89 protein-coding genes and 1 CRISPR repeat array (1 of these 90 only partly in view) are annotated in these 115,343 nt (G+C 40.7%); of the genes, 48 read left to right on the top strand and 41 right to left on the bottom strand.

Going from position 1 to position 115,343, the window contains the following annotated elements; translation table 11 throughout:
* Both mtgA and ppk1 read left to right on the top strand, forming a co-directional pair.
* Positions 1-433, top strand: partial view of a monofunctional biosynthetic peptidoglycan transglycosylase gene (gene mtgA / locus A7P54_RS08080; protein ID WP_171549265.1) — the 3' portion only. The gene continues 242 nt to the left of window position 1, outside the view; only the last 433 of its 675 coding nucleotides appear in the window; its start codon lies beyond the left edge, outside the window; it ends in the stop codon at positions 431-433.
* 112 nt (positions 434-545) lie between these two features.
* A complete protein-coding gene (gene ppk1 / locus A7P54_RS08075; RefSeq protein ID WP_005184183.1) occupies positions 546-2,624 on the top strand; it encodes a polyphosphate kinase 1 in 2,079 nt (692 codons plus the stop codon).
* Positions 2,625-2,674: 50 nt separating this feature from the next.
* On the opposite strand, the gene A7P54_RS08070 is transcribed toward ppk1, so the two are convergent.
* Both A7P54_RS08070 and A7P54_RS08065 read right to left on the bottom strand, forming a co-directional pair.
* Positions 2,675-4,498 (bottom strand): ATP-binding protein, encoded by a 1,824-nt coding sequence (locus tag A7P54_RS08070; RefSeq protein ID WP_171549264.1) that lies wholly within the window; start codon positions 4,496-4,498, stop codon positions 2,675-2,677.
* A gap of 41 nt (positions 4,499-4,539) precedes the next feature.
* Positions 4,540-5,223 (bottom strand): response regulator transcription factor, encoded by a 684-nt coding sequence (locus A7P54_RS08065; protein ID WP_033133378.1) that lies wholly within the window; start codon positions 5,221-5,223, stop codon positions 4,540-4,542.
* Between the two features lie 314 nt (positions 5,224-5,537).
* On the opposite strand from A7P54_RS08065, the gene A7P54_RS08060 reads away from it, so the two are divergent.
* Together A7P54_RS08060 and A7P54_RS08055 are read left to right on the top strand one after the other, a co-directional pair.
* The gene (locus tag A7P54_RS08060) at positions 5,538-6,401 is read left to right on the top strand and encodes an ETX/MTX2 family pore-forming toxin (RefSeq protein WP_171549263.1); all 864 of its coding nucleotides are present in this window, start codon (positions 5,538-5,540) and stop codon (positions 6,399-6,401) included.
* 203 nt (positions 6,402-6,604) lie between these two features.
* Positions 6,605-14,314, top strand: a complete 7,710-nt coding sequence (locus A7P54_RS08055; protein ID WP_171549262.1) for an ESPR-type extended signal peptide-containing protein — start codon at positions 6,605-6,607, stop codon at positions 14,312-14,314.
* Between the two features lie 64 nt (positions 14,315-14,378).
* Here A7P54_RS08055 and A7P54_RS08050 read toward each other — a convergent pair whose 3' ends face one another.
* Together A7P54_RS08050 and A7P54_RS08045 are read right to left on the bottom strand one after the other, a co-directional pair.
* Positions 14,379-15,422 carry a nitronate monooxygenase gene (locus A7P54_RS08050; protein WP_171549261.1) on the bottom strand — a complete coding sequence of 348 codons (1,044 nt, stop codon included), beginning with the start codon at positions 15,420-15,422 and terminating at the stop codon, positions 14,379-14,381.
* Positions 15,423-15,540: 118 nt separating this feature from the next.
* Positions 15,541-16,242: a VIT family protein gene (locus A7P54_RS08045; protein ID WP_171549260.1), complete on the bottom strand. Its 702-nt coding sequence runs from the start codon at positions 16,240-16,242 to the stop codon at positions 15,541-15,543.
* A 230-nt stretch (positions 16,243-16,472) separates the two neighbouring features.
* On the opposite strand from A7P54_RS08045, the gene A7P54_RS08040 reads away from it, so the two are divergent.
* Positions 16,473-17,687 (top strand): hypothetical protein, encoded by a 1,215-nt coding sequence (locus A7P54_RS08040; RefSeq protein WP_216077061.1) that lies wholly within the window; start codon positions 16,473-16,475, stop codon positions 17,685-17,687.
* Here A7P54_RS08040 and A7P54_RS08035 read toward each other — a convergent pair.
* The 9 genes from A7P54_RS08035 to A7P54_RS07995 form a co-directional block, all read right to left on the bottom strand.
* The gene (locus tag A7P54_RS08035) at positions 17,684-18,586 is read right to left on the bottom strand and encodes a hypothetical protein (RefSeq protein WP_171549259.1); all 903 of its coding nucleotides are present in this window, start codon (positions 18,584-18,586) and stop codon (positions 17,684-17,686) included. The genes A7P54_RS08040 and A7P54_RS08035 overlap by 4 nt on opposite strands.
* Complete coding sequence (locus tag A7P54_RS08030) at positions 18,564-20,411, bottom strand: hypothetical protein (protein WP_171549258.1); 1,848 nt, start codon at positions 20,409-20,411, stop codon at positions 18,564-18,566. Before A7P54_RS08030 ends, A7P54_RS08035 begins: the two co-directional genes overlap by 23 nt.
* Positions 20,412-21,662, bottom strand: a complete 1,251-nt coding sequence (locus tag A7P54_RS08025) for a glycosyltransferase (protein ID WP_171549257.1) — start codon at positions 21,660-21,662, stop codon at positions 20,412-20,414.
* Positions 21,649-22,554: a hypothetical protein gene (locus A7P54_RS08020; RefSeq protein WP_171549256.1), complete on the bottom strand. Its 906-nt coding sequence runs from the start codon at positions 22,552-22,554 to the stop codon at positions 21,649-21,651. Before A7P54_RS08020 ends, A7P54_RS08025 begins: the two co-directional genes overlap by 14 nt.
* Positions 22,554-23,303: a hypothetical protein gene (locus tag A7P54_RS08015; RefSeq protein WP_216077060.1), complete on the bottom strand. Its 750-nt coding sequence runs from the start codon at positions 23,301-23,303 to the stop codon at positions 22,554-22,556. The genes A7P54_RS08020 and A7P54_RS08015 overlap by 1 nt, the downstream gene beginning before the upstream one ends.
* Positions 23,304-23,488: 185 nt before the next feature.
* Entirely contained in the window at positions 23,489-24,928 is a 1,440-nt protein-coding gene (gene phrB / locus A7P54_RS08010) for a deoxyribodipyrimidine photo-lyase (RefSeq protein ID WP_171549254.1), read from the bottom strand.
* A 119-nt stretch (positions 24,929-25,047) separates the two neighbouring features.
* Positions 25,048-25,530 carry a peptidylprolyl isomerase gene (locus A7P54_RS08005; RefSeq protein WP_004801387.1) on the bottom strand — a complete coding sequence of 161 codons (483 nt, stop codon included), beginning with the start codon at positions 25,528-25,530 and terminating at the stop codon, positions 25,048-25,050.
* A gap of 125 nt (positions 25,531-25,655) precedes the next feature.
* The gene (locus A7P54_RS08000; protein ID WP_005322983.1) at positions 25,656-26,942 is read right to left on the bottom strand and encodes an NAD(P)/FAD-dependent oxidoreductase; all 1,287 of its coding nucleotides are present in this window, start codon (positions 26,940-26,942) and stop codon (positions 25,656-25,658) included.
* 95 nt (positions 26,943-27,037) lie between these two features.
* The gene (locus tag A7P54_RS07995; protein WP_171549253.1) at positions 27,038-28,357 is read right to left on the bottom strand and encodes a D-alanyl-D-alanine carboxypeptidase PBP6B; all 1,320 of its coding nucleotides are present in this window, start codon (positions 28,355-28,357) and stop codon (positions 27,038-27,040) included.
* Positions 28,358-28,527: 170 nt separating this feature from the next.
* Here A7P54_RS07995 and A7P54_RS07990 point away from each other — a divergent pair, with 170 nt between their 5' ends.
* On the top strand, positions 28,528-30,231 hold the full coding sequence (locus A7P54_RS07990) for a PDZ domain-containing protein (protein WP_171549252.1): 1,704 nt from the start codon (positions 28,528-28,530) through the stop codon (positions 30,229-30,231).
* A gap of 36 nt (positions 30,232-30,267) precedes the next feature.
* Here the strand turns inward: A7P54_RS07990 and uraH are convergent, their stop codons facing one another.
* Together uraH and A7P54_RS07980 are read right to left on the bottom strand one after the other, a co-directional pair.
* Positions 30,268-30,669 carry a hydroxyisourate hydrolase gene (uraH, locus tag A7P54_RS07985; RefSeq protein WP_171549251.1) on the bottom strand — a complete coding sequence of 134 codons (402 nt, stop codon included), beginning with the start codon at positions 30,667-30,669 and terminating at the stop codon, positions 30,268-30,270.
* Positions 30,670-30,791: 122 nt separating this feature from the next.
* A complete protein-coding gene (locus A7P54_RS07980; protein WP_171549250.1) occupies positions 30,792-31,484 on the bottom strand; it encodes an outer membrane beta-barrel protein in 693 nt (230 codons plus the stop codon).
* A gap of 150 nt (positions 31,485-31,634) precedes the next feature.
* Between A7P54_RS07980 and A7P54_RS07975 the strand changes: the two genes are divergently transcribed.
* From A7P54_RS07975 to A7P54_RS07965, 3 genes are all read left to right on the top strand, one after another.
* Positions 31,635-32,318: a heavy metal response regulator transcription factor gene (locus A7P54_RS07975; RefSeq protein WP_005184130.1), complete on the top strand. Its 684-nt coding sequence runs from the start codon at positions 31,635-31,637 to the stop codon at positions 32,316-32,318.
* Positions 32,302-33,678 carry a heavy metal sensor histidine kinase gene (locus A7P54_RS07970; protein ID WP_171549249.1) on the top strand — a complete coding sequence of 459 codons (1,377 nt, stop codon included), beginning with the start codon at positions 32,302-32,304 and terminating at the stop codon, positions 33,676-33,678. The genes A7P54_RS07975 and A7P54_RS07970 overlap by 17 nt, the downstream gene beginning before the upstream one ends.
* 328 nt (positions 33,679-34,006) lie before the next feature.
* A complete protein-coding gene (locus A7P54_RS07965; protein WP_171549248.1) occupies positions 34,007-36,238 on the top strand; it encodes an NADP-dependent isocitrate dehydrogenase in 2,232 nt (743 codons plus the stop codon).
* Positions 36,239-36,324: 86 nt separating this feature from the next.
* On the opposite strand, the gene A7P54_RS07960 is transcribed toward A7P54_RS07965, so the two are convergent.
* Positions 36,325-37,143, bottom strand: coding sequence for an rRNA large subunit pseudouridine synthase E (locus tag A7P54_RS07960; protein WP_171549247.1), 819 nt, complete (start codon positions 37,141-37,143; stop codon positions 36,325-36,327).
* A 194-nt stretch (positions 37,144-37,337) separates the two neighbouring features.
* On the opposite strand from A7P54_RS07960, the gene icd reads away from it, so the two are divergent.
* Together icd and A7P54_RS07950 are read left to right on the top strand one after the other, a co-directional pair.
* A complete protein-coding gene (icd, locus tag A7P54_RS07955; protein WP_005202280.1) occupies positions 37,338-38,594 on the top strand; it encodes an NADP-dependent isocitrate dehydrogenase in 1,257 nt (418 codons plus the stop codon).
* 138 nt (positions 38,595-38,732) lie between these two features.
* Positions 38,733-39,353: a pentapeptide repeat-containing protein gene (locus A7P54_RS07950; protein WP_171549246.1), complete on the top strand. Its 621-nt coding sequence runs from the start codon at positions 38,733-38,735 to the stop codon at positions 39,351-39,353.
* A gap of 78 nt (positions 39,354-39,431) precedes the next feature.
* Here the strand turns inward: A7P54_RS07950 and A7P54_RS07945 are convergent, their stop codons facing one another.
* On the bottom strand, positions 39,432-39,596 hold the full coding sequence (locus A7P54_RS07945) for a DUF1427 family protein (RefSeq protein WP_004801360.1): 165 nt from the start codon (positions 39,594-39,596) through the stop codon (positions 39,432-39,434).
* Positions 39,597-39,608: 12 nt separating this feature from the next.
* Complete coding sequence (locus tag A7P54_RS07940; protein WP_171549313.1) at positions 39,609-40,220, bottom strand: DJ-1/PfpI family protein; 612 nt, start codon at positions 40,218-40,220, stop codon at positions 39,609-39,611.
* Positions 40,221-40,492: 272 nt separating this feature from the next.
* Between A7P54_RS07940 and A7P54_RS07935 the strand changes: the two genes are divergently transcribed.
* Complete coding sequence (locus tag A7P54_RS07935) at positions 40,493-41,311, top strand: PhzF family phenazine biosynthesis protein (RefSeq protein ID WP_171549245.1); 819 nt, start codon at positions 40,493-40,495, stop codon at positions 41,309-41,311.
* 144 nt (positions 41,312-41,455) lie between these two features.
* Entirely contained in the window at positions 41,456-44,224 is a 2,769-nt protein-coding gene (locus tag A7P54_RS07930) for a pitrilysin family protein (protein ID WP_171549244.1), read from the top strand.
* Between the two features lie 53 nt (positions 44,225-44,277).
* Here the strand turns inward: A7P54_RS07930 and A7P54_RS07925 are convergent, their stop codons facing one another.
* Positions 44,278-44,661 carry a DUF3144 domain-containing protein gene (locus tag A7P54_RS07925; protein ID WP_005202289.1) on the bottom strand — a complete coding sequence of 128 codons (384 nt, stop codon included), beginning with the start codon at positions 44,659-44,661 and terminating at the stop codon, positions 44,278-44,280.
* 105 nt (positions 44,662-44,766) lie between these two features.
* Between A7P54_RS07925 and A7P54_RS07920 the strand changes: the two genes are divergently transcribed.
* Positions 44,767-45,399: a hypothetical protein gene (locus tag A7P54_RS07920; protein ID WP_171549243.1), complete on the top strand. Its 633-nt coding sequence runs from the start codon at positions 44,767-44,769 to the stop codon at positions 45,397-45,399.
* A 329-nt stretch (positions 45,400-45,728) separates the two neighbouring features.
* Here A7P54_RS07920 and A7P54_RS07915 read toward each other — a convergent pair whose 3' ends face one another.
* Positions 45,729-47,186, bottom strand: a complete 1,458-nt coding sequence (locus A7P54_RS07915; RefSeq protein WP_171549242.1) for a CYTH and CHAD domain-containing protein — start codon at positions 47,184-47,186, stop codon at positions 45,729-45,731.
* Positions 47,187-47,363: 177 nt separating this feature from the next.
* On the opposite strand from A7P54_RS07915, the gene A7P54_RS07910 reads away from it, so the two are divergent.
* The 12 genes from A7P54_RS07910 to rapA all read left to right on the top strand — a co-directional run bounded on the left by A7P54_RS07910 (position 47,364) and on the right by rapA (position 63,201).
* Positions 47,364-47,735: a DUF962 domain-containing protein gene (locus A7P54_RS07910; protein WP_171549241.1), complete on the top strand. Its 372-nt coding sequence runs from the start codon at positions 47,364-47,366 to the stop codon at positions 47,733-47,735.
* A 116-nt stretch (positions 47,736-47,851) separates the two neighbouring features.
* Complete coding sequence (gene cas1f / locus A7P54_RS07905) at positions 47,852-48,814, top strand: type I-F CRISPR-associated endonuclease Cas1f (RefSeq protein WP_171549240.1); 963 nt, start codon at positions 47,852-47,854, stop codon at positions 48,812-48,814.
* Complete coding sequence (gene cas3f, locus A7P54_RS07900) at positions 48,814-52,197, top strand: type I-F CRISPR-associated helicase Cas3f (protein WP_171549312.1); 3,384 nt, start codon at positions 48,814-48,816, stop codon at positions 52,195-52,197. Before cas1f ends, cas3f begins: the two co-directional genes overlap by 1 nt.
* A 15-nt stretch (positions 52,198-52,212) precedes the next feature.
* Positions 52,213-53,463: a type I-F CRISPR-associated protein Csy1 gene (gene csy1, locus A7P54_RS07895; RefSeq protein WP_171549239.1), complete on the top strand. Its 1,251-nt coding sequence runs from the start codon at positions 52,213-52,215 to the stop codon at positions 53,461-53,463.
* The gene (csy2, locus tag A7P54_RS07890) at positions 53,463-54,347 is read left to right on the top strand and encodes a type I-F CRISPR-associated protein Csy2 (RefSeq protein ID WP_171549238.1); all 885 of its coding nucleotides are present in this window, start codon (positions 53,463-53,465) and stop codon (positions 54,345-54,347) included. The genes csy1 and csy2 overlap by 1 nt, the downstream gene beginning before the upstream one ends.
* Positions 54,348-54,372: 25 nt before the next feature.
* Positions 54,373-55,386 (top strand): type I-F CRISPR-associated protein Csy3, encoded by a 1,014-nt coding sequence (gene csy3, locus A7P54_RS07885; protein WP_171549237.1) that lies wholly within the window; start codon positions 54,373-54,375, stop codon positions 55,384-55,386.
* A gap of 2 nt (positions 55,387-55,388) precedes the next feature.
* Positions 55,389-56,000, top strand: coding sequence for a type I-F CRISPR-associated endoribonuclease Cas6/Csy4 (gene cas6f / locus A7P54_RS07880; protein WP_171549236.1), 612 nt, complete (start codon positions 55,389-55,391; stop codon positions 55,998-56,000).
* Positions 56,001-56,131: 131 nt separating this feature from the next.
* A CRISPR array of direct repeats spans positions 56,132-56,579; the repeat unit is 28 nt; unit sequence GTTCATGGCGGCATACGCCATTTAGAAA.
* A gap of 116 nt (positions 56,580-56,695) precedes the next feature.
* Complete coding sequence (gene thiE, locus A7P54_RS07875; RefSeq protein WP_171549311.1) at positions 56,696-57,307, top strand: thiamine phosphate synthase; 612 nt, start codon at positions 56,696-56,698, stop codon at positions 57,305-57,307.
* Between the two features lie 82 nt (positions 57,308-57,389).
* The gene (gene hemL, locus A7P54_RS07870) at positions 57,390-58,688 is read left to right on the top strand and encodes a glutamate-1-semialdehyde 2,1-aminomutase (protein ID WP_033133400.1); all 1,299 of its coding nucleotides are present in this window, start codon (positions 57,390-57,392) and stop codon (positions 58,686-58,688) included.
* Positions 58,689-59,015: 327 nt separating this feature from the next.
* A complete protein-coding gene (locus A7P54_RS07865; RefSeq protein WP_171549235.1) occupies positions 59,016-59,432 on the top strand; it encodes a heme-binding protein in 417 nt (138 codons plus the stop codon).
* Between the two features lie 142 nt (positions 59,433-59,574).
* Positions 59,575-60,219: an RluA family pseudouridine synthase gene (locus tag A7P54_RS07860; protein ID WP_171549234.1), complete on the top strand. Its 645-nt coding sequence runs from the start codon at positions 59,575-59,577 to the stop codon at positions 60,217-60,219.
* 144 nt (positions 60,220-60,363) lie between these two features.
* Positions 60,364-63,201, top strand: a complete 2,838-nt coding sequence (gene rapA / locus A7P54_RS07855) for an RNA polymerase-associated protein RapA (protein ID WP_171549233.1) — start codon at positions 60,364-60,366, stop codon at positions 63,199-63,201.
* A 55-nt stretch (positions 63,202-63,256) separates the two neighbouring features.
* Here rapA and dps read toward each other — a convergent pair whose 3' ends face one another.
* The 3 genes from dps to fabR all read right to left on the bottom strand — a co-directional run bounded on the left by dps (position 63,257) and on the right by fabR (position 65,767).
* Positions 63,257-63,751: a DNA starvation/stationary phase protection protein Dps gene (gene dps, locus A7P54_RS07850; protein ID WP_171549232.1), complete on the bottom strand. Its 495-nt coding sequence runs from the start codon at positions 63,749-63,751 to the stop codon at positions 63,257-63,259.
* Positions 63,752-63,968: 217 nt separating this feature from the next.
* Positions 63,969-64,985 (bottom strand): AI-2E family transporter, encoded by a 1,017-nt coding sequence (locus A7P54_RS07845; RefSeq protein WP_005323024.1) that lies wholly within the window; start codon positions 64,983-64,985, stop codon positions 63,969-63,971.
* Positions 64,986-65,071: 86 nt separating this feature from the next.
* Positions 65,072-65,767 carry an HTH-type transcriptional repressor FabR gene (fabR, locus tag A7P54_RS07840; protein WP_005202301.1) on the bottom strand — a complete coding sequence of 232 codons (696 nt, stop codon included), beginning with the start codon at positions 65,765-65,767 and terminating at the stop codon, positions 65,072-65,074.
* 140 nt (positions 65,768-65,907) lie between these two features.
* Between fabR and A7P54_RS07835 the strand changes: the two genes are divergently transcribed.
* Entirely contained in the window at positions 65,908-66,975 is a 1,068-nt protein-coding gene (locus A7P54_RS07835; RefSeq protein ID WP_171549231.1) for a ferredoxin reductase, read from the top strand.
* A gap of 14 nt (positions 66,976-66,989) precedes the next feature.
* Positions 66,990-68,084, top strand: a complete 1,095-nt coding sequence (locus A7P54_RS07830; protein WP_004801310.1) for an acyl-CoA desaturase — start codon at positions 66,990-66,992, stop codon at positions 68,082-68,084.
* 52 nt (positions 68,085-68,136) lie between these two features.
* Here A7P54_RS07830 and A7P54_RS07825 read toward each other — a convergent pair whose 3' ends face one another.
* Positions 68,137-68,604: a hotdog fold domain-containing protein gene (locus A7P54_RS07825; RefSeq protein WP_005323026.1), complete on the bottom strand. Its 468-nt coding sequence runs from the start codon at positions 68,602-68,604 to the stop codon at positions 68,137-68,139.
* A gap of 111 nt (positions 68,605-68,715) precedes the next feature.
* Here A7P54_RS07825 and A7P54_RS07820 point away from each other — a divergent pair, with 111 nt between their 5' ends.
* Together A7P54_RS07820 and A7P54_RS07815 are read left to right on the top strand one after the other, a co-directional pair.
* Positions 68,716-69,345 (top strand): TetR/AcrR family transcriptional regulator, encoded by a 630-nt coding sequence (locus tag A7P54_RS07820; RefSeq protein WP_032859848.1) that lies wholly within the window; start codon positions 68,716-68,718, stop codon positions 69,343-69,345.
* A gap of 29 nt (positions 69,346-69,374) precedes the next feature.
* The gene (locus tag A7P54_RS07815; protein ID WP_171549230.1) at positions 69,375-69,836 is read left to right on the top strand and encodes a GFA family protein; all 462 of its coding nucleotides are present in this window, start codon (positions 69,375-69,377) and stop codon (positions 69,834-69,836) included.
* Between the two features lie 32 nt (positions 69,837-69,868).
* Here A7P54_RS07815 and A7P54_RS07810 read toward each other — a convergent pair whose 3' ends face one another.
* The 3 genes from A7P54_RS07810 to A7P54_RS07800 all read right to left on the bottom strand — a co-directional run bounded on the left by A7P54_RS07810 (position 69,869) and on the right by A7P54_RS07800 (position 75,383).
* Positions 69,869-72,028 (bottom strand): TonB-dependent siderophore receptor, encoded by a 2,160-nt coding sequence (locus A7P54_RS07810; RefSeq protein WP_171549229.1) that lies wholly within the window; start codon positions 72,026-72,028, stop codon positions 69,869-69,871.
* A 255-nt stretch (positions 72,029-72,283) separates the two neighbouring features.
* The gene (locus A7P54_RS07805) at positions 72,284-74,497 is read right to left on the bottom strand and encodes a TonB-dependent siderophore receptor (RefSeq protein ID WP_171549228.1); all 2,214 of its coding nucleotides are present in this window, start codon (positions 74,495-74,497) and stop codon (positions 72,284-72,286) included.
* 184 nt (positions 74,498-74,681) lie between these two features.
* A complete protein-coding gene (locus tag A7P54_RS07800) occupies positions 74,682-75,383 on the bottom strand; it encodes an SIMPL domain-containing protein (RefSeq protein ID WP_171549227.1) in 702 nt (233 codons plus the stop codon).
* A 464-nt stretch (positions 75,384-75,847) separates the two neighbouring features.
* Between A7P54_RS07800 and A7P54_RS07795 the strand changes: the two genes are divergently transcribed.
* Both A7P54_RS07795 and A7P54_RS07790 read left to right on the top strand, forming a co-directional pair.
* Positions 75,848-77,218 (top strand): diaminobutyrate--2-oxoglutarate transaminase, encoded by a 1,371-nt coding sequence (locus A7P54_RS07795; RefSeq protein ID WP_004652118.1) that lies wholly within the window; start codon positions 75,848-75,850, stop codon positions 77,216-77,218.
* 3 nt (positions 77,219-77,221) lie between these two features.
* The gene (locus tag A7P54_RS07790) at positions 77,222-78,754 is read left to right on the top strand and encodes an aspartate aminotransferase family protein (protein ID WP_005202314.1); all 1,533 of its coding nucleotides are present in this window, start codon (positions 77,222-77,224) and stop codon (positions 78,752-78,754) included.
* An 87-nt stretch (positions 78,755-78,841) separates the two neighbouring features.
* Here A7P54_RS07790 and A7P54_RS07785 read toward each other — a convergent pair whose 3' ends face one another.
* On the bottom strand, positions 78,842-79,897 hold the full coding sequence (locus tag A7P54_RS07785; RefSeq protein ID WP_171549226.1) for an aromatic ring-hydroxylating dioxygenase subunit alpha: 1,056 nt from the start codon (positions 79,895-79,897) through the stop codon (positions 78,842-78,844).
* A 403-nt stretch (positions 79,898-80,300) separates the two neighbouring features.
* Here A7P54_RS07785 and A7P54_RS07780 point away from each other — a divergent pair, with 403 nt between their 5' ends.
* Positions 80,301-81,731, top strand: a complete 1,431-nt coding sequence (locus A7P54_RS07780) for an aldehyde dehydrogenase family protein (protein WP_171549225.1) — start codon at positions 80,301-80,303, stop codon at positions 81,729-81,731.
* Between the two features lie 72 nt (positions 81,732-81,803).
* On the opposite strand, the gene A7P54_RS07775 is transcribed toward A7P54_RS07780, so the two are convergent.
* Positions 81,804-82,289, bottom strand: a complete 486-nt coding sequence (locus tag A7P54_RS07775; protein ID WP_004652123.1) for an Lrp/AsnC family transcriptional regulator — start codon at positions 82,287-82,289, stop codon at positions 81,804-81,806.
* A 135-nt stretch (positions 82,290-82,424) separates the two neighbouring features.
* Between A7P54_RS07775 and A7P54_RS07770 the strand changes: the two genes are divergently transcribed.
* Both A7P54_RS07770 and A7P54_RS07765 read left to right on the top strand, forming a co-directional pair.
* The gene (locus tag A7P54_RS07770) at positions 82,425-84,146 is read left to right on the top strand and encodes a thiamine pyrophosphate-binding protein (protein ID WP_005323041.1); all 1,722 of its coding nucleotides are present in this window, start codon (positions 82,425-82,427) and stop codon (positions 84,144-84,146) included.
* 138 nt (positions 84,147-84,284) lie between these two features.
* The gene (locus tag A7P54_RS07765) at positions 84,285-85,667 is read left to right on the top strand and encodes an amino acid permease (protein WP_171549310.1); all 1,383 of its coding nucleotides are present in this window, start codon (positions 84,285-84,287) and stop codon (positions 85,665-85,667) included.
* 53 nt (positions 85,668-85,720) lie between these two features.
* Here the strand turns inward: A7P54_RS07765 and A7P54_RS07760 are convergent, their stop codons facing one another.
* Positions 85,721-86,170, bottom strand: coding sequence for an SRPBCC family protein (locus tag A7P54_RS07760; protein WP_159414487.1), 450 nt, complete (start codon positions 86,168-86,170; stop codon positions 85,721-85,723).
* A gap of 356 nt (positions 86,171-86,526) precedes the next feature.
* Here A7P54_RS07760 and A7P54_RS07755 point away from each other — a divergent pair, with 356 nt between their 5' ends.
* From A7P54_RS07755 to blp2, 6 genes are all read left to right on the top strand, one after another.
* A complete protein-coding gene (locus A7P54_RS07755; protein WP_004801282.1) occupies positions 86,527-87,558 on the top strand; it encodes a substrate-binding domain-containing protein in 1,032 nt (343 codons plus the stop codon).
* A 99-nt stretch (positions 87,559-87,657) separates the two neighbouring features.
* Positions 87,658-89,037, top strand: coding sequence for a phosphate ABC transporter permease subunit PstC (pstC, locus tag A7P54_RS07750; RefSeq protein WP_004652128.1), 1,380 nt, complete (start codon positions 87,658-87,660; stop codon positions 89,035-89,037).
* A complete protein-coding gene (gene pstA / locus A7P54_RS07745) occupies positions 89,034-90,428 on the top strand; it encodes a phosphate ABC transporter permease PstA (protein WP_004801280.1) in 1,395 nt (464 codons plus the stop codon). Before pstC ends, pstA begins: the two co-directional genes overlap by 4 nt.
* A 14-nt stretch (positions 90,429-90,442) precedes the next feature.
* Entirely contained in the window at positions 90,443-91,357 is a 915-nt protein-coding gene (gene pstB / locus A7P54_RS07740; RefSeq protein WP_016162948.1) for a phosphate ABC transporter ATP-binding protein PstB, read from the top strand.
* A gap of 147 nt (positions 91,358-91,504) precedes the next feature.
* Positions 91,505-92,467 (top strand): protease SohB, encoded by a 963-nt coding sequence (gene sohB, locus A7P54_RS07735; protein WP_005202324.1) that lies wholly within the window; start codon positions 91,505-91,507, stop codon positions 92,465-92,467.
* 251 nt (positions 92,468-92,718) lie between these two features.
* A complete protein-coding gene (blp2, locus tag A7P54_RS07730) occupies positions 92,719-94,866 on the top strand; it encodes an Ig-like repeat protein Blp2 (RefSeq protein ID WP_171549224.1) in 2,148 nt (715 codons plus the stop codon).
* A 25-nt stretch (positions 94,867-94,891) separates the two neighbouring features.
* Here blp2 and A7P54_RS07725 read toward each other — a convergent pair whose 3' ends face one another.
* Together A7P54_RS07725 and A7P54_RS07720 are read right to left on the bottom strand one after the other, a co-directional pair.
* Entirely contained in the window at positions 94,892-95,530 is a 639-nt protein-coding gene (locus A7P54_RS07725; RefSeq protein ID WP_171549223.1) for a DUF2238 domain-containing protein, read from the bottom strand.
* Positions 95,531-95,568: 38 nt separating this feature from the next.
* On the bottom strand, positions 95,569-95,919 hold the full coding sequence (locus A7P54_RS07720; RefSeq protein WP_004801268.1) for a hypothetical protein: 351 nt from the start codon (positions 95,917-95,919) through the stop codon (positions 95,569-95,571).
* A 390-nt stretch (positions 95,920-96,309) separates the two neighbouring features.
* Between A7P54_RS07720 and A7P54_RS07715 the strand changes: the two genes are divergently transcribed.
* On the top strand, positions 96,310-96,714 hold the full coding sequence (locus A7P54_RS07715) for a hypothetical protein (protein WP_005202329.1): 405 nt from the start codon (positions 96,310-96,312) through the stop codon (positions 96,712-96,714).
* On the opposite strand, the gene rsmD is transcribed toward A7P54_RS07715, so the two are convergent.
* Entirely contained in the window at positions 96,711-97,259 is a 549-nt protein-coding gene (gene rsmD, locus A7P54_RS07710; RefSeq protein ID WP_171549222.1) for a 16S rRNA (guanine(966)-N(2))-methyltransferase RsmD, read from the bottom strand. The two genes, A7P54_RS07715 and rsmD, sit on opposite strands and share 4 nt — an antisense overlap.
* Positions 97,259-99,298, bottom strand: a complete 2,040-nt coding sequence (gene mrdA / locus A7P54_RS07705; protein WP_005202332.1) for a penicillin-binding protein 2 — start codon at positions 99,296-99,298, stop codon at positions 97,259-97,261. The genes rsmD and mrdA overlap by 1 nt, the downstream gene beginning before the upstream one ends.
* Positions 99,299-99,537: 239 nt before the next feature.
* Between mrdA and A7P54_RS07700 the strand changes: the two genes are divergently transcribed.
* The 4 genes from A7P54_RS07700 to A7P54_RS07685 all read left to right on the top strand — a co-directional run bounded on the left by A7P54_RS07700 (position 99,538) and on the right by A7P54_RS07685 (position 102,412).
* Positions 99,538-100,056 carry a hypothetical protein gene (locus A7P54_RS07700; protein ID WP_004801255.1) on the top strand — a complete coding sequence of 173 codons (519 nt, stop codon included), beginning with the start codon at positions 99,538-99,540 and terminating at the stop codon, positions 100,054-100,056.
* A gap of 61 nt (positions 100,057-100,117) precedes the next feature.
* Complete coding sequence (locus A7P54_RS07695) at positions 100,118-101,431, top strand: hypothetical protein (protein WP_004801253.1); 1,314 nt, start codon at positions 100,118-100,120, stop codon at positions 101,429-101,431.
* Positions 101,432-101,514: 83 nt separating this feature from the next.
* A complete protein-coding gene (gene adk, locus A7P54_RS07690) occupies positions 101,515-102,168 on the top strand; it encodes an adenylate kinase (protein WP_004801251.1) in 654 nt (217 codons plus the stop codon).
* 61 nt (positions 102,169-102,229) lie between these two features.
* A complete protein-coding gene (locus A7P54_RS07685; RefSeq protein ID WP_004801249.1) occupies positions 102,230-102,412 on the top strand; it encodes a hypothetical protein in 183 nt (60 codons plus the stop codon).
* On the opposite strand, the gene nth is transcribed toward A7P54_RS07685, so the two are convergent.
* Both nth and A7P54_RS07675 read right to left on the bottom strand, forming a co-directional pair.
* Positions 102,409-103,095: an endonuclease III gene (nth, locus tag A7P54_RS07680; protein WP_004801248.1), complete on the bottom strand. Its 687-nt coding sequence runs from the start codon at positions 103,093-103,095 to the stop codon at positions 102,409-102,411. The genes A7P54_RS07685 and nth overlap by 4 nt on opposite strands.
* Entirely contained in the window at positions 103,096-103,911 is an 816-nt protein-coding gene (locus A7P54_RS07675) for an RnfABCDGE type electron transport complex subunit B (RefSeq protein WP_289846861.1), read from the bottom strand. It abuts the gene before it with no gap.
* A gap of 357 nt (positions 103,912-104,268) precedes the next feature.
* Between A7P54_RS07675 and gdhA the strand changes: the two genes are divergently transcribed.
* Entirely contained in the window at positions 104,269-105,615 is a 1,347-nt protein-coding gene (gdhA, locus tag A7P54_RS07670; protein ID WP_171549220.1) for an NADP-specific glutamate dehydrogenase, read from the top strand.
* A gap of 88 nt (positions 105,616-105,703) precedes the next feature.
* Here gdhA and A7P54_RS07665 read toward each other — a convergent pair whose 3' ends face one another.
* The 5 genes from A7P54_RS07665 to A7P54_RS07645 all read right to left on the bottom strand — a co-directional run bounded on the left by A7P54_RS07665 (position 105,704) and on the right by A7P54_RS07645 (position 111,840).
* Positions 105,704-106,810, bottom strand: coding sequence for an META and DUF4377 domain-containing protein (locus A7P54_RS07665; protein WP_004801243.1), 1,107 nt, complete (start codon positions 106,808-106,810; stop codon positions 105,704-105,706).
* A 191-nt stretch (positions 106,811-107,001) separates the two neighbouring features.
* Complete coding sequence (locus A7P54_RS07660; protein ID WP_005202340.1) at positions 107,002-107,775, bottom strand: class III extradiol ring-cleavage dioxygenase; 774 nt, start codon at positions 107,773-107,775, stop codon at positions 107,002-107,004.
* 100 nt (positions 107,776-107,875) lie between these two features.
* Positions 107,876-108,355, bottom strand: coding sequence for a 23S rRNA (pseudouridine(1915)-N(3))-methyltransferase RlmH (gene rlmH / locus A7P54_RS07655; RefSeq protein ID WP_004801239.1), 480 nt, complete (start codon positions 108,353-108,355; stop codon positions 107,876-107,878).
* Between the two features lie 323 nt (positions 108,356-108,678).
* Positions 108,679-111,108 (bottom strand): endopeptidase La, encoded by a 2,430-nt coding sequence (gene lon, locus A7P54_RS07650; RefSeq protein ID WP_005269993.1) that lies wholly within the window; start codon positions 111,106-111,108, stop codon positions 108,679-108,681.
* A 144-nt stretch (positions 111,109-111,252) separates the two neighbouring features.
* On the bottom strand, positions 111,253-111,840 hold the full coding sequence (locus A7P54_RS07645; RefSeq protein ID WP_171549219.1) for a 5-formyltetrahydrofolate cyclo-ligase: 588 nt from the start codon (positions 111,838-111,840) through the stop codon (positions 111,253-111,255).
* 485 nt (positions 111,841-112,325) lie between these two features.
* On the opposite strand from A7P54_RS07645, the gene A7P54_RS18975 reads away from it, so the two are divergent.
* On the top strand, positions 112,326-115,343 hold a 3,018-nt coding region (locus A7P54_RS18975), incomplete at its 3' end, for an ESPR-type extended signal peptide-containing protein (RefSeq protein ID WP_289846860.1).

The raw sequence follows: 115,343 nt of genomic DNA, 5'->3' as shown, positions 1-115,343 counted from the left end.
CCATGGTTTTGACTGGGCAGGGATTCAATTTGCATTGGAACGCAATAGTGAAAAAGGCGAACTGGTTGCAGGTGGTTCCACCGTTTCACAACAACTGGCAAAAAACCTTTTTCTTTATAATAAGCGTTCGTTCATTCGTAAAGGGCAAGAAGCCATTGCCACATGGATGATGGAACGGATGTGGTCAAAGCGCCGCATTTTAGAAGTCTATATGAACTCGGTTGAGTTTGGTCAGAACATCTATGGGGTTGAGGCAGCGGCGCAATTTTATTATGGCAAAAGTTCAAAAAGTTTAAGCCGTGAACAAGCGGCGTTCTTGGCGGCCTTACTGCCAAATCCGAAGTATTATCAAGACAATCGCAACGATCGTAAGCTGCAATTTCGCAAACGTGTCATTTTGAAATATATGAATGCGATACAAATTCCACAATAATTAAATAAATTTTAAAAAAGCCCAATATTTTTGGGCTTTTTTACCAAATTGACATAATTTTGCAGCATACTTAAATCATCACTTGATGAATGATAATGCGACAAGGTTCGGTATGAATACTGCAGTGACGACAACAGCGCCCATAGAATACAGTTACAACGATCGTTATATTAATCGTGAAATTTCGATTCTCGATTTTCACCTTCGTGTACTTGAACAGGCCGTCGACCCACTTCACCCCCTTTTAGAACGGATGAACTTCCTGCTGATTTTTTCACGCAATTTAGACGAATTTTTTGAAATTCGCGTTGCGGGAGTGATGGAGCAACTGACCTTAGGCAATGAAAGCCGCACGCCAGATGGTTTAACCCCTAAACAAGTTTTAGATCAAATTTCAAAAACAACACATGCAGCGATTGAGCGTCAATACCGTATTCTAAACGAACAAATTTTGCCTAAGTTGCGTGAAGAAGATATTTGCTTCTTACGTCGTGGTGAATTAACGCCTGCACAATCGGCATGGATCAAGAAATATTTCCAAGAACAAGTTGCACCTGTACTCACACCTATTAGCCTTGATCCTGCGCATCCATTCCCACGCTTAGTTAACAAGAGTTTAAACTTCATTGTGACCTTGGAAGGGAAGGATGCGTTTGGTCGTCAGATCGATCTTGCCGTTGTACCCGCACCACGTTCCTTACCGCGTGTGGTACGTTTACCTGATGAGCTCACCGATGGTAAAGAGCATCATGTGATGTTGTCGGCAATCATTCACGAACATGTCTCTGACTTGTTCCCTGGCATGACGGCAACAGGTTGTTATCAATTCCGTGTCACGCGTAATGCTGACTTGGCTTTGAATGAAGATGTCGAAGATCTTGCCAAAGCCTTAAAAGGTGAATTGAGCTCACGCCGTTTTGGTCGTGCAGTTCGTCTTGAAGTGACACATAACTGTCCAAAGCATATTTATGAATATTTACTGGATGAGTTTGATCTAAACGAAGAGCAGCTCTATCGTGTTGATGGACCAGTGAATTTGGCGCGTTTATTGTCGAACTTTAAACGTCCACATTTGCGCTATGACTCACATACACCAGTCATTCCAAAAGCATTTAAAAAGTCTGAAAGTATTTTTGCTGCCATGCAGAAACAGGACATTTTATTGCACCATCCGTTTGAATCATTTGCACCTGTGATTCAATTGTTGCGTGAAGCGGCGCGTGATCCGCAAGTGCTGGCAATTAAGCAGACCCTTTACCGTAGTGGTGCTGATTCAGAAATCGTGCAAGTACTTGCCGAAGCAGCACGAAATGGGAAGGAAGTCACAGCGGTGATCGAGCTACGTGCCCGTTTTGATGAAGAATCCAATATTGAAGTGGCCAACGTCCTGCAAGAAGCAGGTGCGGTGGTGGTATATGGTATCGTAGGTTATAAAACCCATGCCAAAATGATTCTGGTCGTACGTCGTGAAAATAATAAATTGGTGCGTTATGTACATTTGGGAACGGGTAACTACCATGCCACAAATGCCCGTATTTACACCGACTATGGTTTGATGACCACAGACAAAGACCTGTGTGAAGACGTACATCGTATTTTCCAAGAATTAACCGGTATGGGCAAAATGGCAAAGCCGAAAAAGCTACTGCATGCGCCATTTACCTTACACGCTCAACTCATTAATTATATTGATGATGAAATTGCCAATGCCAAAGAAGGCAAACCTGCGCAAATTATTATTAAAGTGAATGCCTTAACTGAAGTTCAATTGATTAATAAATTGTATGAAGCATCGCAAGCGGGTGTACAGGTTGACCTGATTATTCGTTCAATTTGCTGCTTACGTCCGGGCTTGCCAAATCTGTCTGAAAACATTCGTGTCCGTTCGATTGTAGGTCGTTTCTTGGAACATACTCGTGTTTATTATTTTAGTAATAACGGCAACCCGCGTATTTATGGTTCAAGTGCAGATTGGATGGATCGCAATTTATTTAATCGTGTAGAAGCCTGTTTCCCGATTGAAGATCCTGCGTTGAAGAAGCGTATCTATCAACTCGGTTTATTGAATTATCTCAAAGATAATCAGCAAGCATGGTTGTTACAGGGTGATGGTGTTTGGGATCGTGCACGACCTGTAGAAGGTGAGGCGCCACATAATGCACAGCATACTTTGCTTGATGCAATTAAATAAATGTCTGAGTGTTCCAACAAGTCAACAGTACTTGTTGGAACATATTTAAATTAAATCGGAAGAGATGCTTTTATTGCGGTTTTCCCAACCTTGGAGTAAATAACGAGAGTCCCACCCAAACGTTCTAAACGCGTTTGCATACTTCTCAGGCCGACACTCATTCCCGCAGTTTGGACCGCTTCAACATTAAATCCAATTCCGTTGTCCTCAATCTCTAAAATTAATTTTGTATCATTTGAAAAAGACAAGATAAAGCGCACTGAATTTGCTTGGCTATGTTTTAAAATATTCGTCAATGCCTCTTCTGCGACTCGTAGTAAGGTCAGACAAACGAGCGGACTTGGTTGGATTTGCCAAGATTCGGGAAAAGACCATTTTGATGCAATATCAAGTTCATCGAATAGCTGGCTAAACCGATAACGCAATGGAGCTCCCCAGAGCAAAGGCGTATCTGGTACTTTTGCCCCAGTACTTGAGCCACTATCAATCACCTGACGCAAGTCATCTCGTAATAACTTTAACATGGATAAAAATTGTTGATTGCTCAGATTTACATGGCTTTGATCGACAGTCACCATGGAACGAACCAAAGAACCGCCTAAGCCATCATGTAAATCATGTGCAAGTTGTATGCGTTCTTGTAGCTTTGCATTTTCTAATTCAAGTTGATGCTGAGTGTTCAGTGAAACAGCCAATTCATCCCTTGCTTCAACAATATTCTGTGCCAATGTTTGATTAAATTTTTCAATTTTCTTCACATTTTTGGCAAGCCTTAAAGCAAGAATAATCGCAATAAATAAGGTCATTAAAGGCGCTGTATAAGCAACAGTAGCAGCTCTAGTTGAGGACTTGCTAAGAATCAGATACGCGTCATGCAGTACAATAAATAAGAAGAAAACAAAAACACTCGCCAATAAATAGGCTTCGATTTGTCTTACTTTATAAGCAATAAAAGGGAACGAAATACAGTTGGCGATATTAATAAAAACAGCGCAGATAAAGGTGAGTAGTAAAAACCATGTTAATGCTGTATCTGGGAGTAAAATAGCGGATAGAGCTACAACAATAAAGCCAATCAAAAAGGTTCTTTCGATATGGGGAAAACGTTGATGCGCAAAACGCCATGCATATAAACAACCACAAATTGCATGCATAAAAATCATGACGATATTGATGCGTGCAATTTGTAAGGTATTTAAGCCAAAAGGGGGATTGATGATGGCAATATTGCTCATAATAATCACCCAGCAGAAGGAGGTTAGAGCAAACCAACCAAAAGCTTTTTCCTGTCGACGAAAGAGCCAGACCAGAAAAGCAATCAGGCCCAAGATCAGTGAGAAGGAAAGATTAAAAAAGTTTAAAACGCGTTGTTCATATATGAAGGTTTCATATTGAGGAATTGCGATTTCTGGTGTTGCTAAGATAACGTGCCCTAAGCCTGGATCTTGGGTTGCAACTCCAACGACTCGAATCCATAAAGTATTTGAGCCTTGTTTTAATGTAGAGGGGAGTAAATCCCAGTAACGTGGCATATTCCAACTACGAGACAGTGGCTCAACTAGGGATTTATCTTGCCAAAGGCGTTCGTCGTTTAGATAAATCTCTCCTGCCATGTTAATACTATTAATCACTAAGGTAATCGGTTCGTATTGATGCTGTGGACAATGATAATCCCAAGCAATTTTATACCATGCACTACCGGTATAGTCTGGCCAACGTTGATGCCAATGATCAGGCAAAGTTATCGTTTGCCAGTCGGTTTGAGGATGTTGTGTCTGACTTTCTCGGTTTGCTTTTGCAACCTGTATCGAGGTGATTTGAGCTGTACAGCTTGAGTGGCTATTTGCAATAGATGGCAATGAATTCGCCAGCACTACTTGTGCTAAGCAAAGCGACCAGCACAGTACGAGGTACTTTATAAAAGACCTAATGAACGTGCTGTATTGATGGCTTTGGAGCGACTGCCCACTGAAAGCTTTCGATAAATATGTTTGATATGACATTCGATTGTATATTTTGATAAATGAAGAAAATCAGCGATTTCTCGATTACTCATTCCTTGAGAAACCAGTTTTAAAATTTCAAATTCTCGCGCTGAAAGTAAATGATTTTGTTCTACGACTACAATATCTTTTGTTGTCGGTTCAAATGAAATTTTTGACAGAATCTGTTGGGCTATAAACGGGTCTATAGGTGCACCACCTCTTAATATACTCCGAATTGATAAGGTAATTTCAAAATCATCTCGTTCTTTTAACAGATAGCCTGTTGCACCCATTTGGATTGCTTTTAAAATCGTTTCCTGAGTGCTCCAAGCCGAAATAACCAGAACGGGCGAGCTTTCATCGAGCTGTCTTAGGCTTTCGATAAAATCAATGCCATTGCCATCGGGTAATCCGAGATCAACCAGTGCAAATGAAATTGGGCTTTGTTTAAGTATCTCTTTCGCTTGATAGAGGCTTTGCGCAAAAATGAGAGCCTCTTGTGTATAACCAATGTCCAGTAAGATTCTTTTTAGCCGCTGTTGCATGATTGCATCATCTTCCAGAATAAATACGGGCACGGGTAAAGTGAGTTCATTCTGAGACACAAAAATCATCCTTAACCATTATTGTTTTCAGTTGTCATCATAGGGGGGATTTGATTTTTTGACTATCACTGAAATTAGGTATTGTAAGGTCTATGTCTACAATATTTTTTTCAGGCCTCTTTTTTTTCTATTACTTATTTTTAGATCATATATTTTATTTTAACTATTATTTGAATTTTATATGACTATTAAATATTTTTATTATTAAATAAATCTAATCAAGAGTTGTTTTTAAAATACCAGTTTTCAGTGATATTTGAATTTAGTCTAATGTGATCTTATATGGTTTCAATAAAACTTATTTGAATAAATGGAGAAAAACCATGTCAGTTAAACATCTAGATAAATTATATTTACGTTCGTTATTAACAGATTTTTGGAAAAAAGAATTAAATACCAATAAAGATCCAGCCAATGGTAAGTGGTATGAAAAGGGGACACAAAATGATGGTGGGTTATATGGGGATGTGAGTGATGCGGATGATGTTGAAATCATTTTTCATCAAGATCAGGCAAAACTTGAAAAAAATCAGGTTACGATTATCCATAGCGATTTTGACAATTCTAAAAGTAACATTGGCACTGAGTTTTCAACCGAGTTATCGGATACTTGTACTTTGGCAAAAACCCATACGACAACAAAGAGCCATACAATCAAGTTTGGTCTTGGGTATGAAGTAAAAGCAAAAGCTGGAATTGTTTTTGTAGATGTAGAAGAGACGATAAAAGTGAATTTTGAATACCAGTATGCGACTTCAAAAACAGAGTCTACAACGGAATCCAGCTCTCAAACCATCAAGCAAACAATTAAATGCATTGTACCGGCAGGAAAGATCTACAGAGCTTCTTTGGTTTGTACTAAACAGCGATTATTAATACCATTCACTGCTTTAATTGCTTTTAAGGGTACAACAGGGACTTGGTTCGAAAGTCGGGTGGATAACCATTATCATTGGATCTCTTCTATTGGACATGCCTTTCAACAAATTAATGCAAAAAAATTAGCTGGAAATGATAGTGAAAGGTTTACCGTACGTGGTATTGAAGATAAAGGAATGATGGATAATTCTCAGCAATTCGATTTTAAAATTATTATTTCGGATATTACTGATCTAGTTAATTTGGGGAATGTTGAGAAATTAATAGAAAAAGAAGAAAACTTTGTAGAGCTTGTTGAGCTAGCTTAATTTGATAGTTTTTAAAATGCTCACAGATGTGGGCATTTTTTGGATTTTAGAATTATAAAAATATTATTAAGATGATTTAAATTAATAGCTTACTTATTTTAAAACTGTGATGATTTCATCGAAATACCAGTTTTCAGTGATATACAGGCTTTAGTGTAATGTTTTGTAATTGTACCGATTGATTAAAAAATATAGGTACGGATATGAATCACATTTTTAAAAAAATTTGGAATAAATCACTGGGGTGCATGGTTGTTGTATCTGAAAATGCCAGAAGTGCTGGTAAGGCAGATAATACCGTTGGGGCGGTAAGCATTTCGGAGGCTGTCACCACTCGTTCTATTACATCTCGGGGATTTGGTCTGCAAACGCTAGTTTTAAGCATTGCTATGGTGACAGGAAGTAATGTTTGGGCTGGAAATATTGTTCAAGGCATAACCTGCCCTAGTTTCCTGAGTAACAAAACAATAGAAATGAGCGGAGGTAATGATATTACATATATAACTCAAACTGCTTCTGCCATTAGTGATAGTTTTTTTGGTCCTAGTGTTGATGGTGCTGTAGCGATTGGAGCAGACTGTAATAATCAAACTCTGGCTTTGGATCACGCAGTGGCAATTGGTGGTGCTGCTGCCTCAGCAAATGGAGTAGCAATCGGTTCTGGTGCTTTAGCGAGAAGGGTTAATAACGTTGCTCTGGGTAATCAGGCTCAAGCGCTAGGTAAAAATAGTATTGCGCTAGGGGCAAATTCTATTGCAGATCGAGAGAATAGTTTTTCAGTCGGGAATACCGTATTACAGCGACAAATTACGAATGTTGCAGCAGGTACGCAAGGAACGGATGCCGTTAATCTAGGGCAGGTGCAAAGCCTGTTTTCGGCTATTGCAGTATCGGATAACTATGCCCATAACAGCAGTGATACAGCATTAGGTTCGACATCGGGTATTGCTCACGCAACGGAGAATAATGGTACGACTTTAACCAAAGTTGCAGGAATTTCAGTCACTTCAACCAGTACCAGTCTTGATGATATCGATTCATTTACTATAAACGGTATTACCACGACCAAAGCTGCTACCCCAGATAAGGTGGCTGCTTTTATTCAGGCAGCGAAAAACGGCGCTAATATTGCTGTCGGTACAAATAGTAGTGCAGTTGGTGTTACCAATATCGTCACGAGTGCTTCGAGTACAGCGATAGGTTATTCAAACGAAGCGAGAGGGAATGCGAGTGTCGCAATTGGTTATAACAATACCGCATTGATGCATGGCGGTAGTGCAATAGGTCATGATAACGTTGCGGTCAATGATTATGGAACTTCGATTGGGGTCAATAATTATAGTCAGAATAAATCAAGTGTTGCCGTTGGTTCGAATATTTCTTCATTACGACCTACACAGATAACAACAAATGGGCTTGGCATAATTACAGGAATCAATGGAATTCCTGTGACGGCGACAGGTAATACAACAGCAACGATTACGCATGTGAATGGTACTGTTGTTAATGATACGCAACGACAAGCCTTTTTAGAGCGATTGCAATGGGGAGGAAATTTAGCATTAGCAGAGAATAGCAGTGTCTTTGGTGTTGGTGGTATTACTTTAGGTACTAACTCGACCGCTGTTGGTTATGGTAATACGGCGAGGGGAGCAAACAGTAGTGCGCTTGGTTATTTGAATACCAGTGTGGGGCAATCCTCAACAGCAATTGGCAGCGCAACGAGTCCAGCAGGCCGAACTCCTCCTGGTGTTGTTGTAACAGCAGGAACTGTGGATGCTATTGATGGCATAACTGTGGTCAGTACAGCAACAAGTTGGGCTGATTTACGAGATAACCCAACAAAACTGACTTCTGTGAATGGGATGGTATTGAGTGAAGAACAGAAATCAGCTTATGTAAATGCGCTGCGTTATGGTAGTAATGCTGCAATTGGTACGGCAAGTAATGCAATCGGTAATGAAAATATTACTTTGGATGTGAACAGTAATGCTATCGGTTCAAATAATAAGGCGATTGGTTCTACCAGTAATGCATTAGGTCGGACCAATATTGCCTCTGGTGGTTATAGTAGTGCCGTTGGGCATGCCAATACTTCCTCGGGCGTGGATAGTAATGCTTTCGGTTCTTATAATGTTGCATCAGCATCAAGCAGTAATGCATTGGGTCGTCAAAATACTGCAACGGGTTTTGGCAGTAATGCGCTTGGATATCAAAATACTGCAAATGGTGTACGTAGTGTTGCTGTTGGTAGCAATAACTTAAGCCAACAAACAGGATCAACTGCAATTGGTGCCGCAACAGGTTTCACCTATGCGTTCTATAGTAATGATGGAACTAAGCTTACAGCGATTAATGGTATTCCAGTCACTGCATCGGATTTTTCAACCGCATCAATTACGCATATCAATGGCTTAGCGGTGAGTCAGCAAGAAGTACAAAACTTCCTTAATTCGATTGATCAGGGCGGATCTATTGCCTTTGGTACAAACAGTACTGCTGTTGGTAATCAGAATATTGCGGCAGGAACACACAGTACCGCTGTAGGTGTCAGAAACATTGCTGGAGATATTGCTACAGCGGTGGGGCATAACAACACAGCAACAGGAATTGCCAGTACGGCAATCGGCCAGGCAAATAAGGCATCAGGCGTAAACAGTACCAGTATTGGATATGACAATGAGTCAACGGGTATTTTTTCAAATGCCTTAGGCTTTGATAATCAGGCTGCACATCAAAATAGCACTGCAGTGGGTACAAGTAATAAGGCATTGGGTATCAATAGTAATGCTGTCGGATATTTTAATATCGCGCAAGGTGTAGACAGTTCAGCTATTGGTTTGCAGAACTCGACAATGGGGGGACGCAGTAGTGCTCTGGGCTATAAAAATGAAGCATCTGGTCTGGATAGCAGTGCTTTAGGTCATGAAAATAAAGCACAAGCCATGGAGAGTGCTGCCTTAGGTACGGATAACCTAGCAAGTGGAATAGGGAGTAATGCAGTCGGTAATACAAACCAAGCTTTAGGATTTAAGAGCAGTGCCTTAGGTTCGAATAACTTGGTAAAAGGTCAATCAAGTAGTGCCGTTGGTAGTTACAATAGCGTGACTGGCAAAAGTAGTAGCGCGGCAGGTGTAGGCGGAGCAGCTTTAGGTAATGGTAGCTCGGTGATGGGTGGAGCGTTGGAAGATCAATCAAGTTTTGATCCGACTCAAGCTTTAACTGTTTTGAGTGGTCGAGTGATTGAGATGGATTCATCCACGATGACAGGTAAAATTGATGGTTTAGATTTTGCCCTTGACTCTAGTAATCCTACACATCCAGTGACTTTAGGTGGTAGAGCATTCACGATAGAGGAAATGAATGCCTTGATGCAGGCGGTTGAAAAAGGTGGTGCAATCGCAGTTGGTGAACAAGCATTGGCAGCGGGATCTCGATCTACTGCATTTGGAGATAAAGCGGCAGCAATTGGTGCTGAAAGTAAAGCTTATGCAGATAATAGTGTTGCTCTAGGCGCTGGCTCAATTGCTGATGAAGCCAATACCATCTCTGTAGGTAAAGCTGGGGCAGAAAAACGTATCACCAATGTAGCAGATGCGCAAAATGATTATGATGCGGTCAATAAGAAACTTCTTACAGCCACTGTTGCAGATGCTGTTTTTTATGATGCGGGCAGCAACAAAGAAAAAATTACGCTTGCTGGCGCAACAGGCACCCAAATTACGAACCTAAAGGATGCGACTTTAGATAGTAATTCAACTGATGCAGTGACTGGAAAACAGCTACATGCGACAAATAATAATGTGACAAACCTAGACGATCGTGTCACAACCGAAGTCGGAACTTTAAATACCCGTATTGATGGCGTGGATACCACAATTGCAGGGATTGATGGACGAGTAACAGTCAATACCAATGATATTGCGACACTTGATGGTCGTGTTACAACCGAAGTCAGTACATTAAATACTCGAATTGATGGTGTAGATACCACAATTTCAGGTGTTGATAGTCGATTGACCACAGAGGTCGGCACCTTAAATACCCGAATTGGTAATGAAGTGGGAACACTGAATACCCGAATTGATGGCGTTGATACCACGATTGCAGGGATTGATGGACGAGTTAGCGCGAATACCAATGATATTTCGGCACTTGATGGTCGTGTCACAACGGAAGTCGGCACTTTAAATACCCGAATTGGTAATGAAGTTGGAACACTGAATACCCGTATTGATGGAGTCGATACCACAATTGCAGGGATTAATGGACGAGTTAGTACCAATACCAATGATATCGCGACACTTGATGGTCGTGTCACAACGGAAGTTGGGACTTTAAATACTCGAATTGATGGTGTAGATACCACAATTTCAGGTGTTGATAGTCGATTAACGACAGAGGTTGGCACTTTAAATACCCGAATTGGTAATGAAGTTGGAACACTGAATACCCGTATTGATGGAGTCGATACCACAATTGCAGGGATTGATGGACGTGTTAGCACCAATACCAATGATATTGCGGCACTTGATGGTCGTGTCACAACGGAAGTCGGTACATTAAATACCCGAATTGGCAATGAAGTTGGAACACTGAATACCCGTATTGATGGGGTAGATACTACAATTGCAGGGATTGATGGACGCGTTAGTACCAATAGCAATGATATCGCGACACTTGATGGTCGTGTCACAACCGAAGTCGGTACATTAAATACGCGTATTGGCAATGAAGTTGGAACACTGAATACCCGTATTGATGGAGTAGATACTACAATTGCAGGGATTGATGGACGAGTTAGCACCAATACTAATGATATTGCGACACTTGATGGTCGTGTCACAACAGAAGTCGGTACATTAAATACCCGAGTGACCAATGAAGTGGGAACTTTAAATACCCGTATTGATGGAGTAGATACCACAATTGCAGGGATTGACGGACGTGTTAGCACCAATACTAATGATATTGCAATACTTGATAGTCGTGTCACAACCGAAGTCGGTACCTTAAATACCCGAGTGACCAATGAAGTTGGGACACTCAATACGCGGATTGATGGTGTTGATACAACGATAGCTGGTATTGATGGGCGAGTAACAGTCAATACCAATGATATCGTTGCCTTACAAAGTGGTTTAGGTCATGTTTCTGCAAGTGCAGTGATTTATGACAGTGCGGCTAAAGATGCGATTACTTTGCAAGGCACATCTGGGACGAAAATTACCAATCTGAAAGATGCAACTTTAGATGCAAACTCTAAAGATGCTGTGACGGGTAAACAGTTGCATGCAACTAATAATAGCATTACAGCATTGGATGGAAGAGTTACAACGGAAGTCGGGAATCTAAATACAGCATTAACCGCAGGTTTGTCCAATACATTAACCGATGCTAAATCTTATGCTGATCAGCAAGCGACGACGAGCTTAACCACATCGAAAGGCTATACAGACCAACAAGCTGTGATTCTAGATGGAAAGATTACAACCAGTGCGAATACCATCAACACACGTATTGATGGAGTAGATACCCGCATTGGTACGGAAGTTACGACTTTAGATGGTAAAATCACAGCCAATACTACAGCTATCAGCACTTTAGATGGGCGTGTGACAACAGAAGTCGGGAATCTAAATACAGCATTCACCACAGGTTTATCTAATACATTAACCGATGCTAAATCTTATGCTGATCAACAAGCGACGATGAGCTTAACCACGTCGAAAGGTTATATAGACCAACAAGCTGTGATTCTGGATGGAAAGATTACAACCAGTGCGAATACCATCAACACACGTATTGATGGAGTAGATACCCGCATTGGTACGGAAGTTGTGACTTTAGATGGTAAAATCACAGCCAATACAACAGCCATTGGTCAAAATGCCTCAGCCATTAGTGCTCTAGATGGTCGAGTCACAATCAATACCAATGATATCGCAGCATTACAAAATGGTTTAGGCAATGTTTCTGCAAGTGCAGTGATTTATGACAGTACCGCTAAAGATACGGTTACTTTGCAAGGCACATCTGGGACGAAAATTACCAATCTGAAAGATGCAACTTTATCAGCTACATCAACGGATGCTGTTACAGGTAAGCAATTACATACAGTAGATGGTCGTATAACAAATGAAGTTGATACATTAAACACTCGGATTGGTTATGAGGTTTCGGGTTTAGATGGCAAAATAATTACCAATACCAATACGATAAATACCCGTATTGATGGTGTAGATACGACAGTTGCTAGTATTGATGGTCGAGTCACAACCAATACCAATGATATCGCAGCCTTACAAAATGGCTTAGGTAATGTTTCTGCAAGCGCAGTGATTTATGACAGTGCCGCTAAAGATACAGTTACTTTGCAAGGCACATTTGGGACGAAAATTACCAATCTGAAAGATGCAACTTTATCAGCTACATCAACGGATGCTGTGACAGGTAGACAACTACATACAGTAGATGGTCGTATAACAAATGAGGTTAGCACTTTAAATACGCGAATTGGCAATGAAGTGACAAGTTTAAATACGCGTATTGACACAACCAATACTGCATTTATCCAGACATTGGGAGGCAGTGCATTATGGAGTAATGGTGTATTCACAGCGCCAACTTTTAGCATTCAAGGGCAAGTGAAAAATACCGTGAGTGATGCCTTTGTCGCCGTTGATCAACAGTTAGGTACAATTAAAACCTCGGTATCAGATTTAAAAACACATACAGAGCAACAAGCTGTATCTAACTTAAATGATGCAAAAAATTATACAGACCAACAAACTACCACAGCATTGAATAATGCAAAAAATTATACCGATCAGCAGACCACTACAACCTTAAATGATGCAAAAATCTATGCTGATCAAAAAGTGGCTGATGGTAAAGCTTATACAGATCAGCAAACAGTATCGGCTCTAAATAGTGCCAAAACCTATGCTGACCAAAAAGCAGCTGATGGTAAAGCCTATACAGATCAGCAAACTACATCTGTACTGAATGATGCAAAAAGCTATACAGATCAAAAAGCAGCTGCATCTTTGCATGGAGCGAAAGACTATACCGACCAGCAAACAACAGCCGCGGTTCAGACAGCAAATGGATATACCGATAGTAAAATTGCAGATGTACAAACTCAATTAACAGCCAGTAATCAGTATATTCAAGTGAATGGCATGAAGGATGCTCAAGCTGCTTCGGCGACAGGCGACAACTCGGTTGCAATAGGAGCCAATACTGTCGTAACAGGTAATCGTTCAACTGCTGTAGGTGTTGGCAATCAAGTTTCAGGCAATGGTTCTGGGGCTTTTGGTGACCCTAATACTGTATCTGGGAATGGGAGTTATGCCGTTGGTAATGACAATACCATTAAAGGCGATAAAACCTTTGTGTTAGGTAATAATGTGAATACTGAGGCAAAAAATGCCGTTGTATTAGGTAATGATTCGGAGTCAAATCGTGACAATACGGTTTCAGTGGGAGCTAAAGATAAAGAACGTCAGGTAATTCATGTTGCAAATGCAACAGAAGACACAGATGCTGTAAATTACCAACAATTAAAGGCATCAGAAAAATCAGCCAATAGCTATACCAATGAACGGGTCAATGCCCTAAATAGTGCATTCCAAGATTATAGAGTCGAGACGGAACAACGTTTCCAAAAAGTGGATGAACGTTTCAATCGTCAAGGTGCTATGACTGCTGCAATGATGAATATGGCAAGCAGTGCTTCCAGTGTGAAAGGGCTAAATCGAGTGGGTGTTGGGGCTGGTTTTCAGGGACAGGAACAGGCCGTTTCGATTGGTTATCAACGCATAATTAACGAAAACACCTCACTTACTATCGGCGGTGCATTCACCAAAGAAGAGAGCTCTGGAGGTGTCGGTGTTGGCTTTGGTTGGTAAAATAATTTAAGCAGTCTTAAAGGAAAACCCATTCATTTTGAGTGGGTTTTCTCTATTTACAGGCTTAGTTGGTTTTCATTTCTAAGACCAGTTGATTGATCAGATCAGCTGCTTCCAATTCTCTGATTTGTGCAACATTGCTGCCCGCCCAAAAGGCACCATAACTAAAATCATGCTGTTGGCCAGCAACACTCATTAACTGTTTAGCTAAATCATAGGTATATGGATAAGCAGGGACTGTGGGGCGATTGGGTGAATCAATCTGTGTATGCCAAGTACCGAGCAAGCCCCGTGCAGGTCGGCCAGACAGACTGGCACTGATTTGAGTAATGTTCTGGCTAAATAGAGCTTTACGGTAGGCTGCATTTGCGCTTGAACTTTTACATTGTACAAATGCTGTACCTAATTGCACCGCAGCAGCTCCTAGTTTCAGCATGGTTCTAGCCTGTTCGCCATTCATAATCCCACCTGCGGCAATCACGGGGATCGTACAATGTTGAGTGATCAAGGATACTAAATCAGACGTCTTAATGGCTGCATCAAACTGTTGATTGAAAATACCACGATGACCTCCTGCCTCAATTCCTTGTGCGATAATGATATCAATGCCAGCAGCCTCAATCGCTTGGGCTTCAAGCAAATTGGTTGCAGAGACCATCGTGATAATCCCGGCATCTTTTAGTGCTTGAATTTGATGGGGGTGTGGAATCCCAAAATGAAAACTCACCGCTTTGGGGCTAGTTTCAAGTACTACATGTAGATAGTCATCATTGTCTAAAAAGCTGGGATAAATACAATTCAGGTGTGTGGGTGGTTCTGCTTTAAACTTCTCAAATTGAGGACGAAGATAATCAATCCAATGTTGTGCAGTTTCAGGATTCAAAGGTTCTGATTGATGACAAAAGAAATTCACCTGAAAGGGCTGATCTGTTAACGCTTGAGTTTTTAAAATCTGGGCTTTAGCTGCTTCCGGCGTATTTGCACCAAGACCTAAGGAACCTAATGCACCTTGATTAGAAACTTCTGCAGCAAGTTCTGGTGTCGAAACGCCTGCCATCGGTGCAAGTAAAATCGGATGTTTTATTTCTAATAATTGTAAAATTGACATGATGCTTTACTCATTCCATTTTTAACCACCTTAACGTAAAAACAAAAAGGCTTGCAAATAATAATCGCTATTTACTTGTTGAATATAGACGTTATTTTTATATTAAAAACTTAGCTTTCTATATAGGTGTGACATTAAACAGAGAGCCGACCCAACTAGAAAATGCCATTGCCAATACGCCCCATAACGTAATACGTATACTGCCTTTTAACATAGAGGTACGGGCGAAGTAACTGGATAAAGCACCTAATAAGGCCAATGAAATAACACCTGTGATCAGGACTGAGCGTGCGACCCACGTGCTTGGACTGAGTAAAATCGCGAGCATGGGGAGGGCCGCACCACAAGAGAAAGACGCTGCTGAGGACAAAGCCGCTTGAACTGGGTTGGCAGCAGTATTTTCATGAATCCCAATTTCATCTCGTGCATGTGCACCGAGAGCATCGTGTTCAGTCAGTTGCTTGGCAACCTCGTGGGCAAGCTCAGGATTCAAACCCCGTGAAATATAAATCTGAGTCAGTTCTTTTAATTCAGCATGTGGGTTTTTTTCTAGTTCTCTAGCCTCAAATCGCAGATCAGATTTTTCAATGTCTTCTTGAGATTTGACCGAAATGTATTCGCCAGCTGCCATTGAGGTAGCACCAGAAATGAGTCCTGCGATACAGGTAATCAATAAGGTATGAGAACTTGCGCCGCTCGCAGCCATACCCATAATTAAACTGGTGACGGAAATAATGCCATCATTGGCACCTAAAACAGCGGCTCTCAGCCAGCCAGAACGTTGTATCACATGCGGTTCTGCATGTTGGGAATAGGACATAATCTTGCTCTTTTAGATTGAGTGAATTTCATTATTTATAAAAGTGAATGTAGCGAATATTTGTAAAATTCTATTGATGATTCATAAACTTAATCTATTATAAAATAACTTATTTTAACGATAGCATAACCATGATTTGGTTATAATATGTGAATAATTTAACACTTTAACTTTAGATTACATTGACTTTTTATTGTCTATATTCTGAGTATTTTTAGTTGAGATCTGCGATGAACAATTCCAAAAATAAGCTGCTGAGTCATACACTATTAATTTTAGGTCTTATCTTACCAGTTCAATATGCATTCAGTGCTGATTCTGATTTTGTCAAAGAAGGGGATGCAGCATATAAACCAGGTAACCCAATTTATGATCGTTGGGACAAGTTTTATAAAATTGAACAAAGCCAGCCAGTAGAAGCTGAGAAAATCTTGCTTGAATTAGGACAACTCACGCCACAAGATATCAAGGTTTGGAAAAGTCTGACTTATTTGCAGATTCGCTTAAATAAACAAAATGATGCTATTCAAAGTGTGCGTAAGGCTGAACAGCTTGCACCCGAAGATGATCAACTGAAATTACAAGAAGCGTATTTGTTGAATCAGCAAAAAAGGAACAAAGAAGCCTTAGTGATTTTTAAGAATTTATCGACCTCATCCGACGCTGAAATTGCTACAAAAGCGCAGCAAGCAGTGCAAAACCTGAGCGGGGCATCTGTTCCCTCGACGTTTAAAGATGTGTATTTTGCCCCGTCTTATGAGTCACGTTATGACGATTTCATTTTTCCCTTAAAAATGCGTTATGGGAAGAATCTTGATAATGGACGGGCGCAAGTCTATGGCTTTGTGAATCTAAACCGTGACACAAAATCTAAAGGCGGCGTACGTCCAGAAATTATTGATGAGAATGCAGTGACGATTGGCGTAGGAGCGAATTACCAACCTTGGCAATCAATTCCGATCCGTGCTTATTTAGAAGTGGGTGGCAGCTATGATCTGATTGACCGTAATCGGGATAAATTCCGGGAAAGTGTAGTGGGTGGGGTCACTGGCTATCAAGAGTGGTATGCAAACCCAGCGATTGAGCAGCGTACGATTTGGAATGATTATTTTACGGATCTGTATGGCAATGTCGCGAGTTACTCTCGCGAGGACTATAATGTAATTGCTGATTTACGCTTGCGTTCAGGCTTCAATGTATATCGCGGTGAAGTAGGTACCGTACAAGCCTATGGCAAACTGCATACTTTGGCAGATTCTAAAGGCGAAAATTACAATAATTTATTTGAATATGGTGCAGGCGTTGCTTGGCAGCCGTTTAACTATGTTCCAGTAAAATTAAGAATTGAACGACTGTATGGACATTACTTTAAAGATGCTTTAGCTGATGGCACTGAAAACTATAACAACACACGTACTGAACTGGTTTTTTATAAGAGTTTTTAAGGAGTGATCTCTGTGCTATGAGCTCGATACTTTAGCCTATACCACAATGCAACTGCATAAACTGTCATACGGTTCATATAATGTGGACCGTCAAAAATATACACTTTTTGTCCTTCGTAGGCTTTCAGTTGTTGCATGATTTCCCATGGGTAGGCGGAGCGAAACTTTCCGCCTTTCACGGGACGAAAAGATTCTAATACAATCACAATATTGTCCTTACCAAATTCTTTTTGAAGGTCTTCTAGCACGACTCGGGCTTGTTGAGGTGAACGCGTTCCAACGCCAACACCATCTTGGAAGAATACACCTGTGTGGCTTGGCAACCAGCTTTTTAACCAGGAATCTAAATGTTCAGGTGCTTGTTCGCCACTATAGATACTGATCCAAAGTGGTTTGGGCAAAGTTCGAATGGCTTTGGCAAGATCATCTACACAAATCCAAGTTGGGTCTGCTTCTACAGGAAAGTAATAACCTTTAAGAGGAATGAACTTGGTATTCTCTATTATTTTCTTAGAATTTTCAGCAAGTTGTAATACATTGGAGCGAGCTAGCTTCTCATCATATTCTCCTGCTAATCCAAGTAAAATATGCTGAGCCCATGCTTTTTGCTGGAGCTGTTTCAGATTAATGTTTTTATCCCATTTTTCTAAACCCATGTCATGATCAAACCATGATTTAGATTGCACCACCGACCATTGTGGCACGAAAGTAGAAACACCCAGTAAGTCCCAATTGCCTGACGGTGGCGTTGTAGCCAAGTCAGGTTGCCAGAACATACCTTCAATTTGTGGAGGTTGTACATCTGTTTTGAGATGATGAATACAACCTCCTAAAAATAACAGGGCTGATAAAGCAAGCGTGATTAACGTTGTGGATTTAGTCAGCCTTATTTTTAGCATTTGGTCTTTTTCGCCAGTACCAGAGCAAAATTGCAAGAACCATGATAGCAGAGATTATAACGACCAAGATAAAGAATGATGATTGCTTAACAAGAGGGGCTTTCTGGTTACCGACCATAATCTTTTGTAAAATGAAGACCTGACCACTTTCAGTCACCAATATCTTGCTGGCATTATTGGGGATATTTTGTTGAACCTTTTCCCAAAGCTTGGTGAAGTTTTGAGCGCCTTGCATCGAGTCAGTAATAATATCAAAGCGTTGATCATGGAAACTGACCAAGAAGCCATTCACAGTCGCAGGTGGGTAAAGTGTGCTTTGGTGCATTAATACCTGTTGGCGATAGATATTGGGGTTGACCTGTACATTGAGAAGTTCGGGTTTTGCTGGATCAAGTTTGACTAGATTGAGTGGGATTGGATCATTGGTCATCAGCATTTTTTTAGCCACTTGGCTGACGATCATCGCGATTTCCAAGCTTCCCGCATTGCTATCAATCGCAATGGTTGGATGGGTTGCAAAAGTCATTGATAAGGATGCAACCCCATTTTTGAGTTTATGCGGGAGTTTTACCGTCGATTTTTGTGTATCAATCCAGAGAGAACCTTTTGCGGTTGGTAAACATTGTGAATTTACAATCACCGAATTTTCAAGCTTTAAGTTAAAGGTCGTATTGTTCGAAATAGTTTTGGCAAAATAGTTAAATTGTCGATTTACTGGGTCCGAATCTAAATTGGCTGTTTTCAAACTCCCCGCAAAACCGCCATCAATCCAAGTAGTAATGTTAGAGCCTTCCAATAAACCACTCTGCACACGCAATGCAATTTGACCTTGTAAAATATCCGTTGGCTGCCAAACTGCGGGGAAGTTGAGGAAGAGATTTTTTTCAGCTTGGTTCAAGCGGAAATCACTAATACCTAAATCGGCAAGGGTGTGAATTTGTTTGATTTTAGCCCAGTTTGGTGCTGCAAGCTTATTGGGAAGAAAGGTTGCTGAGGTATTCAGTTGTTGTAAATATTCTGAATTGAGTAAGCCGTTAATTGCAGAGGTCAGTTTTTCTGGTTGGTCATATTGAATTTGTAAGGTTGGAATATCATTGGCAGTGCTAATTTGCACTAAAGTCCCTTTAGGTAAAGGACTGGCTGATTTTACAATTTCAATATAAAAGTTGGGTGTTTGCTCCGTTGGTGCGTTTTGTTCATACCATTGGATAGGCGTGACTGAACCCCATGCACTGATCAAACGTCCTAGCATTGAAGCTTCATTGACATTTGCGGGATTATATTTCAAGACTCCAACAAATGGCGTTGGACGGACAACCTGTGGGTTAAATAAAGCATCAGGCAAATCTTTTAAGCGATAAACGGGGCGGTGGCGTGTATATTCAATTTTAGAATTACTTAAATAAGTTACCTGATCGACATCCTCACTACAGAAGGTAGTCCGGTCAGCAGCAGGCGAGGTATTTGGTGAATACTGCTGTAAAATAAAATCTAAACGATGAAAACCGTTTTGAGTTGCAGGAATGTCGAAGCTTAATGTACCGTCGCCATTTAAGGTGGTGTTGTAGATCAGCTTGTCATCAAATTTGACGAGTAAAGTGGTGAAATGCTCTGTGGAGTAGTCGCTAGTAAAACGGATGTTCTGCCATTCAGAGCCTTTGCCCACATAAAAGAAGTGCGGTTCAATGGTATATTTATTGGACGTGTTGATGTTGTCAAAGGTCCATGTATTTAATGTATCCGCAGATGTGAATACGGGCAAGGAGAGGACTACACTTGCAAGCATAGCTTTTAAAAATGGATGATGTAAGGTTTTATTTTTCATTTATTTTTTCTCCTTGCTACGCTCAGTTTTATACCACTGTAACGAGTTTCCCTGAATCTTATTTTTAAGCATGTCATAAGCCGCTTTAAACACGATAAATAAGAACACTTGTGAATACGTGACATAAGATAAAACCGCGAAGAAATATAGTTGAGGTTTGGCTCTTTCTAAAGATAGGGTGAACCACATTTGTGCGACATATAAACAGAAGGATAGGCCCCAAAGTAACGTAAATGGACCAGGAACGGTAATCCCTGCAATACCCAATAAGCCTAACGTTAAAGTGATGTGACTCCAGATCAGCGCAGGTACAAATAGCACATAGCACATGATGTTGTTAAAAATTTCGATGCCGATAGGGAATGGTTTTCGAAGTGCGATCGGTAAATATTTACTGGTAACGTAGAAATTCCCTTGAGTCCAACGTGAGCGTTGTTTTACAAATACACTTAGAGAAGGAGGGTCTTGTTGCCAACCAACCGCGTAGGGTACCCATTTAATCCGTCTTTGCCCGAGGAAAATTCTAAAGCTCATCTCGGTATCATCGACCAAAGATTTTTCATCAAAACCACCTAGCGTTTCTAGAGCATCGCGCCAGATTACGTAATTGGTGCCCATTAAGGTCGACAGTTCAAAACGCTGCCAACGGCCACCTTGGAAAATCCATTGGAAGAAAATAAACTCGATCGCAATAAAACGAGTCAAAATACTGTCACGCCAGTTACGGGTACGGACTTTACCATTCACTGCGACTAATTTTTTATCGGCCAGCAAGGTTTGGGCTAATAGACGTACACAGTCGGGTTCAGGGGTACTGTCAGCATCGTAGACGACGATCAGTTCTCCCGTGGCATGCGGTAAACCGTTGTTGAGTGTACGAGATTTACCTTTGCCACCCATACCTTTCGGTACATTAACAATTTTAATGCAAGGATAAATGGCCGCCATTCTTTCAGCAATTTCTAGCGTATTGTCTTTTGAACCATCATTAATCAGTAGTACTTCATAGGCATGTGAAGGATAATCCTGTTGTGCAATCGCATGTAAAGTGTCTTCGATGACCACACCTTCGTTATAGGCTGGAATCAAGACACTTAATACGGGCCATCGTTCAGGAATAGGCAGATTTTCCAGTTCTTTTGCTGCATTTTTAGAATATTTCCATGCCTGAAAGCTCAACCATGCCCAAAAGGCTTGTGGAATCCAGATCCCAAGAAAACCAAATAAGAAAAGAATATCAATTGCGGGCATTTATTCTTCTCCTACGAATGATAGAAATAATCAAGATCAGGAGTAATCCGCCGCCAAGTAATAAAGAAATCCAGGAAATAGAACTCCCAAATGTGCTGAGTAAACTCGGATAATGTGCCGAATAGATATAATCCAGTGGAATAACCACTGTACTTAGCCCAATCAAAATATAGCCAAATAAACTGGTTTCAACTCCATCCGTACTGCTGCTAAATTGTGTGCGATTCAGATCCCATGAGATCCCCAGTTTTGGATACTCAATAGTATTTACGGGCATTCCAAGTGGTGGATTAATTACCACTTGATAACCTGAGCTTTGTGCAGGATCGGTAATCGCTTGATAAAAATAGTGCTGATGATGTTGAATTTTACGTGCTGGAATACGTAATTCATCAGGGAGGTCTGATTGAATAATATAACTACCAGCGGGTTGAGCAATCAGGTTTTCATCCCAACCCGTTTCAATCAATGCCGCTAAGGGACGTAGGCCAATGGCAGTTGAGAAAGTTGCTTTAGCTGCAAAATACTTTGCATGAGCCATTTGATAGAAGGCAACAGGAATAGCACCTTCATTGACGGCTTTTTTAATTTTATAATATTTAACCGCGCTAAAATATTCATTGGGTAAAATCACACCTGGTTTAACGCCTTGTTCAACCAATTGTTTAAAGCTTTCGGAGTCCAACTGATCAGATGTGAACACAGGCCACCATGTCACAGGCTGAGGAAAGAATTCAGCAACCGTTTGCGGTGTTTGAATTTGAGTACTTAGATCCGTTTTTGCTGCTTCGATCTGACAGTGATAGTACTGCTGATAAAATTGCTGCAAGGTTGTATCTGGGAAATGGCTGGTTGCAACCAATACACCACAGATATTGAGTAATACTGACATCAGCGCACCTCTCGACTGGAAGGTACTAAGTATTCAGTATGTTGCTCAATATGCAGTTTGAGTACAGTCAGTTCCTGAAGGTCTTGAATGAAGTGTGGATAGATGTGATGTTCATCAATGCTCGGTTCGTGAATGACAATACTTTTAATTTCACTGAGTTCTTCATTAATGAAATGGTAAATCACACTCTCTCTTTCATTTGAAAGAATCGCCATAATTTTATTCTGGGTTTCTTTCCAGATGTCTTCGCCCAGCATTTCACGAATTAGTACGGTATTATTGATATGAGTGCTAATAATTTTATAGTGATCTTTATGCGTGAGCTGCAATAGCTTTTTTAATTCGCCTTGGAAATGTTTTAAGGCGGTCAGCGGTAAGATATCGTGTTGATAATTACGATCATAACTTTGGATTGCACGAAAGCTTTTTAAGGCATTTTGAATATTATGACGTATTGCACTTAAAAAGATCGGGGTAATTGGTAGCACAAACAATAATAGCAGTTGACGTTCGACATAGGTTTGATTGGCGAGGTCAAGGAAAAAATAGACAGCAACCCCAACAAATGTGACGAGCCCCAGAACTAAGGCCATACCAACATTTAAAAAAGCCCCTGAAATTAACAAAATAAGTAAAAACACCCAGCTTCCGCGATAACTTGCTGGCAGCCACTCGTACGCAACGATACCCATAAAGATTTGGGCAGAGATAATCCACAAGACGAGTGCTGGAGCCGGATTTTTTTGCATAATAATTTTAGTTTTAATACATGTCTTTTGTGAAGAAGTTAGCATTATTTTACAGTTTTGACGACAGTTTTTCTGTTGTTAGCTTTGTAAAATAATTTTATAAACAGTAACATACAGTATAGTCTGTATTTCAAAATAATAAAAAGTATCCTATTTTAGAAGTTTATTTAACTTATGTAAGCTCTTTAATTTGATTTGAATGCATCGATTGCACGTAGCCGACTGGCCTTTAAATCCACTATCGGCTTAGGATAATCCAGTATTAAAGCCTGATTTTTTGCATAAGGTTCATGAATCATTTTGTTATCAAGATGGGCAAGTTCTGGAATCCATTGACGGATATATTCGCCTTCAGGATCAAACTTTTGTGATTGCGTCGTTGGATTAAACACACGGAAATAAGGAACAGCATCCGTGCCTGTCGAAGCACACCATTGCCATCCCCCATTATTGGCAGCCAAGTCACCATCAATCAGGTGCTGCATAAACCATTGTTCACCTTTACGCCAGTCGATGAGTAGGTTTTTGCTTAAGAACATGGCGCAGATCATACGGACTCGATTATGCATCCAACCCGTGGCTAACATTTGCCGCATACCTGCATCAATAATTGGAATCCCTGTTTGTCCTTGTTGCCATTTTTCTAAAGCAATAGGATCATCTCGCCAGTTGATCTTTTGGGTCTGGGATTGAAAGGGCTGATGTTTGGAGACTTTGGGAAAATCAAACAAGATATGTTGGTAGAACTCACGCCAAAGTAATTCATCTAACCATGTTTGTTGGCCTTCAGATTGAATCTCAAAATGACCGTGTTGCTGTCTAAACAGGGCTTGCAGGCATTGCCGAATCGAAATAATCCCAATATTTAAATAGGCTGATAACTGACTGGTGCCTGAAACAGCCGGTAAATCACGTGCAGTTTTATAAGCTGCTAAGTGCTCATCAATAAATTGATCTAAGAGTATGAGTGCATGTGCTTCTCCAACTTGCCATTTGCTAAAGTTGGTATCTTGGATTTGTTTTATATAGTCGCGTTGTAATGTTTGGATGTCATCTTGTTGAAAGGCGGATATATCCAGCGACAGTGGTTGCTGCTCCGTTGGGGAGGGATAACATTGGGGTAAACCGTGCTGTAAACGTTGATAGCAGGTTTTCTTAAATGCACCAAAAACCTGATAGGGCGAGTTAGATTGATTGCGGATAGAGGCCACTGGAAATAGAGTTCGATCATGGAAAAGGATCAATTCTTTTTTATATTGATTGATTTGATGCTGTACAGTCTGATCTCGTTTGAGTTCATTGATCCCAAGTTCGATATTGGCATATATATTTTCAATATTAAGTTTTTGCATTAAACGTGAGAAAAAATCAGGGATATCTTTCCAAAATGGAATTGTTTGAACCAGCAGGGGAATATTCAGGTCTGCAAGTTGCTGTTTGAGTTGTTGTAATTGACGTAGATAAAATTCGATTTTAATCGCTGCATCGTCATGTTGCTGCCACTGCGCAGGGGACAAAATGATAAGTGCAATTGTAGGGCCTGCCTGAGTCGCATGCCAAAGTGCTGCATGATCATGGATTCTTAAATCTTGGCGAAACCAAATCAGTTGATAGGTCTGAGACATAGCTGTGGATTGTAATCGAAAGTTGAATAACGTTAAGCGATTTTTCGATTTTGGAAAAGTGCTTGGCAATAAAAAAGCAAAGCCGAAGCTTTGCTTTTTCCATCTAATTCAAAAATGAATTAGTGGTGGTGACCACCTGCACCGTGAACGTGACCATGATCTAATTCTTCTTGAGAAGCATCACGGATTTCAACGATTTCTACTTCAAAAGTAAGATCTTGGCCAGCAAGTGGGAAGTTCGCATCAACGATGATGTTGTCGCCTTCAATCGCTTTAACAGTTACGATTTGAACGCCATCATCAGTTTGAGCTTGGAATTGCATACCAGGTTGGATGTTGTCCACACCTTGGAACATTTGAGCTGGAACTTCTTGAACGAGGTCTGGGTTATATTCGCCATAACCTTCAGCAGCTGGAACGTTTACAGTGAATTTTTCGCCTACAGTTTTACCTGTAAGTGCATTTTCTAAACCAGGAATGATGTTGCCTGCGCCGTGCAAATATGCAAGTGGTTCACCTTGAGATTGATCAAGTGTTTCACCCTCAGCGTTTGTTAAAGTGTAGTGGAATGAAACCACGTGGTTAAGTGCAATAGCAGTCATGTTTTGAATCCATGTCATCAATAGTTTTAGCTGTATATCATAAAGTGAAAAATAGATTTTGTTGACTATTTTCCACTTTTTGAAACGATTTAGTTAAATATTGAGACGAAATATCAAATTTCAACTCAATACAGCTTAATTTTTGGACGTACACGACGCGTTAGAAAATCCTTCATGGTCAGCATACCTGCTTGGGTATAGCCATGAATATTGGCTTGATGCAATCGGTATAACGATACATACATGGTTTTTGCAATAAAGCCCTGTACGCTGACATCGCCTAACAACTCGCCTACAGCTTGATTATGGCTTAATGACACCAGAGATCCTTTCTCATTAAAGCTAAACATTGGTTGCGGAGAACCCGACAAACGTGCGGCCATTGCATCGACCAAGAATGTTGCTTGCTGACTTGCCACTTGCGCACGTGGGCCTAATGGCGGTTGACGCGCATCTAATTGACAGTTGGCGCAATCACCAAAGGCAAATACATTTGGGTCAGAATAAGTCTGTAGTGTTGCATACACCATTAAACGATTAATCTTGTCACGTTTAAAATCAGTAAATGATTCTAGAACTTTCGGTGCTTTGACGCCTGCTGCCCAAACCGTAATATCGGAGTGCAAGACACTGCCATTACTAAAATAGACATTTGATTCATCGACTTTTTGCACTTTATGTTGGGTCAGAATTTCAATACCCATTTTTTTCAGTTGCTTGGCACTGTGTGCAGCCGTTTTTTCAGTCAGTGCAGGGAGAATGCGATCAGAGGCTTCAATTAGGGTAATCTTAACCTGCTTTGGATCAATTTTCTTTAAACCATATCGATAAAAGTTTTTCGTGGTTTCAATTAGTTCCGCTGCAAGTTCAACCCCCGTTGCACCTGCACCAACAATGCCAATATTTAAAGCACGTTCAGTTGGTTGGTTTTGTGCTTCGATATATAGATGAAACAAATCTTGTTGGAAGATATCAGCCTGTTTTCGACTATCTAAGAAGTGGCAATGTTCACGCACACCTTCGGTACCGAAGTCATTGGATACAGAACCAACTGCAAGTATCAGCGTATCGTAACTGAGACTTTGAGTCAGGGGAGTATGTTCTTTAGAAAGCTGTGGGGGAGAAAGTGTAATTTGTTTTTGATCTTTATTGACATCGATTAAGGTGCCTAGGACAAACTCAAAATGATGTTTTTCTGCGTGAGCAAAATAATTGGTTTGTTCTTCGTGAGGATTAAGTGAACCTGCTGCGATTTCGTGAAGGAGAGGTTTCCATATGTGAGTGAGGTTTTGGTCAACTAGGGTAATTCGGGCTTTCTTGCGTCGACCAAAACGTTCTCCTAGTTGTGTCGCAAGCTCTAAACCACCTGCGCCACCGCCTACAATCACGATATGATGTAAGGTTTTACTCATGATTAACCTAATTTTTTTTGTGAAAGGATGGCAGGATTATGCCATCCTTTTTTTTATATTGTATTGGTAATCTTGATAGAAATAGTAGGTTTTTTTTAACCTTGGTTTAAAGGGTAAAGTTTTGGGTTTTTAGTGTCATTTGTTGAGAAAAAACTGAACAAATTCGAAAACCAGATCATAATTTTCTGAAAAATATTGGCTTCTTCAATCTGTACATCATTCTCAATTTGTAAGCTACGTATCAATTGATTGTTTTGATAAATCGATACCGTTGCCAAGTTCATGACTTGAGTCAAAGGGGCAGTTAAATGCTGTTCATTGAGCTCAATATTGATATGTGTATTGGTGGTTTGAAGCGGTTCAACGGTCGTGACTTGCTGGTTGGCATCTGTCAAATGAATACGTTGGGTGAGTAAGTCAAAAGTGTTTAAATCAATCGGTGCGGTTTGACCATATAAAGAAGTGGTCACAATGGTCGGTTGCTGTGTTTCAACTTTAAATATCTTCAAAGTTGATTTAATCACAGGCAATTCGGCAATCAACCTTTGCTTTGGAATTATTTCTTCATCGCGGGTATAGGTATAGGCCAAGTTCATTAACTTATGTGCCACTTCAGCACGTTTTACTGCGCTAGGTGTACCTAATACCACAACAATCAAACGACGTTTTTCAACTTGTGGATTAAAGGTCGGACGCTCAGCAGTGAGGGCTAAGTTGTAACCCGCCGCTTTGGTAAAACCTGTTTTTAAGCCATCTGCAGTTGGATCCATTTTCAAAGCAAGATTGGTTGCATGATGGAAGCGTTGGTTATAACTAAAACTTGGCATTTTTGAATAATATAAATATTCAGGGGTTTGATTCACAATCGCTTTTGCAAGTAGGCTTAAATCTGCTGCTGTTGAATAATGATCGGTCATGGTAATCCCAGCAGGATTGCTGAAATGTGTATCTTTCATGCCCAATGCTTGTGCTTCTTGATTCATACGAGCAACGAACTGCGGCACACTGCCTGAAATTTTTTCAGCAAGGGTGACTGCCGCATCATTGGCAGACATCACAATTAAACCTGCCAAAAGCTGATCCACAGAAATCTGTTCGCCAGCTTTCAGGTACATCTGTGACTCATCCCACATCACTGTGCTGACCACAGGTGTAGCAGTCAGTACTTCTTCTTTACGTAATTTACCTGCTTCGATCTCTTTTAATGCGATATAGGCAACCATCATTTTGGTTAAAGAAGCAGGTGCACGTTGAACGTGGCTATTGTGTTCAGCAATGATTTGTCCTGATTGAGCATCAATCACCGACCATGCTTGTGCTTCAACTGTTTCAGGTGCGATGTTCAGTAAATTTGCATGTGCAAGGTTTGCACAGACGAGACTAAACAACGTAAAGAGGGAGAGGAGAAATTTCACGTGAATACCTTGTATTGCCGATCCGATGGCCCAGAATGCGAGACAAGAATGCTATGACTTTTTTGTTGAAGAATCCAGCAACTTTTGCTGACAATTACGACATCTACGCATGACTTTGTAAAAAAATGCTAAGCTGTGTGAAATTGTTCCTATTTTCATGATTAAAAATTATGTTGCACTACCAAATTGAGTTCGACGATTATCGCCAGCACCTGATTCATGTCACACTTCGTTTTCTTGCAAATCCCAATCAAGAACTTTGGCTACCGACTTGGATTCCCGGTAGTTATTTGATTCGAGAATTCTCAAAACATATTGAATCGGTTAAAGCGTCTGATGAAGCAGGGCGTTTGTTAAGCATTAAAAAAACAGAAAAAAATCGTTGGCGTTTATTCAATACCGATCACGAACTGATCACGGTTGAATATGATGTCTATGCCTATGATTTGTCTGTACGTGGTGCCTATGTCGATCAAACACGGTTATATGTTAATCCAGCATGTGTTTGTTTAGGGCTGATAGATCAAGAACAAGCAGCATGTGAGCTTGAACTATTCTTACCTGATGAATTAAAACATTTTCAAATCGCAACAGGTTTGCCATCAAAAAGCTTGGTGAAGGGGCGTTTCACCTTAAAAGCGGAAAATTATGATCAACTGATTGATAGTCCATTTGAATTGGCAGAGCAAAGTCGTTTTAGTTTTGAAGCCAACGGTATTCCACATGAGTTTGTAATCTCAGGGAAGCACACGACCAATTTGTCACGTTTAGAGGCAGACATTCAAAAGATCTGCCAGACTGAAATCAACATGTTTGGTTCAGCACCATTCCAAAACTATACCTTTATGACCATGGCCACAGGCAATAGTTATGGTGGTTTGGAGCACTGCAACAGTACCAGCTTAATTACACCACGTGATGATTTACCGAAGGCAGATGAAACAGAAGAACCTTCTAAAGATTATCAACGCTTCTTAGGTCTATGCAGCCATGAGTATTTTCATTCATGGTTAGTGAAATTTATTCGTCCTGAAAATTTTGCCAACTATGATTTGCATAAAGAATCGTACACCAGCTTACTGTGGATTTTTGAGGGTTTTACGTCTTATTACGATGATTTGATTTTATTTCGTAGTGGCGTGATTTCGCAGAAGTCTTATCTAGAATTACTGAAAGCGCAAATTGATCGTTACTTACAAAATCCAGGACGCTTGATTCAATCGGTTTCCGAGTCGAGTTTTGATGCATGGATTAAGTTCTATCGTCAGGATGAAAACTCAAATAATGCAGGGACCAGCTACTATAACAAAGGGAGTTTAGTGGCACTTTGTCTTGATTTGGGCTTACGTTTGCGTGGATCCAACTTAGATGCTTTGATGCGTCGTTTGTATGAAAATACTCAAAACGGCATTCAGGTCAATGACCGCACTATTTTTGAATTATGTAATGAACTGACAGGTGATAACTGGATCGAGCAGATCAATCATTTGATCAACACCACGGATGAATTACCACTCGATCAATTATTCCCTGAATTTGGTTTAAGTTATAACATCAAAGATGATAAGGCTTTGCCTTTTGGCTTAAAAGTGGCTGATAAAGCGGAAGGTGTGGTGGTGCAACAGCTTCGTCGTGACAGTGCCGCAGCTCAAGCGGGCTTGTCGGCAAATGATGTCATTATCGCGATTGATGGTATCAAAGCATCAGAAAAACTTTTAGCGAAATATGCGAAACAAAAAGGTCGCTTTACAGTTTATGCATTCCGTCGCGATGAGTTATTACAACTGGAACTGCAAGCGGGTGAAAACACACTGACAACAGTTGAGCTCAAAGTTGAAGACCAACAAAAAGTTGACCGCTGGTTGAAGGGTTAGAACTTGATAAAAAGGACGCTATGAGCGTCCTTTTTATTAGCTGCCACGATAGGTAGAATAACCATAGGGGCTAAGCAGTAATGGAATGTGATAGTGCGGTAAGGTTCCATCAACTTCAAAAATAACAGGAATTTCAGGAAAAAAGCTGCTTTGCTTTTGCGCTTTATACCAGTCACCTGTTTTAAACGTCACTTTATAAATACCCGACTTTAATTGCTGTTGCGTCGGATAAAGAGCAGTAATTCGTCCATTCTGATCAGTTTTGGCCTGATTGATTTCTATCCATTGATTTTTTTGTTGTGCTTCGAGAACAACGGTGACATCAGCAGCAGGTAGACCATTTTGCTGATTGAGAACATGCACACTCAATGGGTTTGTTGCTGCGAATAAGCTGCTTGAAACCGATAGTGCGGCGATGGCGAATAGATTTTTATACATAGCAAAATTCCACCTTTCTTGATCAATGTTTCCTATTGCCGTCAGTTGTTGTGAGGGCAATGCTTAGGCATGGGATAGGAGCGCAAAAAAACACTGCTAATCAGTGCTTTTTTAATGCTGTTTTAGAATGAATATCTTGCGCCTAGATAGAACTCGCTTGAGTATAGATGTGCTTTCATCTGTTCATCTTGCAAACTACGCGCATTGGCAAAGTTGTTTAACCCGCTATCGGCTTTACCCAAGTCTACATAACGGTAGCCCAAATCAAGGTTAAGGTTATCAATTGCTTTATAACTAGCACCTGCACCTATGCTATACACCAGTTGAGTTTCGGTATTTGCAAGGTATTGGCGAGAGGTATTACCTTGCCAGCCTGAAGATTCCGTACGTGCAACACCTAGTCCAAGATTGCCGTATACAGCGACATTTTGCATGACTTCAAAATCACGATAAGCATTCAACATCAAGCGTTGTGTATCGATTTTATGATGATTGAGGCTGGTTGGAAAGTTGCTTGAACCACTGGTAAATTCAGCATTATTTTTAAAGGTATATTCACCTTCAGTACGCCAACCATTGCCAAAGTCATAGCCGAAACCCAATGAGGTATTGGTTAAATCTTTTTTATCTTTACCCGCGATAAATTGACCAATCCCTGGGCGTAAGCTGGTTTCCATATTGTCGGCTTGGAGCTTAGCAGCGGCAACTTTTGCAGAGATATAATAACCTGCATTATTTACGTCCTGAGCGTAACTCAGGGATACAGCAGTCAGTAAAACAGATGAAACTGCGAAACGGGTGAGTAGCTTGTCCATATTCAATTTTCCAAAATCAGTAGAGGAACATTTGGTGATGAAAATCTTTATTTCCTCAGAACATGGTAGGAAGAAAAAAATCTTGGCGTGATGACAATTGGATTACCGATTTGTAATCTTGGCAATGAATAAACAAGGTTAAGATGTGGGATGCATATTTTAATTGTCGAAGATGAATCTAAAATCGCGCAGTTTTTAGCGAAAGGATTAAATGAATCAGGTTATACCTGTGCTATTGCAAAAGATGGCATAGAAGCATTGTCACGCTTGCAACGAGAGGCATTTGATTTACTGATTTTGGATGTGATGTTGCCACAATTGGACGGTTGGCAAGTTTTACAAACGTTACGTACTTTTTCGAAAATGCCAGTTTTAATGCTAACTGCAAAAGATCATGTTCTGGATCGAGTAAAAGGGTTGGAGCTTGGGGCCGATGATTATTTAATTAAACCATTTTCTTATGTGGAACTATTGGCAAGGATCAAAAGCCTGTTACGCCGTGTACCGAATGTAGAAAAAGAAATTTATCAAATTTCAAACTTAAGCTTAAACCGACTCAGTCGGGAAGTGTATCGTGCTGATACTAAAATTGATTTAACTGCCAAAGAGTTTGTGTTGTTACAGTTGTTGATTCAACATCGTGGTGAAGTACTCACACGAACGCAAATTGCCTCAATGGTTTGGAATATTAATTTTGATACGGATACCAACGTGGTGGATGTTGCGATACGCCGATTAAGGGCAAAGATTGATGATCATTTTGTTCCCAAGTTAATTTATACCGTCAGGGGCATGGGCTATAAGGTTGATTTAAAAGATGGCAATAATGAATAGACTGTCATTGGCTTCCCGCTTAAGTATTGCCTTTAGCTTAATTTCCTGCGTAGTTTTTATCAGTATTGGCGGTTTGTCTTATCAAAATTTTCGTGAAATGGTCTATACCCAGCAAGATAAGGCCTTGGCTGCTCGGATCAAACGGATGGAAGTTTTTTTGACCGATGCACATACCGTTCAGATATTGGGGAAATATCCTAAACTTTATGAAAATATGGTGGGGCACGAGGACAGTATTTTTATTGTCAAAGAATCAGCACGGGATCTGATCAGGATTAATCCATTACAGATCAAAATCCCTGAACTGAATTATTCAAATAAAATTCAGTATCGTAATAATACAGTTGAGCATCCGAGTACACGCTTTGCATTTCAATCCATCCAATATGGTCACGAGCAGTATCAATTGATTGCAGGACAACAATGGGATGGGGCGAATCAGATCCTGAGTCAATATTTTTGGAAAGTCTTATTTTATAGCGGTCTAGGCATTTTGTTGTCCAGTCTTCTGGGATTTATGGTGGGACATTATTTATTCCGTTCCATGCGTACTTTGATTGCCGAGACCAGTAAAATTAATGTGCAAAAACTGAATCATCGTATTGAGGTTGAATCCACTAATATTGAGGTTCAGCAACTGAGTCAGGCGATGAATGAAATGCTGGATAAAATTCAACAGGATTATCAGAAACTGGCGCAATTTTCAGAAGATATTGCACATGAACTGAGAACACCACTGAATAATTTAATGGGACAAACTCAGATTCTATTGTCACAACCCCGTAAAACAGAAGAATTAGAAAATTTATTATATTCGCATTTGGAAGAGTATGAACGACTCACCAAAATGATCGAAAGCATGCTGTTCATTGCACGTTCTGAACATGATGAACAGATGCTTGAGAAAAAGTCAGTCAATGTCAAACAGCTGATGAGGAATGTTATTGATTATTTTGATTGTTTGATTGAAGAACATCAGATGACGCTCCAACTGGATGTCATGGATGATTTCAATATCATGGCGAATGAAGCATTAATCCAGCGTGCGATTGCGAATTTAATCAGTAATGCCATTTTACATGGGCGAGCGCATGGTGTGATTGCAGTAGCGGTAAAGCAACGTGATTTAAATTGTGTCATGACGATTGTGACAGAAGGCGTTTTTATTGATGAAAAGCATTTGCCTTACTTATTCGACCGGTTTTATCAGGTCGATGAAAGTCGACATCAAAAAGCACAAACAGGTGGTCTGGGGTTGGCTATTGTGAGCTCAATTATGCAGTTACATGCAGGTTCAACTGAGGTCGAAAATCGATTTGAAGGGGTGGCGTTTAAATTGATCTTACCACTAAAGAATTAACGTAATCTTCATCAAGCTCTGTCAAAATAGGGTTCATGCTTAAGCAATATGCATATTTGTTTGCTAAATGATCAATTCAGTACGTTCATTTAAAGTTGGCAGTGGTTTGTATTTGAAAAGACATAACTTGACCTCATATATACATACCAGAACGCTACTATTATATCATTTTGTAGTATTTTTTATCGAAATGTCGTTATCACAGGATATTGCGTTGACTAGCATGTGATGAACGCTGATACTCTCAAGTTTGTTCAAGCAAATCGGTTCTAGGAGCTGGGCCACAAGCGCAGTTTTCCATAACTCAATCCAACACAAGGGGCTATATATGGCTGGTGGAAAGTCAAAAATCATTTACACACTGACTGATGAGGCGCCTTTATTAGCGACTTATTCATTACTACCGATCATTGAGACCTTTACAAAACCTGCTGGCATTGAGATTGTTAAAAGTGACATCTCAGTTGCGGTTCGTGTGCTCGCAGAATTTTCAGATTACCTCAAAGATGAGCAAAAGGTAAACAATAACCTTGCGGAGTTAGGTCGTCTTACGCAAGATCCAGATACCAATATCATTAAACTTCCGAACATCAGTGCTTCTGTTGCTCAGCTTGTTTCATGTATTAAAGAGCTCCAGTCGAAGGGCTATGCAATTCCTGATTATCCAGAAAACCCAACCACTGAAGAAGAAAAAGAAATCAAGGCGCGTTATGGCAAATGCCTTGGTTCAGCTGTAAACCCAGTATTGCGTGAAGGTAACTCTGACCGTCGTGCACCAGCTGCGGTAAAAAATTATGCGAAAAAACACCCGCACTCAATGAGCGAGTGGAAGCAGTGGTCACAGACTCACGTTTCTCACATGGATGAAGGCGACTTCTACCATGGCGAAAAATCAATGACTTTAGACCGTGCACGTAATGTGAAAATGGAACTCATCACTAAGTCTGGTGAAACCATTGTGCTTAAGCCAAAAGTTGCACTTCAAGATGGCGAAATCATTGACTCAATGTTTATGAGCAAGAAAGCGCTTTGCGATTTCTATGAAAAAGAACTTGAAGATTGTCGTGAAGCGGGCATTTTGTTCTCATTACACGTGAAAGCAACCATGATGAAAGTGTCACACCCGATCGTATTCGGTCACTGTGTGAAAATTTATTACAAAGATGCTTTTGAAAAACACGGTAAATTGTTTGATGAACTCGGTATTAACGTAAACAACGGTATGGCTGGTCTTTATGAAAAGATTGCAACTTTACCGACGTCTTTACGTGAAGAAATCATCGAAGATTTACATGCTTGCCAAGAACACCGTCCTGCGCTTGCAATGGTTGATTCTGCAAAAGGCATCACCAACTTCCATTCACCAAACGATGTGATTGTCGATGCTTCTATGCCTGCAATGATTCGTGGTGGCGGTAAAATGTGGGGTGCTGACGGCAAACCTTACGACTGTAAAGCAGTAATGCCTGAATCAACTTTCGCACGTATCTACCAAGAAATGATCAATTTCTGTAAGTGGAATGGTAACTTTGACCCACGTACTATGGGTACTGTGCCTAACGTTGGTTTGATGGCGCAAAAAGCAGAAGAATACGGTTCACACGATAAGACTTTTGAAATTTCAGAAGCGGGTATTGCCAACATTACTGATTTAGACACAGGTGAAGTGTTGATGTCACAAAATGTGGAAGAAGGCGACATCTGGCGTATGTGTCAGGTGAAAGATGCACCGATTCGTGACTGGGTGAAACTTGCGGTAACACGTGCACGTAATTCAGGTATGCCAGCAATCTTCTGGTTGGACCCATACCGTCCACATGAAAATGAATTGATCAAGAAAGTTGAAAAATACTTGAAAGATCATGACACTACTGGTCTTGATATCCAAATCATGTCACAAGTACGTGCAATGCGTTATACGCTTGAGCGTGTAGCACGTGGTTTAGATACCATTTCGGTAACGGGTAACATCTTACGTGATTACTTAACTGACTTGTTCCCAATTATGGAATTGGGTACTTCAGCGAAAATGTTGTCAATCGTGCCGTTAATGGCTGGCGGCGGCATGTATGAAACAGGTGCGGGTGGTTCAGCACCGAAACATGTACAGCAGTTAGTTGAAGAAAACCACTTACGTTGGGATTCACTCGGTGAGTTCCTTGCGTTAGCTGTATCTTTAGAAGAGCTTGGTATCAAAGAAAGTAATGACCGTGCGAAATTACTTGCCAAGACACTTGATCAAGCGACAGGAAAATTGTTGGATAACGACAAATCGCCATCACGTCGTACAGGTGAGTTAGATAACCGTGGCAGCCACTTCTATTTAGCATTGTACTGGGCTGAAGCATTAGCAGCTCAAGATGAAGATGCTGAGTTAAAAGCGAAATTTGCTCCGCTTGCAAAGTCACTTGCTGAAAACGAACAGAAGATTGTTGCTGAGCTTGCTCAAGTACAAGGTCAAGCTGCTGATATCGGTGGTTACTATGCAATCGATCCAGCGAAAGTAAATGCGGTAATGCGTCCAAGTGCAACGTTTAATACCACACTTGCGTCACTTTAATTGTTGATATATCACCGACAACATTGTCGGTGATATAAAAAAGCCGATATAAAAATATCGGCTTTTTTATGCGCTCAATTTAGATTTTAACGACCGTTACGGCTACGTCCGCGTGGTGCTTTGGTATTTGGACGAGTTGTACCATTGGTCTTACGACGTGGTTTATCTGCATCATCAGTTTGCCAAATACGGGTTGTACCACCGCCAGCTTTTTTCTTACCTTTAAATGGTTTTTCACCTCTTTCTTCACGTGCTTTATCTTTGGCACGAGAGAAATGCGGTTTATTATTCGATTTTTTCACGAAAGAACGACCTTCATAAGGCTTGTCAGCTGGAACGTCTTTAAAGTCTGGATAAAGTAAAGGTTCGATTTCGAGTTGTTCACCAGGCTGTAAACCGAGTTTGACGAGATCAATGCTGCCAATTTGAGTACGAATAAGACGTAAAGTCGGGAAACCCACAGCCGCTGTCATACGACGTACTTGACGATTACGACCTTCACAGATTTGTAGTTCGATCCAAGTCGTTGGAATATTTGCACGATAACGTACTGGTGGGTTACGTTCCCATAGCCATTCAGGTTGATCAACTTTACGTGCTTTGGCAGGTAAAGTCATACCATCTGCAAGTTCAACACCTTTTTGCAGTTTTTCAATTGCTTCTTCTGTGACATCACCATCAACTTGAGCAAGATAAGTTTTATATTTCTTATTATCAGGGTGGGTGATGAATTGATTTAAACCACCGTGATCAGTAAGAAACATTAAACCTTCGGAGTCTAAATCTAGACGTCCTGCAATACGAAGTTCAGGATCTTTAATAAAACTTGAAACTGTTAAATGTTTTTCATCTTCGCGAAACTGTGACAAAACGTCAAAAGGTTTATTAAATACGACTACTTTCATATGGATATACTACTTTTGGCTATGGGCGGCATCATAACAATAAAGGTTTCTATTTAATGGAGAAATGTTGTTATTTCCCGTATAAATCTCAAAAAAACCTGTTTTGAACTAAACTGTTTCATGCAATAAAAAACGAAAGTATGCCATAGAAGGCATAGAGATAATCGCTAAATACATGAGGGAGAACCTACAAAATGGGTTATCAGAAGATTGTGGTTCCTGCTGATGGAGACAAAATCACAGTAAATGCAGACCTGTCATTGAATGTTCCAAATCGTCCAATCATCCCTTTTATTGAAGGTGATGGTATTGGTGTGGATATTACACCAGCAATGAAGGCAGTAGTAGATGCCGCCGTGCTAAAAGCTTACGGTGGCAAACGTTCAATCGAATGGATGGAAGTCTACTGCGGCGAAAAAGCAGATAAAATTTATGGCAATTATATGCCAGAAGAAACTTTTGATGCTTTACGCGAGTTTATTATATCAATAAAAGGCCCTTTGACTACACCTGTTGGAGGCGGTATTCGTTCTTTGAATGTTGCATTACGTCAAGAACTCGATCTATATGTCTGTGTGCGTCCAGTACGTTGGTTTGAAGGCGTGCCTTCACCTGTGCAACATCCAGAACTTACTGATATGGTGATTTTCCGTGAAAACTCAGAAGATATCTATGCAGGGATTGAATGGAAGGCTGATTCTCCAGAGGCGAAAAAAGTCATTAAATTTTTGCAAGAAGAAATGGGTGTGACCAAAATCCGATTCCCTAAAGATTGTGGTATCGGCATTAAGCCTGTTTCTAAAGAAGGAACCCAACGTCTGGTGCGTAAAGCCATTCAGTTTGCGATTGATAATGACAAACCTTCTGTGACGCTAGTACACAAAGGCAACATCATGAAATACACCGAAGGTGCATTTAAAGAGTGGGGCTATGAACTTGCGATGGAGCGTTTTGGTGGGCAGCTGCTGGATGGTGGGCCTTGGGTAAAAATTAAAAATCCGAAAACTGGCAAAGACATTATTATTAAAGATGTGATTGCCGATGCATTCTTACAGCAAATTTTAATGCGTCCAGCCGATTATTCCGTGATTGCGACACTGAACTTAAATGGTGACTATATTTCTGATGCACTTGCAGCAGAAGTGGGCGGCATTGGGATTGCGCCGGGCGCGAATATTGGTGGTGCAATAGCAGTTTATGAAGCAACACATGGCACTGCACCGAAGTATGCGGGGCAAGATAAGGTCAATCCAGGCTCGATTATTCTCTCTGCCGAAATGATGCTGCGTGATATGGGCTGGGTTGAAGCTGCAGATCTAATCATTCAAGGTGTTTCGGGTGCAATTTCAGCCAAGACCGTGACGTACGACTTTGAGCGTTTAATGCCCAATGCAACTTTATTACGTTGTTCTGAATTTGGACAAGCTATAATCCAGCATATGGAAGATTAAAGTCTAAGTATGAAATGAAAGAGTGGTTTTGCCGCTCTTTTTTTATTTTAAATTGAGATAAATAAGTCATGAGAAAAACATGTACAAAATTGAATGTATGACATATTTTGATGTATTCGAAAATAAAAACTGAACATCATGGCGGAAAGAAAATATGGTGCAGTAGCACCGAAAACAACAGAAACCATTACCAGTTTGGATTGGTATGGACAAGTACTCAATAATCAAAAATATGAGCGGACGCTATTTGTTGACTTAGATCTGTCAGAAGCCCAAAGCACAGGTGCGATTTTTAATGAATGTACTTTTCGACGAGCACGGTTTAATGCATCGGTTCATCAGCATAGCGCGTTTTTAAATTGTACTTTCTATTTCTGCAATTTCTTTGATAGTAAATTCACCGACTGCAAGTTGGTCGGTAGCATGTTTAGTGATTGTCAGTTTCACCATATGCGGGTTGAGGACAGTGATTGGGCTTTTGTTGGATTACCGGGCGCGGATTTAGAGAAAGCTTCTTTTTTGCGAACCTGTTTAAGAGAAGCTGATTTGACTGGGGCGCGTTGCCATGGAAGTTCGATTCGAGAGAGTGATCTCTCTGGTGCATGGCTACACCGCGCAGATTTTACCGAGTGTGATTTAAGAGGCAGTGATTTGAGTGCTTTAGATCCGAAAGAAACGCAGATTAAAGATGCGATTATTAGCCTTGATCAAACGCTGATGATTGCTGAAAACCTAGGCTTCGATGTCAGAATTGATTGATTCTGGGAAAGAGGTTTTATCAAAATGAGTGGTTTTAGGCCACTCATTTTTATGGGAGATGGAATAAAACTTATCTTTCTATGAAAGATAGAGTCGAATAAAAGGGAGCAATTGTTCACCCATCACAATGCCCAATAAACCCAGTAATGCCACAATGGGTGGTGCAGGTGCTTTCACATCGAGTAGGTAATACAGCACACCGACCAATACGCCAACCGCGAGCGATAATAAATAAATCTTCATATGCAGCGTTGATCAGCCTGCTTTTACTTTACAAAAGGGATCAACGTTTGGATTGCTATTCCAGATATATTCGGCCTCTTCAGCACAAAGCTGGGCAATTTTTTCACCCTGTGTGTTATGGATGAAGGCAAGAGTCATATCCATACCTGCACTTACACCCGATGAGGTATAGAATTTCCCATCAATCACCCAACGGGCTTGGGCTTGCCACAACACTTGGTCATTGAGTTTTTGCACAAATTCAAATGCCATTTTATTCGATGTTGCCTTAACACCATTTAAAACAGCTGTCGCTGCAAGCAATGAACTACCTGTACAAATGGTCAGCACGTGTTTGCTTTGAGCTGCTAAAGTTTTGAGTTGATCAAGAAACTGTTGATTTTTAATTAATTCAAAAGTCACGATGCCACCAGGAACAAGCAGAATACTTTGGTCATTCACGTGCATTTCGCTAAAGGATTTGGTTTGAATACAAACACCATGCTTATTGGAAACTAGACCGCCATTCAGGCTATAAAACTGGACTTGATAATGTTCGTGCAGTAAGCCAAACAATTCAACAGGGCCCATAATGTCGAGGGTTTCAAAATCTTCAAATACGACAGCATTTACAGGAATACGCATGGTTTTTCTCGCTTGTTTAATCTGCGTCATACCATAGTGAGCTTCAAATTTTTTATTGTGAATATTCTGTATGGCTTATTTTGAATTATGCTAAATCAGTGGACATTTAGATCGATCTGTTAGCAAGCGGAGTATTGTTTTTGCTTAATTTTAAAGCATTTAGTGTGCTTGAATCAGAAATGCACGGTGTATCGCAAATTTAAAAAAATCTGTATCTATACTTTATAGGCCAAATGTTCAAAATAATTGAAAAATAGAGAGAGTGCTGTGACATGAAGACGTACCAAGTTGATGCTTTTACAAAAGAATTATTTAAAGGAAATCCCGCGGCTGTGATCGTGGTTGATGAATGGTTAGATGATCGTTTGATGCAGAATATTGCCATGGAAAATAATCTGTCTGAAACGGCTTTTGTAAAAACGATTGATGAAACCAATTATGAGATTCGTTGGTTTTCTCCACTCAATGAGGTTGCATTTTGTGGGCATGCGACTTTAGCCAGTGCATTTGTTTTATTTAAAGACTTTACCAAGGTAGAAACAATCCAGTTCCATGTACGCGATCTGGGGATTTTTATTGTCAGCCAAGATGTGGATGGCAAAATTAAAATGAATTTCCCGATTCGTAAAGCAGAGTTAGTTACTGATTATCCTCAAGTATTACGTGAAGGACTTACCAAGCCATTTAAAGCAGTTTATCGTAATGTCCAAGCCTATATTATTGAATATGAAACGGTGCAAGATGTATTGGATGAACAACCTGATCTGGAAAAGCTAAAACAACTTGGACAAGTTCGTACAGCGATTACTGCTTCTCAACCCGATGTTGCAATTACCGCCAGAGGTGAAGGGCAGTTTGATTGTGTTTCTCGTTATTTTGCACCAGCAATTGGTATTGATGAAGATCCAGTAACCGGTTCAATCCATACTGCAATCGTTCCACTTTGGGCTGAAAAATTGAATCAGACTCGATTAACAGCCTTTCAGGCATCTAAACGCGGTGGGATTTTAGAATGTGTCATTGCATCTGAAGATCGTATTGAAATTTCAGGCTATGCCAAATTGTATATGCAAGCCGAACTGACAATCTGATTTTTAGCTTAAACTGTGCAAAAATAAAGATAAAAGCTGTTTAAATAAACAGCTTTTTTCAAAACATAACTATTAAAAATGCGAATCGTTCTCTACTATAGCTTGACGTTTTTATTTAAATCATCAAAAACACTTGGATAAATTATGTTAATGCGGTTTAAGCAACTTACTCTCTCTCTTTGTTTGATTGGGTTGAGTGCAACGTCTTGGTCTCAGACGGTACTCGTAAAAAGTGAAAAAAATATCGAAGAATATAAATTAGATAACGGTTTCAGAGTTATTCTTGCGCCAAACGATAAAGAAAATAAAGTCTATGTAAATACGGTTTATTTGACAGGTTCTTTGAATGATCCTAAGGGTAAAGGCGGACTTGCACATCTATTAGAACATTTGGCCTTTAAAGGCACTCAAAATGTGAAGGGCGATGAGTTTCAACGTCGTCTAGACCAATATACGTTGATGACCAACGCCAGCACAGATTATTATGCGACTAAATATTTAAATATTGTTCGTCCTGAAAAAAATGCACTCAATGAAATCCTATACCTTGAATCAGAGCGTATGGATAAATTGGTGCTACAAGAAAAATTTGTTCCTTCTGAAATTGAAATCGTAAAACGTGAACGAGAAATCCGTATGGATCAACCGTTTGCTGTACTGATGGATCAAATGTGGAAAGCGGCATATGGCAATCAATATTTAGGCCGTTTGCCAATTGGCGATTTACCTGAATTAAAGTCGATTCAACTGAATGAATTGAACCAGTTCTATAGAACTTGGTATGCGCCAAATAATGCAGTAATGGTGATTTCAGGTAAATTTGATAAGACTGAGGTCTTATCTAAAATTGATCAGTATTTTAGTCCAATTCCAGCACGCCCAGTACCTGCGCAAGTTCAAGTGCCTGTTCTCGATTCAAGTAAAATTGAACAGCGTCAGTTTACGGTACAAAAGGGTAGTGATTTAGCTAAATTCCATGTCTATATGAATGGAAAAAATACCCCATTACAACCGACTTTAGCACTTGCGCCAGCGTTATATACCATGCAGCCAAGTGGTACTTTGTATAAGAGTATGGTGGAAACGGGAATCAGCACCGCAGTGCAATCAACCACATGGTTAGATCAAGACTTTAACGTGGTCTTTGTGGGCGCAATTTATGCCCCGAATCATGATGCGAAAAAGGTTGATGAAGCACTAAAAACAGGTGTTGAAAATAGCCAGCCATTCACCGAGGCTGAATTACAGCGGATTAAAAATATTACGCAAAATACCGCAGATACCATTGCCAATGACGCTGTCGCTTTAGGTTCACGCCTGAGCGATTATGCAGTTTCATCACATGGTCAATGGGATCAATACTTTAAGGACTTACAAGCAGTTCAAGACTTAAAGCTGAATGATGCGAATAAAACCTTAAAAGAATTTTTAGTCTCTTCACATCGTATTTCAGGCGATATTTTACCGACGCCTGAAGATCAAAAGAAAGCGATGACTATGAAAGCAGAAGAGAAGCCAAAAACTTTAGATCAAAGCGATGAAAAGCCTGAACCATTAAAAGATGCAAATGTTTACAAGCAGGAAGTGACCCAATTTATGGCACAGTCTGCTCAGCAATTGCAAAAAAATGAGCAGAAAATTCAACGTGGTGAATTAAAGAATGGGATCCGCTATGCACTCTTCCCAACGCCTACACGTGATGATAAAACTTATGCCACGATTAGCTTGGATTTTGGAGATGAAAAAGCATTATTTGGTAAAGGGGTTACTTTAGATTTAGCCAGCTATTTAATGCTGCGTGGTTCTGAAAAGCATACTTTGCAGGAAATTACCGATAAGGCGATTGCGGCTAGCGGTGGTGCCTCGGTCAGTTCAAATGGCAATGGTTTTACCATCGTTGTTCAAGCGAAGAAAGACAAGTTCGAAGACTTCTTTAACTTTATTGTTGATGTCCTTAAGCAGCCAAAATTCTCGCAAACTGAGTTTGATCTAGCAAAAAATCAAAGCCTGTCTGTATTGGATCGTCCATATACGGAACCCGCGGTTGTCTCATCGATGACCTTGTCTAAGATTCTGGAAATCTATCAACCAGGCGATATCCGTTATCACTTTGAACCAGAACTGGCGAAGAAACAGATTAGTGAAGTAACCCAGCCGCAAGTGAAACAATTCTATGATCAGTTCTTTGTGACAGATCATGCTCAAATTGCTGTGACGGGTGATTTTGATGCCAAGAAAATGCAGAAGACTTTACAAAAAGCCTTTGGTTCTTGGAAAGCAAAACAACCATTCACAAAAGTGACAGGCCAATACACGGTGTATAAAGCACAGAAAGTTCATGCCTTATCGGAACAACGTGAGTTTGGTAGCTATCAAAGTGTTTTAGCCTTACCAGTTGGTTCATATCATAAAGATGCGCCAGCTTTAATTATTCTGAGCCATGTTTTAGGTAACTCACAACTTTCATCACGTTTGGCTCAAGAGCTACGCGAGAAGAATGCTTTGGTTTATGGTTTTGGTAGTGGCTTAGATCTTGATCCAGATATTGATGATGGTACTTTAAGCATTACTGCAAATTATACCTCTGGCCGTTCTGAGCAAGTTTCACAATCAGTACACAAGGTATTGAATGAGTTGCTGAGCAAAGGTGTGACTGAGCAGGAAGTGGAAGCAGCCAAAGCAGATATCATGAAAAAACGTGTGACGGCTTTGGAAGACGAGCGCAATATTCATGGCATGTTGACGGGCCAGTTAGAGCGTAACAAAACGCTGTTGGATCGCGCAGAGCGCGATCAGGAGCTTGCGAAATTGACCAAAGAGGATGTCAATGCGGCCATCAAAAAATACATCAAACTGGACCAGTTTGTAGAAGTCATGGCAGATCAATATGGTCAAGCACAAGACTTGAAATAAGCAATCAAAAATAAAGCCACCCATGAGGTGGCTTTATTTTTTTGCATCAAAGATTAATGATCATGTTTGTGGGTATGAAAATCTTCGTTCTTACGGAATCGTAAGTAGTTTTCAAACTGTTCACAATATTCGTCAAAATTATCTTCTAACATCATTTGGAATTGTTGCAGTAGATAAGACATGACTTGTTCTTTGGCATCACGCATTTCATTGCCATCTTTAAAGTTATTAGCTGCGACCCATGTATTAAAACGGGCAGTGGCAAATAACATGGCTGCACTTACTTGGCCACGTAACTCTTCTGGCTTGGCTTGCTGACCTTTGGGTGGTCGGCAGAAATCATTGGCAAGTTTAATAAATTCATCTGCACGCTCAAAAAACACCGCATTTAAAGCTTCTTCATCCGTCACATCGGTGGCGTTAATTTTTTGAGACATGATATTTTCCAGCGACAAGTTAAGACACCTCATTATAGACAAAGCCTTGTCGAAACTAAACCTTTGCCTTAATCTAAAATAGCCTAAGCAATTAGAATAATCACTATGCAAGATGCAATCGCGATTCAAAGCTTAAAAACAGATATAGCCTTACTGCGCCAACATATTTATCCACCTCAGTATTTGGAAAATGTTGAAGGCTTGCCGATTTATTATGGGCTGCAACAAGATGTAGATGAGTATTATCGACAATGGCAACCCTTGATTGAACGGGCACAACAGTTATGCCAGCCTTTTATGGAAGATGACGTGGTGGATGCAATTCATTTACCAAGTCATTTAAATCTGCCGCTATTTTTCTTGCATGTCGATCGGATTCGGATTAATAAAACACGCGCTAAAGAATCTAAAACTTTTCGTGGTGTCGCTGCCTTGTTAGAAAAATGTGGGCAGTTTGAGACGGATCAGATTTTTGCAATGCAGGAATGGTTGGGCAGTGACGATACAGCTGCTTTGGTGGCGCATCGTGAGTTTATTGATTTACGAACTTATGTTTTCCAACACGGACAAAGTGACTATACCCGTACGCGGTTTTATATGAATGGGGTGATTCTCAGTGTTGAACCGCATTTTAAATTAGTCGATGCACGGGATAAGCCACGTAAGCAGCGTAATGATAGTTATAGTGATCCGATTGCAGATAATGGAACGTGGAAGATTTTTGGGAAGTATCGGTAAACGATTTAATTGGAATAAATAGTTTAACACTCTAATTTTCATTAAAAAATAATAGCACAGCCACAAGAGCTGTATAAAGTTTGGATGTTTTCGCGTAGGCGATTTCCTACTTTGTTTTCGGACAAAGTAGGCAAAGCCATTGTCATCAGCAAAACCTGTTTTTTTCTTGGATTTATTAAAATGTATCGCAGAAACATTACTTTGCTTATATCACGCAGGTTGCTGATGACGTTTCCGAGTATCCGCTTTTTTGTAGGACTTAGATTATTTGTGGCGGCATTCATGCCGCCAAGCACGATAGCGATTTAAGGAAATTTGTTTTGGTGGAGCTATCGCTTCTCATCCCAAAAAGCGTCCTGAGCAGATAGGGCTTGAAGCTTTTTATCCGCTTTTTTGGCCACATGTGGTTGCTGAGCCTTAACCCAACCTAATGCAAATAAAAACTGCGGGTGTTCAGCAGTTTGTTGCTCAAAGATTTGCTCAGCAACAAACAGGTCATTATAAAACCCTAAATATTCCTGAATTGGCTGTAACTTACTTAAGAATTGTTGAACCTCTTTTTCTGGATAAACCCCTGCAATAAAGTCGATGCAATAACGTAATTGTTTGACACGCTTACGAGTACGATGTTGTTGCTCAACTTCTAAAGTTGAAAACTGAGCTGCATCTTTTAGAATCTTTTGGTAAAGCTTGGTTAAGCTTTTAGCTGCTTGTTTAGAAAGTTTAGACTTAGACTCATGCTCACTATAGGTGAAGCTGAGTAATGCTAAAAATAGCTGTGTGGTTTTAGTGTGGCTTAATAATTGAGAAACACTGCTGTCAACATTTTCAGGGAATGGGAAATCAAAATCACAGACTTCTTTTACTAAAGGAAGAACAGAATCTTGAATCGCATCATTATCGCGTGATTGACCTAATGCTCTAAAAATATCAGCCAATTGGCTTTCCCAAGTGGGATCAATTTGCGCAGACCAGTTAGAAAAATGCTTTAAAGCAGAACGTAAACGACGTAAACCAACGCGAGCTTGGTGAATATGATCTGCTTCGGCTACACCATCGGCAATTGCTGCTGCATTGGGCAAGATATGATTAAGCGTATTTTCGATAATCAGTTTGATTGCTTGTTCAGCACTGACATTTTTCTCTAGGCTTAATGGTTTCGCTTTGGTGGCAGGGGATACCGTTTTGCCAATAGCCAATAAATTACCACGTTCAGCCTTACTGCGCACATCGAGCCAGAGTTGATATTTATCTACCCACGTTTTGGCAAAATTAATTAGAGACTGTGCTGATCCTTGTTTTAATTCAAATTCAACTTCGCAGATTTTGGCTTGATCGGTTGGAGTACGGATTTCGCCATCGTCCAAGCAGACTTCAATTTGAGCCTCCTCAAACTCAAATACATGGAAGGTACGCTGCACGTCTGTTTGAAACTGCAACTGTAGTTCAGCAGGTTCTTCGCCTAAAACATCGCGAAGTACAGTTTGGACTGTTTGATTATGTTTGTATAAAGATAAATCCAGTTCAGGTTCGTTAGCACATTTGCCTAAATAAATATCTTCTTCGATACGTTGTAAATGGTTTTTACTGGCAGCTTTAAAGGTTTGCACCCAATGTTCACCTTCTTGACGCAGGCGAATAGCCACATAATTTTTAGCCAGTAAACGGTCAGCAGTGTCATAGTATTTTGCTTGTAGCTGAATTTTCTGTGCTTTTTGTTTGCTTAAAACTTGTAACACACTTTTTTTCTTAGATTCAGGGAGTTGAAATTTTAGCTCTATTTCCATGATGTTATGACTCCTGACCACCGAGACTGATATAGACAAAACTTAGTATAACTTGTTGATCTCAAAAATCATTGTAAAGTTGTTTTAAGCTTGGAAAGGATGGCACGCAATGACTTTATTTTGTACAGAAAATGCATTAACGTGTGGAGAGTCTTGCACGATTAGGATGATCTAACAATGAATGCACCAGCGAATATTACCAAGCCAGTGGAATTTTCATTACCGATTAAAAACTATGATGAATTTTATCACTTTTATTTAACAGAACATCGCAGTATTGCCAGCCGTCGTTTGCACGTTGCAGGCAGCTCGGTCGGTTTATATTTCTTTAGTAAAGCGATTCGTAAACGTCAGGCAAAATATGCTTTGTATGGTTTGGTATCAGGCTATGCGTGTGCTTGGGTTGGGCATTTTTTCTTTGAACATAATAAGCCTGCCAGCTTTAAACAGCCGCTGTATAGTTTTATCTCAGATTGGCGCATGTTGTCAGACGTTGCACGTGGTCGTTTAAGTCTGATCGATCGTCAGTTTGATAAAATTGAGTCTTAAATCAATGTATATTTAAAAATTATAAAGCGACATTAGGTGTCGCAAAGCTGCTTCGGCAGCTTTTTTATTGTTCGCTGTTTCAGTAATATCATAAAAAATGAGGGAAAAACACAAGAATGGAACAACTGAACCCGTCTGATTTAAAAGCAATCTTACATTCTAAACGTGCCAATCTTTATTATTTAGAACACTGCAGAGTGATGCAAAAAGATGGGCGAGTGTTATATCTCACCGAAGCAAAGAACGAAAATCAATATTGGAATATTCCCATTGCCAATACCACGGTGATTTTGCTGGGTACAGGGACATCCATTACTCAGGCTGCGATGCGAATGTTGTGTAGCGCAGGTGTGTTGGTGGGTTTTTGTGGTGGTGGTGGCACGCCTTTATTTGCAGGAAGTGAGGTGGAGTGGTTAACACCACAAAGTGAATATCGCCCAACTGAATATATGCAGGGCTGGATGAGCTTCTGGTTTGATGATGCCAAACGTTTGGAAGTTGCTAAGCAATTTCAATTTGCTCGTATCGAATTTATCCGCAAAATTTGGACTAAGGATAAAGATTTAAAGGATGAAGGTTTTTATCTGGATGATTTAGATATTCAGCAAGCTTTGACTGGTTTTGAAAAGAAAATTCCTAATATGGCTAAAGTGGGTGATTTACTCCTCGCCGAAGCACAGATGACTAAGCAACTTTATAAAATTGCAGCAACCCGTTGTAAGTTGAGTTTTGAGCGAAATCCAGAGCAAGGGGATTTGGCCAATGATTTTTTGAATCATGGCAATTACTTAGCCTATGGCCTCAGTGCGACAACGCTTTGGGTTCTAGGAATAAATCATGGTTTCGCAGTGATGCATGGCAAAACCCGACGTGGTGCTTTAGTCTTTGATGTGGCAGATCTCATCAAGGATGCGGTGGTTTTACCATGGGCGTTTATTTGCGCCAAAGAGGGGGTGACTGAGCAAGCGTTCCGTCAACAGCTATTGCAGAAGTTCACAGAATATCGTTGTTTGGATTGGATGTTTGAACAGGTGAAGTTGCAAGCGTGTAAAAGCTTTCCAAGTCAGGAGAGCGAATGATGATAGTCACTTTTATATCTCAATGTGAAAAGAAAGCGATTGCTCGAACTCGGCGTGTGCTTGATGCTTTTGCTGATCGAATTGGTGATAACACATGGCAAACGGTGATTACGGAAGATGGTCTGTTCGCGGTAAAAAAGCTGCTGAGAAAAACGGTGACGAAAAATACAGCAGTTTCATGTCATTGGATACGTGGTCGTCGTAGAAGTGAATTGATGTGGATTGTGGGAAATCGCAATAGATTTAATGAACAGGGAATAGTCCCCGTGAATACCACAAAGAAAAGTTTGGCTCAAAATAAATGGGAAAATGACTGGCATTATTTACCTTTAATTAAGGCATTAGTTGCAGTTTCTGCTTTACTTCATGATTGGGGTAAAGCAACAGTACTATTCCAGCAAAAACTACTCGATAAAAATAACCAATTTAAAGGTGATCCTTTACGTCATGAATGGATTTCATGCCTATTATTAAATGCTTTGGTGCAATCATCAGGCAATATTGAATTTGATGAAGCATGGTTAAATTTATTTATTAATCAAAGTTGGGATGAGGCACTTCTCAAGCAAACGATTGTAAAAGAATCAGATCAATCCAAAGTTTTAGCCCAGCTTCCACCATTCGCTCAATTAGTCGCGTGGCTGATCATTTCACACCATCGCTTACCTAATTTAAAAGAAGATAAGGATTCAAAAAGATATGCTGCTGAACCTGCAAATAGTATTGCAGAATTATTTGAATGTATCGAAGCAAACTGGGGTTATCAAAATAAATTTGATGAAAAGGATTACCAACAACGACTTAAATTGTGTTTTCAGTTTGAGCAAGGTCTGCTAAGCCAATCTGTTGAATGGACAAAACAAATTAAAAAATGGTCTTTACGTTTATTACAGGAAGTTCAAGCATCAGAACAGATTTTTATTGATGGTAGTTGGCGAGTGATTTTGCATCATGCGCGTTTATGTCTAATGTTGGGAGATCATTATTATTCATCGTGCGAAGCAGATAAAGCATGGAAAACGAATTTATCACTTGTTGCAAATACCGATCCAAAAACGAAACAAGCGAAACAGTATTTAGATGAGCATTTAGTTCGAGTTAGTGACAATGCTATGCGGGTGGCTCAGTCGTTAAGCCGTTTAGCAGATGAAATGGAATCTGCATACGATATTCAAAAATTAAAGAAGAAAAGTCCATCAGGTTTTGAATGGCAGGATCAGGCCGCTAAAGGGATTCAGCAATTCATTCAAAAAAATGAAGGGGCTGAGAAACAAGGTTGGTTTATTGTCAATATGGCAAGTACTGGGAAAGGAAAAACCATTGCCAATGCGAAAATCATGCAAGCCTTATCTAAGGATGGACAATCGTTACGGTATATTTTAGCTCTAGGCTTAAGGACTTTAACTTTACAAACGGGGGATTCATACCGTCATGATATTGGTTTAAGTAATGATGAACTCGCTGTTTTAATTGGTTCAAAAGTTGTGCAGGAGTTACATCATCAAAATCAAAATGCCAGAAAAGATCAACAGGACGAATTAAATATCGAAGAAATCGGTTCAGAGTCGTTAGAGACATTATTAGAGAATGAACTGGATTACGACACGATGCCTCAAGCCGATTTTATGAATGCTTTATTCCCAAAAAATCAAGAACAACGTAATAAAGCATTTCTATATAAACCTGTTTTAACCTGTACTATTGATCATATTATGGCAGCGACTGAAACCAAGCGTGGTGGCAAATTTATTTTACCAAGCTTAAGACTTTTATCCTCAGACTTGGTCATTGATGAGGTGGATGATTTCAATGCTCAAGACTTAGTTGCTATTGCCCGACTGGTGCATCTTGCGGGCATGTTGGGCCGAAAAGTGATGATATCGTCAGCAACTATACCCCCAGCATTGGCTGAGGGATTTTTTAATGCTTATCAGCAAGGCTGGGCTTTGTACTCTGCTTTTAAAAAGCTAAAAAATAAAAATATCGTTTCGATGTGGGTTGATGAGTTCAAAACAAAAATTCAAGCCATTGATTCGAATACACCAAAAGAGCTTATGCAACAATATCAAAATACACATGATCAATTTGTAGATCTTCGGACAGCAGCATTAGTTCAGCAAGTTGTTAAACATAAAGCCTATATTGTAGATTGTGCTGATCTTGTAGTTGAAAAAGAAGTCCAACGTTTAGATCAAAGTTTGCAGTCTCAGTATTTTGAAAGGATTAAACAGAATGCTGAACAATTACATTTGAGTCATCACAGTATTGATCTTAAGACAGGCAAAAAAGTCTCTTTTGGTGTGGTGCGTGTTGCCAATATTCCACCCTGTGTTGCTTTAACTCAATACTTACTCAATGCAGAATGGTCGCAGGGCATAGCACCTCGTGTTATGGCCTATCATAGTCGTCAAGTTTTGTTGCTACGTAGTGAACAGGAGCGACATTTAGATCAAGTTCTAAAGCGTAAAGAGAAAGCGGGAGAACAGGCGGCGGCATTCTCAAATGATGTGATTCGTCAGCATCTAGATTCAATTGAAGAAGAACATGTGATTTTTATTTTGGTTGCAACCCCAGTGGAGGAGGTTGGGCGAGACCATGATTTTGATTGGGCCATTGTAGAGCCATCATCTTATCGTTCGATTATTCAATTGGCAGGGCGAGTGTTACGTCACAGAAAATTGGCGCAGAATATCGAAAAGCCAAATATTGCTTTAATGCAATATAATTTAAAAGGATTAAGAAAAGCTAAGGTTGCTTTCGAAAAGCCTGGTTTTGAACTTAATAATGATAAATTCCAATTACACACTAAAGATTTAAAAGAGTTACTTGATATTTCAGATGTGATTTTTAATATTAATGCCATACCAAGAATAAAAACGAATCGACCATTACAAGCAAGAAAAAGACTGGCAGATCTTGAGCATGCAGTAACGGCTGATGTATTAACCTCATACAATAAAGTTGGAGCAAAACCATTAAATTCATGGTTAACCCAAAAATGGTTTTTAACAGCTTTACCTCAAAAATTTATACAATTTAGGCAAAGTTCTCCGAATATTAAGATTTTTGTTGTTTACAGCGATCATAAATTGCTACTCTGTGAAAAAAATGATTTTGGTCATTATATTGATCGGAGCGGTTTTTATAATATTCATTATTTGCAACTAAATAATTTGGAACAAAAAAGATTATGGTTGAATAGGAATTATTACGACATTTTGTGTCGCTTGACACTTGATCATTTTAGTGAGAATGAAGAAGATGTCGATGCAAAGATTGAAAGACTATCGGAACGTTATGGTGAGATTATGTTGCCAGAGTGCGATGAGAATAAACGATTGATGTATTCAGAACAGTTTGGCTTGGTAGTTTCAAATAAATAATAAGATGGAAAGGATATGGCAGAAAGTATTCATGCATTTTTAAATGAACGTAAAGAACTTTGGCTAAAAGATCGTTTAAAAAAAGCAGAAAGTGATGTTGAAACTTCAACTTTGCAACATCAGGCAAATGATAAATTTAGTTTAAATGAGTGGTTGCCTGATGCAGCAAAGCGTGTAACCCAACTTGCAATGGTGAGTCACCCAAGTAAGTTTAGTCATCCAAGTGCCAAGACTTCAAGCCTTATTGCTAAGGCGAAACATTGTAATGATGGCTACTTACGTACTGGTAATGTGGAATACTCATTGGATGTATTTGGTAATGCTGCTGCAATGGATGTATTTAAGTTCTTATCTTTACCGCTTACTGAAAAAATGACGGTTTTGGATGGCTTCGAACAAGACCATCAAGAATTACGGGCTTTAATTACGCATGCAGATTTAAATTTTGAAGCATTGAGTTCAGAGTTTTTAAAAATTAAAGCTGTAGATCATTCAGTAAAAACAGACCATCTAGTAAAACAGGTCTATTTCCCAATTAATCAATCTGAATATCATTTATTATCCATTTTAACACCATCTGGTTTAATTACTCGGCTCAAACAAGCAATTGATGCTATGCGTTTTTCGGAAGAAACCAAAAAATCTAAAGAATCGCGTAAGAAAAATGAACATGATGAAATAGGTTATGCGGATATATTTGATCTAACAATAACAGCGTATGGTGGAACTCAACCACAGAATGTCAGTGTTTTAAATAGCCAAAATGCGGGACGAGCTTATTTACTGTCGAGTTGCCCACCAGTATTAGAAAAAAGAACGATTCGACTTCCTAAAACTGATTTTTTTATGCAGTGTTTATATCGAAGAAATTATCAAGACAGCTTTATTCAATTACATAGATTTATGCAGCTTGATCTAAATAATATAGATATTAGAAATGCGATAAAAAATATTATTCAATTTGTGATTGATCAAGTGTTACTACAGGCATTAAAGACTAGACAATATGCAATTGAAGGGTGGACAAATCAAGATTATTACGCAAACTTACCGAAAATGCAGCGAATTTGGCTAGATAAAACTTATCAAGTCGAGCGAGAAGAAAATAGTGACTGGCGTGACGAATTAAGCCGTGAAATAGCGCGTTGGATATTACGAAGTTATGAAAAAGTAATTAGTGATGCTTATATGCTGGGAACAGTTGAGTTGGTTGAAGTTAAACAGCGTGTAGAAAGCTCATTACAACAAGCAAAGGAGTTTTTCTAATGCGTCATTTTTTATTGATTTCTCATTTAAAACTTCACAATGCCAATGCCATGAGTAGCCCATATACCATTGGATTTCCAGCAATGACAGCTTGGCTTGGCGCAGTCCACGCTTTGCAACGTAAATTACAAGCTAAAGCATGTGATGTGGCTTTAACTAAAGTTGCGGTAAGTTGTCATGAGTTTAATTTGCAAACCTATAAAGGACAGGGCGATTTTGTCCATTCAATTATAGGTACAGCAAATCCATTGGATAAGGATGGAAGTCGCCCCGCTTTTATTGAGGAAGCCCGTTGCCATTTGGAAGTTTCACTTTTAGTTGAAATTGAAGGTCTGAATAACAAAAAAAGAGAGCAATTGTTAGAACTTGCTTCTGAGCTAATTTGTAGTATGAAATTTGCTAGTGGAGATGTTCTTACGGTGAAGAATTGCCAAATACTGGATTTTGATGATGATGAAGATCATGACAGGGAATTAAAACCAATCCTCAATAAACTCATGCTTGGACATGTACTGATCGAGCGCCGTGATCTCGTAATAGACAGTATGAATCAAGGTAAAGATGCTTTAGATGCGGTTTTAGAATATTTACACGTAACGCATAGTTCTAATGTAGATGAAGATAACAAAGTGACATGGACCTCAAAGCGTAAAGCTCAAGGTTGGCTTGTACCTGTCGCTGTTGGCTTTCAAGGAATTTCTGAGTTGGGATTCGCAAAAAATCAAAGGGATGCCAATACACCACATCGGTTTGCCGAAAGTGTTTTAACTTTAGGTGAATTTTTGATGCCGTATCGCATAGAACATCTTGATCAAATGTTATGGCAATACCATTTTGATTCAGAAAACAATTTATATCTCTGCCAAAACGCTACAACAAATTAATTTGATATTGAAAAAGGAAAGACTCATGGCTAAAAATGAAAAAGCAGTCGCAAGTGTACTCGCATTTGAAAAGAAACTTGTTCCATCTGATGGATATTTTTATGGAACGACTTGGGATAATCGCAATGAACAAACAGCTTTAAAACTCATTCCTAAATCAGTCCGAGGAACAGTATCACATCGTCTGAAAAATAAAACTGATAAAGATATGCTTAAATTGGATATGGATATTACTAATGCCAATCCACAAACAGTAGATGCCTGTGCTTTAGGTGAGCATCAAGATACTTTAAAAGTTGGTTTTACTTTGAAAGTATTAGGTGGTGTTGAAAATCCATCTGCTTGTAACAATGAAGCTTTTTTAAACTCTTATCAAGCTGTGGCCAAAAGTTATATTAACAAATATGGCTTTACAGAGCTTGCGAAACGTTATGCGCTCAATATTGCTAATGCTCGTTTTTTATGGCGTAACCGTGTCGGTGCAGAAAAAGTAGAGGTTGTGGTAACAATAAATGATCAACCTGCTATAACATTTAATGCTTTGGAATATCCACTGCATGATTTTGACCATGTAGATGAAAAGTTGAAAAAATTAGCTGATCAAATCGCTCAGGCTCTAAAAGGTGAAACAGCATATTTATTGATTAAAGTTGATGCTTATGCCTTGGTGGGTAAAGCGCAAGAAGTTTATCCAAGTGAAGAACTAGTTTTGGATAAAGGTAAGGGGGATAAGAGTAAAATACTTTATCAAGTCAATGATGTTGCTGCAATGCACTCTCAAAAAATTGGCAATGCGTTACGTACAATTGATACTTGGTATCCTGAGTTTGATGACAAAAAAACAGCAATCGCGATTGAACCTTATGGTGCGGTCACAAATCTTGGAAAAGCTTATCGTACTCCTAAAGAGAAAAAAGACTTTTTTACCTTATTTGATAAGTATGCTTTAGGTGAGTCATTAGAAAATCTAGAACAAGAACACTATGTTATGGCTGTTTTAGTGCGTGGTGGGGTGTTTGGTCAAAGTGCGAAGGATTAATAATGCAATATTATCAAGAAATCACTTTAATTGATCAGGATGAAATTTCACCTTATTTCATTTGGTCAAAAGTGTATACCCAACTTCATATTGCTTTTGCTGAGCATAGTGATAATCAAGATCAGAGCCGCTTAGGTGTCTCTTTCCCTCAATATCGTATTAACCAGCAAAAGAATATTGGTTTTTTGGGTAAGAAAATTCGCATTTTTGCCAATACAGAAGCCGAGTTACAGCAACTTAATCTGGGGATGTGGTTGGAACGGTTTGTGGACTATGTCCATTTCACTCAACCACGTGAAGTACCTCAAGCTAAAATTATGGGTTACGCTCATTATTTTCGAGTTAATCCAAAAATGAGTTTGGAGCAACGTATTGTTCATCAAGCTCAGCGCCATAATATTTCTTTAGATCAAGCGAGACAGCACTTTAAGCAATATATTGATCAGCCTGTAGTTGAGCCTTATGTGAGTTTGAAAAGCCTAAGTGCAAAACGAGAGGAAAATATAGATCGACCGTATCGCTTATATATTGGTAAATCTGTTGCTGATGAGGCAAAAGATGGAACATTTGGAACTTATGGGTTAAGTCGTTTCTCAACCGTACCAGAGTTTTAACCCAATATTTTTTGACTCTTTAACAGCTTAATAAAATCAATGAGTTACAGTAAGTGGTTTTTTGATTGGGTAAAATGCCTAAATCTATATTAACTACTTGTTGTAACTTATATTTCTACTATAATTTTATAGTTCATGGCGGCATACGCCATTTAGAAATTCGCCACCAATAAGGCCCTCTTCGCAGTAAAGTTCATGGCGGCATACGCCATTTAGAAAGGCGCAGCACCGAGCCTTAACATTTCCAATTTGTTCATGGCGGCATACGCCATTTAGAAAGTGATAGCAAACACATAAAACGCGATAAGAGCGTTCATGGCGGCATACGCCATTTAGAAAAATCAAAGTATGGGAATGTATATTCACCTATAGTTCATGGCGGCATACGCCATTTAGAAATTCGGATTTGACTCAATCAGATCTAGGACAGAGTTCATGGCGGCATACGCCATTTAGAAATTAATGTCAGAGAGAAAATTAAATTGGCATTAGTTCATGGCGGCATACGCCATTTAGAAAGCATAAATTTGATGGGCAATCAATCGAAGATCGTTCATGGCGGCATACGCCATTTATTTGTGAGGCAGAGAGTAGATAGGTTAATTAATAAGAACTTACACACTTACTCTCTTTAATTTTTAACCAAGAAAATATACCCTGAAGCTAATGTAATTATAGTGAATAGTGAAACGTTCATGCGCGGTCTATACCTCATTACCAACGATGATCCAATCCAATTATTATTAGAAAAACTAGATGTGGCTTTAGCAACAGGACAGGTTGCGATTCTGCAATACCGTCGTAAGAAAGTCGAAAAAGCAGATCAGCCAAGTGAAGTCGAGCAGATCAAAGCACTTTGTGAAAAGCATCAAGTCCCGTTTGTGATTAATGATGATTTAGCTTTGGCTGAACAATTTGGTTTAGGTGTGCATCTTGGACAATCCGATGGTGAAATTAGTGATGCGGCCGCACGTTTACCACAAGGTGTAATTATTGGTCGAACTTGCTTAAACTCATTAGAGTTGGCGGAAAAGGCGATTGCTGATGGTGCAACTTATGTGGCCTTTGGTGCGGTTTATGCGACCTCAACCAAACCTGAAGCAGGTAATGTCGGCATCGAAGTGATTAAGCAAGCGAAACAAAAATTTGCCGTGCCGATTTGTGCCATTGGTGGTCTGACGGTTGAAAATTCTCAAGTGGTGATTGAGGCTGGGGCAAGCCTTTGTGCCGTAATTAGTGATATATTAGGACGATCAACAGCCGAAATTCCTGCTCGTGTAAATGCATGGGCAACGTTATTTGACTAATTATATGTATCCGCTTCGCGGAACTTTTATTGTTTCTCGGAACCACAACGTTCCTCGTCCTCGATTCTAGGTTGAGTCTTTTATGAGCTTATCTCCAAAGCAAGAACAGCTATTTAAACAAGCAAATAAACATATTCCAGGTGGCGTAAATTCACCTGTACGTGCATTTAACGGTGTTGGTGGTACGCCAGTCTTTATCGAAAAGGCAAAAGGGGCGTACTTGTGGGATGTCGATGGCAAGCGTTATGTGGACTATGTCGGTTCATGGGGACCAATGATTTTAGGTCATGCACATCCTGATATTATTCAAGCAGTACAAACTGCGGCAGAAGATGGCCTAAGTTTTGGCGCACCAACGGTACATGAAACCACTTTGGCAGACACCATTTGCGAGATCATGCCTTCAATTGAATTGGTACGTATGACCAGCTCAGGTACTGAAGCCACCATGACCGCGATTCGTTTGGCACGTGGTTATACTGGCCGTGACAAGATTGTGAAATTTGAAGGCTGCTATCACGGTCATTCCGATTCATTATTGGTCAAAGCAGGTTCAGGCTTATTGACGCTTGGTGAAGGTGAGCCAACTTCAAAAGGTGTACCAGCTGATTTTGCTAAACATACATTAACGCTCCCGTATAACAATATCGAAGCGTTGAAAGAGTGCTTTACCAAGTTCGGTCATGAGATTGCTGGGGTAATCATTGAACCTGTTGCAGGCAACATGAATTTAGTGACGCCAATCGATGGTTTCTTGCAAGCAATTCGTGATGTCTGTGATGAATACAAATCTGTCTTTATCATTGATGAAGTAATGACAGGTTTCCGTGTTGCTTTAGGCGGTGCACAATCGGTCTATAAGGTTAAACCTGATTTGACCACGTTGGGTAAAATCATTGGTGCGGGCTTACCGGTTGGTGCTTTTGGTGGTAAACGTGAAATCATGGAATGCATCGCACCTTTAGGTGGTGTTTATCAAGCAGGTACATTGTCAGGGAATCCATTGGCAATGCGTGCAGGTATTGCGATGTTCAAGCATCTTCGTGAACCAGAGTTTTATGACAAGCTAGCTGCACAGCTCGCAAAATTGCTTGAGGGTTTGCAGGCTGCGGCAGATGAAGCGGGTATTCCATTTAAAACCCAGCAAGTGGGTGGCATGTTCGGCTTGTATTTCACCGATCAAGAGGACATTACCAGCTTTGATTCAATGTTGGCTTGTGACGTTGAAGCATTTAAGAAATTCTTCCATGGCATGTTAAAGCGTGGTGTCTATCTTGCTCCATCTGCATTTGAAGCCGGATTTATCTCGTCTATGCATTCAGATCAAGATATTGCAGAGACCATTCAGGCAGCCAAAGAAACATTTGCAGAAATGAAATAACGCTGTGATGCATACAGAAGCCCGATTTGTTCGGGCTTTTTTTATCGGCGCATTTTACTTGAGCTAAATAGAGAGCTTAACTGGTTTAAAAATAATAGATGATCGTAACGGAATCTTACCAAGTTCCCAACTGTTCGTATGATCAACCTCAGCGACGAAGCGCAAAGATAAACAATCTTTACTGTACCGCAAGGTGAAATAATGCTTGAATAGTAAACTATATTTGCGTTGGTCTTAGGCTGTGCTTTGGGCTTGCGTAAGCTGTGGATTGCAGCTGTATCATATCTAAAAGCTTTTTATAAGAAACCCATAGGAATGGAGTAAAACATGAAAACTAAACATTATTTAACGTCCGCTGATGTGGAAATTTTAGTTGACGCAGCATTGCAATATGCAACAGCGCACAGCTTTAATGTCAGCATTGCAGTTGTCGATGACGGAGGAACTTTATTAATGATGAAGCGTATGGATGGCGCATCGGTACTATCGACACAGATTTGCCAAGAAAAAGCACAATCTGCTGCGGTCAGCCGAAGAACCACCAAGGCATCGGAAGATATGATCCGTGATGGTAAGATCGGCTTTTTAACGATCAATGCAGCAAAAGGCATGTTAGAAGGTGGTGAGCCGATTGTTTATCAAAGGCAGGTTGTTGGAGCTGTGGGTGTTTCGGGTGTACAATCTTTTCAAGATGCAGAAATTGCTCAACATGCGATTCAACAATTTCTAGAGCAACAGACCTAAATCATCATTTAACTTCGATTCTGGATGAAATATCGAGAGAAACACGAAAAAAAATAGTAAAAATACGTGTCATGCATTGTAATTCAGCGCCAAGCTTTTTATGATTGCCCGCTTGTTTTCATCCAGTCGTTGGAAGGCTACCTTGAATGATTTTCTAAGTGAACATTTGATTCATCGTGATGAAGATTTTATGGTCATCCATAAACCTGCAGGCTTACTCACTGTGCCGGGGAAAACACCTGATTTACAAGATTGTTTAATCAATCGTTTATTAGAATTAGAACCAAAAACTTTACTGATTCATCGTTTAGATCGCGATACTTCTGGTATCTTGGTGTTTGGTTTATCCAAATTTGGGCAAAGCAATATTTCACGCCAATTTCAAGATCGTCAAACCTCAAAAATTTATCAAGCTTTGGTAGCTGGACATTTACAGGGTCAGGGCACAGTCGATATTCCTGTGATTTATGATCCAAGCCGTCCTCCATTGCATATTGTGGATGCTTCCTATCACAAGCCGGCATTAACCGAATGGCAAGCGATCGAACATCTAGAAATTCAAGGACAAGCTGTAACTCGAGTTAAACTGATTCCGATTACAGGGCGTTCACATCAGCTTCGTGTGCATATGCAATATTTAGGTCATCCGATTCTAGGCGATACCTTATATGCCACGCCAGAACAGCAACAGCTTTATCCGCGTTTGTGTTTACATGCAACGCAATTGAGCTTTGCGCATCCTAAAACAGGTGCACAACTCAGCTTTGATTGTACTGTACCGTTTTAGTCTAAAAACTTTTTTATGAAACACGATGTGATGCACGCTATTTGATTGCGCTTTGTGTCAAAATACATCGTTGAAAACTACATAAAATGCCTTAACTTTTATTTGGGTCAGGGCATAAAATATGTAGGCTAACTTGAGATAAAGGTGGAAAAATTGCAGCAGTTTGCTATTGGTCAACGTTGGTTATCAGATACTGAAACTGAACTCGGTTTAGGGGTTCTTATTGATGTAGATGAACGTTCTATCAGCATTTTATTCCCTAAAAGTGATGAAACTCGTGTCTATGCACGTAACAATGCGCCTTTATCTCGCATCATCTTTAATGTTAATGATGAAGTACAAGACCAAGAAGGCATCAAGTGGACTGTTGAGTCGATTGAAGATCGTCATGGCGTACTGCGTTATGATGTGGTTCGTAGCCTTGAAAATGGCGAACAAGAACGTAAGTCACTGAATGAAACCCGTATCGGTGCGCAAATCCAGCTGTCAAAACCTTTAGAGCGTCTGTTAGCCAGCCAAGTTGATTATAAAGAATGGTATGACCTACGTATTGAAGCGATGTTGTTGCAAGCGCAAATGCACACTAGCCCTTTACGTGGTTTTCTTGGTGCGCGTGTAGGCTTGATTCCACACCAGCTTTATATTGCACATGAAGTGGGTAAGCGTTTTGCTCCGCGTGTTTTATTGGCCGATGAAGTTGGCTTGGGCAAAACCATTGAAGCAGGTTTAATCATTCATCAACAACTTAAAACAGGCCGTTCAGAACGCATCCTGATTTTAGTCCCTGATTCATTGCAATATCAGTGGATGATTGAAATGCGCCGCCGTTTCAATTTGCAATTCTCTCTGTTCGACTTAACTCGTACTGCTTCGATTAAAGAACATGATCCTGATCTGAATCCATTCTTGACTGAGCAATGCATTATTGCCAGCGTCGACCTGATGGTTGACCACGATGACTTGCGTGAGCAGGCTATGGAAGCAGGTTTTGATCTATTGGTGGTCGATGAAGCCCATCATTTGATGTGGAGTGAAGAAGAGGGTGGCAATGATCGTTATGATCTTGTTGAAGAGTTGGCTGAACAAACAGCAGGTGTGTTACTGCTCACAGCAACACCCGAGCAATTAGGCGTTGAAAGCCATTTTGCCCGTCTTCGTTTACTCGATCCGCAACGTTTCAGCAGTCTAGATCGTTTTCTTGATGAAGAAGAACAATATCAACATACTGCAAAAATTGCAGAAGTGTTGATGTCTGACCAAGCATTAACAGAAGAGCATCTTGCTGCACTGGACGGTTTATTGGGTCATCGTATTGATGATCAGCCTGAACAGCGTATGCGTGCGATTCATGAATTATTAGACCGTCACGGCACAGGTCGTATCCTGTTCCGTAACACCCGTGAAGCGATTCAAGGCTTCCCAGGTCGTGATTGCCAGCCAGCACCTTTACCAGCACCAGAAGACTGGTCATTTGATGGCAAAATGCGTGAGCAAATGTGGCCTGAAGAAGGTCAATTGGATGGCGCATGGATGGAAAATGATCCGCGTGTGCCTTGGTTGATGGAAGTGCTGCGTAAAGAATTAAAGCACAAAAAAGTGTTATTGATCGCGCGTAGCGGGCCAGTGGTAGAAGCATTGGAAAATGTTCTACGTTTACATGCCGGTATTCGTACTGCCATGTTCCATGAGGGCATGAGTCTATTAGAGCGTGACCAAGCTGCGGCATATTTTGCAGAAGACAGTTATGGTGCTCAGATTTTACTTTGTTCGGAAATTGGTTCGGAAGGGCGTAACTTCCAGTTTGCCAGTGATTTAGTTTTATTTGATTTACCCGCAAACCCTGACGTACTTGAGCAGCGTATTGGTCGTTTGGATCGTATCGGTCAAGAAAACCGTATTCAGATCCATGTGCCATATTTGATGGGTACAGCACAAGAACGTATGTTCCGTTGGTACAACGAAGCACTCAATATTTTCAGCAGTATTTCTCCAACAGCGCAAACGCTGCAAGAGAACTTTATTGTTGAATTAAAAGATTGCTTATTGGCAGACCAAGGCCAGACTTTTGAAGATTTGCTTGAAGAAGTCAATGTACAGCGTCAAGCCTTGGAAGCTGAATTACAAGCAGGTCGTGACCGTTTGCTCGAGTATAACTCTTGCCGTCCAGTGGTTGCGCAGGGCATTGTACAAGCACTTGAAGATTATGATGACAACACCACTTTGCCAATGTTCGTGAAGCGTTTCATGTCATCAACCAATATCGATTTTGATGAGCAAAGTAACGGTACGGTGATCATTAAGCCGACTGATCAAATGCAAGTTCAAGGAATTACCTTGGACGAAGAAGGCATGACTGCGACCTTCTATCGTGATCAGGCACAAATCCGTGAAGATGCACAATATTTGACCTTGGAACATCCATTTATTGAAAGTGTGATGGAAATGATCCGCACACAATCATTCGGTAGTACCAATGTGGCCCTATTGAAATCGAATGCACTAAAACAAGGTTCAGTCTTGTTGGAAGTGTGGTTTAAGGTTGATGTGGTTGCACCGAAGGCATTGAATTTGCCATCAAGTTTGCCGAAACAATTGATTCGTGTATTGCTCAGTGAAAATGGTCAGGACTTGTCTGCCAAGATTGACCCAAGCATTTTACGTCCATATCTGCATCACCTAGATGGCAATAGCTGTCGTCAAGTGGTGAAAGCACGCCGTGAAGTGATTGAGTCACGTTATGCGCAAGCTTTAGAGATTGCCAAGGGATCATTGCCTGAATTAATGCAGCAAGCCAAAGAGCATTACAGTGGTAAATGGCAGTATGAAATTGACCGTTTAAGTTATCTCAAGCAATTCAATCCAAGTATTCGTCAAGATGAAATCGAGCGCCTACAGAAATTCCAGAAAGAGGGCTTAGGTCTATTGGATGGTCTATCTGTGACACCAGAAGCAATTCAAGTTTTGGTTGTGGTTAAGCCTTAATTGAAACGGCAATAAAAAAGAGGACAATGAAGGTCCTCTTTTTTTGTCTATTGATTTAGTGATCAATATTGGCTTCCAAGAACCATAAATATTGATCCAGATCTTCTAACGCTGCATGGATAATATCTTCGGAAATCGGATCTTGAATTTCATCAATGGTATCGCGCAGATGGTTGGCAACCACACCATAACGATCTGCCAGTTCTTTTAAGTGGTCTTGTACTGCGTGAATGGCAACAGGGTATGGCTTGAGGTGTGATGTGTCTGCAACTGTTTGTGTTGTTCCTAATGCGGTTCCACCGATCTGTACAGCACGCTCTGCAACATTGTCTAAATGAGTGATTAGCGAAGTGCGGAAGGTATCTAACATTTCATGTACTGCAATAAAGTTGCTACCCCGCATGTTCCAATGCGCTTGTTTGGTTAATAAGGACAGATCAATCAGGTTGGCAAGGATTTGATTTAAGATTTTTACCGTGGACTCTTTAATTGAGTCATCTAAATTATTACGTGTATATACTTTTAAAGCTTTCGCTGTTGAAGAATTCATAGTTACCTCATTCAATTATAATGTGATGAAACATCGTGAATAAAAACCATTCATTTCATGGCTAGCTTATCGCTTGAATCGAGACTTGAGTGTTTTCGTTTTCTAGGCTTTTGTAAGTTTGCTTATCATCAATTTTATTTTTGATTTTATTGGTTTTGATTCAGATGGAATGATGCTTCCATCTGTTAGACCTCTTTTAGAATTGTTAAAAAATGGCTTAAATCAGCCCTGCATCTTTACATTCCAGTTTGATATAAGCATAGAAAATCGGCGCAACAATCAGACCGCTGAGTCCAAAAATCGACTCGAAAATGAGCATCGCCAATAACACTTCCCATGCACTGGCATTGATTTTGGTACCAATGATTTTGGCATTGACGAAATATTCCAGCTTATGAATGATCACGAGATAGGCCAATGCAATGGCTGCCACAGACAGGGATATGGTCAAGCCGGCCATAATGATCAAGGTATTTGAAATCAAATTGCCAATGATCGGCAGTAGACCAAAAATAAAGGTCAGAATGGTCAGGGTCTTGGCAAAAGGTAAATGGATATTGAAGATCGGCAGAACGATAAAGACAAAGATCATAAACAATACGGTATTGATCAGCGAAATTTTCACTTGAGCAAAGACCACATTTTTAAACGAAACGGAAAGTTTTTGAATACGATGCAGCACAGCCGCTTTAAATGCAGGTTGTGGCGCATGCTGTTTAAAATTCTGGATCGACACCAAAATCCCGACAATCAGACCAATCACCATTGTCGCCAGATTATGCAGAATATCAGTTCCCGTATTTTTGACGATTGAAATATTATTTTTGATAAAAGACAGAATCTGGTTTTTGATATCCGCTACGCTATGCGGCAAATAACCCGGCAGGTAATGACTCATTTCCTCTTGGAATTTAATCAGTGTTTGATCGATCTTAAAGTTAAAAGAATTTAGTCCAGTCCCTTTTAAATCATAGATCACAAAGCTGATCAGACTGGTAATAAAAAAGCCAATCAGGAACGTGGTTAGAATACCCAGAATAATACTGATAAAGATGCGTGCACGTTGACCATCAATATGTTTTTCAACAATTGAACTTAAACTGTTAATAATTTCAAAGACCAGAAAACCTGCAAAAAAACTCGGAAGTAAATGCAGGGGAATGACCATCATTAAAAACAAAGCCATCAGGATAAAGCTGGCGATGATGCTTTGACGGTCACTGAGTAGATTCATGATCTAGATGCCTAGTTTAAGTTGTTGTTATGTTAAAGAACAAACATATGATTTTGATGACATCTATCCTATTGCGCTGCGAACAATTAATCAATTTCCATTTCATTGATATGGCGCGCACCTTCTAAAATCATACGAATCATGACCATGGTTTGTTCTGCCACTTCAGTACGTTGTTCCGCAGGCAAATCCAGCACTTTTGCGCCCATATTGAACACCAATTGGGTGATGGCTTTGGCTGCAAGATCAGCATGACTGAGCTTACTGTTATTTAAACGCTCTAAACGAATCAGGTCTTCTTGGAGCTCTTGCTGAAAGAAATTCAGTTGACGGTCAACCGCTGCTTTATATGAGGTCGATCCGGTATAACCTTCGCGTAATAACAAACTCAGGTTACCTTCATCGGTATTCAATTGTTGAATAAACACTTCAACCGAACTGCGGATAATGCTTTGCTGCTTTGAAGCCTGTAAACGCGCTTCACGAATAATGCGGCGCAGTACCAAACCCGATTGATCAATCAAGGCAATTGCCAGTTCATCAATATCTTTGAAATGACGATAGAAACTATTTGGTGCAATACCTGCCTCACGTGCAATTTCACGTAAGCTGAGCGAGGCGATACTTTTTTGCGGGCCAATCAAGTTGAGCGTGGCTTGAAACAACTCTTCTTTGGTAATGGTTGCTTTTCTACCTACTGAGCGCACAGGAGATTTCATAGGAATGACATCTTGTTCGTTTAAGTTGTCATGACCGAGCGGTAAAAAAGAAGAATGAACCATTGTTTTCAATATATAAGTAAGCTACTCGGGATTATAGCGATTGTCTGTGGACTTGTGAAATGTAAATTCTTATACGAGTGTATATACAAATATATATACATATGTATAATAATTAGCAAACAACCAGAGTAAACCTGCTCATGCAAGCAATTGAAAAGAGAAATTCTCTATTTAATTCGTTGGCTCACAGTGTGATGAACAGCCATGACGCCAATTTTTGGTTACAGAAAATCAATCCATTGTGGTCCATTAATCAGTCTCTAGCCAAAATCGTAAAAAAACAAATCGTGGCAAAAGACACCGTCAGTCTTATTCTGCAATGCAACCGACATGTTGCTCGTGGTGTTGCTGGGCAGCATCATCCTGTAACAGTTGATATCGCAGGTCGTCACTATGAGCGTACCTATAGCTTGATGCAGGTGGATGCCGATCATCTCTGTTTAACCGTAAAAAAAGTGGATCAAGGTCTAGTCAGTTCTTGGTTGGTTGAGGGCAGCCAAACTGGGGATATCTTACGTTTGGGACAGCCTTATGGTGAGATGCAGCAGACCGTTGCAACACCACATTTAGTATTGCTGGCAGCGGGGAGTGGTATCACCCCGATGCTGAGTTTGATTGAAGCGTTATGTCAGTCAAAACAATTGAATACAACATCCGTCCAATTGATGTATTGGGTCAAAACCCATGCTGATGCAGCTTATGCAGAATATCTGAAAGAAGTATCTGAAAATTTTTCAAATTTTAGTGCCCAAATTTTTTATACCCAAGAACAAGATCAACGTTTGAATCAAAGTCATGTTGATCAAATTCGTGATTTAGCTGAAACCACAGTCTATGCCTGTGGACCATCGGGTTTTGCGGCAACAGCAGAACGTTTATTCCAAGATGCTGCAGCCTTACAAACAGAAGCTTTTAGCTTGAGTCAATTTGATGTGGATGCGACGGACACGGGCTTTGTGAATGTCACGTTGACCCAATCGAATAAGACCATCGCCATTCCTAAAGGCCAATCGATTCTGTCTAGCTTAGAACATCAAGGCATCAAGCCAAATCATGGTTGCCGTATGGGGATTTGTAATAAATGTGCCTGTAATAAAGCACAAGGCGCAACCAAAAATTTATTGAATGGTGCTGCCAATAATGAACCAACACAGCTATTAAAAATTTGTGTCAATTCAGCCCAGTCTGATCTTGTGATTGATCTATAAGAGAGTAATTGATTATGAACATGCCTGTTAAGATGGAATTTTTTAAAAATCCCAAAAATCGTGATTTAACTGCTGCAGAATTAGATGCTTTTGCTCGTGAACTCGATCAAATCAAACAAGAAGTATTAGATGATTTAGGCGAGAAAGATGCTAAATATATTCGCCGTGTCTATTCCACCATTCGATATAGCAGTCTGGCTGGACGTGCTTGTTTATTTCTAGGCTGGTTTCCTCCAGCATGGTTACTCGGGACAGGCTTACTCGGTTTCGCCAAAATCATGGAAAATATGGAGTTGGGCCACAATGTCATGCACGGTCAGTATGACTGGATGAATGATCCGAAGTTTAATGGTCAAACCTATGAATGGGATACGGTGGGGACTTCAGACAACTGGCGTCAAACCCATAACTATAAGCATCATACCTATACCAATGTAAAGGGCATGGATGATGATGTCGGTTATGGTGTATTCCGTTTGTTCCCTGAACAGCGCTGGTCGAAGTTCACTTTAATTCAGCCGATCTATATCGTGCCATTTAGCCTGTTATTCCAATGGGGGGTCGCAGTTCAAAATCTTGAATTGGGTAAGGTGCTGTATAAGCGTAAAACCATGGCACAATTCAAACGCGAATGGCAGCCTGCGCAAAAGAAAATCCTCAAGCAAATGTTTAAGGATTATGTGTTCTTTCCATTGATTGCGGGACCTGCGGCGATTCCAGTATTTACAGGCAATTTAGTGGCGAACGGGATTCGCAATGTCTGGACATTCAGTATTATATTCTGTGGTCACTTTACTAAAGATGTTGAAGTATTCCCGAAAGCCGTATTGCAAGATGAAAGCCGTGGTCATTGGTATATGCGTCAGATCCGTGGTTCATCCAATCTGACTGGTTCAGAAGCTTTTCATATTCTAACGGGACATTTGAGTCATCAAATTGAGCATCATTTATTCCCAGATATTCCTGCACGTCGCTATCGTCAAGTTGCACCGAAAGTACAGGCGGTGTGTGAGAAATATGGCCTGCATTATAACAACGCCAGCTTTGTGAAGCAGTTTGGTGAAGTGGTTGGACGTATTTTTAAATATGCATTGCCTTTTAAAAAGTAAGCGATAACACCTAGAAAAGCCCTGAATGCATATACTTCAGGGCTTTTTTATTTTATTTCTTCTTTTTGGAAATCCACATGGTAATGGTGGCATGGAATACTTTTTCATTGTGTTGATCGAGTACATCAACATTCACCAGATATTCACCTGCTTTGTCCCAATCGTAATGCTCATCAACAGGGCTAGCAATCGCAATCAGATCAGTTTCAGCCTTCTTTAAATATTCAACCGTCATGCCTTTGGGAATCCAGCGATGGGTTGTGGGTACCGTCACTTCAGTCATGGTTCCACCCGCAAGTTCTGCCATGTTACACATCGCGATTGCATGTACCGTACCAATATGATTCAACACGCTCCGTTTTTTCTTGATACTAATTTTGCAGGCGTTAGGTTTAAGTTCTTCAAACAGCGGGGAAATACTACTGAAATACGGCGCTTTAAGGCACAACATTCGGGTGAATGTCCATTTACCTGCAGGTAAGACAGAGACTTTGTTCCATAGATCTAGCGTTGAGGCCATGATGAAGCTTCCTTTGACAGAATTAAATTCTTTTACAGAATATAATTCTGTTTACAAGCTGTGGTCAAGTCATACACAATAGTTCCGATTATTGGTCATTTTGATGAAAGCATGCAGGCAGCTCAGCAATTATTAGAACGTTTATATCCACAACGTAGATCCTTATTAAAACGCCAGATTTTATCGGATGCCTTGTCCTGTTTTCTTGAATATGGTCTGGAAACGACCAGTATTGACATGATTCGAGCGAAGTCAGAGAGCAGTGTCGGTGCGATTTATCATCATTTTAAAAACAAAGAAGGCGTGATTGCAGCACTGGTGTTTGCTGCATTGGACGATCAGGCACAGTTACGCGATCAGTATTTACAACAAGCAAAAACACTCAAAGAATTGCTCTATGCACTGATTTATAGTTATACCGACTGGGTTTCTGATCAGCCCAAGTTCGCGCAATTTCTTTTGCTCGCTCATCTGAGTGTGCGACAGGGTGAATATCGACAAGTCTTAAATGACAAAAATAAACTCAGAAATCAACTCATCATCGCGCATATTTCCAACTATGCCGATGCCAGTGTATTAAAATCAGTGCCAGCAGAGTTGATGATGTCTTTGGTGATCGGTGCCAGTGAAAGTTATTGCCGTGCTTGGTTGTCTGAAAAAGTATTGACCAGTCCAACGGCTTATCGGGAAATACTGGCACAAGCGGCTTGGGATTCATTACAACATTTGAGCCAAGCTTAATCAAATAACAACAATCAGGATCATTATTGATGAGAGCAAATCATCAGAAGATACAATTTACAGGGGCTTGTTTGTGTGGGGCGATCAGCTTTCAGTTCCATCTGACGAAAATCAAAATGATGTATCGTTGTTATTGCAGTCTATGCCGCAAGCAGAGTGGAGCTGCATCGAATGCCTCCACCTTTGTGCAGACGGAATCATTTCAATGGCAGCAAGGCGAGCAGTTGATTCAGACTTATATTAAAGATACCGGTTTTAATAGTAGTTTCTGTCGGCAATGTGGATCACCTGTACCGAATGCGCTAACGATCAACCCAAAGGTGATGTGGATTCCTTTGGGACTGGTTCAGGAAGATTTTAGCCCAGAGCTTGAGCTAAATTTTTGTGCGAACTCTAAAGTGAGTTGGGCCGAAACGCATCAAAAACTTGCTGAATTTGATGAGCTGCCGAATATGATTGAATTGACACATTATTTTGAAATCAATCAATAAAAAGCCGAATGCGGACATTCGGCTTTGGGGTATTAGAAATCAAACGAGGTCTGTAAATAGTAGGTACGAGAAGGGCCTGCGTAGATGCCACCCACCTGATCTGCGGAACGGGTGTAATAGTCATGATTGAATAGGTTTTTCACACCTAAGCCAACTTTTAAGCCTGACAGGGAGGTATCGGCAAAGTCATAAGCGGCGCGAACACCAACAATACCGTAACCCGGAATATTGCCATAACGACCCGTACCATCATTGTTATTTCCTGAGGCTGTTTGACGCGACTGTGCATAGAGATTGGTGTTGAAGGTCCATTGATCACGTTTGTAGTCCACACCCGCATTACCAACCCAGTTTGAATAGAAATCCAGTTCATTGCCTGAGTCTTGGCCGGCCGATGCGGTTGCTTTGGTATAGGTGGTATTGGCATACATCGAGACATTGGCTAGGTCATCATTGATTGCGCCTAGATTATATTTAAAGCCGAGTTCAGCACCTTTATGCTTGGTCGCCCCCAGATTTGAATAGGTTTGTGTGGCATCATCACGCTTGAGCTGATCGGCGAAATCAATATAGAACAGGGTAAATTCAAGCGATAAATAATCGTCCAGATAATGTGTGCCGATTTCATAATTATCTGCTTTTTCAGGATTCAAGCCATCCATGGTCAAATAAGCACCTCTGGCATTGGTATTGGCCATTTGACTATATTGCAGTGGAGCAAATGATTTACCGTAGTTGGCAAAAATATTCCATTGCTCATTGGCTTTGTACATCACCGCAAAGCTTGGCAGTACAGCATCATAGGATTTGCTAGCATTCACGCCATTCAGAACTGAATAATCACGGTTTAACTTATACATGTTTTCATTGGTTTTAATTCGCTCGAAACGAATCTCAGGCGTGAAGGACCATGCGCCTAAATCGGTACGGTTATCGACATAGACAGCATGCGCTTCGGTGTCGCCATCCGCTTTGGTCCAGCCATAAAAATCACTTGGGCCTGTGTCACGGTTATAATTGGCGCGATCAACGGATTCACTGCTCGTTTCCTTTAAATAGCGATAACCGACAGACACTTCATTCAGCGCATCGCCCAACTGAAACGCATGTGAATAACGTGGTTCAATTGCGGTCACTTTATAATCGCGAGGTGCGGTCTGGTATACGCTAGAACCGCTGCGCTCTACACCTGCATCACGATAACTATCCAGATGGTAGGCCAGAACTTCAAAGGCATTATTGTCTTTTTTATAATTATATTTCAGGGACACGTCATTACGATTGCCTTCCATATAGTCATGGTTACGCAAAGACTGATATGGATTTTGCGCATACTGTGCAGGGGTTAAACCGCCAGGCATATCCACCTTGGCTTCATAACGATGTAGATTCGCTTCAATACTTGAATAATCATCTAGGGCATAGCTTGCTTTCAAACGTAGATCATTGATATTGGCATAATCATTTTGATCACGATAACCATCGCCATTCACCCCAGAATAGAGCAAAGCCAGACCGAGGCCATTGTCTAAAGTGGTCCCAACGAACAGGTTTGGGTTGACTTTTAAATTACCATTTTCCGCCACTTCCGTGGTCATACCGACACTGGCTGCAAAACTCTTTGGAATGCTGCGCGTATTAAAGTTGATAATGCCACCGACGTTTTGTGGCCCAAAGCGGACGGAGCCAGCACCACGAACCACATCAATTGACTCCATATTGCCCAAGGTGGTTGGGGCCAATGAAAGCTGTGGCTGTCCATAGGGTGCTACCGCTAAAGGGACACCATCGATCATCAGCTGCGAACGGGGTGAAAATCTTGAGGTCAGGCCTCGAACACCAATACTTAAAGAGGCATCGCTGCCAGAGGTGCCTGAGTTTTCAGAGACTTGAACACCGGGAACAGTACGCAACGCTTCTTTCACTGAGGTAATACCTCGAGCTTCTAAGCTTTGTTGATTGACCACGGTACGAGCACCGGGGTGGTTGAGCACTTTTTTGGCATTGGCTTGCTCTAACCAGTTGCCTTCAGCTTGGATGGAAATGGTTGCCAACGTTTGAGTGGTATTGCTTTGGCTATCATCTGCAAATGTTGTTGTCGCAACGCAGCTGATCAGTGCTGTGATTGCACAGCTTAGGGCAGAAGGCTTAAATTTGGAGAAATCAAAAGGAGCAGAAATCGAGCATGTCATAAGTGGATTGCCGAACGAAATGAGGTAGAGGAGTTATTTTGCGCTGTTATTCTAATTGATTATAATTCTCATTTGTAGTTATTGTTTAGCTAAACTAATTAAAGTTTCACATAATATATAATTTTTTTTGTTAAGAGGTGAAATGTTGCAGGGTACACAGAATCGAGGTTTTGATTTCATTTAGATTGTGGCTTATCGGCGATATTCGTTGTGAAAGAGATAAAACGCCGAACTTAAAGGTTCGGCGTTTTATATTTAAAAATCATATGATGTTTGCAAGAAAAAGGTTCGTGGTTGGCCCACATATTTACCGCCTGTGGAGTCAGAAGAGCGGGTATAGTATTGCTTATCAAACACGTTCTTTACGCCACCAGCGATCTTTAAGCCCTTGAGCTGATTGCTAAAGTCATAGGCGGTACGTACAGCGAAGGTTGAATATCCAGGAATGTCACCCGTGCGGCCATCTGCTGTTTCTTCAGTCTGATAAACATCCCCAGAACCTGGTGCATGTTGTTTGGACTGCGCAAACATGTCCGCATTCACAGACCATTGATCTACATGATAAGCCAGACCTAGATTACCTACATGACGTGAGTAAAAGGGGAGGTCTTTGCCTTCAAACTTACCTGCTTCAGATGTTGCTTTGGTAAAGGTGTAATTCCCGTAAACTTTGAGACCTTCTAGCGCATCAGCAAGTTGACCGAAATCATAGCTGATTCCTGTTTCAACGCCTTTATGACTGGTTGCACCCAAATCGGTCCAAATCCCTGTACCGATATTATCTGGACGTTCTAACATCAATTCTTTATCAAAATCTAAATAGAAAACTGTTAATTCAGCGCTTAGACCATTGCTTAAATATTTAGTTCCAATTTCATAGTTTTTAGATTTTTCAGGATGTAATCCATCCAACGTCGTTGCAGCAGTATTCACACCACCAACAGACTTAGTCGTAACGAGTTGGTTGTATTGCTGTGGACCAAATGAAACACCAGCATTGGCAAAAATATTCCAGTTCTCATTGGCTTTATACAGCACCGATAAGCTTGGTAAAAACTCGTCAGATTTGATTTTTGGATAAACGGTATTGGTGGCGACACCATTTTGATACGCAGTAAAATCGTTATGGGTATCAATCGATTCAAAACGAACCCCAGGTGTAATCACCCAATTCGCGAGGCCAAAACGGTTGTCGATATAAATGGCGTGCGCTTTGGTACCGCCATCACTGGTGGTATTGGCGATACGTTCACCGGGTGTTCCTGTGAGCGTATTATATGCGGCAGTACGACCAGAAAACTCAGAACTTTCTTCCTGTAAATAACGATAGCCAACAGTCACTTCATTATCCATACCCGCCCAACGATAGGCGCGTGAATAACGTGGCTCAATCCCAAAATATTTATAATCACGCGGAGAGTTACTAATACGACTGGTGCCATTATTGGCAATGGACTCTAAGTCACTGGTTCGGAAAGAGTCGACGTAATAGCCTAATACTTCAAAATTATTCAGTTCATCTTTATGACTATATTTCACAGAAACATCAGAACGACGGCCTGCGAAATAGTTGCGGCTTTGATTGGATTGATAAGGATTATCTGCAAATTGTGCTGCCGTCAAACCTTCAGGCATTTCGCCACGGCCTTCATAATGATGCATATTCACTGCAATGGCGTCCTGATCAGTCCATTGGTAGGCGGTTTTTAACATGACATCATCAATATCAATTTTATTATTGGCTTCTCGATAAGCATCACCTTTGCTGCCTGAATAAAGCAGAGCCATACCCAAGCCATTGTCGAGTGTGCCACCAATAAACAGATTCGGTGTGTACTTAAGTTGGTCCGTACCTGTTGCAAATTCTGTGGTTAAGCCAACTGAACCTGAAAATTCTTTGGGGATTGACCGTGTTGCAAAGTTGATGATGCCACCCACGTTTTGTGGCCCAAAACGAACAGAACCTGCCCCACGCACCACATCGACTGACTCAATATTACCCATAGAAACTGGGGCTAATGATAATTGTGGCTGGCCATACGGGGCAAAAGAAAGTGGAACGCCATCCATGAGTACGGTGGAGCGGGGGGATAGGCGTGAGGTAAGACCCCGTACCCCAATATTTAAAGAAACATCACTGCCACCCGTACCATTGCTGTCTTGGACTTGTACCCCAGGAATTTGTTTTAAAGCATCACGAATTGAGGTGGTGGCAATCTCATCCAAACGTTTGCGGTCAATAATGCTACGTGCACCTGCATGTTGTTGTACTTTTTCAGCATTGGCATTGTCTAGCCAATTGCCTTGTGCCTGAATTGAAATTGTTGCAAGTGTCTGCGTTTCAGTGGGGTGTCCTTCATCAGCAAAAGCGACATGAGATATGCCACTCAATGAAATGGCAATGGCGAGACTCAGAGAAGAGGGTTGGACTTTAATCAAAGACGCAGCGGAGCAGGATGCAATTTTCATATCAGGAGGCAAATGCTGTAAATTTCCCGAATATTAATCAGTTATTGCATCGAATGAAATAAGAACGATTATCACTTATAACTATGGAATGAGTTAAGTTAATTGTTTTTTTGCTAAAGATATTTTTGGCTATTTCAAACAACAAAAAACCGTGCTTAAGCACGGCTTTTTGTTGTCAGAACTATTATTTAAATTGGATTGAACCATTGGCACTGACCGTAATTTTTGATTCACCTGCTGCCATGTCCTGTGCAGGTGCCGCTTCAGCCATGGCAAACTTGGCCATGCCACCGCGCATCATCGGTTGCGGGAAGTAGTTGCTGGTATTCAGGTTTAAACTCACCAGGTTGTATTGGTCTTTATTCCATGCTTGGGTGATGGCTTGTGCACGTTGCTGGAAGTTCTTCGATGCTTCAATCATCAGCTCATTTTCAACTTTTTTACGCTGTTCATCTGACACGGTGAAGTTAATCGATTGGGTCTGGAAGCTCTGTTGCAATTCGCTGATCAACTGGCTTGCGGCTTTAAAGTCTTTACTTTCCAGTTGGATTTCCGCGCGAGCACGCCATTCTTTCAACTTATTGCTGTCATTGTCATAAACAGGGTAGGTACTTTGTGCACCAGTTTCGACTTTGACCTGTGAATATTTACGCGCAATCGCTTGTGCTTGATTCATCAGTTGGTTGATTTGATTTGAGAGTTCCGCAGGTTGTTTATTGCTTTTCTCGACATAAAGCACGGCACGCATTTCATCATTGGCAACCTGACGTGATGCATCCGCTTGGATATTCACAATGTTGTAGTTCAAGTTCTCAGTCTCGTGAGCAAAAAGGCTTGGGCTCAATGCTGCCCCGATCATTAATGTAGCAAGTGCTAAAGTACGCATAAAAATGTCCTTAGAATTTGATATCGAAAATTTATTTTTACCAGTTCGATATTAAAAAGAACTGATGGTGAACTTCTGCATATTTTGTGGTGACTTTGTAAGAGATTAGCAGTGTTTTGCAACAGGAAAATAAAACAAAAAATATTTAAAATCAGTTTATTAGGTCTATTAATTTGACCATTTATCTAAAAACGAAGGTGGGATTAAAAAAAGCTTACTTTCTTTAGCTTGTCACATAGTATGATGATAATCCATCATAGTTATTGGAATGAAATATTTTTTCAATAATTTAGATGCATGTAAGACACAAAAAGTGTTTATTTTATTTCAAAATTAGGTATCATCTCGCTCCTAGTTGAAAGATATAAACAAGTGTCTGCACTAGATTCTAAAAAGCACCGAGTCAAACGACCGCAAGTCACCAGACTTATTTCTTTTACCCATATCAGAGATGGTAATTCGATATGAGCGTTACTTCCGTAAATCCTGCCGCTAATGCAACTAACGAATATTATCTGACTCGCCAAAGTCAGATGGAATCGAATGTTCGTAGTTATCCACGTAAATTACCGTTAGCGATAGCAAAAGCACAAGGCTGTTGGGTTACTGATGTTGAAGGTACAGAGTACCTTGATTGTTTAGCTGGGGCAGGAACATTGGCTTTGGGCCATAATCATCCTGCGGTGATTCAAAGTATTCAAGACACATTGGCAAGCGGTTTGCCATTGCATACTTTAGACTTAACGACTCCTTTAAAAGATGCGTTTACTGAAGCGCTTTTGGCTTATTTGCCAGGCGGTCAAGAAGAATATTGCCTACAATTCTGTGGTCCATCTGGTGCAGATGGTACAGAAGCAGCGATTAAATTAGCGAAAACTTATACGGGTCGTAGCACAGTGATTAGTTTCTCTGGTGGCTACCATGGTATGACGCACGGCGCGCTTGCAATGACAGGTAACCTGTCAGCGAAGAATGCGGTGAATGGCTTAATGCCAGGCGTGCAATTTATGCCATACCCACATGAATATCGTTGCCCACTTGGTTTAGGTGGGGAAGCAGGTGTTGACGCTTTAACTTACTTCTTTGAAAACTTCATTGAAGATGTTGAAAGTGGTGTAACCAAGCCTGCAGCTGTGATCCTTGAAGCGATTCAAGGTGAAGGTGGTGTTGTTACTGCACCAGTAAAATGGTTGCAAAAAATCCGTGAAGTGACTGAAAAGCACAACATCGTTTTAATCTTGGACGAAGTTCAAGCTGGTTTTGCACGTTCAGGTAAAATGTTTGCCTTTGAACATGCTGGAATCGAGCCTGATGTTGTAGTGATGTCTAAAGCGGTAGGTGGTAGCTTACCACTTGCAGTATTGGGTATTAAACGTAAGTTTGATGCTTGGCAGCCTGCGGGTCACACGGGTACTTTCCGTGGTAACCAACTTGCGATGGGTACAGGTTTAGCATCACTTCAAGTGATCAAAGAACAAAACCTTGCTCAAAATGCGCAAGAGCGTGGTGATTTCTTACAAGCAGAGTTCAAGAAACTTGCTCAAGAATTCCCATGTATTGGTAACGTACGTGGTCGTGGTTTGATGATCGGTGTTGAGATCGTTGACGAGCGTAAACCTGCGGATCATATGGGCTCATTACCTGCTGATGCACAATTGGCTGCTGCAATTCAGACTGCTTGTTTCAACAATAAATTATTGCTTGAAAAAGGCGGCCGTAACGGTACAGTCATCCGTTTACTTTGCCCGTTGATTATCAATCAAGAAGAGTGCGTAGAGGCGGTTGCTCGCTTCAAGAAAGCTGTTGCTGAAGCATTAAAAGCAGTACGAGGCTAATTCATGGTTGATTTTGCAGAACATCGTAAAGCGTTACTCTGCAATGATGCTCAATCTATTGCTGACTATCAGTCAGCAATGGGCGAGGCGGTAACTGCCGTTTCAGCATGGTTGCAAAATGATAAAATGTACACTGGCGGTAGCATTAAAGATTTGCGTGAAGCAATCTCTTTTGCTCCTTCAAAACAAGGTTTAGGTGTACAGCAATCATTACAACGTATGGTTGAGCTTTTCCTCAACAAAAGCTTAAAAGTACATCACCCACATTCACTTGCACACTTACACTGCCCAACCATGGTGATGAGCCAGATTGCGGAAGTGTTGATCAATGCAACCAACCAATCGATGGACTCATGGGATCAAAGCCCAGCGGGTTCTTTGATGGAAGTTCAACTCATTGATTGGCTTCGCCAAAAAGTGGGCTATGGTGCAGGTCAAGCAGGTGTGTTCACGTCTGGTGGTACACAGTCAAACTTGATGGGTGTATTGCTGGCACGTGACTGGTGCATCTCGAAAAACTGGAAAGACGAAAATGGTAAGCCATGGTCGGTTCAGCGTGATGGTATTCCAGCAGAAGCAATGAAAAACGTCAAAGTCATCTGTTCTGAAAATGCACATTTCTCTGTGCAAAAGAACATGGCCATGATGGGTATGGGCTTCCAGTCAGTTGTCACTGTTCCTGTGAATGAAAATGCACAGATGGATGTTGATGCACTGGAAAAAACCATGGCGCATCTTCAGTCTGAAGGCAAAATCGTGGCCTGTGTTGTTGCAACAGCGGGTACGACTGATGCTGGTGCAATTGATCCACTCAAGAAAATCCGTGAAATTACCACGAAGTATGGTTCATGGATGCATATTGATGCAGCTTGGGGCGGTGCACTGATTCTTTCAAATGACCATCGTTCAATGTTGGATGGAATTGAATTATCAGACTCAATCACGCTTGATTTCCATAAACATTATTTCCAAAGCATTAGCTGTGGTGCTTTCTTGTTGAAAGACGAAGCAAACTATCGCTTTATGCATTATGAAGCAGAATATTTAAACTCTGCTTATGATGAAGAACATGGTGTACCTAACCTTGTGTCTAAATCATTACAAACGACACGTCGTTTTGATGCATTGAAATTATGGATGACGGTTGAAGCATTAGGCGAAGAGCTTTATGGTTCAATGATTGATCATGGTGTGAAATTAACACGTGAAGTTGCAGATTATATTAAAGCAACAGCGGGTCTTGAATTGTTGGTTGAACCACAATTCGCTTCAGTCCTGTTCCGTGTCGTACCAGAAGCTTATCCTGCTGAATTTATCGATAGCTTAAACCAAAACGTGGCAGATGAATTGTTTGCTCGTGGTGAAGCGAATATTGGTGTAACCAAAGTGGGTAATGTTCAATCATTGAAGATGACCACTTTAAGCCCAGTTGCAACGCTTGAAAACGTTCAAAACTTGCTTGCACTTGTGTTGGCAGAAGCTGATCGTATTAAAGATGCAATTGCTGCAGGAACTTACGTTCCAGCGATTGATTAATTTCAATCTGGCACATCCATCAAAATAAAAAAGAGGTCTGAATAGACCTCTTTTTTATTGCGTCTTGGAACTGAATCTAAAAATCAGCTAGGCTGCAAAAATAGGATTGAATCCCATTTTTCTTAAAAGTCGACGATACATACTTGAACTACGGTCTGCTGGAAAATGTGCTTCCATCGATAAATCCAGTGGTAAGTATTCAGGTTTCTGGGTTTCGACAATCAGTCGGTCTTCTTCAAAAATCTGTAAATTGAATGCATAGGCATCCTCAACAGGTAAATCTTTATCATAATTACGGCAGATTGGTGCAAACAGGCGAGTTTGTCGCGCGCTTACAGGAGAGGCCGCATTCATGATCACCTGTTTGCTTTGATTGGGAAAATGAATGGTCAGTGTTGCAGTAAAAGGCAGGCTGATTTCAAAATGTCTGAGCCAATTAAAATTGTCTTGCCCACGTTGCGCTGTCCCAATCGGATAGCGTCCGACACTGCTGATATAATCTGCAGTGAAGCCATAACTGGTTTCTGTGGTGCTATAGTCGGGAACTTCAACATCATCAGGGTCGCCAAAAGTATCAGGATGTACCCACGCAAAATGGGCGACATCAATAAATCCTTCCAATTGTCGACCGGCAAAGCAATTTAAGTCTACAAAAGGACATACCAGTTGCTGGTAGTCTGAATCATCCCAATACGGCATATCTGGAATAACAGGTTTATCATCAGGCCCAGCTGCCAAGCAACACCAGATCAGTCCATACTTTTCAGTGGCAGCATAGGTGCTTAGATGAAAGCGCTCCGAGATTTTATGCTGCGGATGTGCTGGAATACGGTTGCATTTGCCCGCATGCCCAAAGCGTAATCCGTGATAGCGACAGACAATACCTTGCCCGTCATGACGGCCCAAACTAAGAGGAACCCCACGATGTGGGCAAACATCTTTTGCAACAATCAGTTCATCTCCCATTTTGTAAATCACCAATGGCATATCCAGTAACATGGCTGCTGTTGGTTGCTCTGAAATATCACGAGCGAGTGCAATCGGATACCAGTGCTGAGCAAGTAGCTGCCAATCGTGCTCTGAAAAGGTCATGTGTACAGGTAAATCCGTATGCTTAAACGTTGTAATCACTTTGCTGTTCATCTTCTTATCTTCTGGCTCATTTGTATTGAATATAGCGAAGCCAGCTGTTCTAAGAAATTTCAATTAATTGAATGAAGTGTCGTAACTTTTAGAACACAGAAATTGAGATGAAATTACATAAAGGTATGCATTTGGCTTGCTGTTTAGTTGCATTCTGTCCAGCATCTCTACGATGGTTTTTTATGATGACAAGGTAGAAAATTGTCACTGTTCTGCACAAACTGTGCATCTTTAATCTAAATCAGAAATAATTATGCATAAACTGTGATGCACAAATTCCATATTGTAGTGAGAGATGCTCAATATTTTGATGGATAGATGTCATCACTTTTGCACTTGAGACCTAGAGCTGAGGTCGGATCAGGCAAAACATCATGATTACAATGAATAGAAGGAACAAGGCATGCAACACTTGAATATGCAAAATCAATTTAAACTGATTATTAACGGTCAATCTTGTCTCGGTGAAGCAGGTGAACTTGAGATTATCAATCCTGCAACAGCTGCTGTTGCAGCAAAGTGTGCGCAGGCTTCGATTGCACAGGTGAATCAAGCAATTGAGGCAGCAAAGCAAGCTTTTGGAAGCTGGCAACGCAGTTCTCATGAGGAACGCAAAAGCATACTGAATAAGATTGCGGATGGGATTGAACAACATGCCGAAACTTTGGCAGAGTTGATTGTAGTTGAGCAAGGCAAACCCTTGGCATTGGCACAAATGGAAGTGCAGGGTGCGATTGGCTGGACACGTTATACCGCAAGTTTAGAAATGCCGGTTGATATTATTGAAGACAGTGAACAGAAACGAATTGAACGTCATTATCAGCCCTTAGGTGTGGTGGCTTCGATTACGCCGTGGAACTGGCCGTTGATGATTGCGGTGTGGCATATCATGCCTGCCTTACGTGCAGGTAATGTGGTGATTAATAAACCATCTGAATTTACCCCTTTGGCGACGTTAAAACTCTGTGAAATTATTCAACAAGAAGTGCCTGCGGGTGTGATCTCAATCTTGCTGGGTAAGGGCGACGTCGGTGAGGTGTTATCGACTCATCCTGATATCGCCAAGGTGGTTTTTACAGGTTCAACCAAGACGGGTCAGCATATTATGTCAGGTGCGGTAAAAACCTTAAAACATCTGACCCTAGAGTTGGGTGGCAATGATGCGGGGATTGTTTTACCTGATGCCGATCTTGATCAAATAGCCAAGCGAATCTTTAACGTGGCATTTTTAAATGCTGGGCAAACCTGTGCTGCTTTAAAACGTTTGTATGTGCACGAAAGCCAATATGACGCGCTAGCACAAAAACTGGCTGATATTGCCAATGCCCAAAATGTTGGAGATGGCATGGCGACAGAGACCACTTTTGGTCCTGTGCAAAATCAACTGCAATATCAAAAAGTAAAAGCCTTAATTGCCGATGCGCTTGCACAAGGTGCCAAGGCGTTGTCGGGTGATCAGACGATGCCTGAGCAAGGCTATTTTATTGCGCCAACGATTTTAACTGGACTGGATGAAAGCTGCCGAGTGGTACAAGAGGAGCAGTTTGGCCCAGTGTTACCGATTCTAAAATATCGTGATATTGATGATGCAATTGCACGGGCCAATGCCAGTGAATTTGGATTAGGCGGTTCAATCTGGTCTTCTGATTTAAAAGCCGCACAGTTCTACGCTTCACAACTACAATGCGGCACAGCATGGGTGAATACCCATGCAGAGATTGTTCCACATGCGCCGTTTGGTGGCTGGAAAATGTCGGGTGTGGGTGCTGAGTTTGGCATGGAAGGTTTGCTGGAAAATACAGTAGGACAAACTGTGCATATCAATAAAATCTAAACCTTCATATTTTTAAGGCGGATCTAATATCCGCCTTTTTGTTTTTATGCATGGTGCTGCTTAAAACGAGGTCTAAGTGGCTGGATGGTAGCTGTGACCCTTGGATTTGCTGAGAAAGTGATTCTGTTCTTTGATTTTTTTTAACACAATGTAAGATTTTATATGGCCAATAAAACCATAAGACAGTAGTCGCTCTGTCACGAATTGAGACAGCTGTTCCAGATTTTCTGCGACGACTTTTAAAATAAAATCAGCATCGCCGCTAATTGAAAAAGCATCCTGAATATTGTCCTCAGCTTCAATTAAGTCCTGAAAGGCCTGTTGTGACTTGGCCTCGTGAATACGTAAGTTAATGTGGATCATCGCGGTAACCTCCAAGCCTAAAGCTTGTTGGTGGATGCGGGCGGCATAACCCAAGATCACGCCTTTTTGCTCCAGTAACTGTCTTCGTCTGGAACATTGTGAAGCGGATAAACCGATTAAATCTCCAACTTCCTGATTGGTGAGCCGTCCATTCTTTTGTAGGGCCTGAATGATTTGCCAGTCGAACTTATCCATTGCATAAAATCCTTTTATGATACACAAATATTGTATTTTTATTAAAATGCGTTTTTATTATGCACGAAATTTAACAGGTAGATGAAATATTATTTTTCTATGGAATAAAAAATTGACTTGAAAGGATGTAGAGCAATGTTCATAGAAATCGGTGATTTTTTAAATCTTCGTCTAAAACAAATGGGTATCCAACATCTGTTTGGTGTACCTGGTGATTTTAACCTTTCTTATCTCGAACAAGTTGAGGCGGATGCCCAACTCGAATTTATTGGTAATTGTAATGAATTAAATGCGGCATATGCTGCTGACGGTTATGCACGCATCAACGGTTTTGCTGCTTTGACAACGACCTATGGGGTCGGTGATTTAAGTGCGATTAATGGTATTGCAGGTGCTTATGCTGAGAATGTGCCAGTGGTGCATATTTCAGGGATTCCGCCTTTACATGTGGTTCAGAAAGGAACTCTGGTTCATCACACTCTGGTGGATGGTAACTACGACAACATCATGAACTGCATGAAAGAGTTCACGGTTGCACAGACCCGTCTAACCCCAGCCAATGCCGTCTCTGAAATTGACCGTGTGTTACGTCAATGTTTCCTTGAACGTCGACCTGTACATATCCAGTTGGCATCGGATATTACTCACGTCAAAATTGAAGTGACAGATCGTTCACTCGATTTATCTTACCCGAGGGTTGAGCCTGAGCTGTTACAAAGCGCAGTCACTAAACTGTGTGAGGTGATTGCGCAAGCCAAGCGACCAGCGTTGCTGATTGATAATGAAGCCTCTGTATTTGGGATTACCTCACTACTGGATGATTTATCCAAAAAATGCTCGATTCCTTTTGCAAGTATGCTGACCGCTAAAAATATTATGGATGAGGGTTCACCGCGTTATGTGGGAACCTATGTTGGTGGCGCAAGCCAAGCGCATGTGCGTCAGACCATTGAGCAGTCTGATTGCTTGATGGGCATCGGGGTACGTTTTACTGATGTCGGAACTGGGGTGTTTACCCATCAAATTGCCACTGAAAATTACATTGAAATCAAACCTTATGGTTTGACGATTTTTGGACAGGATTTCCCCGGCATCGAAATTGGACAACTTCTGGTGGAGCTGAATAAGAAGGTTGCACCACGGAAGTTAAGCCAGCCGATGTTGGAGCAGCAAGCACAACAGACACTTGAGGTGCCTGAACAGCAAAAGCTTAGTCAGGATGTTTTGTGGCGTTATATTGCGGGCTTTCTTAAAGATGATGATGTGATTATCGGTGAAGTCGGGACTTCTAACTCAGCCTTGGCAGGGCTCAAGCTACCGGCAACGGCGAAATATATTGCTCAACCATTGTGGGGTTCGATTGGTTATACCTTGCCTGCTTTATTAGGTAGTTTGTTGGCTGCACCAGAACGCCGCCAAATCCTGTTTATTGGTGATGGTTCATTTCAGCTTACCGTACAGGAGCTTTCGACCATTATTCGTCAAGGCCTTAAGCCGATTATTTTCTTACTCAATAATGGTGGCTATACCATTGAACGTCTGATCATGGGCGAAAATGCCGCCTATAATGATGTGCAAAATTGGAAATATGCCGAAATTCCAAATGTCTTCAATGGTACGAAAGCCTATCAAAGTTGTGTGGTAGAAACCGTAGGTCAACTTAAACAAACCTTGGATGGTATCGACCAGTTCGATGGTCTGACCTTTATCGAGTTAAAACTCCCAGCTATGGATGCACCATCCAGTTTGAAAAAATTTGCGTCAGTGATTGCGCGCTTTGATTATGGCGATCGAGGCTATGAAATCTTAAAACAACGCTCCCAAGCATTACCCAGTAAAAAAGCAATTTCCTCCTGATCAGAAGGAAATTGGAAAATCTTCAACTTTATAAATTGATAAGAGAGCGAATCAGATTCGGAGCTTCATGCTGAGCTTCGAATCATGCGCTGTATAAAAAGGTGTACAGGATGTGACACACACATTGGAGATAAGATGATGGATGTAAACAATAAACATGAGTTAAAGCAAGGATTGTCCAATCGGCATATCCAGCTGATTGCGCTAGGCGGGGCAATTGGGACAGGATTATTTCTGGGTCTTTCGCAAACCATCAAACTGGCAGGGCCCTCTATTTTATTGGGTTATGCGATTGCTGGTGTGATTGCATTTTTAATTATGCGCCATTTAGGAGAAATGGTGGTTGAAGAACCCGTGAGCGGTTCATTTAGTTATTTTGCCAATAAATACTGGGGCCGCATGGCAGGCTTTATGTCAGGCTGGAATTATTGGGTGCTGTATGTGTTGGTCAGTATGGCTGAACTGAGCGCCATCGGGACCTTTATTCAATTTTGGTGGCCAGATGTACCCACATGGCTGACTGCCTTGGTGTTCTTTGTACTGATTAACGCCATTAATTTGGTCAATGTCAGATTCTTTGGTGAGTCCGAATTTCTGTTCTCCTGCATTAAGATTGTTGCGATTTTAAGTATGATCGGTTTTGGTGCTTATTTATTGCTTTCTGGTTCTGCGGGTCCACAGGCGGGTATTGCCAATTTATGGCAGCACGGTGGCTTTTTTCCACATGGCACGCATGGCTTTATTATGGCGCTTGCCGTGATCATGTTTGCTTTTGGTGGACTTGAACTGATCGGAATTGCCGCAGCAGAAACCAAAAATCCTGAAACCACCATTCCTAAGGCGGTGAATCAGATTGTGTATCGTATTTTGATTTTCTATATCGGTGCAATCGGGATTTTACTCTGTCTTTATCCGTGGAATATGGTGGCGGAAGGGGGCAGCCCTTTTGTATTGATCTTCCAGTCTTTGAATAGTAATGGGGTTGCCAATGTCCTCAATTTTGTGGTGCTGATTGCAGCAGTTTCTGTTTATAACAGTTGTATTTATTGTAATAGCCGTATGTTGCATGGTTTGGCCGAACAGGGCAATGCACCGGCCATATTGAAAAAAGTGAATGCGCGTGGAATTCCGGTTCCTGCAGCGATTGTCTCTGCTTCGGTCACGGCGGTATGTGTGTTGGTCAACTATTTAATTCCGGGTGAAGCCTTTCAGTTATTCATGATGCTGGTGGTTGCTGCATTGGTGATTAACTGGTTAATGATTTCCGTCACCCATTTGAAATTTAATAAAGCAATGCGCCTGAAACAACATCAAACCAAATTTAAAAGCATCTGGAGCCCATGGAGTAATTATCTCACCATCAGCTTTGTCTGCTTTATTTTGATTATTATGGCGATGACCCCTGATATGCGTTTGGCTGTTATTCTTGGACCGATCTGGTTGGCGATTTTAGCGGCGATGTATATCTTTAAATATCGTAAAAAAATGCTGGTTCTGCCCGAAGCGCAGTCCAATCTTTAAATCAAAAAAGGCACAGCAATGTGCCTTTTTAATTGCATCGATGTTGTATTGATCTAGAAGGGTGGAAACTTGTCCTGAACCAGATTGAGTTGAATTCCATGCTCTAAATAGGCTTTCAAGCTATCTACGACGGTAGTGAAGCCACCCGTATTATCAATAATAAAGGCAATCAGCTCATCACCTTGTAAGGGGATATTATAATTTTGAATTCTGAGATAGGTTTGATCGTCATTAATCGCTTCAAAGATAAAATCAACCGTACTGCTCGGCTCACCCCATTGAATCTGAATCAATTCATTGGTAATGATTTTTGTCACCTTTACGGTTGCCGAAACTTGGTATTTTTCCCAAGTCCATTCAACCGTTTTTCCTTGTTCAAGTGGTGCTGTTGCCGAACTAAACCAAAATTTTGAGGTGATTTCTGGATCAATAAATGCTTCAAAAACGCTGTGGGCTGGTTTACGAATCAGCATTTGTGTTTCAATGATGACAGGATTTAGCATTGTATCTGTTCTTTTTGATAGGGAATTGTCATAAAACATATATAAACTGGTTGCTCTGCCCAAGATGCTTTTTGTTAAGCTGAATGGGCTATTGTTCTTTTAAATCCCATAAAATTCAATATCTAAACGTTATTTTCTGAGTGTAATCGAGTTCTGAGCTGCAAAAAATAAAGCAGAAAATATGACTTTATGACCAATAATTTTCTAAAAATTGAGCTTAAGAAATGGCTATCACAAAAGCGTCATAAAGTTGTCACTTAATTGTCATATTATCTGCTCAAAATGCAGTTAACCAAAGTACAACACTTAACTTAAAAAGAGTTGTAAACCAAATTGCATAAATGAGAGAAAACAGAATGCGCTTAAATCCACGTCACATCGCAATTGCATTAGCTGTATCTGGGGCAACTGTAGCAACGACTGCGAATGCAGCTCGTGATACGATTCAAATTGCTGGTTCATCTACTGTATTACCGTTTGCAAGTATTGTTGCTGAAGAGTTTGGCAACACATTCCCACAGTTCAAAGCACCGGTTGTTGGTTCAGGTGGTACGGGCGGTGGTTTGAAGCAATTCTGCCAAGGTGTAGGTGATAACACCATCGACATCGCAAATGCTTCTCGTCAAATTAAAGACACAGAGCTTGATGCATGTAAAAAATCTGGCGTAAACCAAGTACAAGAAATTAAAGTGGGTTACGACGGTATCGTATTTGCATCAAATGTTAAAAAAGCAGCGTATAAATTAAAACCAATCCATGTATTCACTGCATTATCTGCACAGCTTCCTTCAAATGGTAAATTAGTTCCAAACCCATATACAACTTGGAACCAAATTGATAAATCATTACCAAATGAGCCGATCACTTTAGTTATTCCTGCATCTAACCACGGTACGCGTGAAGTTTTCCAAGAGAAAATGGTTGATGCCGGTTGTGAAGCATTTGATTACTACAAAGCTTTAAGCAAAGATGATCAAAAGAAAGCATGTTCAACCTTCCGTAAAGATGGTCGTGTGATTGAAATTGCGGGTGACTATACTGAAACTCTAGCTCGCTTGAAAACTTCTCCAAATGCAGTCGGTGTATTTGGTCTAGGTTTCTATGATTCAAACCGTGATAAATTACGTGTAGCGACTGTAAATGGTGTGACTCCATCTGAGAAAACGGTACTAGATGGTAGCTACCTTGTTTCACGTCCATTGTTCTTCTACGTGAAAGGCGAGCACTTGAAATCAATCAAAGGCTTACCACAATACACAGAATTCTTCTTAAATAAGAAAATTTCTGGTAAAGGTTCTAAATTAGAAAAAGCTGGTTTGATTCCTTTAAGCGACAAAGAGCGCGCAAAAATCCTAGCTGATTTCAAAGCTGGTAAATCAGTTAAGTAATATTGTTAAAAGGGAGGCTGGTGAGACGTTGGATCATCAGCCTTTTTGTCTAGCTAAGTTTTTTCAAATCATGAAAATTGAGAAAACAGTGGAGATTACATGAATCTGCTACTTATCGGTGTGTTATTAGCCCTTGTGGCAATTGCATATCAAATCGGGCTGAGTAAAAGCCGTAACCTAGCAGGTAAGGGAAATAACTCAGCAACACTACATTCTCGTCCAGGATATTATGGGGCGTTGGTTGCTTTGTGGTGTGGTATTCCTGCTTTTTTAATTTTGATTATTTGGAACTTGGTTGAACCAAGTATTTTACAACATATTATTTTCAATAATATTCCTGCATCTGTAAGTTCGACCTTAGATGCGGCAGGCCGTGATGTTTTAACCAGTCGAGTACAAGCAATTGCTTCTGGTTTCGGGGTAACAGATCAGCCAGCAGCATATGAAGTTGCAGCAGCACAACAACTTGCTAAATTCCAGACCATTGGCTCATTTGCAAAACTTGCAGTGGTGATTAGTGCTGGACTGGCGGGTTTAGTTTGGGCAAAGCGTCATGTGAGCCAACAATTCCGTGCACGTAACCAAGTCGAAAAAACCATTAATGTTGCTTTGATCTTGTGTTCTGGTGTCGCAATCTTGACAACAATCGGTATTGTTTTATCGATGTTAAGAGAAGCGTTGCACTTTTTCCATTTTGTCAGTCCAGTTGACTTCTTCTTTGGTACTGAATGGAATCCAGGTTTTAGCACCTCAGGAAATGCAGAAGGTAGTTACGGCATCTTACCGCTGATTTGGGGAACCTTGATGGTCAGTGGTATCGCATTATTGGTTGCTGTACCGATTGGCTTGTTGGTTGCGATTTATCTGGCTGAATATGCATCGCCAAGGTTGCGTTCTTGGGCAAAACCTGCAATTGAGGTTTTGGCAGGGATTCCAACGATCGTTTATGGTGTATTTGCCTTAATGGTGATTGGCCCATTCTTTAAAATGGTGGGTGAAAGTGTTGGTATCAATATTAATGCGACCAGTGCCCTAACCGCAGGTTTTGTGATGGGGATTATGATTATCCCATTCGTTTCCTCATTGTCTGATGACATCATTACTCAGGTGCCTCGCGCATTACGTGATGGTTCTTTGGGCCTAGGTGCAACGAAATCAGAAACCATTCGTCAAGTTGTATTGCCTGCTGCCTTACCAGGGATTACAGGTGCATTTTTGCTTGCCGTATCCCGTGCAGTGGGTGAGACCATGATTGTGGTGCTTGCAGCAGGGAACAGTCCATTGTTGCATGCAAATCCATTTGAAGCAGTTTCAACAGTAACCGTCACGATTGTGAAGCAATTAACGGGGGATACTGACTTTGCCAGCCCGCAAGCACTGGTGGCATTTGCCCTTGGTTTAACGCTGTTTGTGATTACTTTGGGTCTAAACATTATTGCACTGTACATCGTGCGTAAATATCGTGAGCAATACGAATGAGTTCATCAAATACATCTCCTCTGGATCCGAACCTATTGGATCCTCAAGTAGCTGCTGAACAACGTGAGCAGCGTAAAAGAAAGATCCAAAGTTCTTTGGCTAAGCGTCATCGTAAGGAAAAGACCTTTCGCTTTGCAGGTATCTCGGCGGTCGTGATCGCGCTGGCATTTGTTGCTTTACTATTTGGTAGCATTTTGGCGAAAGGTCTGCCTTCTTTTTGGCAAAGCAGTATTACAGTTCCTGTTTATTTTGATCCAGCGATCATCAATGTTGGAGCGAAGCCAAAACAAACAGCAGGTGAAACACCAGCTCACTTTGAAGAACGCATGGTCGCTTGGCAAACTGAAATGGGTATGGTGGATTGGGATGCCTTGATCGTAAATGGGATTGTTGCTAAAAATAAAGCATTAGAGTCTCAACGTGATTATCTCAGCAGTTTATATACCAGTTCTGAAGCATACCGTTTGCGTGATATGGTGCTTAAAAACCCTGCGCTGATTGGAAGCAAAGAAGAGATTAAATTCTTAGCGGATGCCAATATAGATGTATGGTTAGCAGGTAATATTGACCGTAGTTTGCCAGATGATCAGCAACAACTCGAACCAGAAGTTCGTCAACTGGCAGATCAGTTAAAAGCAGAAGGAATTATTAAAAGTACCTTCAATACTAACTTGTTCTTTAGTCCAGATTCTCGTAGTTCACCTGCAACAAGTGGTTTAGCTGGTGCATTCATGGGTTCATTATTCATGATGATGATCGTGATTGTGATCTCGATTCCAATTGGTGTTGCGAGTGCAATTTATCTTGAAGAGTTTGCACCAAAGAACATGATGACGGACATTATTGAAGTCAACATTAATAACTTGGCTGCGGTTCCTTCAATTGTGTTTGGTTTACTGGGTGCAGCTATCTTTATTGGCTGGATGCAATTGCCATTATCAGCACCACTGGTCGGTGGTTTGGTTCTGAGTCTAATGACTTTGCCAACCGTGATTATCACGACACGTGCATCGTTAAAAGCAGTGCCGCCTTCGATTCGTCAAGCCGCGTTGGGGCTAGGGGCATCGAAAGTACAAACCATTTTTCATCATGTATTACCGTTGGCCTTACCGGGCATTATGACAGGTGCGATCATTGGGGTTGCACATGCACTGGGTGAAACTGCGCCATTACTTTTAATCGGAATGAGTGCTTTCGTTGCAAGCGTGCCGACAACACCACTCGATCAAGCAACCGCATTGCCAGTACAAGTGTATTTATGGCAAGGTAATGAATTACGTAACTTCTTCGAAGGACGTACTGCAGCAGCGATTATTGTTTTACTAGCGTTAATGATTGGTTTGAATAGCCTTGCCATTTGGCTCCGTAAGAAATTTGAAGTGCGTTGGTAATTGAGGAGAGTACAATGAATACGATTGATATTATGAACGCCGTAGAAAAGGATAAATCAGTGAATCCACAGCAAAAAGAATTTACGTCACCTGAAGCGCAAGTTCAGCAATCAAATACTGCATTTGTCTCTCAGTTTGAAACGGCTTCTTCAAATAAAAAGCCAAAAACGAGCGAAGTGAAAATCAGTACCAAAGATGTTCATGTTTATTATGGTGACTCTGAGGCGATCAAAGGCATCGACCTTGATGTTTACCAGAATGAGGTGATTGCATTTATTGGCCCATCGGGTTGTGGTAAATCAACGTTCTTACGGACTTTAAACCGTATGAATGACACGATTGATAGCTGCCGTGTGACAGGTAAGGTGACTTTGGATGATCAAGATATCTATGATCCAAACCTTGATGTGGTGTTATTGCGTGCGCAAGTAGGCATGGTGTTCCAAAAGCCAAACCCATTCCCAAAATCAATTTTTGACAATGTTGCTTATGGCCCGAAACTACATGGTCTGGCACGTGATAAATATGATTTAGAAGAAATCGTGGAAAACAGTTTACGTAAAGCGGGCTTATGGGATGAAGTCAAAGATCGTTTGAGTCAGCCAGGCACTGGTTTATCAGGTGGTCAGCAACAGCGTTTATGTATTGCACGTACCATTGCGGTGAGTCCAGAAGTGATTTTGATGGATGAACCATGTTCGGCACTCGATCCAATTGCGACCGCAAAAATTGAAGAATTGATCTCAGAATTGTCAGAACAATTCACCATTGCGATCGTCACCCACTCTATGCAACAAGCGGCGCGTGTCTCTGACCGTACAGCTTACTTCCATTTGGGTGACCTGATTGAAGTGAACTCGACTGAAAAAGTGTTTACTCAGCCTGATCATCAATTGACTGAAGCTTATATTACAGGGCGTTTTGGTTAATTTTTTAGGGTTATATAAAAAAGGGTCTTCGGACTCTTTTTTTATATATAAATGAAAATGAATCTATTTTGCAAAATCGCTATTGAATTTTTATTGAGCAGACCACATCTTAGAACAATAACGCCGAACTTATAGAGCACATACTTCATGTTATTCCATTTACCTAAGTTTCCTGCTGAAATTCGTATTAGTCATTTAAATGCGCGTGTGAATGAACAAAGAAAAAGAATTGCGCAAACGACAGCATCTCGTTTGGAGTTATTGCAACTTGTTCAACAACTTTCCAAAGAAGCCAAGATTCGCAAAAAGAATGATCAAAAAATCTATGTCCTCGACTTTAAAGGGGATGTCCAAGCTTCTGCCGTAGATACCATTCGTGAAGAAATTACCCTGATTTTAGCGACTGCCAAAGCAGGGCATGACCGTGTTGTTGTTCGCTTGGAAAGTCCTGGCGGAATGGTGCATGGCTATGGTCTTGCAGCAGCTCAATTGGTACGTTTACGTGATGCGGGCTTTCACGTCACCATCTGTGTAGATAAGGTTGCAGCCAGTGGTGGTTATATGATGGCATGTATTGCTAGCGAAATCATTTCTGCGCCGTTTGCTGTTGTTGGTTCGATTGGTGTGGTTGCACAAGTACCAAACTTCAATCGTTTGTTAAAGCAACATAATGTTGATTTCGAATTATATACTGCTGGTGAATACAAGCGTACAGTGACCATGTTTGGTGAAAATACACCAGAAGGTAAGGCGAAGTTTGAAGAGGAATTACAGCAAACGCATTCTTTATTTAAACATTTTGTTGAGAAATATCGTCCTCAACTGGATATTACAAAAGTGGCAACAGGTGAGCACTGGTATGGTGAGGACGCGCGTGAGCTGAACTTGGTTGATAAGCTACAGACCTCGGATGAGTATTTATTAAGTTTATTACCAAAGCATGATATTTATGTGATTAATACCCGTAAACGTCCAACTTTCGGTGAAAAATTAGGTTTGCAAGCTGCACAAATGGCTGAGAGTTTAATTCCAACTGTGCTCAGTAAAATTACCGATAGCCTTGCAAAAGCAAATAGCACATTGGTGCAAATGCGTGATCCAAAATTTTAATGATCGGAACTGTAAAATGATCTTGAAAAACCAGCCTATATGGCTGGTTTTTTTATGTGTCTTCCTGTGATTTCTGTGAAAATTTTTGGTTGGATTTGAACATTTGGTGAATTAAACAAACATGACAAAACTTCTGATAGAAGAGATTGTAGTCATATCAATCATTTGATATTTTATTTGCAAGATGAATTACTTAATTATTCATTAATCGAAGAATTATTTAAAAATATAATTGATAAGTGAGCATAATAATGACAAGAGTCGTTGTTTTTTCAAAGAAAAACTCGAATATCCTACAAGATGCACAACTAAAAAGTGTGGTTTTAGACCAGCCTTCGATCGTACAGATTAGTGTAAATCAAGCAGATATTAAATCAATTATCAAGCAAGGTAATGATCTTGTCATTACACTAAAAAATGGTGAAAAGATTGTTATTAGTGGTTTTTATAGTAATGAAAATCTAACCGAACACAGCCTAGCACTCGCAAAAGAGGATGGTACTTATGCGGTCGCAGAGTTTGATGATTCGGGGAAATTTGTTCGTTATGCCCCAGCGACCTCATTGACGCAATTTGCATATACTGATGCAGTTACTACACCAGTTTCTCAGCCTCAAAATGTTGATCATGATTCTGCGATTAGTAAATCCCAATTATGGAAAGTCGGTTTGGCTGCTTTAGTCGCAGAAGGTGTATATTTATGGGCAGTAAAAGATGATGATGACGATAAAAATAAAAGTAGTAACCAACCGATTGATATAACACCACCAGCGACACCGACAGCGAATTTGGGTACAGATACACAAACCATTACGGGTAAAACCGAAGCTAAGGCCAAAATCGAAATTAAGGATGCTGCGGGGAAAGTGATTGCTACGACTCAAGCCGATGCCGAAGGAAATTACACGATTAAGCTGGATCAGCCTTTGGTGAATGGTGGCAAGGTGAGCGTAACTGCGATCGATAGTTCTGGCAATGCCTCTAAAGCCGCTGTCGTGACGGGAAATAAAGATACCATTGCACCAGATGCGCCTACAGCACAACTCAATGCAGATGGCACAATTGTTACTGGCAAGGCAGAAGCCAATGCCAAAGTCTCGATTTATGATGCTGATGGAAAACTATTAGGTACCGTGATTGCGAATAAAGAAGGACTGTATTCGATAAAAGTTTCACCTGCATTAACCAGTGATATAGGTGGAACAGTGGTTGCCGAAGATGCTGCAGGAAACAAATCGACACCTTCTAAAGTGATTGCCGGAAAAGATACTTTGCCTCCTGATCAACCTTTTGTGGATGTAGATAAGGAAGGTTCCTCAATCCAAGGTCGAGCAGAGGTGAATAGCAAGGTACAGATCAAAGATGCGGATGGAAAAATCATTGGCAGTGGAATCACAGATGTGCAGGGTAAATTTCAGATTACACTTTCACCCGCATTAGCCACAGATAAAAAGGCAACCATCATTGTAGAAGATGCTGCGGGGAACCAGTCCAAGCCACTTGAGATTACTGCTGGAAAGGATACTATTGCGCCAGATAAAGCGGTTGCTGAAATCAATGCAGCAGGTGATTCGGTAGTAGGGACGGCGGAAGCAAATAGTAAAATTGAAATTAGAAGTGCGGATGGGAAAACGCTGTATGGTTCAGGTACTGTTGGTGCGGATGGAAAATTTAGCATTACACTTTCATCAGCTTTAACCGATAAAAATGTAGGTAAAGTCTATATCATTGATGCTGCAGGGAACCGTTCCGAAGCTTCCGATGTGGTCGGGACAAAAGATACGATTGCGCCGAATAAACCTATTTTGCAAACGGTCATGGATGATGTCGGTGCGGTAAAAGGGGCGATCGCTGCGGGAGGTGATACCGATGATAGCAAACCGACTTTAGCAGGTGTGGGCGAAGCAAAAGCCGTCCTGACGATTTATGACAATGGTCAACCGATTGGTACGGTAACAGTCGGGGATAATGGCAGATGGAGTTTTGAAGTTAAGCAGGATCTGAGTGTAGGGGCGCATAAAATCACCTTAACCCTGACTGATGCAGCAGGGAATATTAGTGAGACGAGTGATGCATTTAGTTTTAATGTGCTTGCACCTGCTGTAGCGAAAGCATCTTTGGCAGATACGGTTGATTTGGAAGCCTTGCAAACCCAGCAACCTGAACCTGTTTCTGAATCGACCAACACTGAAAAATTGGGCTTAAGCAGCTTATTATCTTCTCCAGAATCGACATCAAATCAGTTGGATGAGGTTTTGAATCAATTGCTTACAGGGCAAAACTCATCTGCTACAATCAATCATTCAGCAAATGCTGATTTAACCAATCTGGATTATGCTCAGACCATTAAAGCCGATTCTTTAGACCAGCTTACGGTATTGCAACATTCTATTATTTAATTGGTATTCATATTGAGAATAGCGCCTATTTTTGAATAGGCGTTTTTTGTTTGAGCAGTTGAATGATACCGATCAGCAGTGCTCCGATGGTCGCAAGGAACATGTCCTTATGCGCATCCCAGATGTCTCCTTGTTGGCCATTATAGTTTTCAGCATCTTCAGGTGATAAACCAATGGCGATCCACCATTCGATCAGTTCATAGAACATGCTCGATGCCATGACAAACTGGATAACCAGTAAAAATAAGGTTAAAGGTTTGGCAGTTGGTAACCAGACTTGAAAACAGCGATAGAAAAATGGATAGAGTAATAGACCGTAAGCATAATGCACCAGTCGATCATACATATTACGTGACCAACCCATGGTTTGATTTAAGTCAAAGTGAAAAAGGCTTTCAATCCATTCATTATAAGGCACATAAGAGTAGAGGTAGTGTGCCCCTAAAATATGGATCAAAAGAAAGCCTAGATAGAGGCAAAAACTATAAAAATTGATGCCAATCTTTTTCATCGTGACGATGAGGGCGATGAGCATCAACACGGTACCCGCTTGGTGTAGTAGATAAGCCTCAAACTCAAGCGGTTGAATACTTGCAATTGCAACCACCAGAAGCACAATCGCCAGTGCAATATAATGTTTTAAACTCAGTTGTTGTTCGATCATACTGTATCCTAAATACAGTCAGGCAAGTTTTATTGCTGTTACTCAGTGGCCTTTACTGCAATTGTTCCTTTGGCTGTAGAGACGCCACCGAGTGCCTGACATGCTTGCTTATATAATTGATATTTTTGTTGTACAACTTCATCGAGCGGAATGTCAAAGAGATCTTCACCATTCTTATATTGTTCAATATAAGATGCTGCTTTGTCTTTATTCGCCGCCAGTGATTGTTGATAAAAATTTGAAATAGAAGAAGTTGCTAACTCATTGGATTCAATATTGTTACATTGAAAACTCTGTAGGACTTTTTCAGCGCGTTTTACTTCGCTTGATTTCCCAAAGATACAACCGGTTAAGCTCACGGTGGCAATGAGCAAGTACAAAAGCTTCATGATCGATAGAGTAGAATTTTAAAGGTGCTATTATTGTATATAAGATGAATTTTATAAATTAATTATTTATGTCTAACACGATAAAAATTAATATTTTTTTACTCTGCATATCTAATTGTACAAAAGTTAAATAGACTGGATGTAAAATGAAAATAAGAAAAGCGCGGCTGTGTGATTGTTGATGCCTGTGTACCCTATAATTTATAGCGCTGCAGGTGATCAAGGAAACGAGCTTTGAAGGGGGAGTCCCCATATAATTCCAGATGGTCGCCGTATGGAGTGGTTATTTTAAACAGCAGTTTGTAAATAGTAGATAAAAACATTCAATTGATTGATAAAAAATGATTTTTAGCGGTATGCTAAATAGGAAAGTCATCAACACATCTTGTTATGTACATTAAGCACCCTTTTTTATTCTGTTTTTTGATTGGTCTCTCTGCTGGAGCTTATGCGGATGATTATGATTTTTTTGCAGAGCCGAGCGAAGATACAGAACATATGTTTGATGCTGCTTATCCTGAAATGAAAACAGCATATTCAGTTTTGCATAACCAATTTTTTCAAAATGAACGTTGGCGTGTCTATAACTATACGGCTTATCAAACCAATCAGTTTAACCATAAGATGTTGACAGGCGATACCACTAGCCTGTCACTGGATGATTTTTCGATTTCAGTCGGTTATGGCATGATGTATCAGTTGAACCAGACCAATCGAATTGGCTATGAATATCTTTCCAGTTTTCCCTTTGACCGAGGGCAATTGATTCGATTTTTCTGGTTACGGATTTTTTAACTGACTTTTTGATATAAACCGGCTCTGACCATACCTGCTTTGGTTTCTTTTATTTTCTGCCAAGTAGGCGGTAGGGTGAGTTGAGCTAAATCTCGATCTGCTTCTACATAAATATAAGCATGGTTTGCAATCATTGGGTCAGCAAGTTCAGCCAACTCTTGCCATAAATCCAGACTATAGGGCGGATCAAGAAACACTACATCAAAACTTGAGTTTAATTTTTTTAAAGCTTGCTGTGCCGTTGCAACATGTAATTGGCAATTTTCCGCTTTTAGCAGTTGAATATTATCTTTTAAGACTTTGGCTTGAGTTGGATTCGGTTCAATCATTACGACTTTGGCAGCTCCACGAGAAAGCGCTTCAAATCCTAACGCACCAGAGCCACTGCACAAGTCTAAAACCTGTGCGTTTTGAATATCCCACATCAACCAGTTGAATAGAGTTTCACGGACACGATCTGGTGTTGGACGTAAACCATCAATACTGGCAAAGGGTAAAGTACGGCGTTTCCAGTTACCACCGATGATACGTAATTGATTTTTCATTATTCAGTCACTCCATCCGTAGGTTGAGCACCTGTTGCTGGTGCAACAGGTGTAGAAGCTGGAGCGGATGAAGCGACGGGTGTAGATGCTGCTTGGCCATTCTGTGTTGCCGTGGTTGCAACACTGCTGCTTGGTAGTTCACCTGGTTTAATCCCCGCAGTCATTAAGCCTCCACTGACTTGATGGCTAGCTGGACGAAGTGGATTCTTTTTACGTGTCACCAGCCAATAGTCAAAGATTGGACGTGCTAGTTGGGCAGCTGAACCGCCATGTTTACCATTTTCCCAAACCACGGCAATGGCAATTTCAGGATTATCGGCAGGTGCGAAACCAACAAATAAGCCATGGTCCCATTGTCGAGATGAAAGTGCTGCTTCGTTATAACGTTTACCTTGAGCAATACTCTTGACTTGGGCTGTCCCTGTTTTACCTGCGATTGAATATTGCAAACCACCTTTAATACCACGACCTGTACCAGATTGAATCACATCCACCATTGCATCATGCATGTTGATCCAATCTTGTTCTGTACCATTGAAATTAATTTTGCCATCAGGCGCGTTATGGACACTAAATTTTTTGGCACCTTTGGTTTCTCTGAGTACATGTGGTGTGACATGTGAACCTTTATTGGCTGTGATCGCAGTTGCCATAGCAAGTTGTAAAGGTGTAGAGGTAAATGCCCCTTGCCCGATACTGACTGAAATGGTTTCACCTTTTAGCCATTTGGATTTACGCGTTCGCATTTTCCATTCAGGACTCGGGTAGAGACCTGTGCTTTCACTTGGTAAATCAACTCCAGTTTTTTCACCAAAGCCAAATTGGCGCATCCAGTCATTCATTTTCTCAATGCCCATGCGATAGGACAGGACATAGAAATAGGTATCGCAGGACACAATTTGAGCTTTATGCATGTTCACTGAACCATGACCCGTTTTTTTATGGTCACGGAAGCGGTGACTGTCACCAGGCAATGAGAAATAACCTGGATCGGAAATTGCAGTGCTCCAATCGACGAGACCATAATGAATACCACCTAAACCAAACATTGGTTTAATGGTTGAACCTGGTGGATATGCCCCCTGAACCGCACGGTTATAAAGCGGTTGATCGAGGTTGTCACGCAGTCCACTATAGTCTTTGGAACTAATTCCTGTCACGAAGAGGTTTGGATTAAAACTTGGGCTGGAGACCAATGCGAGGATTTCACCTGTACGTGGGTCCATGGCTACAATTGCACCACGGCGATCTGCCAATTGTTTTGCGGCAATAGTTTGTAAACCGTAATCAAGTGATAAATACAGATCATTACCACGCGCTGGATTTTGGCGACCTAAATTACGTAGTACATTGCCGTGTGCATCGGCTTCAACAGATTCATAGCCAGGAATACCATGCAACAGGTCTTCATAGCTTTTTTCGACCCCAATTTTACCAATCAGGTTGGTACCCGCATATAAATCCTTATCAATAGACTTGAGTTCTTTATCATTGATACGCCCCACATAACCAATCACATGCGCAAACAATTCACCATGTGGATAGTAGCGGGTCATTTGGGTTTCAATTTTGACCCCAGGAAAGGCATATTTCACTTCACTGAATTTGGCAATATCGGTTTCAGTCAAATTCAATTTGATCGCAAGGCGTTCAGTTTTACGTGCAGTTTTGACACGGCTTTTAAAGCGGTCAACATCATCTTGGGTCAAGCCCAGAATTGGAATGAGACGGGTAATGGTGTCATCAATATCGCTGACATCGGCACGACTCAGTGTTGCAGTGAAAACTGGATAGTTATCTGCTAATAGCACGCCGTTACGATCGTAGATGTAGCCACGAGCGGGTGCTAATGGCTGTAAGCGAATACGGTTCTTATCTGATGCCGTTGTAAAATCATCGTAATGAACGATCTGTAAATATGCATAACGACAGATCAATAAAAGTAGAAAAATCGCCACGACAAAGATTGCAAAAAAGATTCGACCCTTATAAATGCGCTTTTCTTGTTGCATATTTTTTAAAGGAAAGTGCTGTTTCATAGGGTGTCGACTTAATTACAAGATGGAGAGAATACAAAGGCTACGCATTTTAACGTAAGTTGCATGATCATACTGTAGAATTTTCAACAAATCATGCAAATGATGCTGCGACAGCTTTTGACTTTGCAGACATTAAAATTGTATGGTCTTGTATATTAGAAGCAAAATAATTCTGTTAAAGTCACAAACAGTTTGAAATAGGATTTTCCAATACACTCTTAGGGAAAATGGAGAAAATAATGAGAAAAATTTGCCTTTTATTATCGGTTTTAACACTTACTGGTTTTGCCCATGCTGACGAAAATCCGTTTAAGCCTGAGCCTAAATTAAAAGATGCAAACGTTTCAACGTGGAATGTAGGTGCAGGTTTTACTAAGAAATTATTACATGCCAACCTTGAATGGGTAAATCCGTATGGGATTGCCTACGCCAAAGCGGGTGCATTTTTAAATGATGACAATGAACCTGGTGGACAAATTGGATTCCGTTACCCGTACTACTTAACTGGTACCGATAAAAATGGTTATTACCTTGGTGTCTATGCAGGACATTTAGACAGTAAGAACTATGGGGGTAAACAAAAGGGCAACTTGGGTGTTGGTGCCGATCTTGCTTATGTCTGGTTGAATAGTGAGCGTATCAGCACATTCAGTGTAGGCGCAGGAGTACGCGAAAAAATAGAAGATGGGAATGGCAATACTGTGAAAAAATCAGAACCTGTCCTTCAGTTTTCTTATACCTTAAGTTTTGGTTTGTAAGAGGAAATTAACGTTTATCCTTTTATAGGCCATCATGTATCAATAATTCAGAGAGTCATGCATGTTTGATTACGTCAATGAATTGTGGCAGATTTTCCTAAATCGACCTGACCATCTGGCAGTCTTGAGTATCATCCCTGTGACCGCCTTTGTAACATGGGCACACGTATGGATGGCATTGAAAATGGTATTTTACCCAATCAACTTTTGGGGCTTCCATTTAGGACCATTACCTGTCGGTTGGCAAGGAATTGTGCCACGTAAAGCTGGACGTATTTCAGGCATCATCACTGATAACACGCTATCTAAATTGGGTTCATTGCGAGAGTTTTTAGAAGCAATGGATCCTGAAGATATGGCGATGATCATCGGTGAGCAGGTAGGGTTTGAGCTTGAGCATCTGATTGATGAAGTGATGATTGATCGTAATGCTGTACTTTGGGAAAACCTACCTTATTCGATTAAGCGTCGTATCTACGCGCAAGCACATAAACAGTTACCCACGACACTTAGGGAACTTGTGACTGAGCTGACCATGAACGTTGAGTCACTGGTGGACATGCGTGAAATGGTGGTGAGCCAAATGGAAGGTGACCGCCGTTTAATGGTACGCATGTTCCTGAAAGTGGGTCAGAAAGAAATTAATTTTATTTGGCATATCAGTGCATTAATAGGGATGTTCTTTGGTATATTCCAAATGATCGTTTGGTTTGTAGTGCCATGGCACTGGACGGTTCCGTTTTGGGCAGCAATCTGGGGCTTTTTAACCAACTGGATTGCGATCTGGATGGTCTTCAATCCGATTGAACCACACTATATTCGTTATCCGCAGATTTTTCGTCTGACCAAAGACCGCAAATTCCCTTGGATTGTACCTGTGTTAAAGATTGGTACTTACAATGTTCAAGGTGCATTTATGAAGCGTCAGGAAGAGGTTTCCGATGTATTTGCCAGTGTAGTGACTGAAGATTTAATTACCTTAAAGTCCATCATGACTGAAATGATGTATGGTAGTAAAAAAGACAAAACTCGTCGTATTGTCAAGCGTCATATCAATGAAATTATGGAAACTCCACTGGTCAGAACCTCATTGCAGCTTTCATTAGGGCCAAGAGAATATGCTAGACTCAAGACCGACTTGATTGATCGCTCAATTGAAATTACCATGGGACCAGTATGTGACCCAGCTTTGAATGCAAGTCGTGCGCAGAAGATCTTTCAAATGTTTAGAGACCGCATCCGTGAACTAACACCGAAAGAGTTCCAAAACTTATTGCGTCCTGCGTTCCAAGAAGATGAGTGGATCTTAATTGTACTCGGTGGGGTGACTGGTTTCTTTGCTGGTTTAATTCACTTATTTGTTGCTTTCTTATAATTAATTTGATGTTGGTTGAGTGATAAGTCTGTATGATATTGCTCAATTTAAGATTTATTGTTTTTAAATGAGGATGTTCTTTTATGCGCATTATTTTACTCGGACCACCTGGGGCAGGCAAAGGTACTCAAGCTCAGTTGATCTGTAAGCGCTACAATATCCCACAAATTTCAACCGGTGATATGCTCCGTGCTGCAATTCGTGAAGGTACTGAACTTGGCTTAAAAGCGAAAAGCGTCATGGAATCAGGCGGTTTAGTCTCTGATGAACTGATTATTGGCTTGGTTAAAGAACGTATTGCTCAGCCTGATTGTGAAAATGGTTGTATCTTTGACGGTTTCCCACGCACAATTCCACAAGCTGAAGCATTAGAAACAGCTGGAATTAGCATTGATCACGTGATTGAGATTGCTGTACCTGACGAAGAAATCGTGCAACGTCTTTCTGGGCGTCGTCAGCACCCTGCATCGGGTCGTGTTTATCACATTGTTTACAATCCACCAAAAGTGGAAGGTAAAGATGATGAAACAGGTGAAGACCTTGTTCAGCGCCCAGATGACCAAGAAGAAACGATTCGTAAGCGTCTTGGGTCTTACCATAGCGAAACTGAGCAATTGGTTGGTTTCTATCAAGGTCGTGCTGCTTCTGGTGAAAATGCACCGACTTATGACAAGCTAGATGGTTTACGTGCCATCGAAAACGTTCAAGCTGATTTATTTGCAATCTTAGATAAATAATTTAAGTTGCCGATTTTAAAAGAGCTCTGAATACAGAGCTCTTTTTATTTGGAGGAAGCTCATGCTAAAAGTTGTTTTGATTTTAGTGGTCATTTTCAGCATCGTTTTACTGTTATTTCTTTTGTACCAAAGTCAGAAAATGCTGCGTCATGTGCAACAGCAACAAGCTTTGGAAAATAGAAAAAATGGTAAAGCTCGCCAATTACATCCAAAGCTGCAACAGCAAAAAAAACCTCAGGATTAACTGAGGTTTTTTATTGCGATTGGTTTGCTTGCACCAAATTCAAACCGATCTGGCCAGTTACAGACATCTGCAACGATACATTCACCACATTTTGGTTTACGTGCAATACAACAATAACGCCCATGCAAGATCAGCCAGTGATGGGCATCAATAATAAATTCTTTCGGAATCACTTTAATCAAGCGATCTTCCACTTCTAAAACATTTTTTCCAACAGCTAAACCAGTGCGGTTACCGACACGAAAAATGTGCGTATCAACGGCCATGGTCGGCTGACCAAAAGCAGTATTCAGTACCACATTCGCTGTTTTACGTCCTACACCGGGGAGGGCTTCCAGTTCTTTACGTGTTTCTGGAATTTGTCCTTGATATTGATCCACCAAAATTCGGCAGGTTTTAATCACGTTTTCAGCTTTAGAATTATATAAGCCAATGGTCTTGATATATGATTTTAAACCATCAATTCCGAGGTCTAAAATGGCTTGAGCGGTATTGGCAACAGGATACAGTTTATCCGTGGCTTTGTTGACACTGACATCAGTTGCTTGAGCAGACAGCAATACAGCGATCAATAGCTCAAAAGGAGAGGAGTAGTTCAGCTCGGTCTGAGGATTCGGTCTCTGTTCACGTAAACGTTCAAAAAAAGTCTGAATCTGCTTTTTAGTCATATTTTTTACGGGCATTTAGACCTCCTGCAACTCAGTTAGACGTTGTTGTAAAGCAATCAATTGAGCTTGCTTTGATTCATCAGCACGAACACTGAGTTGTTTTTCGAGTTTTTTAATCTGGGTCCGTACTTTCGCAAGTTCGATTGTTGTTTTTGCATCGAGTGTGGTGTTTTCTTTCGGCTTATCTACCAAGGTTATCACTGGAACATTATTGAGCGCCTGAGAAAATTGGGCGAAAAACTCCACATCAATTTCAGCACGTACAATCGGCCCTTTACGGCTCAAGCGACGTTTTTCTTCACGTTGGATATGCGCGTAATAACGATGTCTTAAATCATCCTGTTCAGCCGTACGTTGCGTTGTGGTGGGTAAAGGTTGGGTATCTTCAACCAAATCAATGCAGTCGACTGGACAAGGTGGAATGCATAACTCACAACCCGTACACAGGTCAGTCAAAATACTGTGCATTAATTTTCCACTACCAATAATCGCATCGACAGGGCAGGCACTAATACATTTGGTACAGCCAATACATTCATCTTCACGAATCACAGCTTTGATCCGTTGTGGTCGACCATCCAGTTGAATATCCCAAACGCTGGGTTCAGCTTTGAGTTGCGGGCGTTCTAACAAGGCTGCCAGTGCATCTGCAACAGGTTGTCCACCAGGCACACATTTATTGGCTTCCTCACCCTCTGCAATCGATTTTGCATAAGGTAAGCAGCCATCACGATGCCCGCATAAACCACATTGTGTTTGTGGTAACAGTTGGTCAATTTGGACAATAAGCGCATGTTGTGCAGTTGGGGACATGTATCGAAGATGAAGCAAAAAAACAGGGAGCTTAGTATAGCAAATAATGATTTATCGCGGCGAAGCAATCGAAAAATATCCGTAGCGTTGAAAATAGGTTATGCTTAGAAATAGTGCTTTTATTGATGTTTTTTAGTGCAATTAAGTTTTCAGATAAATCTGCTTTCCTGTTGGAATGTGACTTTTTCTACATTTTTGACCTTCATTTATTATATAAATAATGAATATTTATTAACATAAGTAAATGATTTTAATTAATAAAAATAGTTAAGCTTAAAAATAATATTGTGATGAAATAGTAATCTGTATTTAATAGATGAAAACTCTATTTTGGTGCATTTTTAGCACCAAGATAAATCACAAGCTCGGGGGTGAATGTTGAAATACAATAGCTTAAATGACTTTCTGGATTATGTTAAAGCTAGAGATCCATATCAACCTGAATTTTTGCAAGCGGTCGAAGAAGTGATGACCAGCTTGTGGCCATTCATTGAGAAAAATCCGAAATATGCTCAATATGGCTTGCTAGAAAGACTGGTTGAACCTGAGCGAGCGATTCAATTCCGTGTATCGTGGATGGATGACCAAGGTCAGACCCATGTCAATCGTGGTTTCCGCGTTCAATACAACTCTGCAATTGGTCCATACAAAGGGGGAATGCGTTTCCATCCTTCTGTGAATTTGTCCATTTTAAAGTTTTTAGGCTTTGAGCAAACCTTTAAAAATGCGCTAACTACTCTGCCAATGGGCGGTGGTAAAGGCGGTTCGGATTTTGACCCTAAAGGTAAATCTGAAGCAGAAATCATGCGCTTCTGCCAAGCTTTGATGCTGGAGCTATACCGTCATCTAGGCTCAAATACCGATATTCCTGCTGGGGATATTGGGGTGGGTGGTCGAGAAGTTGGCTATATGACAGGCATGATGAAAAAGTTAAGTAACGACACATCTTGCGTATTTACAGGTAAAGGGATTTCATTTGGCGGTTCATTGGCTCGCCCTGAAGCAACAGGCTATGGCACAGTGTATTTTGCAGAGGAAATGCTGAAAACTCGTGGCGATAGTTTTTCCAATAAAACCGTATCGATTTCAGGTTCAGGCAATGTGGCGCAATATGCCGCAGAAAAAGCGATGTTCTTAGGCGCTAAAGTTGTGACTTTGTCTGATTCAAATGGTACGGTCTATTTAAAGAATGGCTTCACTAAGGCTTTGCTCGATGAAGTGATGGAATTGAAAAATGTTCAACGTGGTCGGATGTCAGAATTTGCATCAAAGCATGGTTTTGAATATTTCGAAGGCAAAACGCCGTGGCATATCCCAGTCGATATTGCTCTACCTTGTGCAACACAAAATGAGCTGAATGCTGAAGATGCAGTAACGTTATTGTCGAATGGCGTGATTTGCGTAGCAGAAGGCGCGAATATGCCATCTACACTTGAAGCGGTTGAAAAATTTATTGCAGCGAAAATCCTGTATGCACCAGGTAAAGCATCGAATGCAGGTGGGGTAGCAACTTCAGGTTTGGAAATGTCGCAGAATGCCAATCGCTTGGGTTGGTCATTTGAACAGGTTGATGAGCGTTTACATGCGATTATGAAAGAGATTCATCGTAACTGTGTCAAATACGGGACTCAGGATGATGGCTCAATTAACTATGTTGATGGGGCGAATATTGCAGGTTTTGTAAAAGTTGCTGATGCAATTTTAGCGCAGGGCATTTATTAAAAATCGTACGAAATCTCTTTTTTATAAAGAGGGAATTTCCATAAAAAATCCGATGACAAAGCATCGGATTTTTTATTTCTAAATGAAATTATGGTTTTTTCACAATCTCTTGCTCAACAACCATATCGAGTACGTCTGCAATGCTTGATTGGTCAGCAGCAGGGTTTTTAATGTCAAAACGTTTAACACGTACAATCACACGTTGTTGTGGGTTGTGTTCAAAACCTTCGATTTGACCGTAGTACAATGACCAGTTTTTATCTGCGTAAGTTTTTAAACCTTTGTCATCATATTTGATTTCACGAACTTGCATACAAGTTTGTGGTGCCACGCCTGTGCAAGACTTAGTTTCTGGTGAAATTTCCAAGAAAACTGTTTTACCTTCAGACTGGTATTTCGCTTCTGGGGTCATTTTACCAACGAAAGTATATTTTTGACCTTTAGCATCCGCGATTACCAATGTTGGTTGCTCTGGGTTGGTTGCATTTACTTCAAACGCGATTTGACGTTTTTGTAGAAGATCACCTGCGAATTTTTCTTGTGCCATCAATGCTGGTTCACATGCCATCATAGTTGATGCACCATCCCCTGTAGCGATTAAACCATTTTCAATTTTCCATGATGTATTTAAGCGGTTACAACCTGTATCTACAGATAAGCGATCATTGGCTAAGAAGCTTAATACGATTGGACGTTTGGTATCAGCAGGTTGATATGACCAAGTATAGTTGGTTAACACGTTACTATTCGTCACTTTTGCACCTGTAAATACATGTTTTTGACCTTTACTATCCGTCACAGTCAAGATGGCTTGACCATTTACTGTGCTGATTTCAAATGGTACTTTTTTCTCGCTGAAGATGTCAGCAGATAAGCGCTCTTGCTGCATTAAATCATCAGCACAAGCCATCATTGTTGATACAAGCGGGGAAGTTACAATCTTGTTGCCTTCAACAGCCCAAGTACCGCCTTGGTTGTTACAGCCCGTTTGGATTGCAAGTTTTTGGTCAGCGTTAAAAGATAACACTAAAGGTTTAGATGCTTTAGAACCTTGGTAAGTCCAATTATATTCAGTTAGGTTTTTTGCAGCAGTTGTATTAATTTGAGAAATTACATTATCAGTCACATTTTGCACAGTTTGGCACGCCATTAAAGAAAGCGGAAGTAATGCAAGAACTAAATATTTGATTTTCATATTCAAAACAACGATAAGTAAATAACAGACATAAGCTTAAAGTATTCTTAAAAAGAGAACATGGTAACCGTTTAGGAATTAAGTTCGTTAAATGTTTCTATTTGTAAAATTTTGGAAAAATATAGAAGATTTATAGGCTTGCCATTATTTGGTTCAAGCCTATTTTATAATTATGTGATGTAGTTGGTTATTTAGTCAAAACGATAAATATCCATACCCAACGAGCCCATCGAGAAGCTGCTATGTACAATATTGAAACGATGACCTGTACCCATTGCAAAGAATAGTGGCGCAAGGTGCTCAAGGCTCGGGTGATTACGCTCAATATAAGGCAAAGATGGCCAATCTAGTACCGCATCGTAATCTTGATGACTGAGTTTACTGACCACTGTATTACGGAAAGTACTGGCCCATGCGGGTACATCGGCATCAGCATGCCATGACAATTCAGCCAGATTGTGAGTAATACTGCCTGAACCGATCAACAGAATTTGTTGCTCTCGTAACGGTGAGAGTACTTCTCCAACATGGTAAATGTCGTCAGCACTCATATAAAGGGGGAGTGAAATCTCAATCACAGGGATATCTGCATCTGGATACATGTGCAAAAGCGGCATCCAGACGCCATGATCGCGTGGACGGGTACTATTGGCATGTGCAGAAATGCCGGCTGTTGCAAAGCGCGAGAGGATTTCTTCTGCCAGTTTTGGTGCGCCTGCCGCAGGGTAGCGAATGTCATATAATTCAGGCGGAAAACCACGGAAGTCATGCCACGTTTCTGGGCGTGTTGAAGTGTTGACTTCTAAGGCTTGGCTTTCCCAGTGCGCTGACATCACCACTATGGCCTGTGGTTTCGGCAAGTTACTGCCCAGACGATGCAGTGCAGGACCCACTTGCTCTGGATCAAGTGCCAGCATGGGCGAACCATGAGAAATAAATAATCCGGGTAAAGTTTGCAGATCCATAAATAAACACCTGAAAGGGAATACACCATTATGCTGACAAATTCAGTACTGCAGTGATAGCCCTTAAATTTCAACATGTTGTTCTAAAATTAGAACAGTTTTAAGCACGATGGTACGGGTGGTTATGATTAATACTCATGGCACGATAAAGTTGCTCAATCAGCAGAATACGTACCATTGGGTGCGGCATAGTCAGTTTTGACAATGACCAATGCCAAGCAGCAGCTTTACGAACAGCATCGGAATGTCCATCAGGACCACCAATTGCAATCGCAATATCATTGCCTTCAAGCATCCATTGTTTCATCGTATCAGCTAATTTTTCCGTACTCAGCTCACGCCCATTTACTTCTAAAGCAATCAAGGTTTCATTAGATTTGAGTGCATTTAGAATACTTTCACCTTCAATTTGACAGTATTTCAAAATATCTGCCTCAGAGTCATTTTTGCCGCGTTTTGCCATTGGAAGCTCAATCACCTGCGTTTGTACAAAGGGCTGGATACGTTTGAAATAGTCTTCAAATCCAGTTAACACCCAAGCAGGCATTTTTTGACCAATGGTGAGAATGCGGATTTTCATAGGCGTGTGTGCTTGAGGAAATGAGCCCTATTATAAACGCTGTTCTTTGTTACATGCAGGTAAGTATGGTTTATCTAGTCATAAAAAATACAAAAAGTAGTTGTAGCATAGTCATAAAAAACGCAGCTCAAAACGCGTATGAGCTGCGATCAAAGTGCCATCCGTCTGGAGTTCGGATGGCGCTAAAATGAGTTCATGAGTCAAATTTAGCCTTTGTTTTTATCGACTCTATTTTATTATGCCGCATGTTGGTTATTTTTCAACCATATTGTGTAACAAAAAAAGAGAGCCGAAGCTCTCTTTTATTTCCAATCATTTACTGATTAGTGACGTGCTGCTTTTGCTTCTTCGACTGGTTTTACAATCGGTGTCTTTGGCAAAGGCTTTGGTGTATCTGTCAGTGCTAAAGGTAGAATTTCATCAATGCTTTTCACTGCTTTGATTTCTAATCCTTCTTTGACATTGTCAGGAATTTCAGCCAAATCACGGACGTTATCTTGTGGAATAAACACCAGTTTGATTCCACCACGGTGAGCCGCCAGAAGTTTCTCTTTTAAGCCACCAATACGCATCGCGCGACCACCTAAACTGGTTTCACCTGTCATCGCGATATCTGGACGAATCGGAATACCTGTAAATGCCGACACAAGGGCAGTGGTCAGGGCTAAACCAGCAGATGGACCATCTTTTGGCGTTGCGCCTTCAGGCAAGTGAACATGCACATCTGTTTCTTCAAAACGTGATGCTTCAATTCCCAATTCATCAGCACGCGTACGTACTACAGTCATCGCAGCGGTAATTGATTCCTTCATTACATCACCAAGTGAACCAGTAGTAATGAATTTACCTTTACCTTTGACTGCTGCAACTTCAATGGTAAGTAATTCACCACCGACAGAGGTCCAAGCCAAGCCATTAACACGACCCACTTGTGCTTCATCTTCTGCAATACCGAAGTCAAACTTATGTGGACCTAAGTATTCAGGAAGATTGGCTGAAGTCACGTCAATCTGTAAGTTTTTAGACTTCTTGCTCACCGCTTCTTTCACGACTTTACGGGCAATTTTAGACACTTCACGCTCTAAACTACGAACACCCGCTTCACGTGTATAACGTTGTACGATGTCGCGGATTGCCTCTTCGTGAACAGTCAATTCTTTTGTACGTAAACCATTGTTCTTGATTGCTTTCGGAACAAGGTAACGTTCAGCAATATTCACTTTTTCATCTTCGGTATAACCCGGAAGACGAATGACTTCCATACGATCCAGCAAGGCCTCAGGAATATTCATACTGTTTGCAGTACAGATGAACATCACTTCTGAAAGGTCAAGGTCAAGATCTAAATAATGGTCATTGAACTTGCTGTTTTGTGATGGATCAAGTACTTCAAGCAACGCTGAAGCAGGATCACCACGGTAATCTTGTGCCATCTTGTCGATTTCATCGAGTAAGAACAATGGGTTCTTGACACCGACTTTCGTCAATGACTGCACGATCTTACCTGGCATCGCACCAATATAAGTACGACGGTGACCACGAATCTCGGCTTCATCACGTACACCACCGAGTGCCATACGGACAAACTCACGACCTGTTGCTTTTGCAACTGATTCACCGAGTGAAGTCTTACCAACACCTGGAGGACCAACCAAACATAGGATCGGACCTTTGAGTTTTTTAACACGAGACTGAACTGCCAAGTATTCAACAATACGGTCTTTTACGTCATCTAAGCCGTAATGATCTGTATCAAGAATTTCCTGTGCTTTCGCAAGGTTAATACTGACCTTGCTGGCTTTATTCCAAGGCGTATCTAAAATAACTTCTAGATAGTTGCGAACAACAGCAGCTTCGCTTGAAGCAGGTTGCATCGCTTTCAGCTTACGAAACTCAGCTTCAGCTTTTTTACGTACGTGCTCAGGTAAATCTGCTTCCGCAAGACGTTTTTCAATTTCTGCAACGTCATCTTCCGCACCGCCATTCATATCGGAAAGTTCACGTTGAATGACCTTCATTTTTTCATTTAGAAAGTATTCACGTTGGTTCTTTTCCATTTGGCGTTTTACACTGTCATGCAGCGTTTGCTCAATTTGCTGTTCAGCAGATTGATTCATCAAATAGCTCATTAACTCTTGTAAGTGATCTTCAAACTCGTCGTGCTCTAAAAATTTTTGTTTCACTTCAATATTTAAAGGTACACGAGTTGCAACGAAGAACATCAATTGCAATAAGTCTTCGATTTTGTTTGCTGCTGCAACGAGTTCACGTGCATTACGTAGTTTCGCTTCTGCATATTGAGCGAATAGGGTACGTAATTCATTTAAGCGAGTCTCTTGGGTCTCTTCGTCCAAAGGTAATGTCATTGGGCTTAAATGATGTTCAGCTGTTAAGTATTCTTCTCCGTCAATAATGCGTTCTAACTTAGAACGATGTAGACCTTCAATAAGTACTTTAATGCAGTTTTCATCATTTTCATGATTGACTACTTGTACGATCTTAGCCACGGTTCCATATTGATAAAGATTATCGTGATCAATTTCTTCTGTGAGCGAATCTTTTTGCGCAACTACAAATACTAAATTGTCACTGTTACGAGCCACATCCACTGCATTGATCGATTTTTCACGACCCACGAATAGCGCGATTTGCATGTGTGGATACACCACAACATCACGTAACGCTAATAGTGGTAATACACTTGGAACCTGTGGCTCTAAGCTAGTTTCATTGTTTAAGATATATTCAGACATGGGCACTCCTAATGAGTGACAACGGTGTTGCCATGTTTTTTATAGTGATGTGCATTTGAAAAAATACAAGGGGGTAGGATTAGAAAATATAAAAAAAAGACTAAATTACTCAAGATTCATTGCGGAAATAAGAAAAAAAGCATGCTAAGGCATGAAATAATAAAACTTTTTAGGGCAAAGTAAGGCATTTAATGGTTGGTCCCATTTCTGCCTTACTAGCGGGGTGTCAACATATTGAAATGTGTGAGCAAGACCAAGACGATAAGGACGATATTTGGCTGATGCCAAGGTTCGATCATAATAGCCGCCGCCCATGCCAATACGTGTTCCAAACTGATCACAAGCCAATAAAGGCATGATAAGTAAATCCAAATGTGAAACATGTTGGCCACGACTTGCCATCGGTTCTTTCATGCCAAGTGGATGATGAGAGAAACGTTTATTTAAATATTGTCGTGAGCTTACTCTGACCCAAACCAAATTTTGATTCATATTACAAATCATAGGTAAATAAACCTGCTTGTTTTGCCGAAAACAAATCTTTAACAGTTGATCGGTATGTACTTCACCAAAGGCATGTAAATAAAGTCCAATTTTTGATGCGGATTTAAATCGAGTAAATTGTCTAAGTTGAACCAAAACACGTTGTTCAGCTTTCTTCTGTTCGTAATGAGAGAGTTGTCTTCTTTTTAAACGGAGTTGTTTTCTTAATGCGTTTAATGTCTGGCTCATAAGGTTTAAAAAAACTGTTTTGAGGTAAAGGCAATCATACCTGATTTATTGTCTGAATTCTAAAATCAAAACTTTTTATACTTTTAAGTAAAATTAACAACTTATATATCAATCTGTATTTATTCTAATAAATATGATTTTAATTATTTATTCCAATAATTAATGGGTATTTGAGGTATTGAATATTATTTATTAATACATTAAAGAGTAATTACTCTATTTTTCATGTTCTTTATAAAATAAAACACAATAAAAACAAAATGAAACAAATAATTATTTTTATTATTTTAATCAAATATTTAGTTAATTGTTTATTTTGTGAATATGAGAAATATATCTCACTTTATGGATAAAAATGTTTATTAATACTTTACCAATTTCCTTGGTTTTATTAGCATCCGCGACTCTTTTTTTAGCACCGAACTAAAAATGCTCATTGGCATTTTTAGACCATCAATAACTGTAGTAATTATCTGAGAATTTTTATGAATAAAGTATATAAAGTGGTTTGGAATGCATCGATTGGCGCATGGGTTGCAACATCAGAACTCGCAAAAAGCAAAACAAAAACCAAATCAAAAGTTCTCAATTTATCTGCTGCAGTTTTAGTTGGGGCAATTAGTTTTTCTCCTGCTGCGTTTGCTGCAAACGGAACTGAGAGTGGAGGGGGAGCAGGGACTTCCATTTCTGGAAATCGATGTTCAGAAGGGGAAGCAAACACCTCCGGTAACCGAGATATCGCAATTGGTTGTGGTGCAAAAACGCAAGGTACGGGTGTCTCCAATATTGCGAATCGTCAAAACCCTTATAACAATTCAACAGGTGCATTTGCTGGAGCACAGAAACAGGGTGGTTCTATTAGTTTAGGAACAGGTGCTACAACTCAAAATAATTTTGGCACAGCAATTGGTTCTTATGCGACGACGACTGATATTGCAGGTATTGCAATCGGTACTGCAGCATTGTCAAAAGGAAATACTTCTCTGGCGATTGGTCGTCAATCAGCAGCAACAGCAGATTATGCACAAGCACTTGGTAACGTGGCGGCTGCAACAGGTAAAGGGTCTTTGGCCATTGGTCATTCTGCAACAGCAGAAGGTTATCGTGCAATTGCGATTGGTTCACCAGATATTGAAAATGCAGGTTCTGTCGCTGGCCAAGCAGGTGCTGAATATCAATCAAAAATGGCAACTAAGGCAACAGGTAAAGACTCGATTGCATTTGGTGGTGGTGCGGTTGCAACTCAAGAAAACTCTTTGGCTATTGGAGCATTCTCTGAATCGACTGGTGCAAAATCAGTTGCGATTGGTACTGGCGCAAAAGCTAAAAAAGATAATGCCGTTGTTATTGGTGACCAAGCAGAAACAACTTTTGATGGCGGTGTAGCCGTTGGTAAAGGCGCACGTTCAGAAGCTGAAAACAGTATTGCTCTTGGTAAAGATTCAAAAGCAACACAAGCAACGGGTGAAAGTTTCTTAACCAAAAAAGCGGCACCAACAGGTGTTCTATCTGTCGGTGATGTTGGTGCTGAACGCCGTATTCAAAACGTTGCTGATGGTGCTGTAGATTCTGATGCTGCAACTGTTGGTCAATTAAAAGCCGCACGTACCCATTATGTCAGTGTAAATGATAATGGTACACAGGGCGGCAACTATGAAAATGACGGTGCTAAAGGACTTAACTCTATAGCAGTAGGAGTGAATGCAAGTACCAATGCACGTGAGGCGATGGCTCTGGGTAGCAGTGCTAAAGCCACAGGATCAGGCTCTATTGCAATGGGTTCGGGTTCAAATACTGTAGGTCGTGGTGATATTGCGATTGGACGGGGTTCTGCGACGAAAGGTGTGGATGGTGTAGATAGTAATCAATCGATTGCAATTGGTGATCAAACCAAAGCGATTGGTGACCAGTCAGTTGCGATTGGTGCAGATGTAATTGCACGCGGTAACTCGTCAGTTGCAATTGGTGGTGATGATGTTGATAAAATTGCACAAGATGCTGAACTGAGCAAAATTTATACTGATATCACTGGTGGTGTGCTAAAAGCGGGTCGTTATCCGACAACTGAAGCGAACCATGGTTCCACAGCAGTTGGTACTCAGGCAGTTGGTACTGGTGCATTTTCATCTGCATTTGGTATGACCTCAAAGGCAACTGGTGATGCTTCATCTGCATTTGGTGTGATGTCAAATGCTGCAGGTAAAGGTGCTTCTGCATTTGGTGCTGTTGCACAAGCAACAGGAGATGGCGCATCAGCAATGGGTATTAACTCACTTGCATCTGGCACAAACTCAACTGCAATTGGTTCGGGTAATAAGCCTGGTGAAGGCGCAACGGCAACAGGTAATGGTGCTGCTGCAATTGGTAGTAATGCCAAAGCGACTGGTGATAGCGCTGCGGCAGTGGGTAAAGGTGCTGAAGCGACCAATGAAAATGCTGCTGCGATTGGTGGCGGTGCTAAAGCGACAGGTAAAAATTCTGCTGCAATTGGCGGTGGTGCATTGGCTGATCAGGAAAATGCTGTAGCAGTTGGTCAAGGCGCACAATCAATGGTTGTTGGTGGTGTGGCTTTGGGTGCCCGCAGCCGCGTTGAAGCTGAAAACAGTGTGGCATTGGGTCAAGATGCGATTGCAACTGCAGCGACAGGTGATTCATTCCTTACCAATCGCGATGCATCGAAATCGAATGGTGTTATTTCTGTTGGCTCTGATGGAAAAGAACGCCGTATTACTAATGTTGAAGATGGCTCTGCTGATTCAGATGCAGTAACTGTACGTCAGCTGAAGAACGTTGATACTCGTGTGAATCAAAACACGCAAAATATTACTAACTTAAATCAAAAAATTGATGATACCAAAACTGATTTAGGCAACCAGATTGCAGATACCAATAACAATTTGAATGATGCCAAAACAGATTTAGGCAATCAAATCAACAACACCAAAACAGAATTCAATACCAAGATTGACAACACCAAGACTGAGTTGGAAAACAAAGGCTTGAACTTTGCAGGTAATGCAGGTGCAGATGTACATCGTAAGTTGGGTGGGAAGTTAAATATCGTTGGTGGTGCTGATGCAGCGACTGCAGAAGACAAAACCAGCGGTGAAAACGTGATTACCCGTAGCACAGCAGATGGTATCAAAGTTGAATTGTTGAAAGATGCGAAGTTTGACAGCATTACCACTGGTGACACGGTATTAAACGACAAGGGTGTGATCATTAAAGATGGCCCAAGCATTACCAAAGATGGCATCAATGCGGGTGACAAAGTTATCAGCAATGTTGCAGATGGTGTGAATGGTAAAGATGCAGTCAATGTTGACCAGTTAACCAAAGTTAAAGATGGTTTAGATGGCAAGATTACTGATACCAATACTAAGTTGGACGATGCGAAGAAAGACTTGGGTAACCAAATCACGGACACCAACAACAAGTTAAATGACACTAAAGATCAGTTAACGACTCAGATCACAGATACAAAAACTGAGTTAAACAACACG

The sequence above is a fragment of the Acinetobacter sp. Ac_3412 genome, from assembly GCF_013072675.1.
Taxonomy (GTDB): Bacteria; Pseudomonadota; Gammaproteobacteria; order Pseudomonadales; family Moraxellaceae; genus Acinetobacter; species Acinetobacter higginsii.
The sequence above is the reverse complement of the archived record's forward strand: the minus strand, read 5'-3'. Positions and strand labels throughout refer to the sequence as shown.

Excerpts from the sequence above, each read along its gene's own strand:
- A7P54_RS08020 (WP_171549256.1), bottom strand. The coding sequence starts at position 22,554 with ATGTCAGTATTACTCAATATCTGTGGTGTATTGGTTGCAACCAGCCAT.
- lon (WP_005269993.1), bottom strand. The coding sequence starts at position 111,108 with ATGTCTGAATATATCTTAAACAATGAAACTAGCTTAGAGCCACAGGTT.
- phrB (WP_171549254.1), bottom strand. The coding sequence starts at position 24,928 with ATGTCTCAGACCTATCAACTGATTTGGTTTCGCCAAGATTTAAGAATC.
- A7P54_RS07940 (WP_171549313.1), bottom strand. The coding sequence starts at position 40,220 with ATGCGTATTCCTGTAAATGCTGTCGTATTTGAAGATTTTGAAACCCTC.
- A7P54_RS08030 (WP_171549258.1), bottom strand. The coding sequence starts at position 20,411 with ATGAAAAATAAAACCTTACATCATCCATTTTTAAAAGCTATGCTTGCA.
- A7P54_RS07685 (WP_004801249.1), top strand. The coding sequence starts at position 102,230 with ATGCTAAAAGTTGTTTTGATTTTAGTGGTCATTTTCAGCATCGTTTTA.
- A7P54_RS07775 (WP_004652123.1), bottom strand. The coding sequence starts at position 82,289 with ATGGATAAGTTCGACTGGCAAATCATTCAGGCCCTACAAAAGAATGGA.
- A7P54_RS07970 (WP_171549249.1), top strand. The coding sequence starts at position 32,302 with ATGGCAATAATGAATAGACTGTCATTGGCTTCCCGCTTAAGTATTGCC.
- A7P54_RS07790 (WP_005202314.1), top strand. The coding sequence starts at position 77,222 with ATGGTTGATTTTGCAGAACATCGTAAAGCGTTACTCTGCAATGATGCT.
- mrdA (WP_005202332.1), bottom strand. The coding sequence starts at position 99,298 with ATGAAACAGCACTTTCCTTTAAAAAATATGCAACAAGAAAAGCGCATT.
- A7P54_RS07645 (WP_171549219.1), bottom strand. The coding sequence starts at position 111,840 with ATGAGCCAGACATTAAACGCATTAAGAAAACAACTCCGTTTAAAAAGA.
- A7P54_RS07770 (WP_005323041.1), top strand. The coding sequence starts at position 82,425 with ATGTTCATAGAAATCGGTGATTTTTTAAATCTTCGTCTAAAACAAATG.
- A7P54_RS08040 (WP_216077061.1), top strand. The coding sequence starts at position 16,473 with ATGAACAATTCCAAAAATAAGCTGCTGAGTCATACACTATTAATTTTA.
- cas1f (WP_171549240.1), top strand. The coding sequence starts at position 47,852 with ATGGAACAACTGAACCCGTCTGATTTAAAAGCAATCTTACATTCTAAA.
- A7P54_RS07925 (WP_005202289.1), bottom strand. The coding sequence starts at position 44,661 with ATGTCTCAAAAAATTAACGCCACCGATGTGACGGATGAAGAAGCTTTA.
- A7P54_RS07715 (WP_005202329.1), top strand. The coding sequence starts at position 96,310 with ATGTACATTAAGCACCCTTTTTTATTCTGTTTTTTGATTGGTCTCTCT.
- icd (WP_005202280.1), top strand. The coding sequence starts at position 37,338 with ATGGGTTATCAGAAGATTGTGGTTCCTGCTGATGGAGACAAAATCACA.
- cas6f (WP_171549236.1), top strand. The coding sequence starts at position 55,389 with ATGCAATATTATCAAGAAATCACTTTAATTGATCAGGATGAAATTTCA.
- csy3 (WP_171549237.1), top strand. The coding sequence starts at position 54,373 with ATGGCTAAAAATGAAAAAGCAGTCGCAAGTGTACTCGCATTTGAAAAG.
- dps (WP_171549232.1), bottom strand. The coding sequence starts at position 63,751 with ATGAATTCTTCAACAGCGAAAGCTTTAAAAGTATATACACGTAATAAT.
- adk (WP_004801251.1), top strand. The coding sequence starts at position 101,515 with ATGCGCATTATTTTACTCGGACCACCTGGGGCAGGCAAAGGTACTCAA.
- A7P54_RS07800 (WP_171549227.1), bottom strand. The coding sequence starts at position 75,383 with ATGCGTACTTTAGCACTTGCTACATTAATGATCGGGGCAGCATTGAGC.
- A7P54_RS07935 (WP_171549245.1), top strand. The coding sequence starts at position 40,493 with ATGAAGACGTACCAAGTTGATGCTTTTACAAAAGAATTATTTAAAGGA.
- A7P54_RS08060 (WP_171549263.1), top strand. The coding sequence starts at position 5,538 with ATGTCAGTTAAACATCTAGATAAATTATATTTACGTTCGTTATTAACA.
- pstB (WP_016162948.1), top strand. The coding sequence starts at position 90,443 with ATGAATACGATTGATATTATGAACGCCGTAGAAAAGGATAAATCAGTG.
- A7P54_RS07755 (WP_004801282.1), top strand. The coding sequence starts at position 86,527 with ATGCGCTTAAATCCACGTCACATCGCAATTGCATTAGCTGTATCTGGG.
- A7P54_RS07975 (WP_005184130.1), top strand. The coding sequence starts at position 31,635 with ATGCATATTTTAATTGTCGAAGATGAATCTAAAATCGCGCAGTTTTTA.
- A7P54_RS07865 (WP_171549235.1), top strand. The coding sequence starts at position 59,016 with ATGAAAACTAAACATTATTTAACGTCCGCTGATGTGGAAATTTTAGTT.
- A7P54_RS07960 (WP_171549247.1), bottom strand. The coding sequence starts at position 37,143 with ATGAAAGTAGTCGTATTTAATAAACCTTTTGACGTTTTGTCACAGTTT.
- A7P54_RS07805 (WP_171549228.1), bottom strand. The coding sequence starts at position 74,497 with ATGAAAATTGCATCCTGCTCCGCTGCGTCTTTGATTAAAGTCCAACCC.
- A7P54_RS07845 (WP_005323024.1), bottom strand. The coding sequence starts at position 64,985 with ATGAATCTACTCAGTGACCGTCAAAGCATCATCGCCAGCTTTATCCTG.
- A7P54_RS07795 (WP_004652118.1), top strand. The coding sequence starts at position 75,848 with ATGAGCGTTACTTCCGTAAATCCTGCCGCTAATGCAACTAACGAATAT.
- A7P54_RS08025 (WP_171549257.1), bottom strand. The coding sequence starts at position 21,662 with ATGCCCGCAATTGATATTCTTTTCTTATTTGGTTTTCTTGGGATCTGG.
- A7P54_RS07785 (WP_171549226.1), bottom strand. The coding sequence starts at position 79,897 with ATGAACAGCAAAGTGATTACAACGTTTAAGCATACGGATTTACCTGTA.
- A7P54_RS07660 (WP_005202340.1), bottom strand. The coding sequence starts at position 107,775 with ATGGATCTGCAAACTTTACCCGGATTATTTATTTCTCATGGTTCGCCC.
- blp2 (WP_171549224.1), top strand. The coding sequence starts at position 92,719 with ATGACAAGAGTCGTTGTTTTTTCAAAGAAAAACTCGAATATCCTACAA.
- A7P54_RS07990 (WP_171549252.1), top strand. The coding sequence starts at position 28,528 with ATGTTGCACTACCAAATTGAGTTCGACGATTATCGCCAGCACCTGATT.
- ppk1 (WP_005184183.1), top strand. The coding sequence starts at position 546 with ATGAATACTGCAGTGACGACAACAGCGCCCATAGAATACAGTTACAAC.
- rsmD (WP_171549222.1), bottom strand. The coding sequence starts at position 97,259 with ATGAAAAATCAATTACGTATCATCGGTGGTAACTGGAAACGCCGTACT.
- A7P54_RS07780 (WP_171549225.1), top strand. The coding sequence starts at position 80,301 with ATGCAACACTTGAATATGCAAAATCAATTTAAACTGATTATTAACGGT.
- fabR (WP_005202301.1), bottom strand. The coding sequence starts at position 65,767 with ATGGTTCATTCTTCTTTTTTACCGCTCGGTCATGACAACTTAAACGAA.
- A7P54_RS07945 (WP_004801360.1), bottom strand. The coding sequence starts at position 39,596 with ATGAAGATTTATTTATTATCGCTCGCGGTTGGCGTATTGGTCGGTGTG.
- A7P54_RS07700 (WP_004801255.1), top strand. The coding sequence starts at position 99,538 with ATGAGAAAAATTTGCCTTTTATTATCGGTTTTAACACTTACTGGTTTT.
- A7P54_RS07825 (WP_005323026.1), bottom strand. The coding sequence starts at position 68,604 with ATGGCCTCAACGCTAGATCTATGGAACAAAGTCTCTGTCTTACCTGCA.
- A7P54_RS07765 (WP_171549310.1), top strand. The coding sequence starts at position 84,285 with ATGGATGTAAACAATAAACATGAGTTAAAGCAAGGATTGTCCAATCGG.
- nth (WP_004801248.1), bottom strand. The coding sequence starts at position 103,095 with ATGCCCGTAAAAAATATGACTAAAAAGCAGATTCAGACTTTTTTTGAA.
- A7P54_RS07830 (WP_004801310.1), top strand. The coding sequence starts at position 66,990 with ATGAACATGCCTGTTAAGATGGAATTTTTTAAAAATCCCAAAAATCGT.
- csy1 (WP_171549239.1), top strand. The coding sequence starts at position 52,213 with ATGGCAGAAAGTATTCATGCATTTTTAAATGAACGTAAAGAACTTTGG.
- A7P54_RS08055 (WP_171549262.1), top strand. The coding sequence starts at position 6,605 with ATGAATCACATTTTTAAAAAAATTTGGAATAAATCACTGGGGTGCATG.
- A7P54_RS08050 (WP_171549261.1), bottom strand. The coding sequence starts at position 15,422 with ATGTCAATTTTACAATTATTAGAAATAAAACATCCGATTTTACTTGCA.
- pstA (WP_004801280.1), top strand. The coding sequence starts at position 89,034 with ATGAGTTCATCAAATACATCTCCTCTGGATCCGAACCTATTGGATCCT.
- A7P54_RS07835 (WP_171549231.1), top strand. The coding sequence starts at position 65,908 with ATGCAAGCAATTGAAAAGAGAAATTCTCTATTTAATTCGTTGGCTCAC.
- A7P54_RS08015 (WP_216077060.1), bottom strand. The coding sequence starts at position 23,303 with ATGCAAAAAAATCCGGCTCCAGCACTCGTCTTGTGGATTATCTCTGCC.
- A7P54_RS07980 (WP_171549250.1), bottom strand. The coding sequence starts at position 31,484 with ATGGACAAGCTACTCACCCGTTTCGCAGTTTCATCTGTTTTACTGACT.
- A7P54_RS07760 (WP_159414487.1), bottom strand. The coding sequence starts at position 86,170 with ATGCTAAATCCTGTCATCATTGAAACACAAATGCTGATTCGTAAACCA.
- uraH (WP_171549251.1), bottom strand. The coding sequence starts at position 30,669 with ATGTATAAAAATCTATTCGCCATCGCCGCACTATCGGTTTCAAGCAGC.
- A7P54_RS08045 (WP_171549260.1), bottom strand. The coding sequence starts at position 16,242 with ATGTCCTATTCCCAACATGCAGAACCGCATGTGATACAACGTTCTGGC.
- A7P54_RS07695 (WP_004801253.1), top strand. The coding sequence starts at position 100,118 with ATGTTTGATTACGTCAATGAATTGTGGCAGATTTTCCTAAATCGACCT.
- A7P54_RS07920 (WP_171549243.1), top strand. The coding sequence starts at position 44,767 with ATGCAAGATGCAATCGCGATTCAAAGCTTAAAAACAGATATAGCCTTA.
- gdhA (WP_171549220.1), top strand. The coding sequence starts at position 104,269 with ATGTTGAAATACAATAGCTTAAATGACTTTCTGGATTATGTTAAAGCT.
- A7P54_RS07720 (WP_004801268.1), bottom strand. The coding sequence starts at position 95,919 with ATGAAGCTTTTGTACTTGCTCATTGCCACCGTGAGCTTAACCGGTTGT.
- A7P54_RS07930 (WP_171549244.1), top strand. The coding sequence starts at position 41,456 with ATGTTAATGCGGTTTAAGCAACTTACTCTCTCTCTTTGTTTGATTGGG.
- A7P54_RS08000 (WP_005322983.1), bottom strand. The coding sequence starts at position 26,942 with ATGAGTAAAACCTTACATCATATCGTGATTGTAGGCGGTGGCGCAGGT.
- A7P54_RS07915 (WP_171549242.1), bottom strand. The coding sequence starts at position 47,186 with ATGGAAATAGAGCTAAAATTTCAACTCCCTGAATCTAAGAAAAAAAGT.
- A7P54_RS07965 (WP_171549248.1), top strand. The coding sequence starts at position 34,007 with ATGGCTGGTGGAAAGTCAAAAATCATTTACACACTGACTGATGAGGCG.
- A7P54_RS08035 (WP_171549259.1), bottom strand. The coding sequence starts at position 18,586 with ATGCTAAAAATAAGGCTGACTAAATCCACAACGTTAATCACGCTTGCT.
- A7P54_RS07815 (WP_171549230.1), top strand. The coding sequence starts at position 69,375 with ATGAGAGCAAATCATCAGAAGATACAATTTACAGGGGCTTGTTTGTGT.
- A7P54_RS08065 (WP_033133378.1), bottom strand. The coding sequence starts at position 5,223 with ATGATTTTTGTGTCTCAGAATGAACTCACTTTACCCGTGCCCGTATTT.
- rlmH (WP_004801239.1), bottom strand. The coding sequence starts at position 108,355 with ATGAAAATCCGCATTCTCACCATTGGTCAAAAAATGCCTGCTTGGGTG.
- pstC (WP_004652128.1), top strand. The coding sequence starts at position 87,658 with ATGAATCTGCTACTTATCGGTGTGTTATTAGCCCTTGTGGCAATTGCA.
- A7P54_RS07725 (WP_171549223.1), bottom strand. The coding sequence starts at position 95,530 with ATGATCGAACAACAACTGAGTTTAAAACATTATATTGCACTGGCGATT.
- A7P54_RS07910 (WP_171549241.1), top strand. The coding sequence starts at position 47,364 with ATGAATGCACCAGCGAATATTACCAAGCCAGTGGAATTTTCATTACCG.
- thiE (WP_171549311.1), top strand. The coding sequence starts at position 56,696 with ATGCGCGGTCTATACCTCATTACCAACGATGATCCAATCCAATTATTA.
- csy2 (WP_171549238.1), top strand. The coding sequence starts at position 53,463 with ATGCGTCATTTTTTATTGATTTCTCATTTAAAACTTCACAATGCCAAT.
- A7P54_RS07950 (WP_171549246.1), top strand. The coding sequence starts at position 38,733 with ATGGCGGAAAGAAAATATGGTGCAGTAGCACCGAAAACAACAGAAACC.
- sohB (WP_005202324.1), top strand. The coding sequence starts at position 91,505 with ATGTTATTCCATTTACCTAAGTTTCCTGCTGAAATTCGTATTAGTCAT.
- cas3f (WP_171549312.1), top strand. The coding sequence starts at position 48,814 with ATGATAGTCACTTTTATATCTCAATGTGAAAAGAAAGCGATTGCTCGA.
- A7P54_RS07665 (WP_004801243.1), bottom strand. The coding sequence starts at position 106,810 with ATGAAAATCAAATATTTAGTTCTTGCATTACTTCCGCTTTCTTTAATG.
- A7P54_RS07820 (WP_032859848.1), top strand. The coding sequence starts at position 68,716 with ATGCAGGCAGCTCAGCAATTATTAGAACGTTTATATCCACAACGTAGA.
- hemL (WP_033133400.1), top strand. The coding sequence starts at position 57,390 with ATGAGCTTATCTCCAAAGCAAGAACAGCTATTTAAACAAGCAAATAAA.
- A7P54_RS08005 (WP_004801387.1), bottom strand. The coding sequence starts at position 25,530 with ATGACTGCTATTGCACTTAACCACGTGGTTTCATTCCACTACACTTTA.
- A7P54_RS07810 (WP_171549229.1), bottom strand. The coding sequence starts at position 72,028 with ATGACATGCTCGATTTCTGCTCCTTTTGATTTCTCCAAATTTAAGCCT.